The 115,343-nt window shown below is 55.4% G+C and carries 93 protein-coding genes and 1 tRNA gene (2 of these 94 only partly in view); 37 read left to right on the forward strand and 57 right to left on the reverse strand.

Annotated elements, in window-relative coordinates; all coding sequences use genetic code 11:
• On the forward strand, positions 1 to 265 hold the final stretch of the coding sequence (locus tag OUO13_RS19200; RefSeq protein ID WP_283175524.1) for a hypothetical protein. Its footprint begins 434 nt before the window's first position; 265 of the gene's 699 nt are visible here — the last part of the coding sequence; the start codon falls outside the window, past its left edge; it ends in the stop codon at positions 263 to 265.
• Between the two features lie 176 nt (positions 266 to 441).
• Positions 442 to 1,140: a hypothetical protein gene (locus OUO13_RS19205; RefSeq protein ID WP_283175525.1), complete on the forward strand. Its 699-nt coding sequence runs from the start codon at positions 442 to 444 to the stop codon at positions 1,138 to 1,140.
• A gap of 780 nt (positions 1,141 to 1,920) precedes the next feature.
• Here the strand turns inward: OUO13_RS19205 and OUO13_RS19210 are convergent.
• Positions 1,921 to 3,036, reverse strand: a complete 1,116-nt coding sequence (locus OUO13_RS19210; protein ID WP_283175526.1) for an FAD-binding oxidoreductase — start codon at positions 3,034 to 3,036, stop codon at positions 1,921 to 1,923.
• Positions 3,037 to 3,349: 313 nt separating this feature from the next.
• Between OUO13_RS19210 and OUO13_RS19215 the strand changes: the two genes are divergently transcribed.
• Positions 3,350 to 4,624, forward strand: a complete 1,275-nt coding sequence (locus OUO13_RS19215) for an aromatic ring-hydroxylating oxygenase subunit alpha (RefSeq protein ID WP_283175527.1) — start codon at positions 3,350 to 3,352, stop codon at positions 4,622 to 4,624.
• Positions 4,625 to 4,751: 127 nt separating this feature from the next.
• Here the strand turns inward: OUO13_RS19215 and OUO13_RS19220 are convergent, their stop codons facing one another.
• From OUO13_RS19220 to OUO13_RS19240, 5 genes are all read right to left on the reverse strand, one after another.
• Positions 4,752 to 5,636 carry a putative porin gene (locus tag OUO13_RS19220; RefSeq protein ID WP_283175528.1) on the reverse strand — a complete coding sequence of 295 codons (885 nt, stop codon included), beginning with the start codon at positions 5,634 to 5,636 and terminating at the stop codon, positions 4,752 to 4,754.
• Positions 5,637 to 5,861: 225 nt separating this feature from the next.
• Positions 5,862 to 7,097 (reverse strand): hypothetical protein, encoded by a 1,236-nt coding sequence (locus OUO13_RS19225; RefSeq protein ID WP_283175529.1) that lies wholly within the window; start codon positions 7,095 to 7,097, stop codon positions 5,862 to 5,864.
• Entirely contained in the window at positions 7,088 to 8,341 is a 1,254-nt protein-coding gene (locus OUO13_RS19230) for a cytochrome c peroxidase (protein WP_283175530.1), read from the reverse strand. Before OUO13_RS19230 ends, OUO13_RS19225 begins: the two co-directional genes overlap by 10 nt.
• A gap of 18 nt (positions 8,342 to 8,359) precedes the next feature.
• Positions 8,360 to 9,562 carry an MbnH family di-heme enzyme gene (locus tag OUO13_RS19235; protein ID WP_283175531.1) on the reverse strand — a complete coding sequence of 401 codons (1,203 nt, stop codon included), beginning with the start codon at positions 9,560 to 9,562 and terminating at the stop codon, positions 8,360 to 8,362.
• 28 nt (positions 9,563 to 9,590) lie between these two features.
• Positions 9,591 to 10,571 (reverse strand): MbnP family copper-binding protein, encoded by a 981-nt coding sequence (locus OUO13_RS19240; RefSeq protein ID WP_283175532.1) that lies wholly within the window; start codon positions 10,569 to 10,571, stop codon positions 9,591 to 9,593.
• Between the two features lie 796 nt (positions 10,572 to 11,367).
• On the opposite strand from OUO13_RS19240, the gene OUO13_RS19245 reads away from it, so the two are divergent.
• The 3 genes from OUO13_RS19245 to OUO13_RS19255 all read left to right on the forward strand — a co-directional run bounded on the left by OUO13_RS19245 (position 11,368) and on the right by OUO13_RS19255 (position 14,404).
• Positions 11,368 to 12,471 carry a hypothetical protein gene (locus OUO13_RS19245; protein ID WP_283175533.1) on the forward strand — a complete coding sequence of 368 codons (1,104 nt, stop codon included), beginning with the start codon at positions 11,368 to 11,370 and terminating at the stop codon, positions 12,469 to 12,471.
• Positions 12,472 to 12,566: 95 nt separating this feature from the next.
• The gene (locus OUO13_RS19250; protein WP_428982367.1) at positions 12,567 to 14,093 is read left to right on the forward strand and encodes a BCCT family transporter; all 1,527 of its coding nucleotides are present in this window, start codon (positions 12,567 to 12,569) and stop codon (positions 14,091 to 14,093) included.
• A 167-nt stretch (positions 14,094 to 14,260) separates the two neighbouring features.
• Positions 14,261 to 14,404 carry a hypothetical protein gene (locus tag OUO13_RS19255; RefSeq protein WP_283175535.1) on the forward strand — a complete coding sequence of 48 codons (144 nt, stop codon included), beginning with the start codon at positions 14,261 to 14,263 and terminating at the stop codon, positions 14,402 to 14,404.
• A 347-nt stretch (positions 14,405 to 14,751) separates the two neighbouring features.
• On the opposite strand, the gene OUO13_RS19260 is transcribed toward OUO13_RS19255, so the two are convergent.
• A complete protein-coding gene (locus OUO13_RS19260; RefSeq protein WP_283175536.1) occupies positions 14,752 to 16,152 on the reverse strand; it encodes an FAD-binding oxidoreductase in 1,401 nt (466 codons plus the stop codon).
• A 223-nt stretch (positions 16,153 to 16,375) separates the two neighbouring features.
• Here OUO13_RS19260 and serA point away from each other — a divergent pair, with 223 nt between their 5' ends.
• Positions 16,376 to 17,605: a phosphoglycerate dehydrogenase gene (gene serA / locus OUO13_RS19265; protein ID WP_283175537.1), complete on the forward strand. Its 1,230-nt coding sequence runs from the start codon at positions 16,376 to 16,378 to the stop codon at positions 17,603 to 17,605.
• 94 nt (positions 17,606 to 17,699) lie between these two features.
• On the opposite strand, the gene OUO13_RS19270 is transcribed toward serA, so the two are convergent.
• From OUO13_RS19270 to hisB, 5 genes are all read right to left on the reverse strand, one after another.
• Positions 17,700 to 19,937, reverse strand: coding sequence for a TonB-dependent receptor plug domain-containing protein (locus tag OUO13_RS19270; protein ID WP_283175538.1), 2,238 nt, complete (start codon positions 19,935 to 19,937; stop codon positions 17,700 to 17,702).
• Between the two features lie 78 nt (positions 19,938 to 20,015).
• Entirely contained in the window at positions 20,016 to 20,777 is a 762-nt protein-coding gene (gene hisF / locus OUO13_RS19275) for an imidazole glycerol phosphate synthase subunit HisF (RefSeq protein WP_283175539.1), read from the reverse strand.
• Positions 20,778 to 20,788: 11 nt separating this feature from the next.
• The gene (hisA, locus tag OUO13_RS19280; RefSeq protein ID WP_283175540.1) at positions 20,789 to 21,529 is read right to left on the reverse strand and encodes a 1-(5-phosphoribosyl)-5-[(5-phosphoribosylamino)methylideneamino]imidazole-4-carboxamide isomerase; all 741 of its coding nucleotides are present in this window, start codon (positions 21,527 to 21,529) and stop codon (positions 20,789 to 20,791) included.
• Between the two features lie 30 nt (positions 21,530 to 21,559).
• Positions 21,560 to 22,204, reverse strand: a complete 645-nt coding sequence (gene hisH, locus OUO13_RS19285) for an imidazole glycerol phosphate synthase subunit HisH (protein ID WP_283175541.1) — start codon at positions 22,202 to 22,204, stop codon at positions 21,560 to 21,562.
• On the reverse strand, positions 22,204 to 22,794 hold the full coding sequence (gene hisB / locus OUO13_RS19290; protein WP_283175542.1) for an imidazoleglycerol-phosphate dehydratase HisB: 591 nt from the start codon (positions 22,792 to 22,794) through the stop codon (positions 22,204 to 22,206). The genes hisH and hisB overlap by 1 nt, the downstream gene beginning before the upstream one ends.
• Before the next feature lie 105 nt (positions 22,795 to 22,899).
• Between hisB and OUO13_RS19295 the strand changes: the two genes are divergently transcribed.
• The 8 genes from OUO13_RS19295 to OUO13_RS19330 all read left to right on the forward strand — a co-directional run bounded on the left by OUO13_RS19295 (position 22,900) and on the right by OUO13_RS19330 (position 30,602).
• Positions 22,900 to 23,313: an acetyl-CoA sensor PanZ family protein gene (locus OUO13_RS19295; protein WP_283175543.1), complete on the forward strand. Its 414-nt coding sequence runs from the start codon at positions 22,900 to 22,902 to the stop codon at positions 23,311 to 23,313.
• A 167-nt stretch (positions 23,314 to 23,480) separates the two neighbouring features.
• Entirely contained in the window at positions 23,481 to 24,110 is a 630-nt protein-coding gene (locus OUO13_RS19300) for an MlaC/ttg2D family ABC transporter substrate-binding protein (RefSeq protein WP_283175544.1), read from the forward strand.
• Between the two features lie 249 nt (positions 24,111 to 24,359).
• On the forward strand, positions 24,360 to 26,762 hold the full coding sequence (locus tag OUO13_RS19305; RefSeq protein WP_283175545.1) for a putative bifunctional diguanylate cyclase/phosphodiesterase: 2,403 nt from the start codon (positions 24,360 to 24,362) through the stop codon (positions 26,760 to 26,762).
• Positions 26,763 to 26,769: 7 nt separating this feature from the next.
• A complete protein-coding gene (gene mutY, locus OUO13_RS19310) occupies positions 26,770 to 27,813 on the forward strand; it encodes an A/G-specific adenine glycosylase (protein ID WP_283175546.1) in 1,044 nt (347 codons plus the stop codon).
• Positions 27,814 to 27,829: 16 nt separating this feature from the next.
• The gene (locus OUO13_RS19315; protein ID WP_283175547.1) at positions 27,830 to 28,102 is read left to right on the forward strand and encodes an oxidative damage protection protein; all 273 of its coding nucleotides are present in this window, start codon (positions 27,830 to 27,832) and stop codon (positions 28,100 to 28,102) included.
• Positions 28,103 to 28,201: 99 nt separating this feature from the next.
• Positions 28,202 to 28,277 (forward strand) — tRNA-Phe (locus OUO13_RS19320).
• A 327-nt stretch (positions 28,278 to 28,604) separates the two neighbouring features.
• Positions 28,605 to 29,492: a DUF2971 domain-containing protein gene (locus tag OUO13_RS19325; protein ID WP_283175548.1), complete on the forward strand. Its 888-nt coding sequence runs from the start codon at positions 28,605 to 28,607 to the stop codon at positions 29,490 to 29,492.
• A gap of 138 nt (positions 29,493 to 29,630) precedes the next feature.
• On the forward strand, positions 29,631 to 30,602 hold the full coding sequence (locus OUO13_RS19330) for an Abi family protein (RefSeq protein ID WP_283175549.1): 972 nt from the start codon (positions 29,631 to 29,633) through the stop codon (positions 30,600 to 30,602).
• A 473-nt stretch (positions 30,603 to 31,075) separates the two neighbouring features.
• Here the strand turns inward: OUO13_RS19330 and OUO13_RS19335 are convergent, their stop codons facing one another.
• The 6 genes from OUO13_RS19335 to OUO13_RS19360 all read right to left on the reverse strand — a co-directional run bounded on the left by OUO13_RS19335 (position 31,076) and on the right by OUO13_RS19360 (position 35,462).
• Positions 31,076 to 31,618: a hypothetical protein gene (locus tag OUO13_RS19335; protein ID WP_283175550.1), complete on the reverse strand. Its 543-nt coding sequence runs from the start codon at positions 31,616 to 31,618 to the stop codon at positions 31,076 to 31,078.
• Positions 31,615 to 32,196, reverse strand: coding sequence for a hypothetical protein (locus tag OUO13_RS19340; protein WP_283175551.1), 582 nt, complete (start codon positions 32,194 to 32,196; stop codon positions 31,615 to 31,617). Before OUO13_RS19340 ends, OUO13_RS19335 begins: the two co-directional genes overlap by 4 nt.
• 91 nt (positions 32,197 to 32,287) lie before the next feature.
• The gene (locus OUO13_RS19345; protein WP_428982368.1) at positions 32,288 to 32,938 is read right to left on the reverse strand and encodes a metal-dependent hydrolase; all 651 of its coding nucleotides are present in this window, start codon (positions 32,936 to 32,938) and stop codon (positions 32,288 to 32,290) included.
• A 328-nt stretch (positions 32,939 to 33,266) separates the two neighbouring features.
• Positions 33,267 to 33,965, reverse strand: coding sequence for a Frag1/DRAM/Sfk1 family protein (locus OUO13_RS19350; RefSeq protein WP_283175553.1), 699 nt, complete (start codon positions 33,963 to 33,965; stop codon positions 33,267 to 33,269).
• Entirely contained in the window at positions 33,962 to 34,705 is a 744-nt protein-coding gene (locus OUO13_RS19355) for a Frag1/DRAM/Sfk1 family protein (RefSeq protein WP_283175554.1), read from the reverse strand. Before OUO13_RS19355 ends, OUO13_RS19350 begins: the two co-directional genes overlap by 4 nt.
• Before the next feature lie 94 nt (positions 34,706 to 34,799).
• Complete coding sequence (locus OUO13_RS19360; RefSeq protein WP_283175555.1) at positions 34,800 to 35,462, reverse strand: hypothetical protein; 663 nt, start codon at positions 35,460 to 35,462, stop codon at positions 34,800 to 34,802.
• Between the two features lie 100 nt (positions 35,463 to 35,562).
• On the opposite strand from OUO13_RS19360, the gene radA reads away from it, so the two are divergent.
• Positions 35,563 to 36,933: a DNA repair protein RadA gene (gene radA, locus OUO13_RS19365; protein ID WP_283175556.1), complete on the forward strand. Its 1,371-nt coding sequence runs from the start codon at positions 35,563 to 35,565 to the stop codon at positions 36,931 to 36,933.
• Between the two features lie 2 nt (positions 36,934 to 36,935).
• On the opposite strand, the gene OUO13_RS19370 is transcribed toward radA, so the two are convergent.
• From OUO13_RS19370 to OUO13_RS19455, 18 genes are all read right to left on the reverse strand, one after another.
• The gene (locus OUO13_RS19370) at positions 36,936 to 37,292 is read right to left on the reverse strand and encodes a Na+/H+ antiporter subunit G (protein WP_283175557.1); all 357 of its coding nucleotides are present in this window, start codon (positions 37,290 to 37,292) and stop codon (positions 36,936 to 36,938) included.
• A gap of 10 nt (positions 37,293 to 37,302) precedes the next feature.
• Positions 37,303 to 37,572, reverse strand: a complete 270-nt coding sequence (locus OUO13_RS19375) for a K+/H+ antiporter subunit F (RefSeq protein WP_283175558.1) — start codon at positions 37,570 to 37,572, stop codon at positions 37,303 to 37,305.
• Positions 37,566 to 38,054, reverse strand: coding sequence for a Na+/H+ antiporter subunit E (locus OUO13_RS19380; RefSeq protein WP_283175559.1), 489 nt, complete (start codon positions 38,052 to 38,054; stop codon positions 37,566 to 37,568). The genes OUO13_RS19375 and OUO13_RS19380 overlap by 7 nt, the downstream gene beginning before the upstream one ends.
• Position 38,055: 1 nt before the next feature.
• On the reverse strand, positions 38,056 to 39,555 hold the full coding sequence (locus tag OUO13_RS19385) for a monovalent cation/H+ antiporter subunit D (RefSeq protein WP_346429373.1): 1,500 nt from the start codon (positions 39,553 to 39,555) through the stop codon (positions 38,056 to 38,058).
• Positions 39,552 to 39,929, reverse strand: coding sequence for a Na+/H+ antiporter subunit C (locus OUO13_RS19390; protein WP_283175560.1), 378 nt, complete (start codon positions 39,927 to 39,929; stop codon positions 39,552 to 39,554). The genes OUO13_RS19385 and OUO13_RS19390 overlap by 4 nt, the downstream gene beginning before the upstream one ends.
• Positions 39,929 to 42,724, reverse strand: coding sequence for a monovalent cation/H+ antiporter subunit A (locus tag OUO13_RS19395; RefSeq protein ID WP_283175561.1), 2,796 nt, complete (start codon positions 42,722 to 42,724; stop codon positions 39,929 to 39,931). Before OUO13_RS19395 ends, OUO13_RS19390 begins: the two co-directional genes overlap by 1 nt.
• A gap of 217 nt (positions 42,725 to 42,941) precedes the next feature.
• A complete protein-coding gene (hemE, locus tag OUO13_RS19400) occupies positions 42,942 to 44,003 on the reverse strand; it encodes a uroporphyrinogen decarboxylase (RefSeq protein WP_283175562.1) in 1,062 nt (353 codons plus the stop codon).
• A gap of 129 nt (positions 44,004 to 44,132) precedes the next feature.
• On the reverse strand, positions 44,133 to 48,290 hold the full coding sequence (locus tag OUO13_RS19405) for a hypothetical protein (RefSeq protein WP_283175563.1): 4,158 nt from the start codon (positions 48,288 to 48,290) through the stop codon (positions 44,133 to 44,135).
• A 148-nt stretch (positions 48,291 to 48,438) separates the two neighbouring features.
• The gene (locus tag OUO13_RS19410; RefSeq protein ID WP_283175564.1) at positions 48,439 to 49,854 is read right to left on the reverse strand and encodes an FAD-dependent oxidoreductase; all 1,416 of its coding nucleotides are present in this window, start codon (positions 49,852 to 49,854) and stop codon (positions 48,439 to 48,441) included.
• A gap of 36 nt (positions 49,855 to 49,890) precedes the next feature.
• The gene (gltB, locus tag OUO13_RS19415; RefSeq protein ID WP_283175565.1) at positions 49,891 to 54,339 is read right to left on the reverse strand and encodes a glutamate synthase large subunit; all 4,449 of its coding nucleotides are present in this window, start codon (positions 54,337 to 54,339) and stop codon (positions 49,891 to 49,893) included.
• 165 nt (positions 54,340 to 54,504) lie between these two features.
• Complete coding sequence (locus OUO13_RS19420; protein ID WP_283175566.1) at positions 54,505 to 56,379, reverse strand: SPOR domain-containing protein; 1,875 nt, start codon at positions 56,377 to 56,379, stop codon at positions 54,505 to 54,507.
• Between the two features lie 26 nt (positions 56,380 to 56,405).
• Positions 56,406 to 57,494, reverse strand: a complete 1,089-nt coding sequence (aroB, locus tag OUO13_RS19425; protein ID WP_283175567.1) for a 3-dehydroquinate synthase — start codon at positions 57,492 to 57,494, stop codon at positions 56,406 to 56,408.
• Positions 57,491 to 58,015 (reverse strand): shikimate kinase AroK, encoded by a 525-nt coding sequence (gene aroK, locus OUO13_RS19430; RefSeq protein WP_283175568.1) that lies wholly within the window; start codon positions 58,013 to 58,015, stop codon positions 57,491 to 57,493. Before aroK ends, aroB begins: the two co-directional genes overlap by 4 nt.
• A 3-nt stretch (positions 58,016 to 58,018) precedes the next feature.
• On the reverse strand, positions 58,019 to 60,130 hold the full coding sequence (locus OUO13_RS19435) for a type IV pilus secretin PilQ (protein WP_283175569.1): 2,112 nt from the start codon (positions 60,128 to 60,130) through the stop codon (positions 58,019 to 58,021).
• 1 nt (position 60,131) lies between these two features.
• Entirely contained in the window at positions 60,132 to 60,677 is a 546-nt protein-coding gene (locus OUO13_RS19440) for a pilus assembly protein PilP (protein WP_283175570.1), read from the reverse strand.
• Positions 60,677 to 61,366 (reverse strand): type IV pilus inner membrane component PilO, encoded by a 690-nt coding sequence (locus OUO13_RS19445; protein WP_283175571.1) that lies wholly within the window; start codon positions 61,364 to 61,366, stop codon positions 60,677 to 60,679. Before OUO13_RS19445 ends, OUO13_RS19440 begins: the two co-directional genes overlap by 1 nt.
• Before the next feature lie 2 nt (positions 61,367 to 61,368).
• Positions 61,369 to 61,920 carry a PilN domain-containing protein gene (locus OUO13_RS19450; protein ID WP_283175572.1) on the reverse strand — a complete coding sequence of 184 codons (552 nt, stop codon included), beginning with the start codon at positions 61,918 to 61,920 and terminating at the stop codon, positions 61,369 to 61,371.
• Positions 61,920 to 62,984 (reverse strand): pilus assembly protein PilM, encoded by a 1,065-nt coding sequence (locus OUO13_RS19455; protein ID WP_346429374.1) that lies wholly within the window; start codon positions 62,982 to 62,984, stop codon positions 61,920 to 61,922. The genes OUO13_RS19450 and OUO13_RS19455 overlap by 1 nt, the downstream gene beginning before the upstream one ends.
• A gap of 238 nt (positions 62,985 to 63,222) precedes the next feature.
• Between OUO13_RS19455 and OUO13_RS19460 the strand changes: the two genes are divergently transcribed.
• Complete coding sequence (locus OUO13_RS19460; protein ID WP_283175573.1) at positions 63,223 to 65,577, forward strand: penicillin-binding protein 1A; 2,355 nt, start codon at positions 63,223 to 63,225, stop codon at positions 65,575 to 65,577.
• Positions 65,578 to 65,636: 59 nt separating this feature from the next.
• On the opposite strand, the gene OUO13_RS19465 is transcribed toward OUO13_RS19460, so the two are convergent.
• The 3 genes from OUO13_RS19465 to argS all read right to left on the reverse strand — a co-directional run bounded on the left by OUO13_RS19465 (position 65,637) and on the right by argS (position 69,226).
• Complete coding sequence (locus OUO13_RS19465) at positions 65,637 to 66,518, reverse strand: alpha/beta fold hydrolase (protein WP_283175574.1); 882 nt, start codon at positions 66,516 to 66,518, stop codon at positions 65,637 to 65,639.
• Positions 66,519 to 66,630: 112 nt separating this feature from the next.
• Positions 66,631 to 67,428 (reverse strand): SPOR domain-containing protein, encoded by a 798-nt coding sequence (locus OUO13_RS19470; protein WP_283175575.1) that lies wholly within the window; start codon positions 67,426 to 67,428, stop codon positions 66,631 to 66,633.
• Between the two features lie 112 nt (positions 67,429 to 67,540).
• The gene (gene argS, locus OUO13_RS19475) at positions 67,541 to 69,226 is read right to left on the reverse strand and encodes an arginine--tRNA ligase (RefSeq protein ID WP_283175576.1); all 1,686 of its coding nucleotides are present in this window, start codon (positions 69,224 to 69,226) and stop codon (positions 67,541 to 67,543) included.
• A 769-nt stretch (positions 69,227 to 69,995) separates the two neighbouring features.
• On the opposite strand from argS, the gene ilvD reads away from it, so the two are divergent.
• Together ilvD and OUO13_RS19485 are read left to right on the forward strand one after the other, a co-directional pair.
• On the forward strand, positions 69,996 to 71,831 hold the full coding sequence (gene ilvD, locus OUO13_RS19480; protein ID WP_283175683.1) for a dihydroxy-acid dehydratase: 1,836 nt from the start codon (positions 69,996 to 69,998) through the stop codon (positions 71,829 to 71,831).
• A complete protein-coding gene (locus tag OUO13_RS19485) occupies positions 71,809 to 73,029 on the forward strand; it encodes a hypothetical protein (RefSeq protein WP_283175577.1) in 1,221 nt (406 codons plus the stop codon). Before ilvD ends, OUO13_RS19485 begins: the two co-directional genes overlap by 23 nt.
• Positions 73,030 to 74,259: 1,230 nt before the next feature.
• On the opposite strand, the gene OUO13_RS19490 is transcribed toward OUO13_RS19485, so the two are convergent.
• The 3 genes from OUO13_RS19490 to OUO13_RS19500 all read right to left on the reverse strand — a co-directional run bounded on the left by OUO13_RS19490 (position 74,260) and on the right by OUO13_RS19500 (position 76,721).
• Positions 74,260 to 75,693: an ATP-binding cassette domain-containing protein gene (locus OUO13_RS19490; RefSeq protein WP_283175578.1), complete on the reverse strand. Its 1,434-nt coding sequence runs from the start codon at positions 75,691 to 75,693 to the stop codon at positions 74,260 to 74,262.
• Positions 75,694 to 75,702: 9 nt separating this feature from the next.
• On the reverse strand, positions 75,703 to 76,047 hold the full coding sequence (locus tag OUO13_RS19495) for a histidine triad nucleotide-binding protein (protein WP_283175579.1): 345 nt from the start codon (positions 76,045 to 76,047) through the stop codon (positions 75,703 to 75,705).
• A gap of 131 nt (positions 76,048 to 76,178) precedes the next feature.
• Complete coding sequence (locus OUO13_RS19500) at positions 76,179 to 76,721, reverse strand: DUF2889 domain-containing protein (RefSeq protein ID WP_283175580.1); 543 nt, start codon at positions 76,719 to 76,721, stop codon at positions 76,179 to 76,181.
• A gap of 378 nt (positions 76,722 to 77,099) precedes the next feature.
• On the opposite strand from OUO13_RS19500, the gene pobA reads away from it, so the two are divergent.
• Together pobA and OUO13_RS19510 are read left to right on the forward strand one after the other, a co-directional pair.
• Positions 77,100 to 78,305, forward strand: a complete 1,206-nt coding sequence (pobA, locus tag OUO13_RS19505) for a 4-hydroxybenzoate 3-monooxygenase (RefSeq protein WP_283175684.1) — start codon at positions 77,100 to 77,102, stop codon at positions 78,303 to 78,305.
• A gap of 913 nt (positions 78,306 to 79,218) precedes the next feature.
• Entirely contained in the window at positions 79,219 to 80,472 is a 1,254-nt protein-coding gene (locus tag OUO13_RS19510; RefSeq protein ID WP_283175581.1) for an ABC transporter substrate-binding protein, read from the forward strand.
• A gap of 39 nt (positions 80,473 to 80,511) precedes the next feature.
• Here OUO13_RS19510 and OUO13_RS19515 read toward each other — a convergent pair whose 3' ends face one another.
• The gene (locus OUO13_RS19515) at positions 80,512 to 81,603 is read right to left on the reverse strand and encodes a hypothetical protein (protein WP_283175582.1); all 1,092 of its coding nucleotides are present in this window, start codon (positions 81,601 to 81,603) and stop codon (positions 80,512 to 80,514) included.
• Between the two features lie 139 nt (positions 81,604 to 81,742).
• On the reverse strand, positions 81,743 to 83,521 hold the full coding sequence (locus tag OUO13_RS19520; protein ID WP_283175583.1) for a hypothetical protein: 1,779 nt from the start codon (positions 83,519 to 83,521) through the stop codon (positions 81,743 to 81,745).
• A 546-nt stretch (positions 83,522 to 84,067) separates the two neighbouring features.
• On the opposite strand from OUO13_RS19520, the gene OUO13_RS19525 reads away from it, so the two are divergent.
• The 5 genes from OUO13_RS19525 to OUO13_RS19545 all read left to right on the forward strand — a co-directional run bounded on the left by OUO13_RS19525 (position 84,068) and on the right by OUO13_RS19545 (position 91,029).
• Positions 84,068 to 85,474, forward strand: coding sequence for an APC family permease (locus tag OUO13_RS19525; protein ID WP_283175584.1), 1,407 nt, complete (start codon positions 84,068 to 84,070; stop codon positions 85,472 to 85,474).
• A 197-nt stretch (positions 85,475 to 85,671) separates the two neighbouring features.
• On the forward strand, positions 85,672 to 86,823 hold the full coding sequence (locus OUO13_RS19530; protein ID WP_283175585.1) for an extracellular solute-binding protein: 1,152 nt from the start codon (positions 85,672 to 85,674) through the stop codon (positions 86,821 to 86,823).
• Between the two features lie 18 nt (positions 86,824 to 86,841).
• Positions 86,842 to 88,125: a tyrosine--tRNA ligase gene (gene tyrS / locus OUO13_RS19535; RefSeq protein WP_283175586.1), complete on the forward strand. Its 1,284-nt coding sequence runs from the start codon at positions 86,842 to 86,844 to the stop codon at positions 88,123 to 88,125.
• A gap of 105 nt (positions 88,126 to 88,230) precedes the next feature.
• A complete protein-coding gene (locus OUO13_RS19540; RefSeq protein WP_283175587.1) occupies positions 88,231 to 89,856 on the forward strand; it encodes a methyl-accepting chemotaxis protein in 1,626 nt (541 codons plus the stop codon).
• A 738-nt stretch (positions 89,857 to 90,594) separates the two neighbouring features.
• Complete coding sequence (locus OUO13_RS19545) at positions 90,595 to 91,029, forward strand: potassium channel family protein (RefSeq protein ID WP_283175588.1); 435 nt, start codon at positions 90,595 to 90,597, stop codon at positions 91,027 to 91,029.
• A gap of 21 nt (positions 91,030 to 91,050) precedes the next feature.
• Here OUO13_RS19545 and OUO13_RS19550 read toward each other — a convergent pair whose 3' ends face one another.
• The 8 genes from OUO13_RS19550 to OUO13_RS20105 form a co-directional block, all read right to left on the reverse strand.
• Positions 91,051 to 91,968 (reverse strand): helix-turn-helix domain-containing protein, encoded by a 918-nt coding sequence (locus OUO13_RS19550; RefSeq protein ID WP_283175589.1) that lies wholly within the window; start codon positions 91,966 to 91,968, stop codon positions 91,051 to 91,053.
• Positions 91,969 to 92,048: 80 nt separating this feature from the next.
• The gene (locus OUO13_RS19555) at positions 92,049 to 92,525 is read right to left on the reverse strand and encodes a universal stress protein (RefSeq protein ID WP_283175590.1); all 477 of its coding nucleotides are present in this window, start codon (positions 92,523 to 92,525) and stop codon (positions 92,049 to 92,051) included.
• Positions 92,526 to 92,541: 16 nt separating this feature from the next.
• Positions 92,542 to 93,870 (reverse strand): TRAP transporter large permease, encoded by a 1,329-nt coding sequence (locus tag OUO13_RS19560; protein WP_283175591.1) that lies wholly within the window; start codon positions 93,868 to 93,870, stop codon positions 92,542 to 92,544.
• 103 nt (positions 93,871 to 93,973) lie between these two features.
• Positions 93,974 to 94,495: a TRAP transporter small permease gene (locus OUO13_RS19565; RefSeq protein WP_283175592.1), complete on the reverse strand. Its 522-nt coding sequence runs from the start codon at positions 94,493 to 94,495 to the stop codon at positions 93,974 to 93,976.
• A gap of 7 nt (positions 94,496 to 94,502) precedes the next feature.
• Entirely contained in the window at positions 94,503 to 95,576 is a 1,074-nt protein-coding gene (locus OUO13_RS19570) for a TRAP transporter substrate-binding protein (RefSeq protein WP_428982369.1), read from the reverse strand.
• A 216-nt stretch (positions 95,577 to 95,792) separates the two neighbouring features.
• A complete protein-coding gene (locus OUO13_RS19575) occupies positions 95,793 to 96,194 on the reverse strand; it encodes a 5-carboxymethyl-2-hydroxymuconate Delta-isomerase (protein ID WP_283175593.1) in 402 nt (133 codons plus the stop codon).
• Between the two features lie 3 nt (positions 96,195 to 96,197).
• The gene (hpaE, locus tag OUO13_RS19580; protein ID WP_283175594.1) at positions 96,198 to 97,661 is read right to left on the reverse strand and encodes a 5-carboxymethyl-2-hydroxymuconate semialdehyde dehydrogenase; all 1,464 of its coding nucleotides are present in this window, start codon (positions 97,659 to 97,661) and stop codon (positions 96,198 to 96,200) included.
• Positions 97,662 to 97,777: 116 nt separating this feature from the next.
• Positions 97,778 to 98,008: a hypothetical protein gene (locus OUO13_RS20105; RefSeq protein WP_428982370.1), complete on the reverse strand. Its 231-nt coding sequence runs from the start codon at positions 98,006 to 98,008 to the stop codon at positions 97,778 to 97,780.
• An 898-nt stretch (positions 98,009 to 98,906) separates the two neighbouring features.
• Between OUO13_RS20105 and OUO13_RS19585 the strand changes: the two genes are divergently transcribed.
• The 11 genes from OUO13_RS19585 (at position 98,907) to OUO13_RS19635 (ending at position 110,854) form a co-directional block, all read left to right on the forward strand.
• On the forward strand, positions 98,907 to 99,671 hold the full coding sequence (locus OUO13_RS19585) for a fumarylacetoacetate hydrolase family protein (protein ID WP_283175595.1): 765 nt from the start codon (positions 98,907 to 98,909) through the stop codon (positions 99,669 to 99,671).
• A gap of 12 nt (positions 99,672 to 99,683) precedes the next feature.
• Positions 99,684 to 100,472: a fumarylacetoacetate hydrolase family protein gene (locus tag OUO13_RS19590; RefSeq protein ID WP_283175596.1), complete on the forward strand. Its 789-nt coding sequence runs from the start codon at positions 99,684 to 99,686 to the stop codon at positions 100,470 to 100,472.
• 3 nt (positions 100,473 to 100,475) lie between these two features.
• On the forward strand, positions 100,476 to 101,279 hold the full coding sequence (gene hpaH / locus OUO13_RS19595; protein WP_283175597.1) for a 2-oxo-hept-4-ene-1,7-dioate hydratase: 804 nt from the start codon (positions 100,476 to 100,478) through the stop codon (positions 101,277 to 101,279).
• 221 nt (positions 101,280 to 101,500) lie between these two features.
• Positions 101,501 to 102,307: a 4-hydroxy-2-oxoheptanedioate aldolase gene (hpaI, locus tag OUO13_RS19600; protein ID WP_283175598.1), complete on the forward strand. Its 807-nt coding sequence runs from the start codon at positions 101,501 to 101,503 to the stop codon at positions 102,305 to 102,307.
• Between the two features lie 87 nt (positions 102,308 to 102,394).
• Positions 102,395 to 103,318 carry a 4-hydroxyphenylacetate catabolism regulatory protein HpaA gene (hpaA, locus tag OUO13_RS19605; protein WP_283175599.1) on the forward strand — a complete coding sequence of 308 codons (924 nt, stop codon included), beginning with the start codon at positions 102,395 to 102,397 and terminating at the stop codon, positions 103,316 to 103,318.
• Between the two features lie 137 nt (positions 103,319 to 103,455).
• Positions 103,456 to 104,835 carry a hypothetical protein gene (locus OUO13_RS19610; RefSeq protein ID WP_283175600.1) on the forward strand — a complete coding sequence of 460 codons (1,380 nt, stop codon included), beginning with the start codon at positions 103,456 to 103,458 and terminating at the stop codon, positions 104,833 to 104,835.
• Positions 104,836 to 104,891: 56 nt separating this feature from the next.
• Positions 104,892 to 105,314 (forward strand): homoprotocatechuate degradation operon regulator HpaR, encoded by a 423-nt coding sequence (gene hpaR, locus OUO13_RS19615; protein ID WP_283175601.1) that lies wholly within the window; start codon positions 104,892 to 104,894, stop codon positions 105,312 to 105,314.
• Between the two features lie 400 nt (positions 105,315 to 105,714).
• Positions 105,715 to 107,148 carry an aldehyde dehydrogenase family protein gene (locus OUO13_RS19620; protein WP_283175602.1) on the forward strand — a complete coding sequence of 478 codons (1,434 nt, stop codon included), beginning with the start codon at positions 105,715 to 105,717 and terminating at the stop codon, positions 107,146 to 107,148.
• A 61-nt stretch (positions 107,149 to 107,209) separates the two neighbouring features.
• Positions 107,210 to 108,442 carry a multidrug effflux MFS transporter gene (locus tag OUO13_RS19625; protein WP_283175603.1) on the forward strand — a complete coding sequence of 411 codons (1,233 nt, stop codon included), beginning with the start codon at positions 107,210 to 107,212 and terminating at the stop codon, positions 108,440 to 108,442.
• An 18-nt stretch (positions 108,443 to 108,460) separates the two neighbouring features.
• Entirely contained in the window at positions 108,461 to 109,387 is a 927-nt protein-coding gene (gene hpaD / locus OUO13_RS19630) for a 3,4-dihydroxyphenylacetate 2,3-dioxygenase (RefSeq protein ID WP_283175604.1), read from the forward strand.
• 843 nt (positions 109,388 to 110,230) lie between these two features.
• Positions 110,231 to 110,854, forward strand: coding sequence for a Shedu immune nuclease family protein (locus OUO13_RS19635; RefSeq protein WP_283175605.1), 624 nt, complete (start codon positions 110,231 to 110,233; stop codon positions 110,852 to 110,854).
• A 116-nt stretch (positions 110,855 to 110,970) separates the two neighbouring features.
• On the opposite strand, the gene OUO13_RS19640 is transcribed toward OUO13_RS19635, so the two are convergent.
• From OUO13_RS19640 to OUO13_RS19660, 5 genes are all read right to left on the reverse strand, one after another.
• A complete protein-coding gene (locus OUO13_RS19640) occupies positions 110,971 to 111,495 on the reverse strand; it encodes an NADPH-dependent FMN reductase (protein WP_283175606.1) in 525 nt (174 codons plus the stop codon).
• A 567-nt stretch (positions 111,496 to 112,062) separates the two neighbouring features.
• Positions 112,063 to 112,920, reverse strand: coding sequence for a YwqG family protein (locus tag OUO13_RS19645; RefSeq protein WP_283175607.1), 858 nt, complete (start codon positions 112,918 to 112,920; stop codon positions 112,063 to 112,065).
• Positions 112,921 to 113,097: 177 nt separating this feature from the next.
• Complete coding sequence (locus OUO13_RS19650) at positions 113,098 to 114,279, reverse strand: TIGR00266 family protein (protein ID WP_283175608.1); 1,182 nt, start codon at positions 114,277 to 114,279, stop codon at positions 113,098 to 113,100.
• A gap of 2 nt (positions 114,280 to 114,281) precedes the next feature.
• Complete coding sequence (locus OUO13_RS19655; RefSeq protein WP_283175609.1) at positions 114,282 to 114,965, reverse strand: TIGR00266 family protein; 684 nt, start codon at positions 114,963 to 114,965, stop codon at positions 114,282 to 114,284.
• Positions 114,966 to 114,978: 13 nt separating this feature from the next.
• Positions 114,979 to 115,343, reverse strand: partial view of a TIGR00266 family protein gene (locus OUO13_RS19660; protein ID WP_283175610.1) — the 3' portion only. Its footprint extends 295 nt past the window's final position; the window shows 365 of its 660 coding nt (coding positions 296–660); its start codon lies beyond the right edge, outside the window; it ends in the stop codon at positions 114,979 to 114,981.

Below are 115,343 nucleotides of genomic sequence, written 5' to 3' on the forward strand. Positions count from 1 at the left end.
GCTTATCAGAAGAGATAACACTCCCGAAGTTATTGATGGGGTGTATCACTACAATCTTTATGCGCCATACAATGAAATGGTATCAAGTTTGCTTTTGGCCTACATTTCAGATATTTGCATTAGTTATGACTTTTCTTCGGGTGGCGCAGGAGAAAACTTAGAGGACACATATGTTATGAAATCCAACACTCTGGTCATTCCAGCAGACGAAATCAAACAGGCGCTGGATTACTGGAATATTCCCCATGAACTGCCGCAGGAATAATCGTTTGATTCCAGGGTGTTTATGTAACGATAACGCCAATGCCAATATTACCCAAATAGAGTGTGCCGACAGAGAAAATCGTTATAGTCGTTATCATACCGACTATGGTGTGACGTTCTGGAAATAAATTCACAGTGGCTGGATGCTATCCGGCCACTTTTTCAAGGTAAATATTCATGATAAAACTCCATTTTCTGCCTTTTTTGGCCGGCATGGTATTAGCCCTGTCGGGATGTGGCGAAACCATTACCACCAATATTGAAATCAGCCAGAACGGAGAGCCATATCTGATACCAGTACAAGAGTTTGATGGCACAGTGACCTGGCCAGAGATTACCGAGTACGAGGTAACGGCAACACGGGAATATCTGGATGGGAAAATATACTGGGATCAGCGCTCCCCTGAACGGCAGGCAGCCGTTACGAAATTGAAAGACTGGGTCGAATATAACGATGGAGTTATAAGCGGGGAACAATATCCATATATTGTGGTAATACCTATTACATCTTCTCATGAAATTCATCTGCAAAAAACCGGAGGACTTGATGACTGGATACGCTTACCACTGAAGCGTTGCGTAGAAAATTATTACATCGGCGATACGAGAGTGGATATAAGAAAAGACAAAAAACCCGAAGTTATTGATGGCGTTTACCACTACAATCTTTACGCTCCATACAATGAAATGGCATTACGCCTGTTATTAGCTTACATTTCAGATATTTGCATTAGCTATTACTCCTCTTCGGGTGGCACAGGAGAAAGTTTAAGTGACACCTATGTTATGAAGTCCAACACTCTGGTCATTCCAGCAGACGAAATCAAACAGGCGCTGGATTACTGGAATATTCCCCATGAACTGCCGCAGGAATAATCGTTGTGAAAACATGCCCTGCTCAGCTGCTTTGGATATTATTTCTGTGCTCATCGTTCTGTCTTGCCGCTGTTTCAGCGGCATCAGTATTGTCTGATGCATGATTGAGGGGAATTGGCATGGTTAGCCATGCCAAATTCGCTCCCACGCCCCCCCCAATCCCGATTTCGCCCAGCGCAGCTGGCCACCGTTAATTGCCCTTTGGGCGAGCCGAAATTCCCCACAATGGACGTGCATGCGCCAGATGTCGGATAACGCTCCGCTCTTCCGACCTACATAAGGCACTTCAATCAACACCGATTTCACCCAGCGCAGCTGGCTGCCGTTAATTGCCCATTGGGCGAGCCAGGATTCGCCACAACGAACGTGCATGCGCCAGATGTCGGATAACGCTCCGCTCTTCCGACCTACATAAAGCACTTCAATCAACACCGATTTCCCCCACCGAAGGTGGCCGCCAATTGCCCTTTGGGCGAGCCGGAATTCACCGCAACGGCCGACCCGGCCGGGGCATGGATGCCCCGCAAGGCCCGTTGGCACAAGGATGTGCCATCGGGCCGGGGTCGAACAGCCGTTGTCGGTGAATACCGGATAAACGAGCCCAGTCGGGCAAAAGCAGGGGGAGGCCCGCCCGGCCGGGGGACAAGGTCCCCCAGGAGGGCAAGCAGCCTGGCCAATTAACAAACTGAGTAGCCGCCAGATCCGATCGCGGCCCGCCACAAACAACAAGGCCGGACACAGGGTCCGGCCTTGATAGATCAAACCATCGGCAAAGTCCGATCAGAACTCCACAGAAACGTCCGTCGTCGGCACCGAGCAGCACGACAGGATGTAACCATCCGCCACGTCTTCATCGGTAATACCACCGTTATGGCTCATGGTGACTTCACCGCTGTTTTTCTTCAGCTTGCAGGTACCACAAATGCCCATACCGCAGGCTTTTGGAATGTACATGCCCAGACGGCCTGCCGCAGCGTGTACGGTTTCCCCCGGATTCAGCTGTACTTTTTTGCCGCTTTTGCTGAATTCCACAAACGGAGTGTCTGCAGCCGGTGCCGCTTCGGCTTCAGCTGGTTGGGCTTCTTTTACCGGAGCGGCTTCGGCCGGGGTGCTGCCGAAGGATTCGTCGTGGTAGTGCTTCATATCAAAGCCGGCTTTTTTCAGCAGGCCTTTAATAGCGTTCATGTATGGCTCAGGACCACAGCAGAACACTTCGCGTTCCAGCAGGTCAGGCACCATCATCTGCAGCTTGGCAGAATCGAGGTAACCGCGGTAACCGGCCCATGGGTAACCGGCCTGGGTGCGTTCACACACCAGATGCAGGTGGAAGTTGCTGTGACGGGCGCTGAGGTCAGCCAATTCACGCTCATAAATAATGTCGGCTGGGGTACGGGCGCTGTGGATAAAATCGATATCCACATCGGAACTGGTATCCAGGAACCAGCGGGTCATGGACATCACCGGGGTGATACCCACACCACCGGACAGCATCAGTACCTTGCGATTCGGGAAGTCGATACAGTTAAAACGACCAACCGGGCCATGCACATACAGCATGGTGCCTTCACGCATGTTGTCGTGCAGCCAGTTGGATACCTGACCACCCGGAGCGCGTTTGACAGTAATAGTGAAGCTGTAAGGCTTGGATGGCGAGCTGGAGATGGTGTAGCTGCGCATCACCGGCAGACCATCAATTTCCAGTTCCAGAGAAACAAACTGACCTGGCTTGAAGAAGAACAGCAGTGGCTGTTCAGATACAAAGACAAAGGTTCTGACGTCGGCGGTTTCCTGGATGACTCGCGCGCAACGCACCTGATGACGGCCGTTGACCCAGGTACTGGTATTTACATCAGAAAGGTAGCGATCGGCGGGGGCCGGGCTGGTCGTACTATTCATGGTCAAGTCCTCATCAGACGGGATTTGCAGTGTCGCTCTGAATTCTGCGTCGCGTTTCGTTCCGCCATTTAACCATAAGCGACATGCAGTTGTTCGCCCCTTCCAGAGCCCTGTAAAACCGGGGTTCTGGCGTCGAGAAAGGTATCTCGGGCAGTCGTTTTCAGACAAATTAAGCGACCGGGTTTGGCAGACTATGGCCATGTAGTTTTCGGGGTCTTTAAGGATCACCCCCACCGGAAGCGAGACAACCACAACCATGGCTAACGCCTGTTATATTAACAGCGTGCCCTATATTTATACCGAGGATTTGCGGATGAAAGAGATCGACCTGCTGAACGTTTCCAGCAACTCTTATCAAGAAGCCCGTCAGAAGCTGGATGCCGAACTGGAAGCACGCAACCCGAACTACTCGCTGCCACAGGCCCTGTACAACGACCCACTGATGTTCCGTGCCGACATGGACGAAATCTTCCTGAAAGAGTGGCTGTTCGTTGGTATGACTTCTGAAATTCCAACCAAGGGTGATTACTTCACCGTTGAGATTGGACAGAACCCTGTTCTGGTGGTGCGTGACGCTGAAGGTGGTGTGCAGGCATACCACAACGTATGTCGTCACCGTGGTTCTGTGATCTGTACTGAACACCGTGGCAAGGTAGCCAACCTGGTTTGCCCTTACCACCAGTGGACCTACGACCTGAAAGGCAACCTGCTGTACGCCGGTTCCGAAATGGGCGATGCCTTCAACATGAAGGAACACGGTCTGAAGAAAGCTCACACCAAGACTGCCGGTGGTTTCATCTTCGTATGTCTGGGCAAAAACGAGCCTGAGTCTGACTTCGACGAATTCCTGGAAACTCTGAACGAGTACATGGAACCGTACAACGTGGAAAACACCAAGCTGGCGGTTGAATCCCACATGTACGAAAAAGCCAACTGGAAACTGGTGATCGAGAACAACCGTGAGTGCTACCACTGCGCCGGTTCTCACCCTGAACTGCTGAACACCCTGCTGGAATGGGATGACACCAACGACCCACGTGCTCCACAAGACTTCCTGGATCACTACGCTGCCCAGGCCGCTGCCTGGAACGCCGAAGGTATTCCACACGAGCACAAGAGCTTCGGCCCTGGCAAACGTAACCGTATCGTTCGTATGCCACTGAAGAAAGGCGTTGAAGTAATGACTCTGGATGGTCAGAAAGGCTGTGAGAAGCTGCTGGGCCGTATCCAGAACCGTCAGCTGGGCTCCATGCGTATTCTGCACCTGCCAAACAGCTGGAACCACATGCAGTCTGACCACTTCATCGTGTTCCGTGTACTGCCAATTTCCGCTCAGGAAACCATGGTGACCACCAAGTGGTTCGTACACAAGGATGCAGTAGAAGGCGTGGATTACGATCCAGCTCGTCTGCGTCTGGTTTGGGATGCTACCAACGAACAGGACCGTATCCTGGGCGAACAGAACCAGAAAGGTATCAACTCCGTTGGTTACCAGCCTGGCCCATACTCCGAAACCTACGAGTTTGGTGTGGTTAACTTCCTGACCTGGTACAGCGAAACCGTACGTAAAAACCTGAAGAAGAAGTAATTCTGACGGTGCACCACTGCGCAGGCCGGACACCTCCGGCCTGAACAGATACGCATAAAAAATCCCCGCCACCGCAAGGTGCCGGGGATTTTTTATGGGCCCTGTCAAACGGGCCCATCAGGCAGAATCAGAACTGCAGGCCGCTGCTCAGCTCGATAATACGGGCGTCGGAACCGCTGATGCCTTTGCCGTACCCCAGTTCCACCCACCAGTTGCTGGTGAAGTAGTTATTCACCGACAGGGTCAGGGAAGAATCATCATCGGCGTCGCTGGACTTGGTCAGATCCAGGCCCAGACCCAGCTGCGTGTTCAGATAATAACGGGCAGCCGCATCCCAGAGGTTCGCGGATGTATCGTCTTCGTCATCAGCACTCTGCACCGAATGTTCAACACTGGCCGACAGCGCCAACGACTGGCCGTCCTGCAATGGCATCAGCACCTGAGTGGCCACACCAACGGTATTGGTGTCCATATCAATCGGTTCGTAGTGGTAACCACTCTCGATGTACGTCACTTCAGCCGAGGTCTGGCGATACAAGGCGCTTACCGACCAGTTGGAAGCCAGGTAATGCACAACGTTCACTTCCAGCGAACGATCCTTGTAGCGGTATTCATCAGACCAGATCGGAATTTCAACGGTCGAGCGGGTGCCACCGTACTGCAGGCCCACCAGGGTTGCGCCATCCGCCAGCAACCAGGCACCACCCAGGTTGTAAACGTCGCTGTCAGTGCTGGCAGACTGGTTATAGATCTGCTCATCACGGTCATCGTTACCAATCACCAGCTCCAGATAACTGGAAGGGCTCAGAAAATCACGCTCCGCCAACGGGCCACTGGTATTGCCAGTGTCGTTAAAGCGGTAGTGAACACCCGCGATGCTGCTCAGACCATCCAGATCGGTGTCGGAACTGGTGGTTTTGGCAACACCAGCCGCCACTTCATACTGCCAGGCCAACGCCGGGGTCGCCGCAGCACACAACAAAGCCAACACAGAGATACGAGACAAAGACATAGTCACTCCTTTTGAGGTAAACAAGGTGCCGACCAGCTCCGGGTCGGCCCTCCAAAAATCGCGCGCGACTTTGTCGATGTGATCAGCCGTATTCAACTCGCAAAGGGAGGGAACGTGACATCTATCTCATTTTTCAGATCAACAAATAACGACCGATGGCCAGTTTTGTCAGCAAGCATGCACGCTGGCGTAAAGTAGCTACCTGACACCGTCAGCACCCGGTTGTTACAACAAGGGCGAACGCCAGATCAGCCCAAGCGTCAGGACCGTTGGCTGACGTTCAGGATTGGCCTGATCTTTCATCCATTCCAGCCGCAGGCCGGTACTGTGGTTGTATTGCCAGTTCCACGCCAGGCTCAAGCGTTGTGGATTATGGCCATCGTTGATCAGTCCGGCTTCCTCTCCCAGGCTCGCAACGGCAGATCCGGTCAGGGTGTTGTCCAGCATCAGCCGCTCAAAACGTCCAGCGACCGAGTGCTCCCCCCAGCTGAAACGGGGTTCCAGTAACCAGCTGCGATAGTCCCCCTGGACCTCTATCTGGCGGGTTGCTCCCGAGTCACGCACACTGCCCGACAACGCCATTTGCAGATATTCCGAGCGCAGTTCCAGGCGCTGGCCGTCGGCCATTAACCAGCCCAGCCCCAGCAACAAACCACTGGCACGGCTGTCACCATCAAAATAACCACTAAAAGCCGTACTGCTGGTACCGCTGTGGGAATGGCTACTGCTGGCGGAACGGTCATCCTGACGATTGTTGGCATGGGCGTTTAATCCCCAGCCCTGAATTTGCCAGTCCAGTACATCACTCTCCCCCGCGTAACGCACAAACAGCGTATGCAAACCGCCACTGCCAGCGGCCGGATAGGCACTGCCCTGATAGGTCTCTACCCCGCTGCTGAAGCCTTCGGCGGTATCACCCGCCATCAGTCGTACTCCGGCCTCCTGAACATGCCCACCTAACAAAGCGGTGTAGCCAAGCGGTGCCAGACTGAAGGCATCGGTTGACGGATGCATATGGTTATACGGCGAAAAGAAAGCCGTCATCTGCCCCGCTTCAGCAGACACGGGTACATCCTGCCACTGCCAGGATTGGCCAAGAAAGGCATTTTCCAGGCTCAGTTCAGAACCACCATGACTGCCAACCTTGATGCTGGCGTAGGCCTGCTCGAGGGTTCGGTAGTTCAGCCGCAATGAGGTTTCATCCAGTGCTACGCCCTGGGTATAGGCACTGGCATGACCTCCCATCATCACGCCAGGAATCTGCCAGACCACCTGATTGGCACGATCGCTGGCCGATTGCTGGTTGGCACTGCGCCACGACACCGCGAGATCCAGTCCGGCCGACAGCCCCGGTTGTGCTGGCTGGCTACCGTGTGCCCATAGCGGCAATGGCAGCAACCCAAGACTGGTACAGGCAACAAAAGAGCAGATACCGCGCCGTGAACAGCTGCTTACAGACATTGGACGGGTACTCCTGGTTTGGCGGGTTGTGGTGTGGGTGTCTCTGGACGCAGCTGCCCGTTGGCATCCGGCCATGGATTGGCATAACGAGGATCGCTGACAAACTGCTCGTCGGTAAGACTGCACAGGAACGCCAACAGGTCAGTTTCTTCCCCCGCGCTGAGCGTAAAACCGGTAATTAGTGGATCGCGGTTCTGTGTGGTTTTGCCAGCAGCGGCATAGGTACGAATCACCGCACGCAAGTCCGGCAAGGAGCCGTCGTGCATGTACGGAGCTGTCAGGGCAATGTTGCGTAACGAGGGGGTACGGAACAGCCCGAGGTCTTCCGGTTTGCCAGTCGCTTCAAACTTGCCGGTGTTCGGAAAATCGAAAGACGCCACACTGGCGTTATTGTGAAACCCTGAGTGTTGCGCGGCCTGCCGCTGACTGACGTGGGAGTCCGTCAGGAAATGGTTGGCCTCATGACACTGCGAACAGTGCAGACGATCACTGCTGAACAGTGCCAACCCTCGCTGCGCCGCTACCGATAATGCCTGGGTATCTCCTTGCAGATAGTGATCCCAGGGAGAGTCGAAGGACGTCAGCCCCCGTACAAATGTCGCCAGTGCAGGCACAATGTGATTAACGTAATTCCAATCCGGTTGTGGTCCGGGATACGCCGCGACCAGCAGCTTCTGGTAGGTAGGATCACTCACCAGTGTCGCTAGTACCCGCGCCTGATTGTGCTCTTCGAGGCCATGTTCAAAAGGGGTGTCACCAAACATGGGAATACGGATCTGGCGCTCCAGCTGTACCGTCACCGGATTGCCCCAGTTCAGGCTGGCATACCAGGCCGTGTTACCCAACGCCTGGGCATTGCGGGGATGGGCATCACCATAGGTGCCGAACGGATGCGGCAAGCCATCACTGAAGCCTTTATCCTGATGGTGGCAGCTGGCGCAGGCGATATTGCCGTTAGCCGACATTCGCGGGTCATAAAATAAATGCCGTCCCAGCTCAAAACCGGCTTGGGTCATGGGGTTGTTGGCCGGTATACGCGGCAGATCAACCCCTTCCGGCAGCTGCCAGACATAATCCGATGCCAGCACAACCGCGGCAGGCGTCGCCTGGGCGGGCGCAAGATGGGCGGCCGTACCTGCGCCAGTAGCAGGTGTTGGCTGATCGCAGCCCATCAGCAGAGCGGCGATCGCAAACATGGCAGTCCAGGCCGTCGCCAGCCTGGCGGGTGTCGGTGCGGTTATCATGATGATTCCTTTCAGAAGTCAGGGATTGCTCAACTGGCATTGCGGATTCACAGCCGGGTCCGCTTCGGCATTGCTGGCCACACCAATCGGGTTGCCATCCGCATCGGGCCAGGGATTGCCATAACGCGGGTTACTGATAAACGTCAGGTCGGTAAGGCTGCACAGAAACGCCAGCACATCGGCTTTTTCATCAGAGGTCAGGGTAAAGCCGGGGCTCAGATCACCATCCACCTGGTAATCCCCCTGTTTGCCCCCCTGCGAATAGGTATCAAGGATGTCTTCCAGCGTGGCGTGGCTGCCATCGTGAGAATACGGTGCAGTCAGGGCGATATTGCGCAGGCTCATGGTCCGGAATTGCCCGAGATGACTGCTGTTACCCGTCACTTCGTACACTCCGCGATTGGGTTCATCAAATCGATACACCGCACCGGTGTTATGGAAGTTGGAGGTCGGATAGGTCCAGCTGCGGTTCATATGGTTATCAGTGAGAGTAAAGTTATCCAGATGGCAGTGGGTACACTCCAGACGTTCACTGGCAAATAATGCCAACCCGCGTTTGGCAGCGGCACTGAGGGCACTGCTGTCGCCTTGTAAATAGTGGTCGAAATCTGAGTCAAACGAGGTCAGGCCACGAACAAAACTGGCGAGTGCCGGAATCAGGTGATCATCAAAATCCCACTCGGTATCGGTCGCAGCTTCGGGAAATGCCGCCACCAGCAGGGCCTGGTAGGTGCTGTCGGTGCGGATGCTGGCCAGTACGCCATCCAGGTTACTGCTGGTCAGGCCGTGTTCCGGAATCGGGCTGCTATTAAACAACGGGCCACGAATCTGTTCTTCCAGCGTGGTGACATCCGGACGAGCCCAGTTGAAGGTTGCAAACCAGGCGGTATTACCCAGCGACATGGCATTACGTGGATGAGTGTCGCCCCATGTTCCGGTCGGAAACTGCCGACCGTCTGTGAAGGCTTTTTCCTGATGGTGACAACTGGCGCAGGCAATATCGCCGTTCGCAGACAAACGGGTATCGTAGAACAGGTATCGCCCGAGCTGGAATTTGGCCTCGGTCATGGGGTTGTCATCCGGCTCCACTGGCAACGGAATGCCATCCGGCAAGCCCCAGTCAAAGCTGCTGACCGAAGCCCCCTGATCGTCCAGAGTCGTACTGCTGCTGCCCATACAGGCAACCAGCAGGCTGCTGGTCAATACGACCAGCAGCGCCATTGCGTTAGGCCAAATTCCGTTGCGCCACTCAGTCATTCAGGGTACTGAAAACGACTTGCTGAATCGGAGTTGTGAAAGCATCACCCTGGGTTGCATGCTGCAGACCGAGACGGGCAAAAATTTCCGCACATTCCGCGTCGGTTGTACCCGACATACAACCCGACGGGCCGCCGGTATCCACGGTCAGATTACTGCCGGCATACAGGGCAGCAATGTCCACGGCAATCTTGCTGGAGTCCGGATTGAAGTCTGAGAGGCTGACGTCAGAAAGATTGGGCGTATCACACTCGCCACCCGATGGTGCCGCGCTGCGGTTTTCAGTGCCGTCGTTATCGGCAGCGTTACTGCAGCCAGTCGCTCCCAGATGCACCGTCCACAGGCTGCCGGTAGAACCACTGGCCAGCTGTACGCCACCCGCTGGCATCAGGTCCATCCGCAAATAACGGTAACCGGATAACCATCCCCAGCTCATGGATACCGCCGACGACAATACGCCTGCGGTTTCCGGTGCGGCATGATTAATCGAGGCTGGCAAACCGAGCTGATATTTCAGGCCCGTGTAGGAGGTGCCGCTGGTGTGTTCGTAGGTTCCGGTGACGTCATTCCAGATGGCTTTGGCTTCACCGGTTCCACCACAGGCACTGGTGATGTCGCGGAAGTCGACCAGTGCAATCCCCTGTTCCTGGCTGTCCTGATCTTCATCCAGCGTTACCGCCACTTCCGCACCGCTGCTGGTGATCAAACGTACATTCGATACATAAAACGCCATGTAAGCGATTGCCGCATCAGTACCTTCCGTGCCAACCGCTGCCAGCGTGGTATCGCAAATACTGTCAGTCACATCCACAGATGGGCTTACAGTGCTATTGATGGCACGGAAGTCCAGTGTCAGCTCACGGGTTTCAACGGTTTTCTCGTTCGTGGATGAATCACCACCACAGGCGGTCAGCAACAAGCTACTGGTCACAATGGCGGCCGCAAGACCAATACGTCGGTGTTTCAACGTCATAATCGGATTGTCCTTTTTTATTGATTGTGCAATTCCTGAGCAATCTGCATTGAAAACATGAGCACATGTTTCCTGGTCTCGGCCTCATGAGCTGGAAGCCAGATGCATTACTCACAGTGAAAACGGCGAGCATTTAGCCAGCCACGGACAAGTTCCAGAATGTGACAAATGGTCGCGTGCATGACGCAAACCGGCTTGCTGATGTCGTTCTCCATATCAACGGAATACCGTTCTGGACATTTACCAAAATATCTGACCACCGAACCCGGAATTCACAATATGTGATATATTTTCATGAAACATTCGTTTAACAAAAACGACAACCCGCTACTTTTATAAACCCATATCAGAATCTGGATAATGGAACTATTCAGGCACCTATATTTAATTACCCACAAACTTGTAAAAATACTTTTTCAGGATCGAAAAACCCCATACAGAATCATCAGAACAATCTCAACGCCCCCAGGAAGTGCAAGGCACGATCCGTCCTAAACCCTTATAAAACATAGAATTTCGTACTGCCTCGCAATACAGAACAGTCAGCCTGCACTTTTTTGTAACACTCATCGCCGATGATCTGCGCTATTTCCGAACAGTCTGCACCAGACTGATTCAAATTCATTTCCCGACATATAAAACCGCCTTTCGTTCAGATATCGACCTCATATTTTTATTCTGGATACGACGCCCACAAAACCGTTTACGACATTATTGCCCGGAGGCGACCTGAGCGTTTTGACAGCGAATTCGGATAGGGGGAATGTGGTCCTGTAACCAAACAGAGGATCAGCCAATGACATCCGCTCGCAAGATGAAAAAACCGGCTCCAGCATTAAAACGTTTCGCCCGCACCAGTGGTTATTCGTTGATTCTGGCATCCATGGTAGGTATTCCAGCCGCGATCGCCTCTCCGTCGATCAGTGGTGGCATCTGGTTCAACTACACCTACGACAAGGACGACAACGCCAACAAGGAAGAAATGGGCGCCGTTGATTACGAGAGCATCATTCTCTACTTCAACGACAAACCAGCAGACAAGCCTTACTTCTTCAACGGTGAGCTGCGTATTGGCAAGGGTGCCTTTACCGCTCCTGACAGCAACAACACTGGCGGCCACTTCGGTATTCACCAGGCTGAAATCGGTTTTAAAGCCTCCGAAACTGCCACCATCTACGTTGGTAAAACCGACGTTCCATTCGGTAAAAAGACTGTTAACTTCTGGCCAGGTGACATGCTGATTGGCGGTTACGGTGACCAGATGGACATCGGTGCCAAATTCACCAACAGCGATGGTCCGATTGCTTACAAACTGGGTTACTTCCATGCCGATGACTGGGGTGAATCCAGCACCGAAACCATGGACGACGGCGGTCACTGGGGCAACTACAGCGCTTCTACTCCTGCCAACTCTACTTACCGCAAGGTACAAACCCTGGTGGGTGATGCGTCCTACAGCATCGCAGCAGACCAGAAAATTGGTGTCTCCGCACAATCTGGTAGCCTGTTCGACCTGAGCACCAAAGAAATCGACGGTGATCACTCTGCATTTGCCCTGTACTACGAAGGTTCCTTCAGCGGTGTGAGCGTAACCGGTGAACTGATGACCGCTTCCCGCAAGCTGCCAGACAGCATGGGTGGCATGACCAACGATAGCGACCGCGCACTGCTGACCCTGGGTTACACCATGGGTGACTTCAACTTCTACATGGACTCTACCTGGGCTCAGTCTGACGACGTGGACACTGTGCACGCCTACGCTCCTGGTATGAGCTACAAGTACGGCCCAGGTTGGGTTTACGTTGAATACCTGACCCAGAACGGTTACGTCGGTGCCGACAACGATGTGGGTAAAGGCGATTACGACGCTCTGTACCTGACTGTCGATTACTACTTCTGATATAGGGGACGATCAGCATGTCACCATCCGAGATCAAAGCATTACAGAATAAGTACCAAACGGATTTTAAAGCTGGCCAAGATAACTACACTCTGATGGGCATGGACCTCCATCGCAGTGTGTTTACGGTTAGTGCCGTGCTGATCATCGCCTTCGTTCTGGGTACTCTTTTGTACCCGGAACAAGCCGGCGGTATGCTCAGCGCTTCCAAATCCTGGGCTATTGATAACTTCGACTGGCTGTTTATGGTCGGTTGTAACGTCTTCCTGGTGTTCTGCCTGGCACTGATTTTCCTGCCAGTTGGTCGCCTGCGTCTGGGTGGCGAAAATGCCAGCCCAGAGCACTCTACCTGGTCATGGTTCGCCATGCTGTTTGCCGCCGGTATGGGTATCGGCCTGATGTTCTGGAGCGTGGCCGAACCGGTTGCCTACTACACCAACTGGTACGGCACTCCGCTGAACGTGGAAGCCAAAACCCCTGAAGGCGCGGCACTGGCACTGGGTACCACCCTGTTCCACTGGGCTCTGCATCCATGGGCTATCTACGGTGTTGTTGGTCTGGCTCTGGCGTTCTTCGCTTACAACAAGGGCATGCCTCTGACCATCCGTTCCGCGTTTTACCCGCTGCTGGGTGAGCGTGTGTGGGGCTGGGCTGGTGACGTGATCGATATTCTGGCGGTTCTGGCCACTGTATTTGGTCTGGCGACTTCTCTGGGCCTCGGCGCTCAGCAAGCCACCAGCGGTCTGAACTTCCTGTTCGGTGTTGCTGACAGCCTGACTACCCAGATCATTGTGATTATTGCCGTAACCGGTGTAGCTACCCTGTCGGTATCCCTGGGTATGGACAAGGGTGTAAAAATCCTCAGTAACCTGAACATGGTAGTGGCGTTTGCCCTGATGATTCTGGTGTTCCTGCTCGGCCCTACCGCTGCCATCCTGAAGTGGATCGGTGTGACCGTTGCCAGCTATGCCACCAACATTGTGCCTCTGAGCAACTGGATTGGCCGTGAAGACAGCGACTGGTACCACGGCTGGACCGTGTTCTACTGGGCCTGGTGGGTGTCATGGTCTCCATTCGTAGGTATGTTCATCGCTCGTATCTCTCGTGGTCGTACCGTTCGTGAATTCATCATCGCTGTGCTGATTGTTCCAACCATCGTCAGCGCCCTGTGGATGAGTGTGTTTGGTGGTACTGCGATTGAACAGGTTATTGCCGGTACTGGCGAACTGGCCAACGGCATCACCAACGTGTCTCTGTCCATGTTCCAGATGTTCGAACAACTGCCACTGGCTGGCATCACCTCCTTCACTGCTGTGATTCTGGTTCTGCTGTTCTTCGTAACCTCTGCTGACTCTGGCGCTCTGGTGGTCGACTCCATCACTGCCGGTGGCAAGCTGACCTCGCCGATTCCTCAGCGTGTGTTCTGGGCTTCTATCGAAGGTGTGATTGCAATTGCTCTGCTGATTGGTGGTGGCAAGGCGGCTCTGAGCGCCCTGCAAGCCGGCTCGATTGCAACCGGTCTGCCATTCACTGCGGTACTGCTGCTGATGTGTCTGAGCCTGTACAAGGGTCTGGATAACGAACTGCGCATCGTCCGTCTGAAGCAGCAAGGCCGCGCCTGATCAACGACTTCTGAATCTTCATCGGTATGAATCTCATACCCTTCGCCCCCGCTAACGCGGGGGCTTTTTTTTTGGGTTCATCGCGCTTTACCGGAAAGCCCCACGTCGGTTTTCAAATCAAGGCCCCTCTGGAAACACAGTACCTACTACGGTTTATCAGGATGGTGATGAGTGAAGAAGCCGACTTGATCGCATGGCAGGCTACGCCAGAAACCGGCGATACCGCGTCAACACCATTCCGAAATACCTGCAAGGAGCAGGTTGCAGCAACGTTGAGCAATATTGGTGAAATAGAAAAAGACTCCGTCTGACGGACTCGTCATTTCGCAGCATCCGCCGCCTTGCTCATACGCACTGCCGCTTTCGCTCAGAGCTGAGCAGCTTTTTCAGAGGGAACTTGAAGCAGTAAGTGTCCTACCCGCGACACAGCCCCTTACATATCAACTTGTCAGATCCAGGAAAACCAGAGTACGTCGGGAGTAACATGGATACACAAACAGGGAACGCAGAGAGCCAGGCAATGAAATGACACTGGATATAAGGGAGGGGGCTAACAATGGTGAAAAAGCAGCGCATGGCTGCTTTCTTCATGTACATAACAAACGGTAAAGCAACGCTACAGCCAATCATTACCAACAGACTGCAGCGATATTGACGATCAGACGTCCAGCACCTTGCCCGGGTTCATCACGTTGTTCGGGTCAAAGGCCAGCTTCACGGCACGCATGTACGCCAGTTCGGCTTCAGAACGGCTGTAGCTCAGGTATGGCTTTTTGGTCATACCCACACCGTGTTCTGCCGATACGGAACCGTCGTATTTCTCGGTGATTTCGAATACCCACTTGGAGACCTTGCCACAACGGGCAAAAAACTCTTCCTTGGCCAGCGCATCCGGCTTGAGGATGTTCAGGTGCAGGTTGCCGTCACCAATGTGGCCGAACCAGATGATTTCAAAGTCAGGGTACTCACGTACAACCACATCTTCGATTTCTTTCAGGAACGCAGGCACCTTGGATACCACTACGGACAGGTCGTTCTTGTACGGAGTCCAGTGAGAAATGGTCTCGGAAATGTCTTCACGCAGACGCCACAGGTTGGCGGCCTGGGTTTCGCTCTGGCTGATCACACCATCCAGCACCCAGCCTTCTTCCATACAGGCTTCGAACAGTGCCATCGCAGTGTCGAGATGACCTTCGGTTTCCGCTTCGAATTCCAGCAGGGCGTAATATTCGGATGGAGTTTCGAACGGAGCCGGAACTTCACCACGAGCCAGAACCTTGGCCAGTGCCTTGTCGGAGAAGAATTCAAATGCCGTCAGATCCAGACCGGACTGGAACTTGTGCATCACACTCATGATGGCATCGAACTCAGGCACACCCAGCACCAGTACCGTCAGGTTCTTTGGTGGACGTTCCAGACGCATGGTCGCTTCGGTTACAAAGCCCAGAGTGCCTTCACCGCCGATAAACAGCTGACGCAAATCGTAACCGGTGTTGTTCTTCAGCAGGTCCTTGTTCAGACGCAGAATATCGCCCTTGCCGGTTACCACTGTCAGACCAGCCACCCAGTCACGGGTCATGCCGTAACGGATTACCTTGATACCACCCGCGTTGGTGCTGATGTTGCCGCCGATCTGGCTGGAGCCAGCAGAGGCGAAATCCACCGGATAAAACAGACCCTGCTCTTCTGCGTACATCTGCAGCTGTTCGGTCACCACACCGGCTCCACACCGAACGGTGCGATCGAGAGCGTTGAAGTCGCTGATCTGGTTCATGTAGTCGAAAGACACAACCACTTCACCATTGGCAGCCACCGCACCAGCACTCAGACCAGTACGACCGCCGGACGGTACCAGTGCCAGACCACACTCATTGGCCAGCAATACAATTTGCTGAACCTGTTCAGTGGTCTTCGGGAACACAATGGCGGATGGACGCGGTTCAAACACCTTGGTCCAGTCCTTACCGAATGTTTCGAGAGAGTCGGCGTCGATGCGCACCTTGTCTGCACCAACAATGGCAGACAGGCGTTCAACAAGAGCGTCTTGGGTCAGAGTCATGGGGGCAGTTCCACAGATATGAGAGATCGTCACTTCAACTTGAGTATTCATCCGGTTGAAGCAAGCCATGGAGGATCACATTGAAAGCCGAGTATGCTACCATGCGCGCCTTAATTTTCGGAGATATTTTGGTCAATTCCGTATCCAGCTGACATATGTCTGTGGTATGGATGCACCAGATGGCACCCCCCTCGCCGCTTGGCTAACGCATATAGGTACCCCAATGGCCCAGACTTCCCTCGACAAAAGCAAGATCAAGTTCCTCTTGTTGGAAGGTGTGCACCAGTCTGCTCTGGATACTCTCAACGCCGCAGGCTACACCAATATCGAGTATCTGAAGACGTCTCTGCCTGACGCAGAGCTGAAAGAACGCATCAAGGATGCTCACTTTATCGGTATCCGTTCTCGCACCCAGCTGACCGAAGAAATCTTCGAAGCTGCCGAGAAACTGATCGCTGTTGGCTGCTTCTGCATTGGTACCAACCAGGTAGACCTGAAGGCTGCTGCCAAGCGTGGTATCGCCGTATTCAACGCGCCTTACTCCAATACTCGTTCCGTTGCCGAACTGACCATCGCCCAGATCATCATGCTGATGCGTGGTATTCCGGCCAAGAGCGCTGAATGTCACCGCGGTGGCTGGAGCAAGTCTGCTGCCAACTCTTTTGAAGTGCGCGGCAAGAAACTGGGTATCGTGGGCTACGGCAACATCGGCACCCAGCTGTCCGTAATGGCCGAAAGCCTGGGTATGAAGGTGTTCTTCTACGACATCGTCACCAAGCTGCCAATCGGTAACGCGACTCAGGTAGGCAGCCTGAACGAACTGCTGGAAACCTGTGACGTGATCTCCATGCACGTACCGGAAACCCAGTCCACCATGTGGATGATGGCCAAGGAACAGTTCTCCCGTATGAAGCAGGGTTCTGTATTCCTGAACGCTTCCCGTGGCACCGTGGTTGTGATCGAAGACCTGGCGGAAGAAATCCGCTCCGGCAAGATCATCGGCGCTGCCATTGACGTATTCCCGGTTGAACCACGCTCCAACGACGAAGAGTTCGTCACCCCGCTGCGTGAATTCGACAACGTGATCCTGACCCCACACGTGGGCGGCTCCACTCTGGAAGCCCAGGAAAACATCGGTAAGGAAGTAGGCGAGAAACTGGCCAGCTACAGCGACAAGGGTATCACCACGGCTGCTGTTAACTTCCCGGAAGTGGCACTGCCAACCAACGCTGGCAAACACCGTATCCTGCACATTCACCAGAACGTGCCGGGTGTGATGAACGCCATCAACAGCATTTTCGCCAGCAACAATATTAACATCAGTGGTCAGTACCTGCAGACCATCGAAGATATCGGTTACGTGGTGATTGACGTGGACGCTACCGCCAGTGAACTGGCTCTTGAGAAAATCAAGGAAGTGGACGGCACCATCCGCGCTCGCGTTCTGTACTGATTTCCGATCAGACAGCAAAAAGGCCGGTCAAACCGGCCTTTTTTGTATCTGTCCACAGGCGATCCTGTACCGCCTGACTCACGACTTGTACTGCTTACCAGCGATAACGATACGTTACACCGTTTAACCAACGCTGATTACGTTCAAAATTGACGTTACCAGCATCGGCGTCATACCAGACCTGCCAGGCCAGAGTGCCCATAGGCAACTCACGCCCCAATCGAGCTTGCCATTTACGCTGACGATAATGCTCAGAAGAACTGTAGTTGGAGCCTGCACCAACGTCGGCCTGATCATAAGAGACTCCCAGCATCTGCTCCCAGAATCCGGACTCACGGGTCCAGATCATCCGCAAGCTGCGCTCAGCTCCCAGCAACAGATCAGCAGTCGCTTCGTCGTTGGCTTTGCGATCCTGCAACATTCCGACTAACCACAAACGCTGTTGTTGTGCCAGATGTAAAGAAGCCTGCCACTCAATACCCTGCATTCGCAAGGAACCACCGTTATCCAGATCACTATCGAGCAGAGACACCGAACTGCCGATCAGACGACTCAAGCGCTCATGAAAAATTTTGGTATCCACCGTCAGACGCGAATCCAACCAGCTACCAAAATAACCTGCCTCCCAGGCCTGAATCACCTCGTCTTTCAACTCGGCTTTCCAGGCATCCGAGCGTGCCTGCAAAAACAGGGTGCCAGTGTCTGAGCCCAGATAGTTATCCCCCAGACCACTCAGGGTCACACTGGCATTGAGATAACGCTCTGCCAGATCCGGCGAACGATGGCTGCGCGAATAGTGAACACGCACACTCTGGTTATTGGCAAGACGCCAGGTTGACGCCAGTCGTGGTGAATAATGCACTCCTGACTCACGTTCGTATTCCGCCATCAGACCCGAAAACAGCAACCAGTCAGGCAGTGGTTTGTATTCAATGTTGAAGAATGCCGACCAGCTGTCCTGCCCTACCTCACCATCAAAATAGGTACGCGAACTCACCCGGTCACGACGCCAGCCAATCCCCTGCACAGAACGCAACTGCGGGCTCCAGGTGCGGGTATCCTGCCATTCGATATCGGTCCGTTGTTCGTAAATGTCGAGATCACCCGTTCCGCATACGGTTTCATCCAAACCATGGCCAGTGATGACTCCAGCCATAACCGACTGTGCCAACGCCAGATCCGAGTCACTGATCTCTACACTGTAACCACGAGTGGCCAACAAGGATTCCAGCGCATCAGCACTGACACGGCCAGATGCAATCGCGGCGTATAAATACCCCAACGTCGTTCGATCAGCTGCCGAGCCCTGTTGATAACCCAGCACACTGTAGCCTAATGTTTCTGCGAAGCCCGGATTCTGGCGATATAACGTTCCCAGATCCTCGGAAAAAGCGATGGTGGGAGCACAGGCACTGTAATCTGATTCGGTGTTGTTACCGCTCCAGTATGCTTTTAATTGCCACTGGTGATCTGCCGACGTCTCACGGGTGTAACGCCCCCATAGCACATCCGTAGTGGACTCCTGCAGAGGTGAATCAGTCATAAAATTTTCATCGGCATACACGTCACGCGCCACAAGCTGACGACTCACTTGCCATTCAAGCTCGGAGGAATCATCCGGACGAGTAGCAGCGCTCCAGGCTATAGCCTTGTTGGCCCGCAAATCTGGCAATGAACCAGTATCATGATGGAAACCGCCGTATTCGCCGACACGATCAGCAAACACACTGATGCGGTGCTGGACATCGCCACCACCCCCGATACTGGCATAACCGTGACGCTGCTGATCGGATGCATAACTGACCGACAAATCAGCGGATGCACTGTCCGCAGGATGACGAGTGATGATATTCACCACCCCCTGAAAGGCGTTCAGACCATAACTGGATGCACTGGGGCTACGCGTCACTTCAACCCGTTCAATGTCTTCCACCGCCACACCAATACGATCCCAGTCGACCCGTGCAAACGTCGACTCATACACCGAACGACCATCCACCAGTACTTCCAGACGACGCGCCAACGACACATCACCGGAGTGATAAACAACGGACGTAGAACGGGTATCGAGTTCATCCCCGACAAACATGCCGGGAACGTAACGGAAGATATCCACCACGCGGGTAACGCCCCACTGGCGAATCTGGTCAGCATCAATCACCGTGACGCTGGCAGGAACTTCAGCAAGAGGCTGTTGCAGACGAACCGCACTCAGCACCAACGGCAATTCCGGTTCAAACTCTTCCAGAGCCTGAACCTCACCACCCAGTGCCGAGGCCAGAAAAACCAGCAACATCGAGCGCCGGTTTTGTTGTTTTCCTGACCGGTTCATACAACACGCCTCTCTTGATCCTGATTCACCGGCCCGAGAGCAGGTATCTCATCCCTGACAACTCATACGAGGGCAGGATTACAAACGCATTTCAATGCCTGCAGCAGCCATATGTTCTTTGGCTTGCTGCACGGTGTATTCACCAAAGTGGAAAATACTGGCGGCGAGAACGGCATCCGCGCCGCCCAGTTTAACGCCATCCACCAGATGGTCGAGGTTACCCACGCCACCTGAGGCAATCACCGGAATATTCACCGCATCCGAAATAGCGCGGGTAACACCAAGGTCAAAACCGGATTTCACGCCGTCACGATCCATACTGGTCAGCAGGATCTCACCGGCACCGTATTCGGCCATTTTGACAGCCCACTCAACGGCATTGATACCGGTTGGTTTACGGCCACCGTGGGTGAAAATTTCCCAACGGCCTTCTGCAACCTGCTTGGCATCAATGGCAACCACGATGCACTGGGCACCGAATTTCTGCGAGGCTTCGCGCACAAATTCAGGGTTGTAAACCGCTGCAGAGTTGATGGATACCTTGTCGGCACCGGCATTCAGCATACGGCGGATATCCGCCAGCTCACGAATACCACCACCCACCGTCAGCGGGATAAACACCTGCTCAGCAATGGCTTCCACCATATGCACCGTGGTGTCACGACCTTCATGACTGGCGGTAATGTCGAGGAAAGTGATCTCGTCAGCGCCCTGATCGTTGTAACGCTTGGCGATTTCAACCGGATCACCGGCATCGCGGATACCCACAAAGTTCACGCCTTTAACGACGCGGCCTTTATCGACATCCAGACAGGGAATAATGCGTTTGGCCAGTGCCATAAAAGCCTCCGTTACGCGCCAGTCAGCTCGTCAGCCAGTTTCTGGCCTTCGGCCACGTCCAGAGTACCTTCGTAAATCGCACGGCCAGTGATCGCACCCAGGATGCCCTTGCCTGCTACTTTGGCCAGGTTACGAATATCCTCGATGTTGGTAACACCACCGGATGCAATCACCGGAATACCACCTTCAACGGCCAGCTCAACGGTAGACTCCAGGTTAACACCCTGCATCATGCCGTCACGGGCGATGTCGGTGTACACAATGGCAGACACACCGTCGTTCTTGAACTGTTTAGCCAGGTCTACGGCTTTCACAGTCGACACTTCAGCCCAACCGTCAGTGGCCACAAAACCGTTCTGGGCATCCAGGCCAACAATCACCTTGCCCGGGAAAGCCAGACAGGCTTCTTTCACAAACGCAGGCTCTTTAACCGCCTTGGTGCCAATGATCACGTAGCTTACGCCCGCTTTTACGTAGGCTTCGATGGTTTCCAGGGTACGGATACCACCACCAATCTGGATTGGCAGGCCCGGGAAAGCACGGGCGATCGAGGTCACCGCTTCACCGTTAACAGGTTCACCGGCAAAGGCGCCATTCAGGTCAACCAGGTGCAGACGACGGCAGCCGGCATCAACCCAGCGACGAGCCATTTCAACCGGGTTGTCACCGAATACGGTGGAATCGTCCATACGGCCCTGACGCAGGCGCACACATTGGCCGTCTTTCAGATCGATAGCAGGAATTACAAGCATGTTTGAAACCTTGATTCAGCGGATGACAGGTCAGGCCTGACCATCCCAGTTGAGGAAATTCTTGAGCAGGGCCAGACCAGCGTTGTGGCTCTTTTCCGGGTGGAATTGCACCGCAAACACGTTGCCTTCACCCATAGCTGCGGCGAAATCAACGCCGTAGTGACCGCGACCTTTCACCTGGGACGGATTCACCGCCTCAACGTAATAGGAATGCACAAAATAGAAACGGCTGTTATCGGCGATACCGGCCCACAGCGGGTGTTCAACCTGCTGCACCTTGTTCCAGCCCATGTGAGGCACTTTCAGCTTGGTACCGTCTTCGACCAGATCATTGCCAAAGAAACGCACCTTGCCAGGGAACAGACCCATACAGTCAACACCACCGTTTTCTTCGGAGGAGTCCATCATGGCCTGCAGACCGACGCAGATACCCAGCAGCGGTTTGGTCTTGCGAACCTCGGCCACCACCTGATCGATACCCTGACGGCGGATTTCAGCCATACAGTCGCGAATCGCGCCCACACCCGGCAGCACCACATGATCGGCAGAACGGATCACTTCCGGATCACTGGTCACCAGTACACGGGTATCCGCACCGGCTACCGCCTGCAGGGCACCGTGTGCCGAGTGCAGGTTGCCCATGCCGTAGTCAATAACCGCACACAACTTGCTCATTACAGGCACCCCTTGGTCGACGGCATCACGCCCGCCATACGCGGGTCCAGCTCCAGCGCCATACGCAGGGCACGACCAAACGCCTTGAAGATGGTCTCGGCCTGGTGGTGGGCGTTAAAACCCTTGATGTTGTCGATGTGCAGAGTCACCTTGGCGTGATTCACAAAGCCCTGGAAAAACTCCCAGAACAGCTGGGTGTCCAGCTTGCCAATCGAGGCGCGGGTAAACTCACAGTTGAAGTTCAGACCCGGACGACCGGAAAAATCGATCACCACGCGAGACAGGGCTTCATCCAGCGGCACATAACTGTGGCCATAACGGACGATGCCTTTTTTGTCACCCACGGCCTGGGCAAATGCCTGACCAAGAGTAATGCCAATATCTTCCACGGTATGGTGGTCATCAATGTGCAGGTCACCCTTGCATTCGATATCCAGGTCGATCAGACCATGGCGGGCAATCTGATCCATCATGTGCTCAAGAAACGGCACGCCGGTATCAAAACGGCTGACACCGGTGCCATCGAGGTTGATGGACACCCGGATCTGAGTCTCCAGGGTATTGCGTTCGACCGTTGCGGTACGGGCCATGGTCAGCTCCAAACTCTCGCCAAAGGAAAAGGAAAGCATTATAAAGGCGGTAGCCCAAAACCTCCACGATGCCGCCCGGCATTCGCCACACGCAGAGGACTCATCATGCCTGTCAAGCTGGAGCATATTCGCACCCCTAACGATGCCGACTGGATTGATATCGAAAAAATCCACAAGGACACCGCCAGCCAGCAAGGACTGACCAGTACCCCGATGGAAGTTTCCAGCCGTCTGGCCGCTGGTGACTGGATTGTGGCAGCGCGTTTTAACGACCGCGTGATCGGCCTGATTCTGGCTCATCAGCAAGACAATCAGGTCTGGATTGACCAGGCCGCCGTGCGCACCATCACCCAGCGTCGAGGCGTTATGCACCAGACCCTGTTCCTGCTGATGAAATGGGCACGGGAACAATCCCTGACCCTGATTTGTCAGAATGTTCCGGTACAACTGCAAACGGCCCTGAGTCGTCGCGGTTTCCAGCAGCAGGGTGAGCAGTGGATCTGTAACCCGGCCGACTGAGCGGCACCGTTCACAAACCCGGTTATTGCACCTGCTGCAACAAAGAATCCACCCGCCACCGGGCTACCCATTACATGCCAACAGCGACATACTGTTGGCCATGGTTCAGCATTGGTGCTGGATATTCAGAAATTCCGTTTTCACTACCACAAGGGACACCCCATAACATGTTCCGTTTATTGATCAGCTTTATGGTGTTTATTTCTGCTCACGTATGGGCAGCAGCGTCGCCATCTGATGTTGTCAGCTCGGCCACCAACAACCTGATTGCCGACCTCAACAAACTGACCATCGAACAACGCTCGGACGACGAAGTACGCCGTCTGGTGATGACCTACATCGTACCGACCATTGACCAGGAAAAAATTGCTTCCAGCGCCCTGGGCAAATACTGGCGTCTGGCCAAACCTGCTCAGCGTCAGGAATTTATCGAACGCTTCCGCGAACTGCAGATTCGCACCTACAGCGGTGCATTCAAGGCATTCAGCGGCGAAAAACTGGCCTTTGAAGACGCCCGCATCAGTGAAGAAGGCGACAAGGCTCTGGTGAAAGGCCAACTGGTGCAAACCAATGGCAACGTTATTCCGATTGATTTCCGTCTGTTCAAGGACGAAACCAGCGGTGAATGGCGTATCTACGACGCCGTGGTATCCGGTCTGAGCATGGTCAAAACCTACCGCGAACAGATGACGGAGCGCCTGCAAGGCACCAACCCGTCCAACGCCGACGAACGCATGAACAAGCTGCTGCAAGAGCTGGCCGACGAAGCTAACCAGGTCAACACGGCGGCCAAATAATCCGGCAGCAACCTCTCTGAACGGCCAGCCTTTGCTGGCCATTTTTATTTCAGAACGGCCATCAAACACAGAACTTAACTGCCAAAGCAGGCAAGACTGACAAATACTGGCTGAATCAGCATAACCGCCTACACTGCTACAGGTAGACCACCCGCAAAGGAATGTTATGACGCCCATGCCATCCGTACCCACTGTGCCAGACCAATTACCACACGTACGAATCGGCGCCTCTAGCTTACGGTGTCCCCCATGCGCCTGCCTTATCGCTCCCTGACGCAGAAGCTGGTGTTGGTAGCGCTTGCGACCACCACCCTGTCCTTGCTGGCAGCCAGCCTGGGTTTTACCTGGCTTGAGAATCATTTGTCCGAGGCCGAACTGCGCCAGCACCTGTCCCGCAGTGGCACCATGCTGGCCAATACCATTAGTCGCGAACAGGAAGAACAAGGCATCAATGACATTCCGGCAACCATCAGCAGCCTAAGGAACGACGAGGCCGTATTGCGGGCCTGTTATTTCAATTTCGACCACCATCTGATCTACAGCTACGCCCGCTACAAAACACAAGACTCCGTCTGCAGCAGCATTGACCATCCGGAAGAAATGACCCGCAAAAACCCGCTGGCCGCTTCTTTCCCGATTGTGGTGCGAGATAACATCGAAGGTAACCTGTTCCTCGAAATGGATCCTGCTTACCTGCAAAAACGCACCGAACAGTTTATGGCCTTTACCGTGCTGATCCTGTTTGCCTCCTTGTCCCTCGCCTTTTTGCTGGCCAGCCAGTTCAAGTACCTGATCATTCGCCCCATTCGTGACCTGCGAGCCACCCTCGACACCCTGCTCAACGAAAAGGATTACAGCATTCGCGCGGTTCGTGACAGCAATGACGACCTCGGTGAACTGATCACCCTGTTTAACCGCCTGATTGAAACCGTCGAAGACGAACACAATCTGCTGCGCGAAAACGAAGCGCGTTTCCGCAAACTGGCCGCCTTCTCACCGGTCGGTATTTTCCAGATCGATAACCAGCAACAGCTGCAATACGTCAACCAGCGCTGGCGCGATATCCACGGCATTCATATCCCGGAACCCACGCTGGAGTCCTGGTTCAGCTGCATCAGCTCGGCCGATCTGGTAGAAGTCCACAACGCCTGGCAACGCCTGCTGGAACTGAATGAAAGTATCGCGCTGGAAATGCGCCTGTTGCAGCGCGACAGCAGTGAAGTCTGGGTACACCTGATGGCAGGCCCGCTACACGACCGCGACGGCGCTACCATCGGTTATCTGGGGGCCATTTCCGATATTTCCGAGCTCAAGGCCGCCCAGCTGCAGATGGAACATCTGGCCTTCTACGACGCCCTCACCGGTCTCGCCAATCGCCGCCTGTTCCGTAACCGCCTGGGTAAGTCCATCAAGGCCGCCCAGCGTACCAACAGCAGCCTGGCCCTGATGTTTCTGGATATGGACCAGTTCAAACGGGTTAACGACACCCTTGGCCACGATGCCGGCGACCTGCTGCTGCAAGAAGTCGCTCATCGCCTCAGCAGCAACGTCCGCGACCGCGATACCGTCTCGCGCATTGGTGGTGACGAATTCACCATCCTGCTGACCGACGTTCACCACACCTCCGATGTGATGACCGTTGCCGAAAAACTGCTGTCCGCCCTGTCCAAACCCATCCGCATCAAGGGGCAAGACATCAGCACCTCGGTCAGTATTGGCATCACCCTGACCCCTCAGGACAGCACCGACCCCAACATCCTGATGAAAAATGCCGACCTCGCCATGTACCGCGCCAAGGAACTCGGCCGTAACAACTACCAGTTTTTTTCCGAAGACATGAACCGCGCCATTCTTGAGCACCTGACCTGGGAAAAGGAAATTCAGGATGCCCTCAACCTCAACCAGTTCAGCGTCTATTACCAGCCCAAAATCCGCCTGGATGACCTCACCGTCACCGGCGTTGAAGCCCTATTGCGCTGGATTCACCCGGAAAAAGGCATGATCAGCCCTGACAAGTTTATCCCGGTTGCAGAAGAAACCGGCCAGATCCTCGACATCGGCCATTGGGTACTGGATCAGTCCTGCCGTGAAATCAGCCAGCTGATGGCACGCGGCCGTCTGGCCCCCGGCTCGCGGGTCGCGGTTAACCTGTCAGCACGCCAGTTTACCGACCCCAACCTGATTGAAGTCATCCGCGACATCCTCAACAGCCACTCCTTGCCACCGGAATGTCTGGAGCTGGAAATCACCGAAAGCACCCTGATGAAAGACGTCGAACATGCCATCCGCATCATGAACGACCTCCGCACCCTGGGTATCAGCTTCGCCATCGACGACTTCGGCACCGGCTATTCCTCACTGTCGTATCTCAAGCGCTTCCCGGTAGAAGTGCTCAAGGTCGACCGCACCTTTGTCACCGACATCCCGCACGACGACAACGACATGGCGATCACCGCCGCCGTTATCGCCATGGCCCACAAACTCGGCATCACCGTTGTTGCAGAAGGCGTTGAAACGCCGGATCAGTTAGAATTCCTGCGCCGCAACCGTTGCGACCAGTGTCAGGGCTACCTGTTCAGCCGGCCGCTACCCATGCACCAGCTGGAGCAGTTCCTGACCCAATTCCGGATACGCGACAGCATCAACGCCTGACAGATTCATGACCAACACAGCTTTCTCGACCAGCGTGCTGAACTGGTATCACCAGCACGGCCGCAAACACCTGCCCTGGCAGCAAGACATCACCCCGTACCGAGTCTGGGTTTCTGAAATCATGCTGCAGCAAACCCAGGTAACCACCGTTATCCCGTATTACCTGCGGTTTATGGAGCGTTTCCCGACCGTGCAGGCGCTTGCCGCCGCCGAACAGGATGAAGTCCTGCATCTGTGGACAGGCCTGGGTTACTACGCCCGCGGTCGCAACCTGCACGCCTGTGCCAAAGCCATTGTTGAACAGCACGGCGGCGAATTCCCACGCAGTGTCGACGCCCTCGCCGACCTGCCGGGTATTGGTCGTTCCACCGCTGGCGCGATTGCCTCAATCAGCATGGGGATTCGTGCACCGATTCTGGATGGCAACGTCAAACGGGTACTGGCGCGCTTTTACGCCGTTGATGGCTGGCCCGGCTCACCCGCTGTGCAAAAAGACATGTGGGACATCGCCGAACGCCTGACTCCAGCCCACAGCTTCCGCGAATACACCCAGGCCATGATGGATATGGGTGCCACCCTCTGCATCCGCAGCAAACCTGCCTGTGGCATCTGCCCGCTGCAACCGGACTGCCAAGGGTACGCCAGTGGTAAACCAACCCAATTCCCACACAGCAAACCCAAAGCCGACAAGCCGGAAAAACACACCTGGATGCTGATGGTACGCAACCGCGATGGCCACTGGCTGTTACAACCGCGCCCGCAAACCGGCATCTGGGGAGGCCTCTGGAGCTTTCCGGAAGCCGACAGTGAAGAGCAGGCACAGCAACAGGCACAGCTGCGCTTTGGCACACAGATCGACCAACTCGAAAGCCTCGGCAGCTTCCGTCACACCTTTTCGCACTATCACCTGCACATTCACCCCCTGCGCATCAGCCTCAACAGCAACCCGCTGCAAATAGGCGAAGCCGGAGTGCATTGGTACAATCCCGAGCAACCCAGCGAACTGGGGCTGGCCGCACCGGTGAAAAAACTGCTGCACCTGCCCGACTGATAACAGGAAAAGACTCATGAGCCGTACCGTGTTCTGCCGCAAACACCAGCAAGAACTGGAAGGACTGGAGCGCCCGCCATTTCCAGGCCCAGCCGGAGAAGATGTGTTCAACAACATTTCCCGCCAGGCCTGGGACGAATGGACCGCCCACCAAACCCGCCTGATCAACGAAAAACGCCTCAACACCATGGATAAGGAAGCGCGCAAATACCTGACCGAACAGCGCACCAAATTCCTGTCCGGAGACGACTACGACAAGGCTGAAGGTTACGTCCCGGAAAAAAATTAAACTTTTTTTAAAATATTTTAAAAAAGTGCTTGACCGAAAAAGGGAATAGTCGTTTAATACGTCCCACTCGCAGGGCAGAACGAAACAGCCAAGCGATAAGCCCAGATAGCTCAGTCGGTAGAGCAGCGGATTGAAAATCCGCGTGTCGGTGGTTCGATTCCGCCTCTGGGCACCACCAAATTACTCAAAGAAGCCTCGCGAAAGCGGGGCTTTTTTGTTTGTGCCTTTCCGGTTCGGTTCCCAGAGGCCGCACCCAACCCGCTACCCTCGCATATTCAATCACCAGCTTCCCAGTTACACTCCAGAAAACCTGACTTTTCTTACAACGCGCCATGGGACAAAAAACGCTGAGAGAGACAGAAAGCATCACGTCAATTCTGCGTCCAAACTCGCAAGGCAGCAGCTTATAGTAAACCATCTCAAGGCCAACCAGACCCGCCAGCAGCTGACCGAGGAATCGGCGGAACGGGTGTTGAACTAACTATTCAGGAGCAAGGACGCGATGCACTCTCTCTACAAATACATGCCCTACCGGCCAGAATTTTTTGAAAACTTCTTTGTACGCTGCTCCCAGCGAGCAGCACTCAACGATCCTTTTGAAATGCTACCCGGCCTGGAGTACCTGGTGGCACTGGACTCTACGCAGCCAGATGGTCAACCCAGTGGACGTTTTGGAAAAACACGGGAAGAAGTTAGAGCATATTTTCAGAAAAACTTAACCGACCACACCCGCCACCACGTTGCATTTACCCAGGACTTCAGAGATCTGGGGGTAATTTCGCTGACAGAAACCCGTGACAACCTGCTGATGTGGGCCCATTACGCCGATAATCACCGCGGCATGGTCGTGGAGTACGACCTCCGACATCCCTTTTTCACCGAACTCGACGGTGAGGCAGAGCGTCTGGCTCGCGTTGTGTATCGAAAACAACGCTCCTGGGATTTGTATCCCGATCCAACCAATCCGGAGCTGGTTGACCTGTACGGAATCCTGTTCGAAAAGTCAGACGAGTGGATTTACGAGAAAGAGCACCGGGTATCGAGAAAGCTGATAAAAGCTGACCAAATTGCAGTGACGCAAGAATTCTGGGGTGAGAATCCACACGGCTCAAACACCTATAGAGACCTCTCGCCAGAGGTCATACCGGGCACCAAATGGCTGAACCTGACAGGGTTAATCAGATACCCCGCACAAGGAATGCTGGATAGCGCCGATGCCTTTTTCTTCTTCTGTATCCCACCCGATGCCATCAAGTCAGTAACCTGTGGCACCTTAATGAGTGAAGAAAACATCCAGTTCATTCAGGCTCAATCGGCCAAGTATGGCTTCAAGGTGTGCCGGGCAAAAATCAGCAACAACGACTATGGGCTGGAGATAAATAACATATAAAACGTATGCCTCTAAGGCTCCCTTCTACACCATACGAAATCTGTGGAAGACTGGACTCTTTGGGGTATCGAAAAAACTTCGAAAAAAGATTTTTTTCGGTTGCAGGATACAGACCGTCTTTTAAGAACGGATACGGATATGACCTATTCTCGCCCATGGCTGAGCTTCCCGGATCAGCTCGCCAAACTGAAATCGCGCGGTGTCATAGTGACTGATGATGCCGCAGCCTTGAAATCGCTGGAGCAATTTGGCTACTACCGTCTCAGTGCCTACTGGTATCCGTTTCGGGTAAGGGAATTCGATGCCCGTGGCAAACTGTTGCGAGTAAAGGACGAGGTACATCCCAACACCCATCTGGTGGATGCTGTTCACTTATACCTGTTCGACAAGCAACTGCGCCTCCAGGTACTGGATGCGCTTGAACGTATCGAAATTGCGATCCGGGTCGACGTGGCTCATCTACTGGGGCGTCTGGATACCTTCGCTCACACCCAGCAAAACCAATTACACAAGACATTTGCGAACAAGAGCAAAGGGCCTGGCAAGCCAACAGCCTTCGATGCATGGACGCAAAAGCGCCTCAATCTGGAAAATCGTTCACAGGAAGACTTTGTAAAACACTACAGAGAAAAACACGGGCCGGACTTGCCAGTCTGGGTTGCTGCTGAAACCTGGGACTTTGGTGCTGTATCCCAACTGTTTGCCATGATGAAGGTGAAACACCAAACCCAAATTGCTACCCAATATGGCGTGCCTGACTGGGAGGCTTTTCAGAGTTGGCTACGTTCCTTGAACTATCTTCGTAATATTTGCGCGCACCATAGCCGCCTGTGGAACCGCAACATGGTTGACCAACCAATATTGCCAGCAGTAGGGGCTCTGGAGTGGCTCGACAAAATGAGGGCGTCAGGATTGACCGATGATGAGTTAAAAGCGCGCCCATTCCTGATCTTGGCTATATGTCGTCATCTGGTACTGAAGCTGCATTCTGGCAGTCAGTGGCATAAACGACTCGAGACGCACTTACTGGCACTGCCTGAGATGAATTCCGACTACAAAGTGTCGTTACAGGCGATGGGAGTGCCGGAGAACTGGCAGGACTGGTGGTAGCAGACTATAAAAAACCCCCGCGTATAACATCCTGACGAATCAGGAGCAAAGAGGCGGGGGCCGTGTTGCTGTTAACAATATACGAAAACGTATTGGCAACCAATTGAATGTTCACAGCTCCTGATAGGTTCTGATAGCTGTTGGTTATCAAGTGGGCTGGTTAATTTCGACCGAGCGATACATCAGAACAATAAGTGAAAATGACAAACCATAACCGGCTCCCACGCTCCTGCGTGGTAGCCCAAGCCGCTGGCATTCCCACGCAGAGCATGGGAACGAGAAAAACTCTTCAGGCAGCTGATACCTCGTGGTGCTTCAGGTTGCAGCTATTTGATCCCCAGATAAAACCGGTTAGCCCCTCTTGTTCAGATTTATTTGGGTGCCTGTCCGGGGCCTTTTGGCGTTTATATGCCGGTGCTGGCTACCGATGGGGTTGGTTTGCCCACTCGTACAGCCGCGGAAGTTGGCAGAAATCAGGCTTGCTGGATGTTGTCCTTAACCTCAACCAGAGGCGGCATGGTTGTTACCAGAGCGCCAGCAGGCACTGCATCGACACTGAAGACCGTGGTGAAGTAGCGGCTGACCCTGTTGTCTACGACCAGCGCATACCCTTCGACATAGCAGGGTAATAAGTCTTCCAACGCTCCGGCAAATTCCCACAGCTCTGCATCTGCCGCCAGGTCTTTGCGAAAATCCAGCCATTCCGGATTCAGGAAACCGAACGGTAGCGCCGGTGCTGACGGATCGTCCGGGGTTTCCTTCTGTTCAATCTCGGAGATGGATAAGGGACGCAGCATATGACTGATGTCAATCTGGTATTCAACCGGTTTTGGGCGTTGGCGTCTGGACTCCAGTTCGGCCCAGACGCACACCGGCCACAGAAGCATGAGTACCAGTATGGCCGCCAGCTTGTCGAGAATAGTTGAAGGCGGTATTGGTTCTTTTTTCGGCATGCCATAGATAACCCAAAGACCGGTCAGAATGCCTGCTGCCAGATAAGCATAGAGTACGATCATGTCTCATTCTCCTTGATCCATTGCCGGGTAATCACGCCCTTGTACACATCAAACATCTTGTATCCGGTTGGTGGTAAGGCTGGATCTCCGAGTGGTATGCACAGGTCGCCGCTGTACCAATGGGCAAATACCCGCTCTGGATATTCCGGAAACAGATCCGGCAAGTGCAGAGCAGGGCTTTCCATGTACTCACCCAATGCTGCGCTATCATCTTCGGTCGGATTATCGGCGGCAAAGCCGGTGATTCCGACCAGATACAAACGCTGGTCACGAATCTCCCAATTTGCCCTGTAGCCACGCCAGAGCGCGGTATGTGGTGCGGTGAAGTGCGGGGCGTGGCGACTTTTGGCCAGCCATCGATCTAGCGGGAAACTGTTCAGGCGGTGGTCTACGCCGTCAATCATCAGGTTTTCGGCAAACTGTTTTGTCATAGCAGATGCTCTGAGCGTGATATGGCTGCCAGCTTTGTTTTTGGTTGTGCGACTGTCAACGCCGCTATCCCCGAAGGTATTGGCTGAATGCCATCCAGAACCGGAAACATTCAGCTGACTGAGCGCTTGGAGAATTGCCTTGCCCATCGACAGAGTTTTTCGGCCATCGAGCGTGCTTCTATCGATTGTTAACCCATAACAATAGAACGCCGACTTTCACTGCCCCGTCACTGCCCGCTCACCGTCCGACCATGGCGACCAGGCTGTGCCACCAGTGTGGTTGCCAGCTTTCCAGCACCAGTTGCAGGGTTTCGGTATCCGGACCGAACCACACCAGCGGGATGCAGGCGATGGCCAGCATCAGGCTGCCGAGCCAGTTGTTCATACACACGGGCTTGAGGGCAGTACCGAACGATTTTTTGAAACGCGCGCCGTTAAAGTCGACGGAGTAACACTCATCCAGCACCAGATGCACCAGATAGCCGCCACCAACAAAAAAACCGGTCAGCCAGCTTTCCAATGAACTCAGACCAGCCATATGCCAGGCCAGCAGAGCCGATAACAAACACGCAAAAATCACCGCCAGTAACGAGTGGTAAATCCCGCGGTGAACGGTGAAGTGAAAGAACACCTCTCGCAGCAACACACCGAACAATACAAATGCCATCGCCATGGCGATCCACAACATGTACAACGCCGGGCCGGGTACCAGCCACCAACAGGTTAACGCGGCTGCGCCTATGCCCAGGGTATTGAACAGCCACATCACGGGTTTGGAGGTGTCGGAGTCAACGTCGGGCAGGATGCCGCCGAGGGTGCCGAGCAGCCACAACGAGGCAGCCATAGAGAGGTCAATCAGGTCGATGGCCAATAACGCCGAGGCGCCCATGGCGCTTGCTCCGGCCGCTACGGATATATGAGTCTTGAACGAGGCCACTGGATATTCACACAGTATAAAAAGGCAAGTGTGCATCAAGTGGCAGAAAATTGCATCAACGTGGACTAACAGGCATGACTTCTGTGGATAAATGGCCAGCCTTCAGCCATCTCTGCATCAGCAGGAAATCCTCTGAAAAATCGGCACCACTTTGCTCCAGAGACACTCTGATAACTTTGCACAGCTCTGCGCGAGTGCTGCGGCACGTGTGAGCAAGGCGACAAACGCAGCGAAATGACGAGTTCTTTCAGGCTTGCCCACACCATTGCGACAATATTTATCAATCCGGGATTCGTGGTGGCACTACAGTCTGACTATGGTCGACCAAGTGAAAATCCTGCCAGTCGTAATAACTGCTGAGGTAATACAAACCGATCAGCAGGGCCATCCACCACTCCACTACATTTTTCCACTGATCATCGCTGCCGAAGATCTGCAATGCCAGCATCACCAGTAACCACAGCCACTGTTTACCCACCAGCACGAACTTGAACTTCAGACTGCGCCCCACGTCGACACCGGTTTTCTGTAACTGCCGCAACCAGAAGGTCACCCGGGTTTGAACCAGTAAGGAAATCAGGAAAAACAGCGCAGCTCCCACGGTGTGTAATGTCCAGGGTAAATTAGCCTTGTCGGGCCGCAACACGGCAGTTGCCACAATCAGACACACCGAACTCAGCACACCAACACTCACCATGTAGCGAACGGTCATGATTGGCCGTTGCGGAGCCAGCTGTAACAACCAGGCCTGCATTGCATACCACCAGAGAATAAACAGCACACAGGCGGCAATCAGGCCACCGCGAAACACAAACGCCTGCGGATCAGGAATGCCGGTAGCGGTAATACTGGTGCAGCCCGTGAGATACGGCAGACAGACATCGGTATTACCCGTGTAAAACCCCATCACCAGCGTGATCCAGAAGGTCAGATGGGAAATCCAGAAACAGCCAAGGGCCAATACCTGCGCCAGACTCATGCTTCACGCTCCTGCCCGAAGGCGTTCTGACTGGCTAAATGATTAGCAGGGTACGTTGCGGGATGGGTCAGATTAAAATCTGCCCAGTCATACCAGGCCGTTACAAAATAGGCACAGCAGAAGGTCGCCAGCCACCACTCACAAATCGCCTCAACCTTGCCATGCTCCATACCGGTTTCAGGCAAGATCCAGAACGCCAGCAGACTGCCAAGTTGCCCTGCCGCCAGCAGTACTTTCACCAGAATCTGCTTATGGCTGATTTCCAGTGGCTCTCGCAAACGCCACATATAAAACGTCATGAGGATCTGGCAAATCGAGGTCAGCAGGAAAAACAGTCCAGCGGTAATGGTGTGGAAGCGCCACAGAAAACGATGCTCGCTGCTCGGTAGCATGTGTTCACCCAATACAGCGATAGAGGCCACCAGTAGCAGGCTACCCATCATGCTGGTGACAATCAGAAACCACATCCAGCCCTTTAATGGATGCATGCGGCTGCTGTCAAGCCAGACCCGTGCGCAGTACCACCAGACCAGACAGAACATTGCAGTGCAAATCAGGCTACCACGCAGAATATAGGCCGAGGGGTAATAGATACCGGTGGCGGTAATGGTGGTACAGCCATCCAGCCAGGGCACGCAGAACTGTTCGGGAAAGGCCTGGCCGTTCAGCCAGAACGCCAGCCCAATGCCCAGAGCGGGCAACAGGGTGCAGAACAACGCCAGACGTTGTGGCAACGTCATATCAACCTCCTTGTTCGTCACCACAGACCCGTGTCTGCTGGTGAATCGTTTAGCGAGGAGCCATTTGGCTCCACAATTGTTCCCGGCGCAATATTCAGCCGCCGGATTCAGCCATCAGGCGCACCGAACGCCAGTCCGGCCAGCTCGAAATAAAATAAAAACCGATAAACAGCGTCGCCCACCATTCGATAATGCGTTTGCCGTTGCTCATTTCAACGCCGACGGTAACCCCGGCAAAGGCGATAAACAGTCCCCACAAACACAACATCAACAGGGTCTTGAAACCGAACGACGGTACTAGTAATCCGCGACGACGGGCTTTCCAGATCAGCACATAGTTAATCGTCAACGCCAGCAGCATGCCTTGAAAGAACAGGTTGGCACCACGAACATGCACACCCCAGCGTACCGCGTCTTTCTCCGGCAACAACACTGCGGTGCCCACTAACAGGCCAACTGCGGCCACAATACCGAACAATTGCATGGCACCACGCGCCAGTGCACCTGTGTACTGGCGCAACCAGACCGCCATGATCTGCCACCAGACCACAAAAAATGCACAGGCGGCGATCATGCCACCACGAAAAATAAAACCACCGTCGCCTTTCATGCCGGTGTGAGTAATATCGGTACAACCGTCAAAAAACGGATTGCAGATTTCTGCCGTACCCTGATCGATGGCAACGCCGTAGGTGACCGCGATGGTTCCCATCGACAGCAGAAAACACAGCAAGGCAATCTGTTGCCCAAATGACATAACAACCTCCCGTCAATGGTTATCCCGTGTGATCAGCGGACGGGATATTCAGGCCCGGCAGTGTAACAATAGGCATCCTCATTCAGAAGGAAAGCATCCCGTGTCGAAGAAGAAAACCGCCTACGTCTGTGCTGACTGTGGTGCCGACCATGCCAAATGGCAGGGTCAATGCACTGCCTGTGGCGCCTGGAATACCCTGCAGGAAGTGGTGCTGACCAGTGGTAAAACAGCGACTCGCAGTGCCGCCTTCGACGGTTATGCGGGCAAGACCGGTGCGGTTGGTATCCAGCGTCTGGCAGAGGTCAGCATCAGCGAACAGCCACGTTTCAGCTCTGGCATGCAGGAGTTCGACCGGGTGCTGGGAGGTGGTCTGGTGCCGGGTTCTGCCATTCTGATTGGTGGCCACCCGGGCGCGGGGAAATCAACACTGTTGTTACAAACCATGTGTAACCTCGCCAGCCGCATGCCAGCCTTGTATGTCACCGGTGAAGAAAGCCTGCAACAGGTCGCCATGCGCGCTCATCGTCTGGGATTGCCAACCGACCAGTTACAGCTGCTGAGCGAAACCAGCGTCGAACAGCTGCTGGTTACCCTGCAGCAACACCAGCCGAAAGTGGTGGTGATCGACTCGATTCAGGTGATGCATGTAGAGGGTGTGGAATCAGCCCCCGGCAGTGTTTCCCAGGTACGCGAAAGCGCCGCCCTGCTCACCCGTTATGCCAAACAGACCAACACGGTGCTGCTGCTGGTTGGCCACGTCACCAAAGACGGCACGCTGGCCGGTCCAAAAGTGCTCGAACACATGATCGACAGCTCCATCATGCTGGAAGGGTCGGCCGACAGCCGTTATCGCACCCTGCGCGCCATCAAGAACCGCTTTGGTGCCATTAACGAACTCGGCGTATTTGCCATGCTGGATACCGGCCTGCGTGAAGTCAAAAACCCCAGTTCGATTTTCCTCAGTCGCAGTGACGAACCAGCACCCGGCAGTGTGGTGATGGTGATCTGGGAAGGCACCCGTCCCTTGCTGGTAGAAATTCAGGCACTGGTAGATCAGAGCCATCTGGGCAATCCTCGGCGGGTATCGGTGGGTACTGACCAGAACCGCCTGAATCTGTTGCTGGCGGTATTGCATCGCCACGGTGGTGTGTTACTGGCGGATCAGGACGTGTATATCAACGTGGTCGGTGGCGTCAAAGTCAGCGAAACCAGTGCTGACCTCGCGTTATTGGTAGCAGCGCTGTCGAGTTTCCGTAACCAGCCATTGGCCCATGATCTGATTGTGTTCGGCGAGGTGGGATTGTCGGGGGAAATCCGCCCCGTACCTTCCGGCCAGGAGCGGATTCGTGAAGCCGCCAAACACGGCTTCAAACGGGCGATTGTGCCGAAAGCCAACGTGCCACGGCAGCTGCCCGAGGGTATGACGGTGATCGGGGTCGAACGCCTGCAAGAGGCGATCGACCAGATCTGACCTTACTGCGGCGGCTGCTGGTCGCGAGCTTTTTCCAGCAAACGATGCGGGTCGCTGCCAGGCTGCAATGGCACCCGCAAGTGCATGGCCGCCTTGGCGATCATATAGGCCGATACCGGAGCAGTAATAAACAGGAACAGGCTGATCACCAGTTCCTGAATACCAAAGCCTTCGTTACGGTCCAGCCGCATCAGCATGGAAGCCAGCAGGATACAGCCGATTCCCATTGTGGTGGCCTTGGTCGGCGCGTGTAACCGGGTATACAGATCCGGCAACTTCACCATCCCCAGCGCGCCAATCAGGGTAAACAGCCCCCCAATCACCAGCAGTGCTGCAATAAACCATTCATAAAGCGTCATCCGGATCTCCTTATTCGATGATGTCGCCACGCAGCAGGTATTTGGATACCGCTGCGGTGCTCACAAAACCCAGCATGGCTATCAGCAGTGCCGCTTCGAAATACAGGCTGGTATCAAAATAGATACCCAGCAGGATGATCATGGCGATGACGTTGATATACATGGTATCCAGCGCCAGCACCCGGTCTGTCACCGACGGGCCACGCACCAGACGCCAGGCATTTAATACCAGCGCCAGCCCGACCACACCGGCCACCCACAACAAGAGTGTATTCAGCATGCAAAAATCTCCTTGAGAGGGGCTTCGTAACGTTCCTTGATGGAACGCAGCAACGCCTGCTCATCCGTTACGTGCAGGGCGTGGATATACAACCAGCGACGGTCTTCGGAAAAATCCATACTCACCGTGCCCGGTGTCAGGGAAATGGTGCTGGCCAGCAAGGCTTGTGGTAAATCCCCCTGAATATCCAGCGGCAAGGCCAGCAAGGCCGGACGCAGGCTGCGATTCGGGCGCATCACCAGAATCGCTACCTCGATGTTGGAGCGCAGGATGTCCCACAACACAATCAGGGCATATACCAGCGCCTTGCCGGGTTTGCGCACTGGCGCTTGTGGATCACTGAGCGGGGCCACCAGCCACGGAATCAGTACCGCCAGCAGTGAACCCAGCAGCAGGTGTCCAATCGAGAAGTCGTTTAACAACAACCAGGTCAACAGCAATACCGCTGTGTGAATCGGCATGGGTAACAAGGCTTTGTTCATCTCAACGGCCCTCCGGTAATACCAGCTGCATGCCTGCGAGCAGGTCGGCAGCGGCACGATCAGTAAAGGCCGTTAACCAGCCAGCCAGCACCACCATCAGCACCAGCGCCACCAGCAGCACCCCGATACCGGCCAACTGGCGGGTATCAATCGTTACCGGTACGGCACGGCCACGACTGCGCCAGAAAATGCTGCTACCAGCACGAGACAACACCAGCAGCGCCGCCAGACTCGACAGCAGCAGCGGTGGCCAGATCCAGCCAGCGACACCTTCATCCAGCGCTGCACTCAGCATCAGTGCCTTGCCGATAAACCCGGAGAACGGTGGCATACCAATCAACGCCAGTGCGGCGATAAAAAACAGCCCGCCGAGCAAACGGGGATGCGCCAATGGCCGTCCACGCACAAAGCGGTCTTCCGACTTGCCACGCTGGCCCATGATCAGACCGGCAATCAGGAAAATCAGCGCCGTCGCCAGCGTACTGTGGACCAGATAATACAAACCGGCCGCCGTTGTGGATTGCGCCGGATTGGCAACCATCAACAACAGACTGCCCACCGACACAATCACCAGATTGGCAGCCAACGCCCGCAGAGACTGGCTTGCCAGCACAGCAACCACACCCAGCGCCAGTGTCAGCCACGCCATTGGCCATAACCACGGCAAGGCAACATTCGCCAGTGCCCCGGCGTGTTCACCAAAGATGGCGGAATGCACCCGCCACAGGCTGTAGATACCAATCTTGGTCATGATGGCAAACAACGCGGCAACCGGTGCCGGAGCTGCGGCGTAAGCCTTCGGCAACCAGAAATGCAGCGGCAGCATGGCGGCTTTCAGACCAAACACCACCAGCAACAGCAGGGCTCCGACCTTGGCCAGATACAGATCATCGTTCTGGATCAGCGCCGCGTTGGCCTGCATGTCGGCCATGTTCAGCGTACCGAAAGTGCCGTACAGAATACCCAACGCAAACAGGAACAGTGCCGAACCCGCCAGGTTGAGGATCACGTAGTGCAGGCTGGCGGCGGTTTTGGCTTTACCACCACCGTGGATCAGCAAGGCATAGGAAGCGATCAGCAACACTTCGAAGAACACGAAGAGGTTAAAGATATCACCGGTCAGAAACGCGCCCTGAATCCCCATCACCTGGAACATCAGCAACGGCTGGAAAAACCGGCCGCGCTCATCTTCACCAGCACTGGCAAACAGCTGAACCGCCAGCAACAGCACCGAGGTCAATAACAGAAGCAGAGTCGCCAGACGGTCGGCGACCAGCAGGATGCCAAACGGTGGTTTCCACTCCCCCACGGCGTAAGCCTGGGTACCGTTGTGGTCAACCAGCACCAGCAACCAGACCGCCAACACCACCGCCAATACCGAGGCCACTGTGCCCAGACGGCGCTGCAGCACCATGTTGCGCGAGACCGCCGGAATCACCATCAAGGCTCCGGCCAGCAGCGGCAACAGAATCGGAAGGATCACAACATGCTGAAACATCATGAGTGCTCCCGTCGTTCGCGGCGCTGTTCAGCACGAGCTGACAACTGGGCAGGCGGCAGATGACCATCCACATGGTCATTCCCGAGATCGGCGCGCGCGCGCATGGCCAGAATCAGCACAAACGCGGTCATGGCAAAACCGATCACAATCGCGGTTAACACCAGCGCCTGTGGCAGCGGATCGGTGTACTCACTGGCCGTGCCCAGAATAGGCGCAGCGTTGATGGTGAGTCGTCCACTGGCAAACAGAAACAGGTTAACGGCGTAAGACAACAGGGTCAGGCCCAGAATCACCGGGAAGGTGCGTCCGCGTAACATCAGGAACACACCGGCGCCGGTCAGGAAACCAACCCCCAGAGCGTATGCAAATTCCATTATTCATCTCCTGTACGGATACGTTCGGACGTGGTGAGCTTGCCAAGGTTGGCCAGAATCAGCAGGGTTGCGCCGATCACCGTCAGATACACGCCGAGATCAAATACCATGGCACTGGCCAGTTCGAACTTGCCAACACCGGGCAAGTAGAAGTAGTCGTACCAGGTTTTCAGGAAATTGTGGCCAAACAGCCAGCTGCCCAGGCCTGCGGTCAGTGCAATCAGCAGACCGGAAGCAATCAGGGCCTCATAACTGAGCGGCATACGCTGTTTCATCCACACCACACCGTGCGCCACGTACTGCTGGATCAGGGCAATAGCGGTAATCAGACCCGCAATAAAACCGCCACCCGGCATGTTGTGACCACGCAGGAAGATATAAGCCGATACCAGCAGCGCCAGCGGCAACAGACTCTGTGACACCAGTGCCAGCAAGGCCGGATGACGTTCACGCGCCCAGGCTCGGCCGTCATCATCCGCCGATGGCATCGCCAGGGTCATACGCGCCAGCAGCTTGTAGATCCCCAGCGCCGCAATCCCCAGAACGGTGATTTCGCCGAGGGTATCAAAGCCCCGGAAGTCGACCAGAATCACGTTGACCACGTTGGTGCCACCACCACCGGTTTTGCTGTGCTCCAGAAAATAACCGGAGATACTGTCCAGCGGACGGGTCAGCAAGGCATAACAAATGGTGCCCACCACACTGCCGAACAACACGGAGACACCCAGGTCACGCATCATGATACGCAGCGGGCCATCCATAATCGGCCCGTGTCTTGGCAGAAAAAACAGCGCCAGCAGGAACAGCAACACCGTCACCACCTCTACCGACAGCTGGGTCAACGCCAGGTCAGGTGCCGAGAACCAGGCAAATGCCACCGACACCACCAAGCCAACAATCGACAGGGCCAGCAACGCCCACAGGCGCTGATGACTCCACCATATGGTCAGCAAGGTACCGGCAATCAACAAGGCGGTGCAGAACACCACACCCCAGTTCAGCGCCAGTTCCGGGCGGCCACCGGCGGTATTGAGCAGATCCATCAAAGGCCAGGCCATCAGGACCAGCGCCAGCAGCAGCATCAGGAACATGGCCCGCTGCATCGAGCCATTATCAATCAGATGGTGCAGCTGACCGGCTTTCCGGACCAGGCTCTGTACCGAGGCTTCAAACACCAGCTTGGCATCGCGTTCAGCAAACTGGCTCTGGAACTGGAACAGGAAACGACGATTGACATAAATCGCCACCCCGCCGCTCACCGCCAGCATACTCATCAGTAACGGCAGGTTAAAACCGTGCCAGACTCCCAGTTCAAACTCCGGCACCGGAGCCTGCAACACGGCACCAGCCGCGGTTTTTAACAACGTGCCCACCATCAGATCCGGGAACATCCCCACCAGCAAACAGAGCACCACCAGAATCTCGACCGGCACCCGCATATAACGCGGAGGCTCATGGGGAGTCTTGGGCAGATCAATCGGCTGGCCGTTAAAGAACACGTCGTGCATAAAGCGCAACGAGTAAGCCACCGAGAAGGTTGCACCAATGGTCGCCAGCAATGGCACCCACCAGGACAAGGCCCCGAAGGTGTACTGCTCAAGCGTTTCAGCAAACATCATCTCTTTCGACAGGAACCCGTTCAGCAACGGCACCCCCGCCATCGACGAGGCCGCGACCATCGCCAGCGTTGCCGTCACCGGCATAAACTGCCACAAGCCGTTCAGCTTGCGCATATCCCGGCTGCCGGATTCGTGGTCGATAATACCGGCCGCCATAAACAGCGATGCCTTGAATACGGCGTGGTTGATGATGTGAAACACCGCAGCGACCGGCGCCAGCGCCGTACCCAGGCCCAGCAACAGGGTGATCAGACCCAGATGACTGACGGTGGAGTACGCCAGCAGACCTTTGAGGTCATGCTTGAACAAGGCGGTGTAAGCACCGACCAACAGCGTAGCCATACCGGTCAGGGAGACCACCACAAACCAGAGGTCGGTACCGGCCAGCACCGGATAAAAACGCGCCAGCAGGAACACACCGGCTTTCACCATGGTCGCCGAATGCAGGTATGAACTGACCGGCGTTGGTGCCGCCATGGCATGTGGAAGCCAGAAGTGGAACGGGAACTGTGCCGACTTGGTAAAGGCACCGAGCAGAAACAGCGCCAGAATCACCGGATACAGCTCACTCTGACGCAGCAGATCACCACTGGCGAGCACGGTCGCCAGATCAAAACTGCCCACTTCATGGCCAATCAGGATCAGAGCCCCCAGCAGAGCCAGACCACCGGCCCCCGTAACCGCAAGCGCCATCCGTGCGCCCTTGCGGGCATCGGTACGCCACGACCAGAAGCTGATCAGCAGGAAGGAGCTGATACTGGTGAGTTCCCAGAACAACCACAGCTGCAGCAGGTTGGCGGACAACACCACCCCGAGCATCGCGGTCATAAACAGAATGAGGCTGGCATAAAACTGTCCCATCGAATCACGATCCGACAGGTAATAACGTGCGTACAGGATCACCAACAAACCAATGCCCAGAATCAGCAAACAGAACAGCCAGGCGAGGCCATCCAGATGCAGAGCCAGGTTCAGTCCGAGGGCGGGGATCCATTCAGCATGTAACGAAGGAACCTGACCAGACATAACCACTGGCGCCTGTTGCAGCAGCAACATCAACGCAATGGCGGGCGGCAAAGCGGTCATAGCCGCACAAACATTTCGCCCGTATCGTTCGGTCAGGAGTGGCGTCACAATGCCCATCATGGGCAATAGCAGAATCCATAACAACGTCATGTGGACAGTTGCCTCTTGGTACCGGAGTTATTTCAGTACCTGCAGAGACTCCGAAGAGACTGCCGCAGGCGGTGTACAAACCCGTCACCCAGCATCATTACTGACAGTAATTGACACTGAGCAACCGATTTGAGACACCAAGCCTGCCGCAAAAAGTTCCCAAAAAACAGTACGTTCTGACTATTAATGGGATAATTCACCACTACTGGTGCGAAGATTAGTGGAATTCAGGACTCAGCTCGACCACTGCTTCCACAAAGGCACGGGCATTTTCGGGATCCACAAACTGGTGAATACCATGGCCGAGGTTAAACACATGACCACTACCCTTGCCGTAACTTTCGAGGATACGTTTCACTTCTGCACGAATAGTGGCCGGTGATGCGTACAGCACGGATGGATCCATATTGCCTTGCAGGGCAACCTGATTACCCACTCGCGCACGGGCAGAGCCAATATCCGTGGTCCAGTCCAGACCCAGAGCATCCGCACCGGTTGCCGCCATGGCTTCCAGCCACTGACCGCCGCCTTTGGTGAACAGAATCACCGGAATCTTGCGACCTTCGTGTTCACGGATCAGACCGGCAACAATCTGCTCCATGTACTTGAGGGAAAACTCGCGATAAGCCACGTCACTCAGGCTGCCACCCCAGGTATCAAACACCTGTACCGCCTGGGCACCGGCCAGAATCTGGGCATTCAGGTAATCAATGACTGACTTCGCCAGCACATCCAGCAACTGGTGCATGACTTCCGGTGTGTCGTACATCATGGCCTTGATATGACGGAAGTCCTTGGAAGAACCGCCTTCAACCATATAGGTCGCCAGAGTCCACGGACTGCCGGAGAAACCAATCAGCGGCACACGACCATTCAGCTCGTGACGGATGGTTTTGACGGCTTTTAATACGTAATCCAGATCACGCCCGGTATTCACCACCTGCAGGGACTGCACGTCGGCTTCGGTACGAATGATCTTGTTAAAACGCGGACCTTCACCGGCTTCAAAATACAGACCCAGCCCCATCGCATCCGGGATGGTCAGGATATCGGAGAACAGAATCGCCGCATCCAGAGGGTAACGATCCAGCGGCTGGATGGTGACTTCACAGGCCAGTTCCGGGTTCATACACAGCGCCATAAAATCACCGGCCTTGGCACGGGTAGCGCGGTATTCAGGCAGGTAACGGCCAGCCTGACGCATCATCCAGATCGGAGTGCGATCAACAGGCTCGCGCAGCAGCGCCTTGAGGAAACGGTCGTTTTTCAGTTCGGACATGGTGGTGACATCCTGACGATACAAAGGCGGCGATGATACCAGACTTTGTGGAGCGGGTTTTGAGTCAGGTTAAAAGAGGCAGAAAGAAAAACCGGCGCAGAGCGCCGGTTTTAGGGGGGGAACGTCCGATCAGTTCAGCTGAATGCTGGTACTGGATGAATCAAGAGTACCCGTCACAGTGACTGATACCGGAATACCATCCGGCGCATAGCTAACCCGATACAAACGGCCAAAGGTTGGCAGACCAATATCCGGACAAGCGGCATTGGAGCAGTCAGCGCGCAGACCAATGCTGTTACCGACATCGCCAGAATCACCAAAAATCTTGTAACCATCACCAGAGGCAGAGAAGGTAGTACCGCTGGCAGGCATGTTGCCATTCAGATCCTGCAGGAACACATAGAAGGTGCCGCCATTGATAGCATCCAGAGTAATTCCGGATACTTCGGTGTAGGTCGCCCCATCGTATGTGTACAGACGCATATTCGGTGCTTCGTTATAGCTCTGCACAATACGAATACTGTCACGTACGTGCATCATCTCGGCGCAGTGACCTGCGGCTTTGGCAGCAGTAGTACAAACAGCTCCCTGATATACCGTTGGAGCAACAGTGAACAGTCCGTCGGTATTAAAGTCAGCAAAGAACTCTACAGGCTGGCCATCGGTGTTTTCATCCGGTGCATCAACACCATTTACGTAGAAGCTCCAGTTATCATCACGAATGGCCTCGGCGTATTTCACAAAAGGTTCAGTACCGTTAAACAGACCATCACCATCGGTATCGGTAAAACCACCTTCACCCTGGGTATAAGCAGTAATAGTGGTCATGCCGCAGATTGTGGCGTTTGTATTCGCAGACTCATCACAAGCGGAATCCAGAATAAAGCTGTCGTATTTACGTGCTTGCGGATCCTTGTCGTTAACTCGCTGCAGGCCTGCGGCATGTTTACCAGGACGGGTGCCAGAGCTGGTCCAGGTTACAGAACAGCTACCACTGGAAGTGGTGCAGTAAGACTCAATCTGGCCACTTTCCGCAGTAAAGTTCACCACAGTGCCATCCGCTACCGGGTTCTGATACTGGTCAGCGGCGTACGCCGTTACCGTTACAGTTACGCCGTTTTCGTTGTAAGCAGCCGGGTTAAATGTATCCACTGCAATGTCAAAGCTGTCCTGATCCGGAATACCAGTGGTCACCGAGATTGGCTGAGAACTGGTATAGATAGTCTCACCATCATCGGTTTCCACCGCCGCACGTACAGACGTGATTGCATGACTGGTACCCGCATTCAGGATTGCGGTGACCTCACCGTTAGAGTCAGTCACATCATAAGCAGCGGCCAGGTAAATACCACCGGTGGTGTTATTCAGGGTGAAATCAACCTGCTTGCCCACCACTGGATTATTGGACTCATCCACTACCGCAAAGGTCAGGGTAGTCAGTTTTGGCAGTACGGCATCACCGATACTGGCGATGGAGATAGCCGTTGCAGAGGCACCGGAGTAGGTAATCGCACCAATCTGGATTGGGTGAATATAGATAGTACCGGTGGCTGGGGTTGAGCTCAGAAGCGTGGTCATTGCACCATCAACCACCTTGTAGAGATTCACTTCAAAGTGATCTTCTTCACAGATATCGGAAGTATAGGTAAAGGTAATGGTGCCGGAGGTTGAGGTCTTTTCAGTCGCATCAAACGACGCCGTACCATCCTGCACACAATCAGAACTGATGGTCATACCATAAGCAGTACCACTGATGGTTTCATAACTGTTATTGGCATCACCCACGTTGGCAACAATCAGCATGGTGCCACGAGCAGACAACTTGGCTGCATCTTTCTGGGCATCGGTCATGGTGTCGTATTCGATTTCACGAACGTTGTTCACCAGCAGCTGGCCAGTATAGAAAGTACCACCATCAACCACACCCAGGGTTGGCGCCAGCCCTTCATTAACGGTTACATCAAAGGTTTTGGTATCCAGACAGGCCGAAGTAGAAGTCGCTGAACATGGATTATTACGTTCGTAAACCACCAGAGTGATTTCGTTATTACTGTCAGAGCCGGAGCTCACACAGGTATCCAGATCAGTAGTGTAACGGGTGGTGATTACACCAGCGGAAACCACTTGTTTCTGCACACTGAAAGAAGAGTCACCACAGCTGGAGAACCATTCAGCAATATAGTCTTCATCCGAAACCAGTGAGTTGCTGTCCAGCGGGTTCACCAGGTTTACAGAAAATTCGGTTTCATCTTCACCGGAAAGGGTAACAACACCACTGACACTATCGTCAATAAACGCGGACCCACTACCAACACCTAACGCCGGTTTGGCGGTATCAATGGTTGCTGATGCTGTTGCCAATGGAGTGGCAGTGCTGGTGTCTGCGCTGGCACGGAACAGCTCAACAGTAATCGCGGCACCACCATCACAGGTCAAGTTGCGATAGGTGCTGGTTACAGAACCAGAACTGCTGACAGTGCGGGGAATAGAAAACTCACCAGAACCGTCACCAGAGCAAGACGCACTAAATATATACAAATATGCATCGGTCAAAAGAGCGTTGCTATCCAGTTTGTTAACGGCTGAAACATCAACGGTCAGGCTTCCACCAGCCAGGATTTGGGATTCGCTCAGCCCCAGGCGGCCTTCATAAAAATCAGCACCACTGCCCGAACCCAGAGCAATCTCAACATCAGAGTTAGCCTCTTCAGATACAACAACGGTCACACTGGCTGTGTCGAGTGTTATCCCTTTATAGCTTAAGGTCAGGGTTACAGTGTTATCACCCTCACACGAGGCCAATGGCACGTCATAGCGGGTTTCAATCGATCCGGATGATACAGACTGACTGGAAACACTAAAAGAACCACATGATGCAGCCCAGGTAGCCAGATAGTCGTCATTACCAGCAAGACTATTGCTATCCAATGGATTCACAACCGTTGCAGATAGTACGGTTTCTTCGAGGCCAGAAAGGTCTGTTGTACCTGCAATTACACCATCACGGAAACTTGACCCACTATTGCTACCCAACACAGGAACAGCCAATTCAAGGCTACCAGATGCTGACGCCAGAGGCGCGTCTGTTCCCACAACCGCAGTTGCGGCATATAGGAATACACGAACAGTATCAGAACCAGTACAGGCTGGTTTGGTTGAACGATAAATGCTGGTTGCGGAACCATTGGCATTCGTGCTGGAGAGCACCGTCATCTCAGCATTACCAGCAGCAACACAATCTGATGAAAATACATACTTGTAGGATGAGCTGAGAGACGTGTTTTCAGAATTCTTATCTACACCACTGACAGCAATGGTGACGTCATCGCCAGTCAAAGCCTTGCTCATCGAAAAGGACAAAGCACCTTCACGGAACGAAGAACCAGTGCCAGTACCAATCGATGGAACAACAAGCTCTTCACCGCTATCGCTGGTTGCAATATTCACAATGGTGGTAGTGGTATCCAGAACAACCGTAGGGGCTGCAGTGCGATACAGCTTGAGGGTAATAGTCTGGGCGCCCAGACAAGAGGTCAGATTGCCATCATAACGTGTTTCAAATGCACCGGCAGACAAGTTCTGACTGGAAATGCTGAATGCACCATCGGCACAGGAGCTGGACCAGCTGATGCTGTATTTATTAGAGCTGACCAGACTGTTGGCATCCGCCGGATTGACTGCGTTGGCACTCAGAACAGTGGAGCTTGTGCCTACCAGAGCCAGGGTGCCACCAATAACAGCATCCTGATAATCAACGCCGGTACCAGAACCCAATTGAGGAGCCACTGCGGATACCACAGCCGAGGCAGAGGCAACCGGGCTATCAACACCAAGGGTTGCACTTGCTTCATAAAGCTCGGCAGTAATAGTGTCAGAACCAGTACAACCTTCATTGATATAGGTCGAAGTGACCGAACCCGTAGAGTTGAAGGTAGACACTGTAGTGAAACGCGCAGTCGGGGTAGAAGCACTTGCGCAAGTTGAACTGAAAACATACTGGTAATTATCAGTGATCAACGAGTTGCTATCGTTTTTGTCTACAGCAGAAACAGCGACAGTCAGACTATCCCCGATCAGCACATTAGTCGCAGAAAGTGTCAGGCCACCCTCGTCAAAAGCACTACCAGAACCAGCACCCAGAGCAATTTCAACGTCAGGATCAGTTCCTGTATCAGTGCCGGTATCCGTACCTGAGTCCGAACTCGACCCCGCAACCGGGCCACCGCCCCCACACGCGGTCAGTGCCAGCGTCAACAATAGGCTGGTCAGTAAACCGGATTTTGACATGAACGTACGCTCCTTCTATGGATTCCCGACACTTTAATACGCCGGGAAGCATAGCATTTACAAAGACGTTCAAGCCACAAACAAAAAACGCGGCTTGCGCCGCGTTTTCTGTTACAGATCACAAAAAGGACGGTTCGTCCCCGATCCGTTATACACCGAGGTAATCAAGGATACCTTCAGCAGCCTGACGGCCTTCGTAAATGGCGGTTACCACCAGATCAGAACCACGAACCATGTCACCACCCGCGAACACTTTCGGGTTGGTAGTCTGGTGTTTGAATTCCTGATCCGCCGGAGCAACCACACCCTGCCAGTCGTTCAGCTCAATACCGAACTCCTTGAACCATGGCGCCGGGCTTGGACGGAAACCGAAGGCGATCAGCACAGCATCTGCTGGCAGGATCTCTTCAGAACCTTCCACTACCTGTGGACGACGACGGCCTTTTTCATCCGGTTCGCCCAGTTCAGTCGTTACTACTTTAACGCCCTGAACCTTGTCGTCACCAATGATGGCAACAGGCTGACGGTTAAACAGGAACTTCACGCCTTCTTCACGCGCGTTGGTTACTTCGCGTTTGGAGCCTGGCATGTTGGCTTCGTCACGACGGTAAGCACAGGTCACGCGGGTAGCGCCCTGACGTACAGAAGTACGGTTACAGTCCATCGCAGTGTCACCACCACCCAGAACCACAACCTGCTTGCCCTTCATGCTGATAAAGTCTTCAGCAGACTTCTCAAAACCAAGGTTACGATTAACGTTGGAGATCAGGAAATCCAGAGCGTCATGAACGCCTGGCAGATCTTCACCCGGGAAACCGCCCTTCATGTAATTGTAGGTACCCATACCCAGGAATACGGCATCGAACTCATCCAGAATGGTCTGGAATTCAATGTCCTTGCCCACTTCGGTGCTCAGACGGAATTCCACGCCCATACCTTCGAATACCTTGCGACGGTTAACCATCACAGATTTTTCGAGTTTGAACTCTGGAATACCGAAGGTCAGCAGACCACCGATTTCAGGGTACTTGTCGAATACCACCGGAGTGACACCGTTGCGCACCAGAATATCAGCAGCGCCCAGACCAGCAGGGCCGGCACCAATAATGGCGACGCGTTTGCCAGTTGGTACAACCTTGGACATATCCGGCTTCCAGCCCATGGCGAAAGCGGTGTCGGTGATGTACTTCTCGACGTTACCAATGGTCACAGCGCCAAAACCGGCGTTGAGGGTACAGGAACCCTCACACAGACGGTCTTGTGGACATACACGGCCACACACTTCTGGCAGGGTGTTGGTCTGATGGCTCAGCTCTACCGCTTCCAGAATGTTGCCCTCACTGGCCAGTTTCAGCCAGTTAGGGATGTAGTTGTGTACCGGGCACTTCCATTCACAGTACGGGTTACCACAAGCCAGGCAGCGGTGCGCCTGGTCGGTCACCTGCTCCTGCTTGAATGGTTCGTAGATTTCCACAAACTGCTTTTTGCGAGTGGAAATCGACTTTTTCTTCGGGTCCTGGCGACCCACATCGACAAACTGAAAATTATTGTTCAGACGTTGCATCTCGAACCTCTCTATCTCGTCCTGTTATCGCGCTGATTACTCAGGACGAGCACGGGTGTTTTTCAGCAGCTGCTGCAGATCAGCGGCTTTTGGTTTAACCAGCCAGAAACGACCGATGAAGCCATCGAAGTCTTCCAGGATTTCCTGACCCCAGGCGCTGCCAGTTTCAGCAACGAACTCACGGATCACGCTGCGCAGGTGGTTACGGTGCGCTTCGGTTTCTTCGTTGGTGATGCGGTGGATATCCACCAGCTCGTGGTTGTAACGATCCACGAAGCCGTTATCACGATCGAGAACGTAAGCGAAACCGCCAGTCATACCCGCGCCGAAGTTGTAACCGGTATTACCCAGTACACACACCATACCGCCAGTCATGTATTCACAGCAGTGGTCGCCAGCACCTTCAACAACGGCGTGAACGCCGGAGTTACGTACGGCGAAACGCTCACCGGCACGGCCAGCTGCCAGCAGTTTGCCGCCAGTTGCACCGTACAGACAGGTGTTACCAATGATGGAAGTTTCATTGGACTTGAAGGCAGAGCCTTTTGGTGGGTAGATCACCAGCTTGCCGCCAGTCATACCTTTGCCCACGTAGTCGTTGGCATCACCTTCCAGAACCATTTCCAGACCACCGGCGTTCCACACACCGAAGGACTGACCAGCAACACCGGTCAGGTTCAGGCGCACTGGCGCATCGGCCATACCCTGGTTGCCATAACGCTTGGCGATTTCACCAGACAGACGCGCACCGATAGAACGGTCACAGTTGGTGATGGTGAAGGCGAATTCACCGCCAGTCTTGCCTTCAATAGCAGGCAGAACTTCATCAACCATACGCTCAGCCAGCAAACCTTCGTCGAACGGCTTGTTGCGCGCGCTCTGAACGGTGTGTGGTTTGTCGGCCGGAATCTGGTCGTTCACCAGCAGCGGCATCAGGTCGAGGTTACGCTGTTTGGAGGTGTCACCACCCAGCACTTCCAGCAGATCGGTACGACCGATCAGTTCTTCCATGGTGCGAACGCCCAGCTGAGCCATCCAGCCACGCACTTCTTCAGCCAGGAAGCGGAAGTAGTTCTTAACCATTTCGGCAGTACCGATGTAGTGCTTGTCACGCAGATCATCGTTCTGGGTGGCAACACCGGTCGCACAGTTGTTCAGGTGACAGATGCGCAGGTACTTACAACCGACAGCAACCATCGGCAGAGTACCGAAGCCGAAGGACTCTGCACCCAGAATGGCCGCTTTCACCACGTCCAGACCAGTCTTCAGACCACCGTCAGTCTGCACACGCACCTTGCCACGCAAGTCGTTGGCACGCAGCGCCTGGTGAGCTTCAGACAGACCCAGCTCCCATGGAGAACCGGCGTACTTGATAGAAGTCAGCGGCGATGCAGCAGTACCACCGTCGTAACCGGAGATGGTGATCAGGTCGGCATAGGCCTTGGCCACACCGGCAGCGATCGTACCAACACCTGGTTCGGATACCAGTTTCACGGAAACCAGAGCTTCCGGGTTCACCTGCTTCAGGTCGAAGATCAGCTGTGCCAGGTCTTCGATGGAGTAGATGTCATGGTGTGGAGGTGGAGAAATCAGGGTTACGCCCGGTACTGAGTAACGCAGGGTCGCAATCAGATCGTTGACCTTGCCACCCGGCAGCTGACCGCCTTCACCTGGCTTGGCACCCTGGGCAACCTTGATCTGCAGTACTTCGGCACTGGCCAGGTAAGCAGGAGTTACACCAAAACGGCCAGAAGCGATCTGCTTGATCTTGGAGTTACGCACAGTGCCGTAACGAGCAGGATCTTCACCGCCTTCACCGGAGTTGGAACGGCCACCCAGTTCGTTCATTGCCATCGCCAGCGCTTCGTGAGCTTCTGGAGACAGGGCACCCAGCGACATGGCTGCAGTGTCGAAACGTGGGAACAGTTTCTCGGCAGGCTCCACTTCGCTGATGTCGATCGGCTGAATGTCCTTGCGGATCGACAGCAGGTCACGAATGGTGGCAGCCGGACGCTGGTTCACCAGATCAGCAAACTGGTTGTAAGCAGACTGGCTGTTGTTCTGTACCGCTTCCTGGATGGATTTGACCACATCCGGGTTGTAAGCGTGGTATTCGCCGCCGTGTACATATTTCAGCAGGCCACCCTGATCCAGCTTCTTGCGAGCAGTCCAGGCGTGTTTGTTGATCTGACCCAGATCTTCTTCGAAGTCAGCAAAGGTGGCACCACCGATACGGGAAGTCACACCACAGAAGCACAGATCCACCACTTCACGTGCCAGACCAACCGCTTCAAACAGCTGTGAGCCACGGTAAGAGGCAATGGTGGAAATGCCCATCTTGGACATCACTTTCAGCAGGCCCTTGCGGATTGCCTTGCGATAGTTCTGCAGAGACTTCAGCGGGTCGCCCAGCAGTTCGTTGGAACGGTGCAGGTCGGTCAGAACGCTGTACGCCAGCCATGGGTAAACGGCAGTCGCACCGAAGCCCAGCAACACGGCAAAGTGGTGCGGGTCACGTGCATCACCGGTTTCAACCACGATGTTACCGTTGGTACGCAGACCTTTCTGAACCAGACGGTGGTGAACCGCACCCGTCGCCATAACCGCAGGAATCAGCCACTGGTTCTGGGCAACCTCACGGTCGCTCAGAATCAGGATGACGTTGCCTTCACGGATAGCGGCTTCGGCAGCATCAGCCAGGTTCTGGATCGCCTGCTTCAGGCCGGTAGCTGGATCAAAGGCCAGCGGCAGCACAATGTGACGGAAAGCAGAGGAAGCCTGGTTCTTCAGACCGTTGAACTTCATTGGTGACAGCACCGGAGAAGTCAGGATCACGCGGTTGGCGTGGTCAGCAGTCTGTTCGAATACGTTCTTCTCAGCACCGATACAGGTTTCCAGAGACATTACGATCGCTTCGCGCAGCGGGTCGATCGGAGGGTTGGTTACCTGGGCGAACTGTTGACGGAAGAAGTCAGCAACGTGACGAACACGACGGGACAACACGGCCATTGGGGTATCGTCACCCATAGAGCCGGTCGCTTCCTGACCTTCTTCCCCCATAGGACGCAGAACCTGGTCACGCTCTTCAAAGGTGATCAGGTGCAGCTTCTGCTGGGTGTCCAGCAGCTGGCCGGACACAGGTTCCATGTCGGCTTTCTGCAGGTACAGTTCACTTTCGATGCGGATGGCGTTTTCACGCAGCCACTTCTTGTATGGGAATTCGGACTTCAGCGCGTTGTCGATGTCGGCAGTGCGCAGCAGTTTGGCTTCCTGGGTATCGATCGCCAGAATCTCACCCGGGCCAACACGGCCTTTGGCAACCACATCTTCCGGCTTGTAATCATGCACGCCCACTTCTGACGCCACAGTGATGAAGTCGTTTTTGGTGATCACCCAACGGGATGGACGCAGACCGTTACGGTCCAGACCACACACAGCGTAACGGCCGTCGGTAATAACCAGACCAGCCGGGCCGTCCCAGGCTTCCATGTGCATGGAGTTGTATTCGTAGAATGCACGCAGATCCGGATCCATGGTTTCAACATTCTGCCAGGCAGGCGGAATCATCATACGGATCGCACGGAACAGGTTCATACCACCAGTGGTCAGCAGTTCCAGCATGTTGTCCATGGAGGAAGAGTCAGAACCGGTAGTGTTCACCACTGGCGCCAGATCAGACAGACCTGGCAGCAGCGGGCTTTCAAACTTGCCACCACGAGCATTGGCCCAGTTACGGTTGCCCTGGATGGTGTTGATCTCACCGTTGTGAGCCAGCATGCGGAATGGCTGAGCCAGCTGCCAACGTGGCATGGTGTTGGTAGAGAAACGCTGGTGGAATACACACACCGAGGTTTCCATACGCTCATCGCCCAGATCCAGATAGAAATTAGGCAGATCAACCGGCATGGTCAGACCTTTATAGGTCAGCACGCGGTCAGAGAAGCTGGAGAAATAGAAATCCGGATACTGAACCAGAGCTTTTTCGGCGTAACGACGGGCATAGAACAGCTTGACGCTGAACGTGGTGTCGTCCATTTCGGAAGCCGCAGCTACAAACACCTGCTCAAAGCGCGGCAGGCTTGCCAGTGCGATCGGGCCCAGACATTCATTATTGGTTGGCACTACGCGCCAGCCCAGTACAGACAGACCTTGCTGCTGAATGGCCTGCTCAACTGCAGCTTTCTGGGACGCATATACCGCGTCATCCAGATCCATGAACAACATGCCAACTGCATACTGCTCAGGCAACTGGATACCTGCTTCAGCGCTTACCGCGCGCAGGAATGAATCGGGCTTCTGGATCAGCAGACCACAGCCATCACCGGTCTTGCCGTCAGCCGCAATACCACCCCGGTGGGTCATGCAGGTCAGGGATCGGATCGCTGTCTTCAACAGCTCATGGCTTGGCTGACCCTTCAGATGAGCCAACAGACCAAAGCCACAGTTGTCCTTGTAGTCGCCTGGAGTATACAGACCAGTTCTCATAGAACAGCTCTCACCATTAATACGAATTAATATTATCTGCGGCGAACGCCGCGAAGTGCTCAAAAATTGAGCAACCTCAAGACAAAAGGACGCCCATTCTACACATCCGTGCACTGACTCACAAATGTGCAAGTCAGTGTTTACGGATTATGTATTGATCAGACGTTATTTTTTGTTGGCAGCAACCTGATTGATCTGCTGCTGGATCTGACTGACATCCCGCACCCACGGCGACGCCGTTCTGATGCCGGTTGGCAGCTGTGCTGCTGCAGCCAGGGCAGCCTTTTTGTCCGGAAGGGCACCGGACACTACCACAAACCACGGCTTGCCATCACGTGTTGTTTCGAACCAGTAAAGGCCGGGCTTGACCTGCGAAGACCACTTGTTTACGTAATCTTCTGCTCCCTTGCGCTCACTGGAACCCAGCATCTGGATCACATGACTACCCGCACGCGCGTTGAGAATCGGCGCCAGGCGGCCGCTGTTGTTCGCAGAGGCAGCTGGTTTGGCTGCCGGAGCAGCAGGCTTCGTTACCGGCGCAGGCGCCACCGGCTTGGGGGCCTGGGCTGGTGCAGCAGCCGGTTTCGGCACTGTCGTCGCAGCCGGATTCAACACAATTTTCGGTTGTTCAATTTCCGCAGGCTTGATTGCCGCTGGCGCTGCAACGACCTTCTGGCTCTGCACCATTTCACCACCCGCAGCAGTAGCAGAACTCGCAACGTAACGGGATTGTGGCTGAGACTCAACGGTATCGGACAGCTTGTAACTGCCTGAAGGTTCCATTTGCGTCAATCCGGCAGGTTGCTGTGCACCAGCCGTGGCGAATGACGGCTTGGCACCTTCACCAACAGAAGGAGTATTTCCACCACCCAATACCACCGGGGGCAAACTGGTGGTCATGGTTACAGGAGTTTCATCACCACTGGTGTACAACATGGCGCCCAGAATAACGGCCAGAACAGCGCTGGCACCCAACATCCAGGTAACTGGCAATCCACTTCCCTTATTCGCGTTATTTCCACCGGTCTTGCCTTTACGACCAGACGATGGCTCATTGGCAACCACCTTGCGAGCATCAGGACGAACCGCTTTTTTATTACCACGCATGGCAACACCCGATTTCACAGAATCAATCCAGCCACTCATTTTTGCCTGTATACCTGCCATATCAATCAGGGGAGGACGCACCGGCTTTTTCGGACGTCGCTCTTGTAAACTGACAGGAGGAATATCGCCTGTTACAGGACCTTGCGGCTCGGAGAACGCATCAGACCGAACATCAGTCATAGACGTCAGCGGTTCAATATCCTGACCCAAGTCCATAGGAATTTCGCGCTCTTCAGGCTCTACAACCGGCAGGATTGGCTCCATGCGAGCGTTAACCACTGGCGGCTCTTCAAATGAAGATACAACAGGCTCGGCCACAGGCATTACAGACACGCTCACTATTGCAGAAGCCGCTTGCTCAGGACGAACCTTGACCGGTGGCCTTGTCGGAGCCAGCTGAATTCGATAACGAGGCGCACTGGCAGGGCTGTCCTTGATCAGGATTTCAAATCCACCAGTACCGAACAGTACAAAAGCAATCTTGTGGGACGCCATCAGCGCCAGCTGTGCAATCTCATTCAACGCGACGGGTGAGAGAATTTCACTACCTTCGATCAACACCAGTAGTGGCTCTTTACGAGTATTAAGGCGAGCTTCCGCAGTTTCCAAAATACTCTGACGAGCAGCGATTGGATCATTTGGAAGCTGCTTCAACCCCAGAGCATGCGCAATACGCACCAGCAGTAGCTGACTACCATTGTCAGCAGCAAACAGACCCGGACCATCAAGGTGGCAAACATTGCTGGCTCCATAAGTTGCCACGACCGCAACAGCAAGCTCATGCAAGGACTCTGAATCAGCCCCACCGACAGTTACCAGCAATGGAGAATAGGTTGCCAGATGGCATACAAGTTCAAGATAACGCGCCGGACTGGAGTATTCTTCCGGCATGGCGGGTACTTGTCCGCCAAGTTCAGGAGTGTTGTCGACCACGGTATATCCCTGCTATTCCCGCGTTGTTAGTAGCCGAGCTGGGCGCCGGCACAGAGAGTCTGGTTCAAGGCATTTGTATCAATATCCGTTGTAACAAACGCTTCACCGATTTTCTCCAGTAATACCAGACGAATCCGACCATCCATGACCTTTTTATCAATCCTCATACGTGACAGAAAATCTTCACAGCCCATGTCAGCAGGAGCCACTATCGGCAATCCAGCTTGCTCCAGCATGACACGCAGACCATTCAGTTCAGCGCGAGTTATTTTGCCAGTCCGATAACCGTAATCTGCCGCCATCAGCATTCCCGTGCCAACAGCTTCGCCATGCAACCACACACCATAGCCCTGATGCGCCTCGATGGCATGTCCAAAGGTATGGCCAAAGTTGAGAATGGCACGAATACCGGTTTCGGTTTCATCCTGACCAACCACATCAGCCTTGCAAGCACAGGAGCGCTCAATGGCAGTCGCCAGCAAATCGGCCTCACCACGCATCAAACCGCTGATATTGTCACTAACCCACTGGTAAAAACCGGCATCCGCAATCAGTCCGTACTTGATCACTTCCGCCATACCGGCAGACAGTTCACGATCCGGCAAGGTTTGCAGTGTATCCGTGTCAATCAGTACCACGTTGGGCTGATAAAACGCACCAATCATGTTTTTGCCCAAGGCATGGTTGACACCAGTCTTGCCACCAACGGAGGAGTCAACCTGTGACAGTAACGTCGTTGGCACCTGAATAAAATCAACGCCACGCTGATAACAGGCGGCAGCAAAACCACACATATCTCCGACCACACCACCGCCGAGAGCCACCAGCGTAGTGGTACGATTGTGAGTACGTGACAGCAGCGCGTCAAAAATCAGATTCAGGGTATCCAGATTCTTATACTGTTCACCATCAGGAAGGATAACCTCATCAACCTGATAAGCTGTCAGAGCTTCACGCACTTTGGCCAGATAAAGAGGTGCAACGGTTTCATTGGTCACAATCATGACCTGACGTCCACGGATATGCGGAGTCCACAGAGCAGACTGCCCCAGCAATCCACTGCCGATATGAATTGGGTAACTGCGATCACCGAGATCGACGGTTAGGGTTTTCATGATTCCATCGCCTTGATTCGTTTCTTGAGTTCGCTGACCACCCAGCGCGGATTACGCTGGTCAGTTTGCAGAATAATATCTGCTACCTCCCGATACAGGGGGTCACGCTTTTTAAAGAGATCCCGCAGCACCTGCGCAGGATTGGCAGTTTGCAACAGAGGGCGATTCTTGTCCTTGGCGGTACGGGCAATCTGCTGCTCAACGGATGTGCAGAGATAAACCACAACGCCTCGGGATGACAGATGCTCGCGATTGAGATCCCGCATCACCACGCCACCACCCGTTGCCAACACTACGCCCGAGCGCAGCGTCAGCTGGTCAATAGCCTGCTCTTCGCGATCGCGAAAACCAGCCTCCCCCTCCATGTCAAAAATCCAGGGGATAGTGGCGCCACAGCGTTCCTCAATGTATTTATCGGAGTCGACAAACTCCATACCGAGCTCACTGGAAAGCAAACGGCCAATGGTGGTTTTACCCGCCCCCATTGGCCCTACAAGGAATATTGATTGATCAGATGGCATAAACTATCTGGTGTTGAAGGTATCCTTCACCAGCCGTGGCGTAATAAAGACCAACAGCTCACTCTTGTCATCAGACTTTGAGGAGTACCGGAACAGGGATCCGATCAACGGCAAGTCACCAAAGAATGGGGTCTTGCTGACGGAAACCACTTCCTCGGCACGGAAGATACCACCGAGTACCACTGTTTCGCCATTGTCTACGAGCACCTGGGTCTGAACCGAGTTGGTATTGATTGTAGGACCAGCACTGGTTTCTTCACCAATGGAGTCCTGGTTGATCACCAGATCCATAATGATACGGTCGTCCGGAGTAATCTGAGGAGTCACTTCAAGCTTCAGCACTGCTGATTTGAAGGTAACACTCGTAGCACCACTGGAAGTCGACTCTTCGTATGGAATCTGGGTACCAGATTCAATCAGTGCTTTCTGGCCATCTGCCGTAATTACACGAGGCTGTGACACAATCTCGGCTCGACCATCAGTCTCAATTGCAGACAATTCCAGATCCAGCAAGAAATCAGCCGTCTGATATCCAATTGCAAAACTTGAAGCACTCGCAGATGTTGCACCAAAGTCCACAATATTGGCAGAGTCGAGATCAATATCGGATGTAGCAGTACTGGTGCCACTGGCGCGATCAAACAGAATCTGGTTGGTTTCAGAAATAGTAGTTTGACTCCCACCTCCTGTTATCCAATTAGATCCATTATCCTTGGCAACTGCCCCGCCCCATTTCACACCCATCTCTTCACCCACACTGGTGGTGGCTACCACAATACGGGCCTCAATCAGCACCTGACGCACCGGCACGTCAAGCATCACCAGCGCTTCGCGGATTTTTTCCAGGTTGGTCGCGGTGTCTTTCATCAGAATGGTGTTGGTGCGCTCATCCACTACCGCAGTACCACGCTCCGACAAAAGACCTTGATCAGAAGTCAGGATTTTGGCGATATCAGCAGCCTTGGCATACTTGAACTGCATGAATTCCTGAACCAGCGGAGCAAGCTCTTCAACCTGTTTTACCGCTTCCAGCTCGATCTTTTCACGAGCAGCAATCTCTTCAGCTGGCGCGATCAGCAATACCGAACCCATCTGACGCTTGCCCAGAGCCTTGGTTTTCAGTACCAGATCCAGAGCCTGATCCCATGGCACGTTTTGCAAACGCAGAGTGATACTGCCCTGAACGGTATCCGATGCCACCAGGTTCAGACCAGTGAAGTCAGCAATCAGCTGCAGCACTGCACGGACTTCAATATCCTGAAAGTTCAGAGACAGTTTTTCACCAGTGTAAGGAAATTTCTTCTTACGCTCGTCCTGCGCAGAATCATCTGGCACATTGGTAATGTTGATCGACAGCAGTTTGTCTGTTTGATAAGCCAGATATTCAAAATCATCTTTACCAGGCTCAATAATCACACGAGTACCACCACCTTGAGCTTGTGTATCAACAAAGCGGACAGGCGTCGCAAAATCGGTTACATCCAGACGACGGCTCAGTTCTTTTGGCAAACGAACATTACCCAAGTCTGCAATAATGCGATTGCCTTCGCGACGAACATTGGCAGACGCACGGGCATCGTTCAACAGCACCAATACCTGACCATCGCCCTGCTCACCACGACGGAAGTCGACGTTAACAACCTTCATACCAGCAGCATCAGATGGTGTCAGCCCAGGAGTAGAATCCAGAGGTTGAGATTGCGAATACTGACTGCCACTGGTTTCAGCACCAACACGCACCAACAGCGAATTACCATCCGCACGAGTTGTATAAGCCACCAGACGGGACAAATTGATTACCAGCCGGGAACGATCCTGCGCGGTAACGATCACAGCACTACGAGCATTACCAGCGCCAATCTGATGACTTTTGGATTTGAGATCACTGACCACTCCCGGCATATCGATCGCGATACGTGCGGGCTTTTCAATGGTGTAACCGCTGATTTGTGGCGGGGCGCTGTCGAAATCCAGACGAATTTCGGTTACATCCCCCGGCAGAGAGGAGAACTGAATATTCTTGAGATTGGTGGCAGATGCCTGACCAGCGATCGCCAGCAGCGCTACCACAGAAAGCGCCGTGAGCAGTGAGTGCAGGGCTTTAACCAGTTTCATGTCAGTCTTCTCCGCCAATTCCGTCCAGTGCAATTGTTTTCGGGCGTTCTACCCACCCACCCAGGCCATTTGGCACGATTTCGATGAGGTTCATACGGTTTTCAGAAATATTGATGATACGCCCGTGGTTTTGGCCCATATAGGAGCCTTCACGCACACGCACGGTGCCACCGTCACCATCCCGAACCAAAGCCCACAGAATACCATCCGAGCCCGACATGGTGCCTTTCATAGCCAGTTCTGCCAATGGATATTGCTCCAGATGCTCTTTCGGGCGATCGAGATCGGGACGTACATCACTATCCGGCCCGGCCGATTTCAGGCTCTCATCCACAACAACCGGCAGCTCAAATGGAGAGCGTAGACCAGCTGCGCTATAACTGAAGTATTCGTAAGGTTTGAATACCGGGATCGGCTCAATACGGCCTCGCGGACGTTTTTGCAGATCGTTCACATATTGCTGAAGGTCGGACGTATCAGCAGTACCACCACAGCCTTGTAAAACCGTTGCGAAAGCCATGACGCAAATCAAAGAGGCGTGTTTCATTATCTGTTGCCTCCATTGCGGTTAGCAGCAGGCCTCGGAGCACCTGATTTACCACCACTCTCGTCGGATCCATACTGATAGGTCTTGGCAAGAATCATCATACTGAGCTCACCATCTTTATCGGCAACGATCGTAAAGTCATGCAGGGTCACAATACGCGGTAATGCCGCCACCCCAGACACAAAGGCGCCCATTTCGTGGTAACCACCCGCAACGCGGATATTGATCGGCAGTTCCTTATAAAACTCGGTCTGGACGATTGATTCCGGCGCGATTGCATTCAACTGCAAACCAGCGCCCAACGCCGTGGCACTGATATCATCAATCAGGCCCGGAACTTCGGTGTCCTTTGGCAGTTGCTTCAGCAATGTACCGAAAGTCTCTTCCATTTCTTTCAGCTGCTCGCGGTATGGATCCAAATTAGCCACCCGAAAAGACTTTTGTTCTACATCTTTTTTGAGTACTTCTTCCTTCGAAATAGAGTTGGCCAGCTGACCTCGAAGATCATCAACCAGAAAAAAGTAGCCGCCAACCATCACTGCTACAGCAACCAAAAAAGCAAAAAAAATCTTGCCCGCAATGGGCCATGAGCCCATGTCTTCCCAGTCGATGTTGTTAATGTCATTAGGGTCAATTGACTTTAGCTGCTCAAACAGCCCCCCAACATCCAAGCTCTTTCCCTTAGCCATGTTTATTTTTCCTCCTGGGAGCCAGGCTCAACACGCTTCATGGTTACTTCGAAACGGTTACCCCCGGACTTATCCGCCTGCACCACCATCAATGCTGGGTCAGCGAACCATTCAGAACGATCAAAGTTACGCATCAAGGCCGCAACGCGGTTGTTGGACTTGGCAACGCCTTTGACAGTCACCTGATTCTGTTTGACCTCCAGATCAGTAAAATAAAGGTCTTCAGGGACGGCACGAGCAATTTCATCAAAAACACGCACAATAACCGGACGTTTACCCTGCAAATCCTGAATCAGCTCCATACGCTCGATCAGTTGATCACGAGTATTGGTCAGCTCCTGGATTTCCTTGATCTTGCCATCCAGAATTTGTGATTGGCTCACCAAATACTGGTTGCGATATTCCTGACCAGCAATCTGCTCATCAAAATAGGTTTTACCAGCCCAAACTACGGCAAAAGCCGCAAAAGCCACCAATCCAAGAACGGATAGATATTCATTTTGCTTTTGCTTTTTATAAGCATCGCGCCAGGGCAGAAGGTTAATCTTGGCCATCAGTCGAATCCTCGCATCGCCAGACCACAAGCAACCATCAGCGACGGCGCATCAGCATGCAGCGCTGCTGCATTGACGTTTTTCGCCAGAGTCATATGACGGAACGGATTAGCTACCATAACCGAAAGCCCCAACTCAGTACGGATCTTGTCTTCCAAACCAGGCAGTAATGCAGTGCCACCTGCAAGAATCAGATAATCAATATCGTTAAACTGGCTGGATGAATAGAAGAACTGTAATGAACGACTGGCCTGCTGCACCACCGCAGCACGGAACGGTTCAAGAACTTCAGGTTCATAGTCATCCGGAAGTCCATCACCATTACGTGCCAGAGCAGCCTCGTCTTCGTTAAGGCCATAGCGACGCATAATGTCCTCGACCAACTGGCGACCGCCAAAAAGCTGCTCACGGGTATAAACCGATGCACCTTTGTGGATCACGTTAAGAGTCGTCATGGTTGCACCGATATCCAGAACACCAACGGTCTGGACGTTATCACCATCCAGCTGTTCCTTGATGAGACTGAATGCGCGTTCGGTACAAAATGCTTCAATGTCGATTACCGTGGCCTGCAAATCTGCGTATTCGACCACATCCTTGCGACGCTCCACCGTTTCAGTACGGCACGCGGCCAACAGGACCATCACCACTTCCTTGTTATTGGCAGGAGATTCGAGACGCTCCCAATCCAGAGCAACCTCGTCGAGGGGATACGGGATATATTGATCAGCATCCAGACGGATCTGGGTTTCCATCTCGTTATCACTAAGACTGGAACTCATCTGGATGGTTTTGGTAATCACCGATGATCCGGCAACAGCCAGAGCTGCCAATTTGGCACTTGAGCGGGATTTTGCAATGGCTCGGCGAATCGCTTCTCCGACTTCCTCATCGTTGTTAATGCCCTGTTCTACCACAGCGTTGGGAGGAAGGGGCTCGGAAGCATAAGCCTCGACCCGATAGCGATCATCATTGCGGCTTAACTCCAGGACTTTAACCGACGTGGAACTGATGTCCACGCCAAGAAGAGACTTGCTCTTCTTGCCAAACAGATTCGCCAGCACAACAAAATCCTCTTAAAAATCGAGCACTTGCGCAAACAAGCTCAGATTGATCCTATATATGCGAGGCCATTATAAGCACAATCCTATTAAAAGGACAAAAAACCCTTATAATGCGCCGTCTATTAATTAGCCCGCCCGCCGAACCGGATCACATACCGCCATGATGAGCGTGAAAACCCCTGTCAAATTAGCTGTATGGCTTTTTCTTTCCGTCTGCTCAGGCACTGCCATCCTGCTCATGGGAGCCTATCTTTATCTGGCTCCGACCTTACCTGACGCGCAGGCATTGCGCGAGGTCGATCTTCAGACGCCACTGCGCGTCTACACCGCTGATGGCAAGCTGATCAGCGAGTTTGGCGAGAAACGCCGCACCCCACTGACCTATAGCCAGATTCCACCGCGTTTTATTGACGCTTTACTGGCTTCTGAAGACGATGCTTTTTTCGAGCACTACGGCATTGATGTTAAAGGACTTTTACGCGCCTCGCTGGAACTGATTCGCACTGGCCGGAAAAAATCTGGCGGCAGCACCATCACCATGCAGGTAGCAAAAAACTACTATCTGTCGAGTGAAAAAAGCTTTGGTCGGAAATTTACCGAAATATTACTGGCATTAAAAATTGAGCAGGCCCTCACAAAAGAGGAGATCCTCGAGTTATATGTCAATAAAATTTACCTTGGCAAACGTGCATATGGTATCGAAGCGGCTGCACAGGTTTATTACGGTAAAAGTATTCAGGAACTTAATCTGGCCCAAACTGCCATGATTGCGGGCCTGCCCCAAGCACCATCCGCAGCAAACCCGGTGAATAGCCCACAACGAGCCCTGGAACGTCGTAATTATGTTCTGTCACGGATGCTGGAGCTGAAAAAAATCACCGAAGCCGAGTATCGACAAGCAAGTGCAGAACCGGTGACCGCACGTTACCACGGCGCCAACACGGAAGTATCAGCACCGTACGTGGCCGAAATGGTCCGTCAGTACATTGTTGCCACCTATGGCGAAGACAAAGCCTATACACAGGGCTTCCGGGTTTTCACCAGCATTGATTCAACCCGTCAGCTTTCAGCCAACCTCGCTCTGCAGCGTGGCCTGCTCGATTACGACCGTGCTCACGGTTATCGTCAGAAGCCAGCCTTTGCTCCGATGATCAAGGGTACTCAGGTTTCCCGCGAAGAGTGGCTGCAACCGGGCAAAGATGAAGCACCGCTGGACTGGGACGCGACCCTTCCACAATGGCATGACGCCATTGCGGCCACCGAGCCAGACGGTGTCATCGCAACGGCAATTGTCAGCCGGGTGACCGACAAAGGAGCCTGGATCTACACTGGCGAGCAGTTCCTGTTTCTACCGTACGAAGGTCTGTCCTGGGCAGCCCCCTTCCTGAATATCAACGCCATGGGCAAACGTCCGGCACATACCTCAGACCTGTTGAGCCGCGGCCAGAAGATCATGTTCGAACGTCGTGGTGAGCACCTGCTACTGGCACAGAAACCGGCTGTCGAGAGTGCCTTGGTATCGGTAGACCCGCAAACTGGTGGCATTCAGGCTCTGGTCGGTGGCTTTACCCAAGCCGACAATCAGTTCAACCGCGTCACCCAGGCACAACGCCAGCCAGGATCAGCCTTCAAGCCTTTTGTTTACAGTGCCGCACTTGCCAATGGTTTCACGCCTGCAACCATCATCAATGACGCGCCGGTGGTTTATGAAGACGCCAGCCTCGAAGATGGCAGCTGGAGACCAGAAAACTATAACGGCAAATTTAATGGTCCGACGCGCCTGCGTCAGGCGCTGTACCGCTCACAGAACCTGGTATCCATTCGCATACTGAGTCAGATCACTCCACGCAAGGCGATCGAATATATCCGTCCATTTGGATTCCAAAACGCCAATCTGCAAGCAGAACTGTCACTCGCACTGGGCACCTCTGCAGTAACACCGCTACAGCTGGCAGGTGCATACGGCACTCTGGCTAATGGTGGTTTCGCCGTAGAGCCATGGCTGATTGATCGAATCGAAGACTCAAACGGCAGCGAACTGGTACAACATAGCCCCGTTATTCTATGTGATGGCTGCACGGCTCCGGAAGGCAGCAAAGTGGCGCCTCGGGTAATGGATGCACGCACCAACTTTCTGATAGTGGACATGCTGCAAGATGTAGTTAAACGAGGCACAGCAGTCAAAGCCAAAGAACTTGGCCGTACTGATCTGGCGGGAAAAACCGGGACGACTAACGACCAGAAAGACGCCTGGTTCTCAGGCTTCAACCGCAATCTGGTAACCACCGTCTGGGTGGGGTTTGATACACCATCAACATTGGGCAAAGCCGCATTTGGTGGCACTACGGCCCTGCCAATCTGGATGGCCTATATGAAAGAAGCCCTCAAGGGGGTTCCAGAACAGGAACCTGTAATGCCGGAAGGCATTGTCACAGCGATGATAGACCCAACCACTGGCTTGCTGGCAGCTCCAGGCCAACCGGATGCCATCAATGAGTTCTTCCGCGAGGAAGATGTACCAAAAGAATCCGCCACTGTGCGCCTGGAAACCGGCAACGGCACCACGGTAAGCGCACCTGAAATGTTGTTCTGACGCCACCATATTAGCGACAACCGTCGCTTTATGGACAAATAGCTTGCCCCCAGCAGACGTCAGGAAGTCAGGAAGCCTTTGATCGCCAGTATCTGGTCGCGTGCCATCAGCGCCGGGGCATGGCCAATGCCGGGGAACTCGGCCAGCTGAACATTGGACTGGGCCGCCATCTGGCGCGCGGTTTCTGGTAACAGCAAATCAGACACGCCCCCGCGAATCAGCAATACCCGCGTGGTCACCGCCGTCCACACGGGCGACAGATCCACATCCGTCAGAATCGGTACGTTGGCAAAGGCGTTGGCGATGGTCGGGTCGTAGCGCAGGCGCAAGGTGCCAGGGTGAACCGGATCAGGTTCGGCGCTGTGATGAGCCAGATGCTGCCACTGCTCGTCGGTTAACGGTCCGAATGGCGCGGCGACCACACGCAAATACCGCTCAACGGCGGCTTCATCAGCAAAACCGCTATCTTTACCGACGTAACTGGCCAGCCGCTGCAGGGCTTCCTTGGGAATAAACCAGCCAACGTCGTTCATCACCAGATGCTCAATAGGCGATGCCGGATGGGCAGCGATCATCATACCAATCAGCCCCCCCATGGAAGTGCCAACCCAGTCGAGGGTTGTGACCTGGTATTTCAGCAACAGCTGTTGCAGCAGTTGCTGCATCTGGCCGATATACAGTGGATAACCGTAATGCTCGGGGTGCTCCAGCCACTGGCTGTCGCCGCGTCCGACCACATCGGCTGAAACCACCCGATAACCATCCGCTACCAGCGCACGGGCCAGATAATCAAAGTCATGGGCGTTGCGAGTCAGGCCATGCACACATAACACCAGCTTGCGCGCCGGGCCTTCTGGTTCCCACAGCAGGTAACTGCCGGTGAGTGGGCCTTCGGGGGATTGATAGAGGTAGTCGATGCGGGTTGGCTGAACCGGGGTCATACGTATCTCCCTGACAGGATGACAGTTCCCGGACAGCTTCCCGTATCACCTGGACAACAGCAAGCCCAGTTATGCGACCAGGTTCGCAACTGTCCGATGCAAGAAAAAACGCTTACTTTTTCACCACAATGGCGTTAATGCCATGGCTGGCAAGCGTCGACTGCGCACGCGCGGCGCTGTTGCGATCACTGAAGGGGCCAACATACACACGATACCAGGTGGCACCGTTTACCACGGAGCTGGATGTCCAGGCGCTGAGGCCAATCAGCAACAGGTTGGCGCGCTGATTTTCAGCGTCGGCACTGGTGCGGAATGAGCTGACTTGTACCAGGAAACTCTCACCGGAGGCCGCCGGTGCAGGTGCCGCAGGAGCAGCAGCCGGCGCTTTGGGAGCTGCCGCAGGAGCAACCGGTGCCGCAGCACGGCTGATCGAAGCCAGTTGCTGAGCCGACTGTGCGGGCTGGGCAATCGGTTGCTGGATCGGCGTTGGTTTGGTGGTCGGCGCACTCGCCGGAGTAGCTGCTGGAGCGGTCGCTGGTGTTGCTGCTACACGCCCTGCCGCAATTGCCTGATTACGGGCAGCCAGCTCGATCGGATCGTTTGGATCAATCGGAACAACCTTGGGAGTCGACTTGTATTTGCTGTCGGCATACGGTGATTCGACCTTTTGCTCTTCCAGCAGGCGGTAGAAATCGTAGGCCGGTTTGACGGCACCATCCGATACTTCGTTTTTGGCGCGATCAATCCCTTCCTGCAGGATTCGACCGGTATCGCGGCGCACGGAATCCAGATCGGAACCTGCCGGAACCGTACGCAGGTACATCAGAAACCCGATAAAGGCGATCATAAGCGCCGGAGTGGCAAACCAGATCCATCCCGGCAGTCGACTACTGCTACTTGCCTTGGCCATTGCTGTTCATCCCGATGAAACCAGTCCAGAGTAATGGGCCGACATGCTGCCAGCCCATTACGACAACCGTGAGGTTGTCGTTCTCATTTTGCGATGTGCGTCAGCACTCTGATTACATTTCTGTTGGAGCGCTGACGCCCAGCAGGTGTAATCCATTATAGATTACCTGACGAACCGCTTCGGCCAGAGTCAGACGGGCATTGCGCACATCGGCATCTTCAACCAGGGTTTTTTCGGAGTTGTAGTAGGTGTGGAACTCGGCCGCCAGATCCTTCAGGTAGTTGGCAACCATGTGCGGCTCGTTGGAGCTACCGGCAGACTTCACCACCTCAGGGAAACGACCCAGACGTACGATCAGGTCTTTTTCGGATTCCAGTTCCAGTTTGTCGAGTACCGCCAGACCAGACTCCAGAGTCCAGCTCAGGCCAGATTCTTCCAGCTTGCGGAAGATCGAGCAAACACGGGCATGGGCGTACTGGATGTAGTAAACCGGGTTGTCGGAAGACTGTTCACGGGCCAGGTCGATATCAAAGGTCAGCTGACCATCGGCCTTGCGCGCCGCCAGGAAATAACGGGTAGCGTCACGGCCCACTTCGTCGATCAGGTCGCGCAGAGTTACGTAACTACCGGCACGCTTGGAGATTTTCACCTCTTCGCCGCCGCGCATTACGGTCACCATCTGGTGCAGCACGTAGTCTGGCCAGCCTTGTGGAATACCCACGTTCAGCGCCTGCAGACCGGCACGTACACGGGTGATGGTGCTGTGGTGGTCAGCGCCCTGCTCGTTTACCACACGCTCGAAACCGCGCTGCCATTTGTTCAGGTGGTAAGCCACGTCCGGTACGAAGTAGGTGTAACCGCCTTCGGACTTGCGCATTACGCGGTCCTTGTCGTCGCCGAACTCAGTGGTTTTCAGCCACAGCGCGCCGCCGTCTTCGTAGGTGTAACCGCTGTTGATCAAACGCTGAACCACGTCTTCGACCTTGCCTTCGGTATACAGGGAAGACTCGAGGAAGTAGACGTCGAAGTTAACACCAAACGCCTTGAGGTCGAGGTCTTGCTCACGACGCAGATAAGCCACCGCAAAATGACGGATGGCTTCGAGGTCGTCAGCGTCCTTGGCACCGGTGTAGGACTGGTCTTCAGACACCACGGTATCGCCGTTCATATAGCTGTTGGCGAGGTCGATGATGTAGTCACCACGGTAACCATCGGCAGGCCAGCTTTCGTGATCCGGGGTCAGACCCTTGCAACGCGCCTGCACGGACAGCGCCAGGTTGTTGATCTGCTGGCCAGCATCGTTGTAGTAGAACTCGCGGGTAACATCCCAGCCGTTGGCTTCCAGCAGACGGCAGATGCAGTCACCCACCGCGGCGCCACGACCGTGACCAATGTGCAATGGGCCAGTCGGGTTGGCCGACACAAACTCCACCTGCACTTTTTTACCAGCGCCGGAGTTGTTGCGACCGTAGGTTTCACCCGCTTCCAGAATGGCTTTCAGCAGGCTGTTGGTAGAAGCCTGGCTCAGGAAGAAGTTGATAAAGCCTGGGCCGGCAATTTCGACTTTCTCGACCAGTTCAGACGCCGGCAGGGCGTCGATGATCATTTGCGCCAGCTGGCGCGGGTTCTTGCCAGCTACCTTGGCCAGAGTCATGGCGAGGTTGGTGGCGAGGTCGCCGTGAGACTTGTCGCGAGTGTTCTCGACCTGAATATTGGCCTCGAATTCGGCGGGCAGTACGTTGTCTTGCTTGAGTTGAGCAACAGCAGCAGCTAACAGCTCGGCGATTTGCGGTTTCATAGTCGGAATCTGTCGTCAGGAATTGGAAAGGAAAGGCGTACAAAAAAGGAGCGGGATTATCGCAAATCACAGCCACCGAGTGAAGGCTGGTGTCAGGACTGTACAAAACCCCGGCAAAAACCGGCGAGGCCGCCGTGGATGCCTGCTGCAGGGGTCGCTGCACATATAACGCAAGGGTTACACACAGCGGCAGGCAGACTTACCACCAAAGTTATCCACAAAAAGATTTTGCGGATGTCTAGACAACAATTTCCGATTCAGCAAGTAAAAATCTGGACAAAAAATGCCAGCTTGCTTTCATTTCTCTGAAAAACCACATTAAACAACTGAATTTAAAGGATTTTATTTTTCCTTCTGGATATTTTCCGACTTTTTGTATTGTATATTTATTGATCAATCCGTAAATTATTCAATCATCAAGCCCGGTTGCTGTGGTTACTCAAAAGTTATCCAGAATTTTATCCACAGAAACTCTGGATAACTGTCGTTACTGACAATCCTGTATGAGCAGATAAGCAGCATCCGCTAACGGCCTGAATCAGCCAATTTTGGGCCACTCAGCCATACCGCGATCGCCATAAATACGGCGGTTTCCGATGAATAACAGTGTTTTACTCATGCTTTATTTGGCCAATACGACGCATTGGCCGCTGTTGCTGTCGACGGCTTTTGCTAAACTACTGCCTCTTTTTTTTCAGGTGCCGCAGTCATCCGTCCCCTCGGACCGGCGGCCTGCATGTCCATGAACGCAGCACAAGGTAAAGACGTCATGCCAGAGTACCGTTCCAAAACTTCCACCGCCGGCCGTAACATGGCGGGCGCCCGTTCCCTGTGGCGCGCCACCGGCATGAAGGATGATGACTTCCAGAAGCCGATTATTGCGGTGGTGAACTCATTCACCCAGTTCGTGCCAGGCCACGTACACCTGAAAGACCTGGGCCAGCTGGTTGCCCGTGAAATTGAAGCCGCCGGTGGTGTGGCCAAAGAATTCAACACCATCGCCGTTGACGACGGTATCGCCATGGGTCACGACGGTATGCTGTACAGCCTGCCATCCCGTGAAATCATCGCCGACTCCGTGGAGTACATGGTTAACGCTCACTGCGCTGACGCCATGGTTTGTATCTCCAACTGTGACAAGATCACCCCAGGGATGCTGATGGCTTCCCTGCGCCTGAACATTCCGGTTGTGTTTGTATCCGGTGGCCCGATGGAAGCCGGCAAAACCAAGCTGTCCGAGCACAAGCTCGACCTGGTTGACGCCATGGTGATCGCCGCTGACGACTCCGCTTCTGACGAAAAAGTAGCGGAATACGAGCGTAGCGCCTGCCCTACCTGCGGTTCCTGCTCCGGTATGTTCACCGCCAACTCCATGAACTGCCTGACCGAAGCCATTGGTCTGTCCCTGCCAGGCAACGGCACTGTGGTCGCGACTCACTCTGACCGCGAACAGCTGTTCCTGAAAGCAGCTCGTCTGATCGTGGAAAACACCAAACGTTATTACGAACAGAATGACGAATCGGTACTGCCGCGTTCCATCGCCAGCTTCAAGGCGTTCGAAAACGCCATTACCCTCGACATCGCCATGGGTGGTTCCACCAACACCATCCTGCACCTGCTGGCGGCTGCCCAGGAAGCTGAAGTCGAATTCGACCTGAAAGACATCGACCGTATGTCCCGCGTGGTTCCACAGCTGTGCAAAGTGGCGCCGAACACTCCGAAATACCACATCGAAGACGTCCACCGTGCCGGTGGCATCATGGGTATCCTCGGCGAACTGGACCGTGCCGGCCTGCTGCACAGCGACCTGCCAACCGTTCACGCGCCAACCATGAAAGACGCGCTGGATCAGTGGGACATCATGCGTAACCCATCTGCGGAAGTGCTGGAGTTCTTCAAGGCTGGCCCTGCCGGTATCCCGACCCAGACCGCTTTCAGTCAGTCTACCCGCTGGCCAACCCTCGACGGCGACCGTGCCAACGGCTGTATCCGTAACCTCGAAAACGCTTTCTCCAAGGAAGGTGGTCTGGCGGTTCTGTACGGCAACATCGCCGAAGACGGCTGTGTGGTGAAAACCGCTGGTGTGGATGAGTCCATTCTGGTGTTCAACGGCAAAGCCAAGATCTTCGAATCCCAGGACAGCGCTGTAAAAGGCATTCTGGCTGATGAAGTTCAGGCCGGTGACGTGGTGATCATTCGTTACGAAGGTCCGAAAGGTGGCCCGGGCATGCAGGAAATGCTGTACCCGACTTCCTACCTGAAATCCAAAGGTCTGGGCAAGGTTTGTGCCCTGCTGACCGACGGTCGTTTCTCCGGTGGTACTTCCGGTCTGTCCATTGGCCACGCGTCTCCTGAAGCCGCTGCCGGTGGTGCAATTGGTCTGCTGAAAGATGGCGACCCGATCAAGATCGACATCCCGAACCGCACCATCGACGTACTGCTGAGCGCTGAAGAGCTGTCTCACCGTCGTCACGAGCAAGACAAGAAAGGCTGGAAACCAGCGGAAGAACGCCCACGTAAAGTGAGCACCGCTCTGAAAGCCTACGCCAAGTTCGCAACCAGCGCCGACAAGGGTGCCGTGCGTGATCGCAAGCTGCTCGACTGACCTGATCCATCCGTCCGGGCCACTGGCAGCTGCTGGAGCGGCTGCCAACCCGGATGCCAATCTACCGTTTCCCCCTGCAGGTAGCTCCATGACCCGCTCTGCATTCTGGTTGATTCCGGTTCTTCCGCTGGTACTGCTGTCAGGCTGTGCCCAGCAGCGTATTGCCAACGAGGATGAACTTGGCAACAAGGCCGCACTGAAGGCCGAATCTTTTATTGGTGACGCCCGTAACGCCCTGGATGACGCGGAAGAAGCCTATTCCCGCGCCCAGGCCGAAGATCTGGAATTTTTCACGCCGTTACACTGGCAACAGATCAACGACGCCATTCGCACCGCCCGCAAGGAAGATGTGGCAGGCCACGATCAGGCCACCATTACCGCCTCCGCACTGGTGACCACCCTGCTCAACAACGCCATGGGCTTCAAGGACAAGATCAGTGATCGTCTGGCCAGCCTGCTGACCCAGCGTCAGGTATTGCTGGATATCCGCGCCGACAAGGTACTGGCGAAGGAATTCGCCAAGCAGGACAACCGCATTCGTGAACTGGCGAGCTTGCTCGAAGCTGGCAAGGAAAAGGATATCAACGCTGAAATCAGCGATATCCTGAGCGATATGACCACCCTTGAACGCGACACCATGCTCGAACTGCACTGGCGTCCGGCCAAGAAAACCCTGGAAAAAGCCGAAGACGAAGGTGTGGATGACTTTGCACCGGAAACCTTCAAGGCCGCATCCAACCTGGCCAAAAAGACCTTCGACACCATCAGCGCCCAATACATCAAGCGTGATGAGTGTGCCCGCATCGGCCACGAAGCCCTGCGTGCCGCCCAGCATGCCCTGTACATTGGCCGCGAATCGGAAAAAATCGTCAACCTCGATCCGGACGACGCCGAACAGGCCGCCCTGCGTTTTGAAGACTTCCTGAAGCAGATTGGCGACGCCCTTGGCGCCGAAAACCTGCGTTATATGGCCCTGCAGGACCAGACCCTGGCCCTGACCCAGAAAGCCCGGGAAATGCGGAACCAGCTGCAAAAGCAGATTGCCGCCGACCCGGAACGCGCCGCCGCCGCGGCTCTGGAAGCCGACATGAAAAAAGCCGAAAACGCCACCGCCACTCCGAAAGTCGACAACACCCCGGACGAAACCATCGAGATCAACAGCATCAGCAACCCGGTGGAAGCTGGCAAAGCGGAATAACACCGCCATTGAACTCAGCGCCCGGCTTGAATGGGCAAACCAAAACCCGGTTCGCGCAAGCAACCGGGTTTTGTTTTTTGGGCAGGGCGTCGGGTCGGGCCGCGTTCGGATCGGGCGTCGGATGCGATTTTGTGGGCATAAATGCCCACCCTACAACCGAGCACCTATGAACACCGCTTTCACCCAGCGCAGCAAGCCACCGTTAATTGCCCATCTGGGCGAGCCGGGATTCACCACAACGGCCGACCCGGCCGGGGGACAAGGTCCCCCAAGAGGGCAAGCGGCCTGGCCAATTAACAAGCCGAGTAGCCGAGTAGCCGTCAGAAGTCGGATGTCGGATGTCGGATGTCGGATGTCGGATGTCGGATGTCGGATGTCGGATGTCGGATGTCGGCGAACAGCATCTACCAACACACCGGTTTAACCCAGCGCAGCTGGCTGCCCAATGCCCATCTGGGCGAGCCGGGATTCACCGCAACGGCCGACCCGGCCGGGGCATGGATGCCCCGCAAGGCCCGTTGGTACAGGGATGTACCATCGGGCCGGGGTCGAAAAGCCGTTGTCGGTGAAACCCGGAGACACGAGCCCAGCCGGGCAAAAGCAGGGGGAGGCCCGCCCGGCCGGGGGACAAGGTCCCCCAAGAGGGCAAGCCGCCTGACCAATTAACAAGCCGAGCAGAAGTCAGAAGTCAGAAGTCAGAAGTCAGAAGTCAGAAGTCAGAAGTCAGAAGTCAGAAGTCAGAAGTCAGAAGTCAGAAGTCAGAAGTCAGAAGTCAGAAGTCGGACGTCGGACGTCGGACGTCGGACGTCGGACGTCGGACGAACAGTATCGATCAACACCGATCTCACCCAGCGCAGCTGGCTACCGTTAATTGCCCATCTGGGCGAGCCGGAATTCACCGCAACGGCCGACCCGGCCGGGGCATGGATGCCCCGCAAGGCCCGTTGGCACAAGGACGTGCCATCGGGCCGGGGTCGAAAAGCCGTTGTCGGTGAAAACCGGAAAAACGAGCCCAGTCGGGCAAAAGCAGGGGGAGGCCCGCCCGGCCGGGGGACAAGGTCCCCCAAGAGGGCAAGCGGCCTGGCCAATTAACAAGCCGCGTTGCCGCAAAGCGCCAGACGCCAGACGCAAGACGCCAGACGCAAGACGCCAGACGCCAGACCCCAGACCCCAGACCCCAGACCCCAGACCCCAGACCCCAGATATCAGACGCCTACTGGGCGAGCCAAATCACACCAAGCGCTGCGCCACCAGACTGCCGCCATCTTCCTGCGGCTCAAACTGCAAACGATGATGAAACGCCGCCGGAATCTCACTCTCATGGTGAGTCACATACAGCAAGGTCATGCTGTTCTGCTCGGCCAGACGATTGATAAAGGCCAACACCATCTGCCGACTGAGGTCATCCAGCCCCTGGCACGGCTCATCCAGAATCAGCAGCGGCGGCTGTTTGATCAGCGCCCGGCCAATCAGCACCAGACGCTGTTCACCGTAAGACAGATGCTGCAGGGTCTTGTTGGCCTTGGCCCGCAAACCGAGAATTTCCAGCCATTGCAGTGCCAGCTGTTTTTCATCATCGCCGGAGGCCTTGTACAGACCAATGCTGTCGTGCAGACCGGAAATCACCGCACTCAGCACGTTGGTGGTAGCGCGGTACTGCCATTGCAACGACGCCGACACAATGCCGATGTGTTTCTTGATGTCCCAGATGGTTTCACCTGTACCGCGCTGGATACCAAACAGACGCAGGTTGTTGGTGTAACACTGCGGGTTATCACCGGTGATCATCTGCAGCAGGCTGGTTTTGCCACAGCCGTTCGGGCCCTGAATCGCCCAGTGCTGACCCGGCTTGATAGCCCAGTCGAGACCAGCAAACAGCTCGCGTTCGTCGTACACGATACGGCCATTGGTCAGGCACACCAGCGGTTCACCGTCAGCCAGCACCAGAGGTGGGCGCGGTGGTGGTGGCAGGGCTGGCAGTTCACGGTCGAAGTGAATCAGTGCCTGCACTTCCGGCAGACCCAGCACCTCGGCACGAGGACCTTGCGCTACCAGCGTGGCGTCGTGGACAAAGGCTACGTGGGAAATCCAGTCTGGCAGTTCATCCAGACGGTTGGCGACCCACAACAGCGGCTGGGCAGTGGCGTGTAATTCGTTGAGCAGGTTACGTACAAAGGCACGACTGCTGACATCCAGACCTTCATACGGCTCGTCCAGCACCAGCAGACCATGTTGCTGACGCAGACGGTTAACCCACAACACCTTGCGGCTTTCACCCGTGGACAGATCGCGGAAGCCGGAATCCAGCAACTTGCGAATACCCAGACCATCGATCAGCGCCGCCACGTCTTCGATCGGCGCCAGCAGTTCACGCACCAGCGTGCCCTTGTCGGCCATATCGGTGAGGTCACTTTCGTCGTTCTTGCGCTCGATCTCGATCTGTTCCGCCTGGGCTTCCAGCGATACGTAAGCCACGTCGGCCGGAACGTCCGTTACCGTGCCGTGAGCCAGACGCAGACGCCCGCCCGGCAGCGCCGACAGCGCGGTTTTGCCGCTTCCGTTGGTGCCGATAATGGCCCAGTATTCACCGGCATTGATTTGCCAGTTATCCACTCGCAGATGGCGACCGTCGTGCAGACGCGCCATGATTTTTTCAAAACGCATGACAATACCTCAGCCCGGGGGCCAGCTCAGGGAACGGCCACCAATTACATGCAGGTGCAGATGGAAAACCGACTGACCGGCCTCGGCACCGTTGTTCACCACCAGACGGAACTTGTCGCCCAGACCTTCCTGTTCGGCGACCTGATTGGCCACCAGCATCAGATGACCCAGCAGCAGCTGGTCTTCGGCAGTGGCGTCACACAAACGCGGAATCGGCTTGCGTGGAATCACCAGAATATGGGTGGGGGCAGCAGGATACAGATCGCGGAAGGCCAGACAGAGATCGTCTTCGTAAACAATCTTCGCAGGCGCTTCACCGCGGGCGATCTTGCCAAAAATGGTATCGTCCGACATGGTGGCACTCCGTTAACAGAAAGCGACACCTTAGGCCAAAGCGGCCCACAGGAGCAATTGGGAGAAGTGCGGAATCGGTTGCCGCCAAAGGGATAACCCGCCCGCGAAGCAGGCGGGTTAACGCTGGAATATCAGTCGCCTGTCGGTTTCTCCGGCCACAACAGATTCTGGGCGCGACCACCCACACGGAAGCCGTAACAGGTATTCAGCATCACCTTCTCGCGGTCGCCATTGCTGAAGCCGGGGGTGAAATTCAGGTGATAACCACGAATGGTCTGAATGGCGGCGGTGGCCAGCACCGGCAGCATTTCAGTCAGGTGAGTACAACCGGTGGCACGGCCAATCGCCTTTTTGGCATCGTCCATCCAGCCGGAACGGATCTGTAAACCGATCAGCGCCGCATACTGCTGGCTGGCCGCCGGACAGTCCTGATACGGCGTGGCGTGCATACCGGCACGGGCATCCACAATCTGCAGCTGCTCATTCACCGTCAGGGTCAGGGTCATGTGATGCAGGGCATCCCCTACCGGAATTCGGCCCTTGTCGATCAGGTCCATTTCGTAGGATTTGGTGTCACGCAGTACACCTTCCACTTCCCACAAACCGTCATCTCGCAGATACCCCTGCACGTCGATATTACGACGGTGCAGCGGTGTACGTTTAACCTCGTTCACTATGTGTTCCTCTTGCCACGGCGCGGCCGCTTCAGCGGCTCTCATCTCATCAGTCTGCGACTGAGTGTAACGAGCTGGCGACCCGACTGAACAGACCAAAGTGCAGGCCTTCAGTGAGACGGCGTTGCTCAAAAGACAGCGCAATTGCGCATAAACCTACCCCCAGGCAACAGAACTATCATTTAAAAACGCTTTGCGACGATGGCTAACCACACGACAAAGCCCTCCTTGCGGCAGCGGCCATCAATGCAGTTCCGACACACAGAATGTCGAAAAAGTACCAGCGATTGCCAATATCCTCCATTCAGGCCGGGGCCGGAATTCACCATCATGGATACATAACAACAAGCAACGCAGAGGCTTATTACTATGAAATCCATCAAGACCCAGGTAGCCATTATTGGTGCAGGTCCATCCGGTCTGCTGCTCGGCCAATTGCTGGCCAAACAAGGCATCAGCAACGTGATTCTGGATCGTGTATCCGGTGACTACGTACTCGGCCGCATCCGTGCCGGTATCCTCGAACAGGGTTTTGTGGATCTGGTACGTGAAGCCGGCGTTGCTGACCGTATGGACCGCGAAGGCCACGTTCATGAAGGTGTGGAACTGTCCATCAACAACGAACGTTTCCGCATTGATCTGAAAGAACTGACCGGTGGTAACACCGTGGTGTGTTACGGCCAGGTAGAAATCACCCGCGACCTGATGGACGCCCGTCAGGCTGCCAATCTGCCAACCTATTACGAAACCGAAAAAGTAGCCCTGCACGATGTAAAATCCGAACAGCCATACGTCACCTTTATCTATCAGGGTGAAGAATACCGTATGGACTGTGATTACATCGCAGGCTGTGACGGTTTCCACGGCGTATCCCGCCAGACCATTCCGGCCGAACTGCGTACCGAACACGAACGTGTATACCCGTTCGGCTGGCTGGGCCTGATGGCCGACGTGCCACCGTGCAACCACGAACTGATCTACGCCATGAGCGACCGCGGCTTTGCCCTGGCCAGCCAGCGTTCCCTGACCCGTTCCCGTTATTACCTGCAAGTACCGCTGACCGACAAGGTTGAAGACTGGTCTGACGAACGTTTCTGGGACGAGCTGAAAAAACGCCTGCCAGCCGACGTCGCCGCCACCATGCAAACCGGCCCAAGCATCGAAAAGAGCATCGCCCCACTGCGCTCTTTTGTGTGTGAACCAATGCAATACGGCAACCTGTTCCTGGTGGGTGACGCCGCCCACATCGTGCCACCAACCGGCGCCAAAGGCCTGAACCTCGCCGCTTCCGACGTCGCCACCCTGTACAAGATCATGCAGCGTGTTTACAAGGAAGGCGACAAATCCTGCATCGAGCAGTACTCCGAAATCGCCCTGCGTCGTGTCTGGAACGGTGAACGTTTCTCCTGGTGGATGACCAACATGATGCACGACTTCGGCAACGAATTTACTGGCGACGGCATGACCCCGCTGATGCACAAGCGCTTCATGCAGTCCGAGTTGAACTACTTCCTCAGCAGTGAAAACGGTCGCAAGGTGATTGCCGAGCAATACGTTGGCCTGCCGTATGAAGATCTCAAATAAGCACTCGAAGGGCTTTATTGAGATATCTCCGAGATAAGCACTTGCTCCAGCCCCGGTGGGAACACCGGGGCTTTTTTGTTTTTGAGGCGAGCGTCGGGCGTCGGAAGAACAGCATCCAGACCCAAACCTCCAGCACAACATTCCCACGCAGGAGCGTGGGAACGAGAATGAAAACGCAGTTTTTACCCAGCGCAGCTGGCTACCGAATGCCCATCTGGGCGAGCCGGGATTCACCGCAACGGCCGACCCGGCCGGGGCATGGATGCCCCGCCAGGCCCGTTGGCACAGGGATGTGCCATCGGGCCGGGGTCGAAAGCCGTTGTCGGGGAATACCGGAGGCACGAGCCCAGTCGGGCTAAGCAGGGGGAGGCCCGCCCGGCCGGGGACAAGGTCCCCCAAGAGGGCAAACAGCCTGGCCAATTAACAAGCATAGTAGCCGCCAGAAGTCGGACGTCGGACGTCGGACGTCGGACGAACAGCATCCACCAGCACACCGCTTTAACCCAGCTCAGCTGGCTACCCAATGCCCATCTGGGCGAGCCGGGATTCACCGCAACGGCCGACCCGGCCGGGGCATGGATGCCCCGCCAGACCCGTTGGCACAGGGACGTGCCATCGGGTCAGGGTCGAAAGCCGTTGTCGGGGAATACCGGAGGCACGAGCCCAGCGGGCAAAAGCAGGGGGAGGCCCGCCCGGCCGGGGGACAAGGTCCCCCAAGAGGGCAAGCAGCCTGGCCAATTAACAAGCCGCGTCGCCAGACTCCAGACTGGACAGATCCTGCAATCCGCTTTGCAGGGACTGTCGTAGACCTCCTGCGCCAACTTCCCTACCGTGGCTACAGCGTGTAGCCATCCAGCTCCACGCTGCCCGACCTCTGAAGAACAACAAAAACAATTCGATAAGGAACCACGCTGTGAGCCGATCTCTGCGTACGCTGGCCATGCTGGCTGTCTGCTGCCTGCCCTCTCTGCTGATGGCGGCTGAACCGATTCTGCTGGGGCTGAATTACCCCGCAACAGGCCGCCTGAAGGAAGACGGTATCTCCGAAGCCATGGGGGCTGAACTGGCGGTGGCGGAAATCAACGCTGCCGGTGGTGTGCTGGGGCGGCCTCTGGAATTGCTGATGGCCAACACCGCATCCAAGCCGGAAAAATCCGTCGAAAACGTGCGCCAGATGGCCGAACAGGGGGCGGTGATGGTGTTTGGTGGCGCAACATCGCCGGTAGCCATTGCCGGTGGTCAGGAGGCCGCGCGCCATCGTATCCCCTACTTTGGTACCCTCACCTACGCCAACGAAACCACCGGTATTGAAGGCCAGCGTTTTATGTTCCGCGAGTGCCATAACGCCTGGATGATTGGCAAGGCGCTGAGCAATTACATCCGCCGCCAGCTGCCGGATGAGCGTTTCTTTTTTGTCACCGCCGATTACATTTGGGGCACCTCGACCGAACAGTCACTGCGCGAGCAGGCCAATCTGCAGGACATCAGCAAACACCCGTCAGCCCGGGTCAGTTTCCCGAAACCACGCCAGCAGGAGATTGAGTCGGCGATCCAGACCGCTGCCGCTTCCAATGCCGGTGTGCTGGTTCTGGTGCTGAACGGCGAAGACCTGATTACCGGCCTGCGTCTGTTGCATGACCTCAAACTGGACGACCGCTTCAAGGTGATTGCGCCATCGGTGACGCTGGGGATTGCCCGTGCCGCCGGAGCCAGCCTGATGGAAGGTGTGGTCACCACCTCACCATGGGAGTGGAACATCCCCTACCAGCTCAATTACCCACGTGGTCAGGCCTTTGTGGAAGCCTTTGTAAAACGTTTTAACCAGTATCCGGCCAGTCCGGCCGCCTCGGCCTACAGCATTGTTTACCAGTTCAAGGATGCCGCCGAACGGGCTGGCAGTGTGAATGGTGACAAGCTGGTCACGGCGCTGGAAGGCTACCGTTACACCGGTCTCAAGGATGAACAGCAATGGCGGGCATTCGACCACCAGAACCTGCAAACCCTGTATGTGATTCAGGGCAAACCGCGTAACGAAATCCTCAAAGACAAGTTCCGTTCCGACTTCTTTGAAGTGGTGGATCAGCTGTCGGCCAAGGACGGTGCCATGCCGCAGGAACAGTGGCTGGCGGAGCGCCAGAAAGCCGGTAAACCCGCGCAGCTGCAATAAGCACTGCGCGCATTCACCATACGCTTGAACGACTCCGATTTAATGCAACACCGTGGCCAGATCCAGTGTCTGGTAATCCGCTGCAACCGTTACCGGCAACGCCGCACAGCCCTGTCCCACCAGCGGCCGGAAGCGTTGCTGGTAAGCGGCCCAGTAGCGTAATGGATGATCGTTGTTGTTGACCCGGGTAGTGGCGGTGATGGGCAAACGGGTCAGCAAGTACCAGCCCTCTGTGGTTTCCAGCAAGGGGCTGATGCCGTTGTTATCCAGCTGTTGCCAAGCCGTTTCCAGCACTGCCGGTAATTGTCCGGCACTGACCAGACGCCCCTGTGGATAACGTTTCATCTGTGGGTCTTCACCCTGCTCACGCATCAGGGCTAACAAGGCCGATGCCGGTTGCTGACTGGCCAACAACGTCTTACGCGTGTCCAGCAGTTGTTGTTTTAACGCCGCCGCAGCATTGGCATCCGCCGGTTTCTGGCGGAACAGGTAACCCACATGGCGCAACTGGCGAGCCTGAATGTAATCCTCTACCAGCGCTGCGTCGACATTACGCGCTTCTTCGCCATACAGGCTGTCGAACAGGCGTGCCGATAAACGATCGGTTTCCTGCAAGCGGTCATACACAGATTCACTGACGTACATACGGCGCAAAATCGTCAGATATTCACGTTCGCCACCATAGGTACGAATCTGGGTCTGCCGTTGTTGCTGCATCTGGGTCTGATCCTGTTCGGTCAGACGAATATCACGCTGACTGGCCAGACGCCGCACTTCGCGCTGTTCACAGGCGTAACGACCGGCCTGATGTTTTAACCACTGCGCCAGCGGTTCCCCGTCCACCTGGGCTTGCCAGTCAATCAAACGGCCGTCCGGGCGAGAGACATCCCCGTTGTTACTGACCCCCTGCATTTGCCGATAGGCACGCAGGCTGTAGGTCAGCCAGAAATAGTATTCATCCCACTGCACCGGATCGTTATTCACCGTCATCCAGACATCGGTGGTTTTTGGCAACGCCAGCAGCGGTTGGCTGACCAGACAAGCCAGCAGCGCCAGTACCATCCAGCCGCACCCGGCACTGGCTGGCTGTGGCTTCTGACGAGTCAAACAACGCTTCAACATCATGCGCATCTCACATTCTCCGTCCTGACCTGCGGCTCCACGCCCAAACACAACGGGGCTGCCTGTTGGCAACCCCGCTGCTGGAAGAAAAAACCATCCGTGGTTGGGCCCGAGAACCCGTCATCCTTGAATCAGCACAGGGTGATACTTACTCAGCAGACGCAACCTGCATCACCACATTGGTGTAGGTACCGGCGGCAATCGCGGTTTCCACACCATCAACCAGCATGGTCAGGGTTTTGCCAGAGGCGGCGGTAATGCTGGCGCCGTCTTCAATGGTGATGCTGTTCAGGTAGGAAGTGGTATCCACGACCCATGAAGAGCTGCCATCCATGGTCAGGAACAGACCGCCATCTTCACCAGTCGCTTCGAAGGTGTTTTGCACCTGACCGATGTAGTAGTACTGGTCGGCGGTTACGTCGGCAGCAGCCAGACCATCCAGTTCAAACTGGAAGGCAGTCGTAGCCGTGGTGATGGCACCGGTCAGAGTAGCGCTGGCCAGGGTCACATTCAGGTCACCAGATGCGGTGTTGCCGTGAATGATGTCGCCGCTCAGGGTGACGTCAGTGAAGCTGGCGCTGGAAGAAGAACCGGTGCTGCCACCCAGTTCCGGGAACATCGCCACAAACTGGGCGAAGTACGGGTCATCGTTTGGCATCAGCTGCAGAATCACACCGTTGGCGGAGTTCAGGCTGGCGTTATCCACTTCGATGGTCGGGAAACTGCCCTTGGCCTGGATCACCGCTTCACCGGTGTTAAACACCGCACCACGTTCGATGCGCAGGGTGCCGTTGCCGTTGGAGTGCAGCATCACACCAAAACGGTCGGAGTTAACCACGGTGCCATCGGTGAAGGTGCCTGCACCTTCAGCGGCCATGATCAGACCGTAGTCGTTCACGTTCAGTTTGCAGTTACTGAAGGTATCCACCGCGTCACCAATCGAGTAACCGCCGTAACCGCTGTCGCTGGTTTCCAGAGTGGAGTTGATGCAGTACAGGCGTACCGATTCGGTATCGTCAGTCGACAGCACACCCCAGCCCTGAGCCTTGATGGTGGAGTTGTTGTAGTAGGCGGTGCCCTGACCCACCAGGTTGGTGGCACGTACGTTACCGGTCAGACCCAGCATCCATGGCACTTCCATCATTTCACCGAGGTTCACGTTCCAGACGTAGTCTTCCGGCAGGGTGCCGTTGTGCACTTCGATATTGGAGTTGTTCACCGACATGGTGCTGTTGCCATCCACAAACACGGCGGTACGTACCGCACCGGTGGTTTCGATGGTGGCGTTCTCAACATTGACGTTGGCGTAACCGTTGGAATAAATCGCGGCGCCAAAACCGGCAAAGTCGTTACCACCGTTACCGGTGAAGTTGATGGTGACGTCGCTGATGTCGTAATCAAAGGTATCGGTGTTATCCGCGCTGCTGGTCACCATGATGCCGTTAAATTTTTCACCCACAGAGGTGATGCTGCCGCCACTCAGGCTGCTGTCGGTGACTTCACCGTCAACATAGGCCGACGCTACCGACTTGCTGGCCACATAGGCGCCATCTTCCACATACACGGCGGTACGGAAATAGTGCGGGTCGAGTTCACCATAGGTGATTTCGATATTGTCGGTCGGGGTCAGCACCACAGTGCCGCTATAGCTGCCTTCGGCAAGCGGAGTTTCCACACCGTCGACGGTCATGGTCAGACTCTTGCCGTCTTCGGCAGCCAGAGTGGCGCCGCTGGCAATGGTCAGGGAATCAAGGGTGGTGGTGCTGGAAACGGTGTAACTGGAGTCTGCAGCGACTTCCAGAGACTGGGTGGTATCCGCGCTGGATGACTTGTTGTCGGAGTCGGAACCACAGGCCGCCAGGGTGATGGCCAGGAACAGAGGCGACAGGCGCAGCAAAGCCGGGCCGTGATATTTTGGCTGTTTCATTTTTATTGTTCTCTCGGATTCTGGATATGGAGTACCCGTTTCCGCGTTACTGCCAGAAACGGAAACTGCAGGAACAATAAGGGCCGCTTCGGCCATCACTTAAATCGTTTGATTCAATGTTTATTATCGGAATCGACCATTGCAATTGACCCATTATGCCCTCTGCCACCACCAGACAGGACATATGATTCAGGAAGTGTCAGGGCTTGGTCAGGCAATATCACCGTTTCCGAATCAACAATCATTCATATTGATAACGATATATCGTGCATATCAGCCGGGCTGATCCCAGCAATACCATCAATACCAGATATTGATATTTACGATGGAGAGCAACTGCAACTTGTTACACAGCCGTTCTGTTTTTGTTGCCACCGAGCAGCTGACAGCCCCTGCCACACAACCGCGCTGACAGTCATGACCGTTGTTCTTGTCGCTGAATGACTGTCACTCTGGTGCAACAAACCGGCACACTGGAGCATGAAACCGCCCTGTTGGCGGTGCCATGATGAATGACATCGAAGTCTGAATGGTGGAGTCCCAACCATGTCCGGTTCCATTTCCTCGTCTGTTCCGGTGGCGTCCTGTAGCGCCGCGGCGGCCACGCCTCAACCGCGCCGCAAGATTCATCTGTTGACCATGATTTCCATTTGTCTGGGCCTGGTGATTGTTCAGGGCTCCATGATTTCCGCGACCCAGGGTATTGGTCTTGGTGGTACGGGTTTTCTCGCCGCGCTGCTGGTGGCGTTTGTGATTTCCCAATGTAACGCCATGTCGTTTGCCGAGCTGGCGCTGATGTTCCCCCACGCCGGTACACTGGCTACCTATACCGAAAAAGCCATTGGCCACTTTCCGGCGATTGTGGCGGTGTTTGCCGGTTATGTGGTGGTGGCCATGCTGGCAATTCCGGTCGAGATGTTTCTGGTCGACGCCATGATTGGCCAGCTGTTCCCGGATACCTTTCCGCACATGGCGGTGCCGGTGGTGATTCTGCTGGTGCTGGTGGTGACCAACCTGGTAGGCACAGATGTGTTTGCCACCGTCCAGAATGCCTTGTCGTTTGTATTGGTCAGTGCGCTGTTGCTGACCGGCATCACCGCGGTGGGCCATGGTCCACAAGCCACCATCGCCGCCGGTGCCGCGGTCGACTGGAGCCTCAGCGGTGTGCTCGATGGCAGCTTTCTGTCGCTGATTGCACTGGCCATGTGGCTGATGGTGGGCGTTGAATTTATCTGCCCGCTGGTGAACGAGATTGATAACCCGCAGCGCAATATTCCGCGCGCCATGTTTATCTCGCTGGTGGTTATGCTGGGACTGTTTACCCTGTTCAGTGTGGGTGCCGGTTTTTATGTTCCCGCCGAGCAGCTGACCACATCCGAGCTGCCCTACCTGGATTACGTCGAAGCGGTGTTTGGCCAGTACGGCCTGCTGCTGGCCACCATAATGGGTGTGGCTGCGACCTGCAGTACAGTGAATACCGTACTGGCCGGGGTGCCGCGTATGCTGCAGGGCATGGCCGAAAACGGTCAAGCCTTCCCGCAACTGAAGATCACCAGTCGCCGTTTTGGCACGCCATGGGTCGCCATTGTGTTTATGGCCGGTATCATCCTGATTCCAATGTGCCTGCTGAAGGTCGACCTGCTGCTGACCCTGCTGATTTCGGCGTCCACCAGCTGGCTGCTGGCCTACATCGTTGCCCATATCAACGTGCTGGTACTGCGCCGCCGTTATCCCGATTATCCACGGCCATTCCGTTCGCCCTGGTATCCACTGCCACAAGTGTTTGGTATCGGCAGCATGGCCTGGATTGCACTCAACAATGCACCTTCCCCGGAAATGGTGTGGCAGGTGTACGAAATTACCGGCGGCATCCTGCTGCTGATCAGCCTGATTGGTGCCGTCTGGGTGCGCTTTGTGATGAAACGCGGCCTGTTCGAGCCTGACCCGGTGTAACACCTGATTTTCTGACACGGACTTCCTGACCGGAAGAACCGAAGCTTGGCGGTGTTCTCACCGCCCTTTTTATTACCGGTATTACCAGCATAAAAACCGCTCCATTCCTGACAGCCGCGGCTGCCCGGGGCCCTGATGTTTTGCCTTCAATCCGGATATCACCCTCGTATCCGGACAATTCAACGGGAGATAACCCTATGAACCGGAACCGACTTTCCCTGCTCGGCAGTCTGCTGCTGGCCATATGCCTGTATATCAATCCGCTGACAATCAACGGAGTAGCGGCCAATACAGCCGACAACATAAAGGCCGTGCGTACCCTGCATATCCTCAACTGGGGTGAATATATCGACCCGGCGGTTATTGCGGACTTTGAAAAGCAATATAACGCCCACGTGGATTACAGCGCCTATTACAGTGTTGAGGAATTCAGTGAAAAGCTGTTTGACCCGGCCAATCATTTTGACCTGATTTTTCCGACGTCCAGGGTGATCAACACCCTGGAAGCGGGCAATCGTATCCAGGCCCTCGATACCCGCCAGCTGCCGCGTCTCAATGAATTACGCACGGACATTTTCCAGCAGTACCGCCAGCAGGACAGCAACAGCCTGCACGGTGTGCCCTATATGTGGGGTACTACCGGTCTGGGGGTGAATGTTGAGGCCCTGCAACGTCTGGGCATCGGCCAATACAAGGATTCCTGGGCGTTGCTGTTTGACCCCGCGGTCCGCGCCAAGGCCGCCCAGTGTGGTATCGCCTTGCTGAATGAACGGGACGAACTGTTTGCCGCCGCGCTGGTGTATCTGGGCTATTCGGTGAATTCCAGTAATCCCGATGAACTGGCCGCTGCCGGTGTACTGCTGAAAGACAGCGTTGCCGCTGCCACGTACCTGCACGCCACCCAGTACCGTCAGGACCTGCCACGCGGCAAGGTCTGTGTCGCCGTCGGGTATTCCGGCAACGTACTGGCCGACATCAGTGGTTATCCACAGCTGGCCTATTTTATTCCGCGCGAAGGGGCGGCTATCTGGATCGACGTGATGTCGGTGCCCACCGACGCCAACGCCCCGGATCTGGCCTATGCGTTTATCAACTTCCTGATGGAGCCACACAACGCCGCCCGCAATTCCAACTATCTGGCGTTCCCGACGGCCATGCAATCGGCAATGCCGTTTGTAAAACCGGAAATTGCCGCCAACCCGGCGATATTCCCTGCCGGAGGCCAGTTGCCACTGGAGGCACTGGTGCCTCAACCACGCAGCACTGCGCGCCTGAAACACCGCTTATGGGTAACCGCAATCTGTTCCGGCCGCGACTGGTGCTCGATTCCCATGACATCCTTTTTCTGATCAGAGCTGAGCCGAGCCATGACCACACAACCCGATCCCGGCCTGGTGCCGGACCTTGTTGCCCGTAACCTGATAGCCCAGAGCAGTGCCGAATTGCCCTTCATGGAGGAGTACCTGAATGGCGAACCACGCACCCTGTATTGTGGCTTTGACCCGACCGCTGGCAGCCTGCACATTGGCCATCTGGTGCCCCTGCTGATGCTGCGCCGTTTCCAGCTGGCCGGTCATCGACCGCTGGCCCTGATTGGTGGCGCCACCGGCATGATTGGTGACCCGAGTTTCAAGGCCACCGAACGCAGCCTTAACAGCGTTGACCAGATCGACCAGTGGGTCGAAGCCCTGAAACAGCAGATTGGCCGTTTTCTCGACCTCAGCAGCGCCACCCTGGTGAACAACCGCGACTGGACCGCAGGTATCGGCGTGCTGGAATTCCTGCGCGATATTGGCAAGTACTTCTCGGTTAACAGCATGATCAACAAGGATTCCGTGCGCACCCGCATCGAACGCCCGGATCAGGGGATTTCCTTCACCGAATTCTCCTACAGCCTGCTGCAATCCTGGGACTTTGCTGTCCTCAACCGCGACCACCAGTGTTCTCTGCAACTGGGTGGCAACGATCAATGGGGCAATATCACCGCCGGTATCGACCTCACCCGTCGCATGAACGGCAACACGGTGTACGGCATGACCCTGCCACTGATCACCAAGGCCGATGGCACCAAATTCGGCAAGACCGAATCCGGTACGGTATGGCTCGACCCCGAACGAACCTCACCGTACCGGTTCTACCAGTTCTGGCTGAATACCGCCGATGCCGATGTCTACCGCTTCCTGAAGTTCTACAGCTTCCTGCCGGTCAGTCGTATCAACGCCATCGAAGCCAGCGATGCTGCCAACCCCGGTCGTCCGCAAGGACAACAGATTCTGGCCGAGGAAATTACCCGGCTGGTGCACGGTGAAACCGGTTTGCAGCAGGCCCGACGTATCAGCGCCAGCCTGTTCAGTGGCGAAGTCGCTGATCTGGCCGAAAACGAATTACAGCAGTTGGCACTGGATGGCCTCAGCACCAGCCCCTGGACCGTGGGAGACACTCTGACCGACGCACTGGTCAACGCCGGGCTGGCCAGCTCACGCCGTAACAGCCGCGAATTATTGGCCAGCGGTGCAGTGATGCTGAACGGCCGGACGGTTACCGAAGAAGCGCTGCTGTTAACCCATCCGCTCAGCCTGCCCGGTGGTTATCACCTGCTGCGCAAAGGCAAAAAACACTTTGCCCTGCTGATTCCGGCCGCCTACCCCTGAACGGCATCCGTGTTGTTACCTGAGACCCAAGGATGGGTCGCTTTATCAACACCGCAAGCAAACTGGTCTACTCTTTCCTCAAACAATTGTTATTGAGGAACTGTCATGCTTCGTTCCATATCGATCAAAGTGCGCCTGCTACTTCTGGTCGTTTGCCCAATCGTCGTACTGATCGGGACGGCTTCGACAACCTTATCGATTATGCTAAAACAGCATCAGGATATGGTTTCTCTTTATCAGGATCGGGTTGTACCTTTGCAACAGATCAAGGCAACTTCCGATTCCTACGGCATCGCGATTGTGGACTTGTTCCATAAGTACAGAGGCCAGCAGATAAGCCAGCCAGAACTTGTCAACTCGGTTAATCAGGCTCGACAGAAGGCGTCTCAAACCTGGCAAGCGTATAAGGAAACCCTTCTAACCGAGAGAGAAAAAAGCCTGATCGCCATTGCAGACCAGAATTTTGCGAAAGCTTCACAGCTGATCGACCGCTATCTGGCAGCCGTGCAGAACCAGACCTTTCTCGACATCCCGGGCCCCGAGTTTATTCATGAGCTATACAGCACATTCGATCCCCTGACTGTCGCTCTGGAGGAGTTGATACAACTGCAACTCGATGTCTCAGCAGAATTCGTTGCCTCGTCGGCAGACAATTTTGCCCAGACTCAAACACTGCTGCTGGCGATCTGTCTGCTTGCCTTGAGCGCCATCCTGATTTCGGGGCTGTTGATCTACCGCTCAATCAATCAGCCCATCAATTCTCTTATCAGCGATCTCAATCACATTGCAGAACGCTCGGATTTACGCCACCGCATCCGGGTTGAAAGTAACGATGAACTGGCACAGCTGGCAAAAACCCAGAATCACATGCTGGAACGTTTCCACCAGATTTTGCAGCAACTACGTGATGCCGTGCATCAAAGCGCGGTTGCCTCGGAAGAAATGAGTATGATCGCCAGCCAGGTCAGCCAGACCGTATCGCGTCAGAATGACCAGATTCTGTCGGTTACCTCGTCGATCACCGAAATGTCTGGCGCGGTGCGCGAAGTGGCCAACAGTGCCGCTGAAACCGCGCATCAAGCCCATGCAGCTAATGATCAGACACTGACTGGCCGCCAACAGATCAATGCCAACATTGCTTCGATTTCTCGACTGTCCGAATGCGTAGAACGCTCCGACGATATTGTGAATCGCCTGCATCAGCAGTCCGGTTCCATATCGGAAGTGTTAACTGTCATTCGCAGTATTGCCGAACGCACCAATCTGTTGGCCCTTAACGCAGCGATTGAATCAGCCAGGGCTGGCGAAGCAGGACGTGGATTTGCGGTGGTGGCCGACGAAGTGCGGGCACTGGCACAAAACACCCAGAAAGCGACCGAATCGATAGGTGACATGATCAACGTGCTGCAGTCGTCCTCAATGGAAGCCGTCAGCATTCTCAAGGAAGCCCGTTCCCGCGCTGCCGATAGCGTCAGCACTACCGAAATTACTGGCCAGTTGCTACAGGATATCGCTTATGCTGTAGGCAAGATCAACGATATGAACCTGCAAGTATCCGCCGCTACTGAGCAGCAGGCGGCTGTATCGGATGATATCCAGCGTACGGTAGTGTTATTCCGCCAGGCACTGGATGAAGTATCGGAAAATGCCCGCCAGAGCGCGATTGCCAGTGGCGAAATAGCCAGCCTTTCCAATGGCCTGCAGCAACAGGTAGCAGTGTTTGCGATCTGAGCTCCGGTGTTGGGCGTCGGACGTCAGGCGCAATTGTCACTAATAGTAGGCTGGTGCACAGCGAAGCGTGCCCAGCATCAGAGCGACGCCGAAACACCATCGCGGCCAATGGCGCGCTCCTACCACAAAACCAGCTTCACCCACCAAAGGTGGCCACCGTTAATTGCCCATCTGGGCGAGCCGGTATTCACCGCAACGGCCGACCCAGCCGGGGCATGGATGCCCCGCAAGGCCGGGGGACAAGGTCCCCCAAGAGGGCAAACAGCCTCGCCAATTAACAAGCCGAGTAGCCGTCGGACGCCAGACGCCAGACGCCAGACGCCAGACGAACAATATCCATCAACATCGTTTTCACCCAGCGCAGCTGGCAGCCCAATGCCCATCTGGGCGAGCCGGGATTCACCGCAACGGCCGACCCGGCCGGGGCATGGATGCCCCGCAAGGCCCGTTGGCACAGGGATGTGCCATCGGGCCGGGGTCGAAAAGCCGTTGTCGGGGAATTTCGGAGACACGAGCCCAGTCGGGCAAAAGCAGGGGGAGGCCCGCCCGGCCGGGGGACAAGGTCCCCCAAGAGGGCAAGCAGCCTGGCCAATTAACAAGCCGAGTAGCCGCCAGACGTCGGACGCACTCAATGACCCACGGCAGATTTGTGCCAACCAGCAGCACCTTCCAGCAGCCTCGCAAGCAGCACCCGAGTAGAATGGTATCCGGCTTACCAGTAGCGGAACCCTCCCCCACATGTTGTCTGTATTTGTTCTTAACACCCTGATTGTTGTGCTGGTGGTCGTCACCCATTACGAGTTTCTGGGCTGGCTGGGCATGGGCCTGGGGGCGCTGGCATTGCGCCATCGTTCCCGCATTCTGGTCGGGGTATTCGGCGCACTGGTGGCCCATTCGGTAGAAGTCTGGATCTTTGCACTCGCCTATTACGTGATGAGCCACACCGACGGCTGGGGCGTACTGACTGGCAACACCCATGACACCCTGCTCGACTGCGCCTATTTCTCGTTTACCGTGTTCACCACGTTGGGATTTGGCGACATCCAGCCGGAAGGCAACCTGCGTTACCTCACTGGCCTCGAAGCCCTGACCGGAATGGTGCTGATCACCTGGACCGCATCGTTCCTGTTTGTGGAAATGCAGCGCCACTGGAGCGAGCGCCAGCGACGCTGATCTGGCCAGACAGCAGCCAGGTTAGTTGCCCCGGCCTCGACGCGTGACCGACGGCAACTCACCCATCTGCTGCTGATACTGACGGGCAAAACGCCCTGGGTTGGTGAAGCCGAACGCCATCGCCAGTTCGGTGACAGTGGCATCCCCACCCTGACGCAACGCCAGATGCACCTGTTCAATGCGCAAGGCTCGCAGATAAGCGGCCGGAGTCAGGCCGGTTTCGCGGCGGAACAGGTTATAAAGCGTACGGGCACTGACCGCCGCCGCCGCCGCCATCTCTTCAATACCAATGTCATCACCGATATGGTCGAGAATCCAGCGCCGGGCTTTTTGCAACGCAGCGGCCTGCAGTGGTCGCGAACTGAATGACAACGACAGCGAATGCGGCCAGCCCTGCAGTAACAGGGTGTCACACAGGCGTTGCTGACAGTCGAGCGCCTGCCGCCAGAGCGGTTGCCCGCCGTACAACAGACCATCCTCCAGCAACAACAACAGACTGCGCATGGCTCGGCTATCGTGGGCACAGGCCCCCAACTGCAGCGGTTTACCACCACAATACAAACCCAGCTCACGCGCTGAAGCCTGTAATTCCGACACAGGAATCCGCACCAGTAACAGCACCGAACCAGCCAACACCTGCAGATGCAGGACAGCGCTGGCATTCAGTACCCGGACTTCGCCAGCACACACCCGTTGCACAACGTCATGATCCGCAAGCCGCCCGCTGTGGGCGTTTTCCAATGCGCCGGTTCCGGCTGGCAACCACTCCACCTGACCTTGCAGACAACCCAGTAAAAACAGCTGTCCACAGGGCATACGGCCCTTCAGGGTCTGAACGGAATCACTGCTGATTCGCAGGTAGTCACGTTGTCCCAGGCGTTGCCAGTTCCAGCTGGCCGGCCACTGACAGGGTGGCTGGCCGTCCAGAAAACATTGCAAACCATAATGTGGTTGAGCATGGTTCAGAGGTCCCCGGGAAGCCGTCACCTGCCAATGTGACGGCTGTACCAGGCGCACCATCAGCCCAGCGGCACAATCAGCACCGGACGTGTGCTGTGGTGCATCACCTTGCTGGCGGTTTCTCCCAACAAGGCGGTGTGGTGGCGAACCCCCATCACAATCACACTGGCGTCGATTTCATCGGCTACTTCGAGGATTTTTTTCCACGGTGTGCCTTCTTCAACGCGCGCCGTGACCTGCTCGTCGCGCAACTGGTTGTGGTCTTGCAGCTCCTGCTGGCGGAAGCGTTCAACCCGCTCTACCACTTGCTGCTGGACATGGCGCAGACCATCGTCGTGCAGGGCTTTTAACGACGGATCAGTCGCCATCATACTTCTCACCAGCCGTTCGGCATGTTCACGCATGGGTTCCACCACATGCAGGAAGGTGATGTGTGACTGGTAATGGCCACACAGACTGACCGCGGTGCGGAACGCCGGGCGAGCGCCCGGCTGGATGTCAGAGGCGTACAGAATACGGGTTACATCAGGCAGCATAGGGTTCCCTCCCAACTCAACGGTACAGTAACTGTGGCAGGATCAGTGAAATCGGGGCGATAAAGGTAATCAGCGCCAATCGCACAATGTCAGCACACCAGAACGGTGTAACACCTCTGAAAATGGTGGCCGGGTTAACGTCGCGCAGTACCGCACTCAGAACAAATACGTTCATCCCCACCGGAGGGGTGATCAGACTGATTTCCGTCACCACCACCACCACAATGCCAAACCACACCAGGTCAAAGCCAAGGCTCTGCACCAGCGGGTAAAAAATCGGCACGGTCAGCAGCACCATCGACAGGCTTTCAAACACCATGCCCAGCACGATGTAGATACCCAAAATCACCAGAATCACGCCCATCGGGCCGATATCCAGCGAGCTGACAAAGGTCAGAAGTTCTTCCGGCAGACCGGCACGGTTGATAAAGTCAGAGAAAATCAGTGCGCCGATCAGCACCGCAAACAGCATGGCGGTGGTACGACCGGTATCCGCCACGGCCAGGAAGAAGGTGCCCAGCGTCAGTGAACGACGCGCCAACGCAATCACCAGTGCACCACCGGCACCAATACCCGCCGCTTCGGTCGGAGTGAAAATACCGATGTAGATCCCCCCCATCACCACAATAAACAGGGTCAGCACACCCCAGACGCCCTTGAGGGCGTTGATGCGCTGCGGCCAGTCCATCTTTTCACCACGCGGGCCTTCTTCCGGCTTGCGCCACACCACATAACGCACCGCCGCCAGATACAGCAGGATGCCGAGGAAACCAGGCAGGAAACCGGCAGCAAACAGCTCACGGATACTGGTTTCGGTCAGCAGACCGTAAATCACCAGAATTACACTGGGCGGAATCAGGATACCGAGGGTGCCACCGGCAGCGATGGAAGCCGTGGCCAACGAGTCGGAATAACCGAACTTGCGCATCGGTGGCATCGCCACTTTGGCCATGGTGGCCGAGGTTGCCAGCGACGAGCCACAGATGGCCGAAAAACCACCACAGGCCACAACGGTTGCCATCGACAGGCCACCTTTACGATGCCCCAGAAAGGCGTTGGACGCCTGATAGAGTTCTTGCGACAGGCCCGACTGGGTCACCAGGTTACCCATCAGGATAAACAGCGGAATCACCGACAGACCGTAATCCTGGGAGGTGTCCACCACCCGGTTGGCGGCCATCGACAGGGCGCCGGTCCAGCGGAAATCCATAAAGTTTTCAAAGGTCAGGCCCTGCAATACAGCAAACCCGAAAAAGCCGACCAGTCCCATGGCGAAGGCGATTGGCACCCGCACCAGAATAATCAGCAGCAGCAGAATGGCGAAGCCGATCAATGCAATTGTCATGTGTACATACCCGAATTTGGTTCAGAACACCTGCGCCCAGGCAGCCGCAAGGCGCCGTTTCCAGCCGGAAACCGCGTCATCAGCAACTGCACAGCGCAGGAGGTCAGTGTTGCCGGTATTCCCGGAACAGGCGGTAAACGCCGTAAGTGATCATCAGGACGGCCGTTACGTAACTCATCACCGCGATGTATTCGATGATGTGTCCGACCGGTAATTGCAGGTATTCCGTCACCACGTTGCGGCGCAAGGAGCGCTCGGCCAGTTCCATCAGACGGTCAGCCAGCACATAAAACGAGGTTGATACCAGCAAGGCGGCCAACAATCCGAGTGCACACACCAGACGGCTGCCGAGATAACGGTCGAGCATGTCGACCACGATGTGGCCACCACGCCAGGTAATCACCGGCATCTGGGCGTACACCAACAGAGCGATGGCGATTTCGGTCATCTCCACCGCACCATCCACCGAGTCATTAAAGAAATAGCGGCCAATCACATCGGCACAGGTCAGCAGCATCATCAGGCAGATGATGATTCCGGCGAACACTTCGAGGCCAAAGGCCAGCCATGCGGCTGGCCCCCGCTCTTCGTAATGTTCCGCCACCCAATTGGTCAAGGCAGACATGCGGGCCTCACTTGGCTACTGGAGCTTGGTAGTTACGAGCGATCTCTCGCAGTTCGGCAAGCGCCGCGGCGGCATCCACACCACGGTCTTTAACGGAATCGATCCACTGCTGGTCCATACCGGCAGTGAGTTTTTCAAACTCTACCGCCATCGGGCTGCCTGGCTGCACACGGTTGATGGTGACACCCGCCGCTTCCGCGGCGGCATAACCTTCCTGATCACCGGCATCCCAGGCACGACCGGCCATGGCAGACAGTTTTTCACCGGATACCGACAGAATGGCCGCGCGGTCTTGTTCGCTGAGGCTATCCATAAAGTCCGGGTTGATGAAAATCGAGAAGGCACCCATGTACATGCCGTCAGGCAGCACAGTCAGGTATTTGGTCACTTCGTTCAGGCGCAGTACTTTCTGCTCCATCACAGGCAGGAACACACCGTCGATCACACCCTGTTGCAGCATCTCGTACACTTTTGGCGCTGGCGCACCCACCGGGGTCACCTCCATACGCTCGCCCAGAGTGGTCTGCACGCCACCACCGACACGGATTTTTTTGCCCTTCAGATCCGCCAGCGAGCTGATTGGCTCACGGGTGTGAATCTGGCCAGGGCCGTGGGTGAACATACCAATCAGTTCCAGACCTTCGAACTCGTTGGCCTTGGCCAGACGGCTGGTGTACACGCGCCACAGGGCCACAGAGGAGGCTTCGGCACCGGCACCCAGGCCTGGCAGCTCGACGATTTGTGGCAGAGTAAACTGGCCAGGTACGTAACCGTTAAAGCTGAAAGAGGCGTCGTACACGCCATCTTCCACCGCCTGGAACAGGGTTTTCGGATGGCCAGAGGTATTTTCGATGGTGACCTTTACACGGCCTTCGGTGGCTTCTTCCACCCACTTGGCCCAGGTTGGCCACACCACGGCGTTCTGGGCGTTGGTTGGTGGTAACCAGGTGCCAACTCGCAGTACGGTTTCGGCCAGAACAGAGCCGGATGCCAGCATCGACAGGCCCAGAACAGCCACCCGCAGGGTGCCGCCAACGCGCTTGCCAATGGCTGATTTGAATGTGCTTGAAATGCGTTTCATGGTTCGGGGTTCTCCCTTTTGTAATTATGTAGCGCCCGTATGCCCACGGGCTGAGGACACATCACACACATCAATCAGGGGCTGGTGATGGCCTCGTAAAACACGTATGGACGGTTAACCGCCCTTGCTGTCGGCACCTGCGAACAACAAACCGGCAAAAACGGCTTAACCGCCTTTGCTATCGGCGCCTGCAAACAACAAACCCGCAAAAACGGCTCAGCCGCCTTTGCTATCTGCGCCTGCAAACAACGGATGAATGTTGTTCTTGTTGTATTTGAGTACCGGCGCCAGCTCGGTCATCTCAAACGAAATCTGTACGTAGTGGTGGTCCGTTACCGGTTTCATCCAGTCACACAGAATGGCAAACACGTTTTTGGCAACCTCCTGCTGCAGCGCCATATCACGGCCGTGGCCGATCTTGAGGCTGAGATTGAGGTAACCAAAATCCTCGCGGCCATCGGCGACCCGGTAGTCGTAACAACGGATCGCGCGGCTGCGCACTCCCCCGATGGGGAATGCGCCGGTGGACACCACGTAGTCGTGCAGAGCCTTGAAGAGCGGCTGGAAATCCAGCAGTTCATGGAGGTTGTCTGAATAATCGACGACGAAGTGCGGCATGGATTACACGCCCCACTTCGGAATGTGGTGGGAACCCATGGAGATACAGACGTTCTTCGGTTCACAGAACACTTCGAAGCTGTAATCGCCACCTTCACGGCCAGTACCGGACGCCTTCACACCACCAAACGGAGTGCGCAGGTCACGGACGTTCTGGCTGTTCACAAACAGCATGCCGGCTTCTACCGCACGGGCGATGCGATGCACCTTGCCCACGTCCTGAGTCCACAGGTAAGACGCCAGACCGTAATCGTTGTCGTTGGCCAGACGGATCACATCGGCTTCATCCTTGAACGGAATCAGCACGGCAACCGGGCCAAAGATTTCTTCACGGGCAATACGCATGTTGTTGGTCACATCGCGGAATACGGTTGGACGTACGAAGTGGCCGTTCTTCAGGTGTGCAGGCAGTTCGTGTACTGGCTTCTCAGGGCCACCAGCGATCAGCTTGGCGCCTTCTTCGATACCCACACGGATGTAACCGGTTACCTTGTCCCAGTGTTGCTGGCTGATCAGGGAACCGACCTTGGTGTTCATATCCATCGGGTCGCCCACCTGGATACGGTTGGCGCGTTCGGCAAACTCGGTGGCGAATTTGTCGTAGATGGTTTCCTGCACAAAAATACGGGAACCAGCGGTGCAACGTTCGCCGTTGATGGAGAAGATGCCAAACAGGGCAGCGTCCAGTGCACGTTCGTAGTCGCAGTCGTCAAAAATCATCACCGGCGACTTGCCACCCAGTTCCATGGAGAACTTCTTCAGGCCAGCGCTGGCAATGATGTGTTTGCCAGTAGCCGTGCCGCCAGTGAAGGAAATGGCGTTAACGTCCTTGTTCATGATCAGGGCGTTACCGGTGGTTGAACCGAAGCCGTGCACCACGTTGAACACACCGGCCGGAATACCGGCTTCCATCGCCAGACGGCCGAGGAAATCGGTGGTCAGCGGTGACAGCTCAGACTGCTTCATCACCGCGGTGTTACCCAGCGCCAGGCAGGGTGCAGTCTTCCAGGTGCCGGTCATGAATGGCACGTTCCATGGGGAGATCAGCGCACACACACCGGTTGGCTGGTACAGGGTGTAGTTCAGCATCTGGTCATCCATTGGGTAGGTGTGACCATTCATCTGCTTGGCTTTTTCAGCGAAGAAGTAGAAGTTGCTGGAAGCACGTGGAATCAGAGCATTGCGGGTCTGGTACAGCGGCAGACCAGTGTCTTTGGTCTCCATCTCAGACAGCTCTTCAACGTTATCAGCGATCAGATCGCCGAGCTTTTCGATAATCTTGGAGCGCTTGGCCACCGGCATATTGGCCCACGCCGGGAAAGCGTCTTTCGCCGCCTGAACGGCTTCAGCCACCTGTTGAGGAGATGCATGTGCCACTTCCGCCAGCACTTCACCGGTTGCCGGGTTGACGGTCTCGAACACTTCCTTGCTCTCGACCCATTTGCCGTTAATCAGGTTCTTGATCATTGTTTTTTACCGCCTGCCAGGCGCTCCTCTTGGGGAATCAACACCAGCCCTGAAGTGCCATCAACCGACACAACAAGACAAACCGCTTAATATATTAAGCAAATCTATTTAACATGTTAACCAATGTCAACTAATGCCGCGCATGAGAGGCACAAGAAGAGGTGTCGGGTGTCGGGTGTCGGGCGTCGGGTGTCGGGTGTCGGGCGTCGGGCGTCGGGCGTCGGGCGTCGGGCGTCGGGCGTCGGGCGTCGAGCGTCGGGCGTCGGGCGTCGGGCGTCGGGCGTCGGGCGTCGGGCGTCGGGCGTCGGGCGTCGGGCGTCGGGCGTCGGGCGTCGGGCGAGCAGCATCCACCAACACACCGCTTAAACCCAGCGCAGCTGGCTACCCAATGCCCATCTGGGCGAGCCGGGATTCACCGCAACGGCCGACCCAGCCGGGGCATGGATGCCCCGCAAGGCCCGTTGGCACAGGGATGTGCCATCGGGCCGGGGTCGAAACGCCGTTGTCGGTGAAAACCGGATAAACGAGCCCAGTCGGGCTAAGCAGGGGGAGGCCCGCCCGGCCGGGGGACAAGGTCCCCCAAGAGGGCAAGCAGCCTGGCCAATTAACAAGCAGAGTAGCCGCCAGCAGCCGTCGGACGTCGGACGTCGGACGTCGGACGTCGGAAGAACAGCATCCAGACCACCAGCACAACATTCCCACGCAGGAGCGTGGGAACGAGAAAGCCGATTAGCCGCAAAGCGCCAGATCCGATCGCTGCCCGGCCAGACGTCGGACGAACAGCATCCACCAATACACCGGCGCAGCTGGCTACCAAATGCCCATCTGGGCGAGCCGGGATTCACCGCAACGGCCGACCCAGCCGGGGCATGGATGCCCCGCAAGGCCAGTTGGCACAGGGACGTGCCATCTGGCCGGGGTCGAAAAGCCGTTGTCGGTGAATACCGGAGACACGAGCCCAGCAGGGCAAAAGCAGGGGGAGGCCCGCCCGGCCGGGGGACAAGGTCCCCCTAGAGGGCAAACAGCCTCGCCAATTAACAAGCCGATTAGCCGCAAATCGCCAGATCCGATCGCTGCCCGGCCAGACGCCAAGAATGATCCCATTCCCTCTGCGACCATGGCACTAATTAACATATTAACTTATTGACAACCTCAGCCTGACCCATAAACTACTTAACATGCTAACAAAATAACGAATCGAGGCGGTTGCCTCCCGCAACCACTCCCCCGCATAGAGGAATCATCATGAGGCATGGCCGCATACTGAAGGATGGCGTTGCAACCGCGGTTGCGATTGATCCCAACAGCCAGCAGGACATGACGTCTGCACAATGGCTGCCTGCCACCACCGGCACCGTGTTTGGCATCGCCCTGAACGACAAGACCCTGTACGCCGGTCTGGAAGCTGCGTTTAACGACAAGCCTTATGTCACACCACCGACCCGTCCGGTTCTGCACATCAAGACCCCGAACACCCACATCGGTTACGGCGCGGCGATTCCGGCTCCGGCTGATGGCACCACCATTTATGCCGGTCCGTCACTGGGTATTGTGATTGGCAAACGCGCCACCCGTGTTTCTGAAGCCGAGGCGCTGGAGTTTGTGGGTGGTTACACCGTGGTTAACGAAGTATCGCTGGCCGAAACCTCGTTTTACCGCCCGGCGGTAAAAGCCAAGTGCCGCGATGGCTTCTGCCCGATTGGCCCGTGGATGGTTGATGCCGCTGATGTCGCCAACCCAAATGCACTTTCCATCGTGACCTCGGTTAACGGTGAAAAAACCCACGCTACCAACACCGATCAGCTGCGTTACGGCGTGGCAGAACTGGTGAGCTACCTGAGCAGCTTTATGACGCTGGAAGCCGGTGACCTGATCATTGCGGGCACCCCTGAACGCCGTCCATCACTGGCATTAAAAGCCGGCGACCGCGTATCCATCGACATCGAAGCGGTTGGCGTACTGGAAAACCCGGTCGTAAACGAAGCAACTCTTGGTACGAACCAGGCTTAAGGGAGCTGACACATGAAACGCGCACGTATTCTGGTGAACGGTGAACTGACCAACGTCACCGTTAACGACAACCTCGACGCCGTACTGGCCGACGGTACGGTAATTGCCCAGGCCGACGCCGACTGGCAGCCACCTTGCGACGGCAAGATTTTTGTTCTGGCCATCAACTACGCCGACCACGCCGCCGAACTGTCGTTCAAGGCACCGGATGAACCACTGGTATTCCTGAAAGGCCCGAACGCCCTGCTCGGCCACAACAAGAACACCTACCGTCCGGACAACGTGGCCTACATGCACTACGAGTGTGAGCTGGTGGCCGTGATTGGCAAAACCGCCAAAAACGTCTCCCGTGAAGACGCCATGAGTTACATCGGTGGCTACACCGTCGGTAACGACTACGCCATCCGCGACTATCTGGAAAACTACTATCGCCCGAACCTGCGGGTGAAGAGCCGCGATACCTGCACCCCGGTTGGCCCGTACATTGTTGACGCTGCCGATGTTGCCGATCCGCACAACCTGACCCTGCGCACCTGGATCAACGGTGAACTCAAGCAGGAAGGCTCCACCAAGGACCTGGTGTTCAACATTCCGTATCTGGTTGAGTACCTGAGCAACATCATGACGCTGGAACCGGGCGACATGATTTTCACCGGCACCCCGGAAGGTCTGGCAGACGTGAAGCCGGGCGACGAAATCGTCACCGAAGTTGAAGGTGTTGGTCGTCTGGTGAACTACATGATCAGCGAAAGCGATTACCTGAAATCCATTGGCCATCCATCAGCCCCACAGGAAGCATAAGCCATGCTGTCTGAAGACATTATCAAAGACTGCGCGGCGCAGTTGCACCAGGCCGAAAAAGAGCGCAAGCAGATCCGTCAGATCTCCCTGCAATACCCGGACATCACCATCCCGGATGCCTACAAGATCCAGAGCGAGTGGCTGAAACTCAAGCTGGCTGAAGGCCGCAAGATCATCGGCCACAAGATCGGCCTGACCTCTCGCGCCATGCAGATGTCATCGCAGATCGACGAACCGGACTACGGCACCCTGCTGGACGACATGCTGTTCCAGGACGCCGCCGATATTCCGACCGACCGTTTTATCGTGCCGCGTATCGAGGTTGAACTGGCGTTTATCCTCAAGGCGCCGCTGTCCGGCCCGAACTGCACTATCTTTGATGTGTACAACGCCACCGACTACGTGATCCCGGCGCTGGAACTGATCGACGCCCGTTCGCAGTCCATCGACCCGGACTCCGGCCGCCCACGCAAGGTGTTCGACACCATCTCCGATAACGCCGCCAACGCCGGCATTATCCTCGGTGGCCGTCCGATCAAACCGAGCGAAGTCGACCTGCGCTGGATCTCCGCGCTGCTGTATCGTAACGGCGTGATCGAAGAAACCGGTGTCGCCGCTGGCGTGCTGAACCACCCGGCCAACGGCGTGGCCTGGCTGGCCAACCGTCTGCATCCGTACGGTATTACCCTCGAACCGGGCCAGATTATTCTGGGCGGCTCCTTCACCCGTCCGGTACCGGCGCGTAAAGGGGATACCTTCCAGGTCGACTACGGCCCAATGGGCTCGATTACCTGTTTCTTCAAGTAATTTACTGGTCGGGAGTCTGGAGCCAGGTGTCTGGAGCTAAACAGTATCGCGCTCAGACTGGCTCCCACGCTCCTGCGTGGTAGTCAACCGGTGACGTTCCCTCGCAGGCGCGTGGGAACGAGAAACAATCATTTACTGGTCGGGAGTCTGGAGTCAGGTGTCTGGAGCTAAACAGTATCGCGCCTGACGCCAGTCCCCCGACGCCAGACAAGGGATCTTTTATGTCCGCTCCTGTAAACATCTTCAAACAAGCCCTGAAAGGCGATCGTGCCCAGATCGGTCTGTGGTTGGGTCTGGCCAACAGCTACACCGCCCAGCTGTGTGCCGGTGCCGGTTTTGACTGGCTGCTGATCGACGCTGAACACGCCCCTAACGACCTGCAGACCATTCTTGGTCAGCTGCAGGCAGTAGCGCCGTATCCGTTAACCCCGATTGTGCGTCCGGCCTGGCCTGACAGCGTTCGTATCAAGCAGATTCTCGACCTCGGAGCCCAGACCATTCTGGCGCCAATGGTCGAAACCGCCGAACAGGCCGCCGAAGTGGTTGCTGCCACCCGTTATCCACCGCAGGGAATTCGTGGCGTAGGCAGTGCCCTGGCACGTGCTTCCGAGTTCAACCGCACTCCCAACTACCTGAAAACCGCCAACGAGCAGATGTGTGTGCTGATCCAGATCGAAACCGTCAAAGGGGTCGAGAATCTGGACGCCATTCTGGCCGTCGACGGTGTGGATGGTGTGTTTATTGGCCCGTCCGACCTCAGCGCCGCCATGGGCCATATCGGCAATCCGGCCCACCCGGACGTGCAGACCGTGATTGAAGATGGCATCCAACGCATCGTTGCCGCTGGCAAAGCCCCCGGCATCCTGATTGCCGACCAGAGCCTGGCCCAGCGTTACATCGAATTGGGCGCTATGTTTGTAGGGGTAGGCACCGACACCGGCTTGCTGATGAAAGCCACCACCGAACTGGCCGCCCGCTTCAAAGCAGGCCTGAGCGCCCCGAAACAGGAAAAAGGATCGGTGTACTGACGGGTCTGGTGACGGGAGTCAGACGACTGGAGCTGATACGCGCCCGACTCCCGACGCCAGACACCCGACTGCAGCGGAAAAAACAACATGCCAGTTAATAACAATAACGAATGGATCCCCAATATCGTGATTGGTCAGGACTATGACCGTCACTACGAAAACGCCAGCATCCATTTTGATGTGCTGGGGCGTATGGCCGATTTTTTTGGCCGCGATATGCCCGTGCATCGCCATGCGCGTTTTCTGCAGATCCACTTTATTGATGGCGGTGAAAGTCATTTCTACATTGATGATCAGGTTTACCACTGCTTTGGCCCCAGCTGTTTCCTGACCCCGGCCTCGGTGCCCCATTCCTTTATGACCGAACCCGGTATGACCGGTTACGTGCTCACCATCCACGAATCACTGGTCTGGCACCTGTTACACGACAGCCAGCACACCCATCTGGAAGTTGAGCGCCTGCAGCCGGTAGGCATCGAACAACGCAAACTCGACGAGCACGGTCAGGTGCTCTGGCAACGCCTGAGCCACACCCTTGCCGCCCTCCAGGATGAATGGACCGGCGACGCCCCGGACAAACGATTTGCGCTGGAAACCCTGGTGCGCCTGCTGCTGTTACAGCTGCTGCGTCTGCGCCCGGCGGCGTCGGAATCCAGTATCGTGAACAGCGAAGAACTGCGCCTGTTCCGGCGTTTTTCCGAGCTGATCGAACGCGAATACCGTAATCGCTGGTCGCTGACCCACTACTGCTCGACCATTGGTGTGTGTGAAAGCCGCCTGAATCATATCTGTCAGCGGGTCGCCAACTGCCCGCCGAAACGCCTGATTCATGACCGCATGCTGCAGGAAAGCAAACGTCTGTTGTTGTACTCCAGCCACACCATCAACGACATCGGCTTCCAGCTGGGCTTTACCGACCCGTCGTATTTTTCGCGGTTTTTCCGCAAGCAGACCGGCCAGACCCCACGGGATTTCCGCGAGCAGCACAGCGCCCAGCCCGATCTGGCCTGAAGCGCTCACCTGAACTACCGGGAGCACCAGACCGGCAATCCGGACCAATCCCGCGGCTGCCGAGGCCAGTCTTCATACCGTCACCCGCTTTTTGGTACTATGGCCACCAATATCATTAATATCTTAAGAGAATTTTCTTGAACCGCCCTGCTGCCCATTCATCAGCCCCGTCACCGGCTCCATCACCTGCTCATCCGTCGGCACAGGCATCTGCCTTGCCAGGCTTCTGGCCGCCGGTGGCCGTATCCGGTGTGCTGCTGATCCTGACCTGGGCGTTAACCCTGCTGGACTCACTGGCACTGCTGGAAACCACTACGGTTGCGACCTTGCTGGCGTGGACGTTTGTGCTGATTGAAGTGCCACGGATGAGCCGCAAGCAGCGCACGCCGATTCTGGTGCTGATCGCCGCCGGTTTCGGTTTTGCCCTGTGGGCCAGCTCGCGCGGGGCTGAGCTGGATCTGCTGAAGATGATGCGTGAACACCTGAAGCTGGTGATGCTGCTGGCGGCGGTGAACTTTATCCGGCTGGCGACGCGTTTGTACGCAGGCAGCAAAAGCACCGGCCTGCGCAGTTTTGGTCTGACCTTCGGGGGAATGCACCTGTTTTCATCGGTGGCGAATTTCTCGTCGCTGGTGCTGATCGGCGACCAGATCCAGAATAACGGCCGTATCAGCCCGCTGTCGTATATCCTGCTGTCACGCGGGTTCTCGCTGGCGATTTTCTGGTCCCCCTTCCTCAGTATGATTCCACTGATTCTTGAACAGGTGCCCGGTGTACAGATGCAGCAGGTCTATCCCTGGAGCCTGACGCTGGTAGCGGTTGGCATTCTTTACACGCTGCTGGAAGCGCGCCTGCGTTATAACGATGAACTGCCCGACTACCGGGGTTATCCGATTCGCCCAGCCACCCTGTTTTTGCCTGCGGTGTTGATTGGCACCCTGCTGATCACCCATCAGCTGTTTCCGACCGTACCAATGCTGGTGGTGGTTTCCAGCGTGGCGGTGCTGATTCCGACCCTGATCATGTTCAGCCGCAGTGGTCTCAAAACCGGTATCACTACCCTGCAACAACATATTACCCGCCAGTTGCCGAATGCTCGCCCGGAAGTATCGCTGTTTCTGGCCGCCGGATTTCTCGCCGCTGGCGTAAAATCCTGTATTACCACCGGCCTGATCAGCGTGCCGTTTGAACAGACCAGTGCCCTGGTGGCGATTCTGACCATGCTGGCGACCTTTATCATTGCCAGTCTCGGGGTTCACCAGTTCGCCCTGTTTGCGATTTTTGCAGGCCTGATGCACGACATCACCACCACCCCGACCCTGATGGCGGTGGGATATATAATGGGTGTATCGCTGTCGATGTCGGGCAGCGTGTTCAGTGGCCTCAACTTTATTGTGCAAGCCCAGTACCATACGCAAAGCCGGCAGATGCTGAAGCACAACCTGCCCTATAGTCTGGTGATGCTGATCGTCACCAGCGGTTTGCTGCTGGTAATGGAACAGATGGGCATACACTGATACACACCAACGGACCCGGATGTCCCCATACAACGACAAGAACGGAAGACAGATTCATGCGCAAGTTTGACGACTCCATTCCCCTCAAGCTGTTAAAAGCACGCGAAGCCACGATGAGCTTTTTTCGCCCGATCCTGCAGGAAATCGGCCTGACCGAGCAGCAGTGGCGAGTGATTCGTGCCCTCAATGAATACGAGGAGCTGGAGTCCAAGCAGCTGGCCGATCTCTGCTGTATTCTCAGCCCGAGCCTGACCGGCATTCTCACCCGTCTGGAACAGCAGGGATTTATCAAACGTCGCAAGTCCACCGAAGACCAGCGCCGTATCCTGATCAGCCTGACCGACCAGTCGAAAGACATGTTTGCCTCGGTCAGCCCACGTCTCGAAGGCCGTTACGCCGAAATGACCAGCCAGCTGTCGCCGGAAAAAATGCAGATCCTCGACGACCTGTTAACCCAGCTGGTTCAGCTCAAACCCTGATTGCAGCCCTGCTCAACGTTTAACCACGGCCAGCGCCGACCCGCTGGCCTGCGGTTTATCCTGATTTGCCTCAATCCCTGCCCTGATTCAGCTCAATAAGCCGTCACTCCGACGGTGATTCCCGCCGCTTGTGCGTTGACACTAGATAACATGTTAACTATATTTTACTTAACATATTAACTTTAGCCATCCACTGCTGCCGCAGACAGCAGCGGAACAGGCCAGACTCACCACGGAAGGTGAAACAAGGGTACAGCGTTGCCCCAACAGAGTTCGCTCATCCCTCTGTCGGGGCAACGTCTGTTACCAGCAACCGCTGGTACATAACAACAGTGAAGAACGGTTTCGGCCGCACCGGTACTGCCCTGCAGTCCGGCCAACGACCCCACGGAGTCCAGACATGCTGAAGGCATCCTACCCCTTCTACCTCGCCAACGAGCCACACAGCCCTAACCAGGATCTGGCCGTTACCAACAAATACACCGGCGAAGTGGCCACCCGCGTCGCCATGGCCGACGCTGCCGCCATCGACCGCGCCATTCAGGCGGCGGTTGAAGCCACCGAGCCAATGCGCAAGATGCCTGCCTACAAGCGTCAGGAAATCATTTACCACTGCGTGCGTCGTTTTGAAGAACGCTTTGAAGAAATGGCCCAGGCTCTGTGTGTAGAAGCAGGCAAGCCGATCAAGGATGCCCGTGGTGAAGTGACCCGTCTGATCGACACCTTCAAGATCGCCGCCGAAGAAGCCACCCGTATTTACGGCGAAGTGATCCCGCTCGACATCAGCCCACGCGCCAAAGGTTACAGCGGCCAGTGGAAACGTGTGCCGATTGGCCCATGCTCCTTTATTTCGCCGTTTAACTTCCCGCTTAACCTGGCTGCTCACAAGGTTGCACCGGCACTGGCTGCAGGTTGCCCATTTGTGCTGAAACCAGCTTCGCTGACCCCGATTGGCGCGCTGATCATCGGTGAGATTCTGGCCGAAACCGACCTGCCAAAAGGCGCGTTCTCGATCCTGCCGTGTCACCGCGACGGTGCCGACCTGTTCACCACCGACGACCGCCTGAAACTGCTGAGTTTCACCGGCTCCCCGGAAGTGGGCTGGCAGCTGAAAGCCAAAGCAGGCAAGAAGCCGGTGGTACTGGAACTGGGTGGCAACGCCGCCTGTATCGTTGACGAAGGCACCGACCTCGACGACGCCGTTGGCCGCATCGTGTTTGGCGCTTATTACCAGTCTGGCCAGAGCTGCATTTCTGTACAGCGCATCATGGTTCACGAAAGCCTGTACGAAGAAGCCAAAACCCGTCTGACCAAAGCGGTTGCCGAACTGGTGCACGGCGACCCGGCTGACGAAAAAACCTTTATCGGCCCGATGATCTCCGAGAAAGAAGCCACCCGCCTGCACAACTGGGTTCTGGAAGCTAAAGAAGCCGGAGCCACCGTACTGTGCGGCGGCGAGCGTGAAGGCGCGATGCTGCAAGCCACCCTGCTGTGTGACGTACCGGCCGGTCAGAACGTTAACACCCAGGAAGCCTTCGGCCCGGTTGCGATTCTGAGCAAGTTCTCCGACTTCGACGCCGCCCTGAAAGAAGTGAACAACTCCGACTTCGGCCTGCAAGCCGGCATCTTCACCCGCGACATCTACAAAGCCCAGAAAGCCTGGGACGAACTGGACGTCGGCGGTGTGGTAATCGGCGACGTACCAAGCTGGCGTGTTGACCACATGCCGTACGGCGGCGTGAAGGACTCCGGCATCGGCCGCGAAGGCGTGCGTTACGCCATCGAGGACATGACCGAAATCCGCATGATGGTTCTGCGCAACCCGCAGGCGTAAGGAGCCCTGGGCCGGGCTGCGGACCTGACGCCCGGCCCCGATCCAACCACCGGTAACGATTGTGAAAACACCACCACTGCCGCTGTTGTCGACCATCGCTCTGGCTTCCCCGCTGGCACTGAACCTGTTCGTGCCAGCAATGCCAGACGCCGCCCAGGCACTGGGCACCGACATCAGCACCATCCAGCTGACCTTTACCGCCTACTTGCTGACGCTGGCGATTGGTCAGCTGCTGGCCGGGCCGCTGGCGGATTTTTACGGTCGACGGCCAGTGGTGATCAGCGGTTTGTTGCTGCATTCCGTCGGCAGTGTGATGGCGCTGCTGGCCAGTGATGTCAGCTGGTTAATTGCCGGACGGGTGTTACAGGCCGCCGGTGGCAGTACCGCCATGTCACTGGCGCGCACCATCGTTATTGATGTGTACGGTCGCGACGGCGCCTCGGCCAAGATGGGATACATGGTGATGTCGGTCGCCATCGCCCAGTCGATTGCCCCCACCCTCGGGGGTTTTCTGGCCCTCTGGTACGGCTGGCAAAGCAGCTTTGTGATTCCGGTGCTGCTGGCACTGCTGGTCGCCGGACTGGCGTGGCGACTCCTGCCGGAAACCTGCCAGCAACGCACCCCGGAACTGCGGGTAGGACGAGTGTTAGGCCAATACCGGCAACTGCTGGGTAGCACCGAATACCTCGGTTATGCCTTTTCAACCACCTGGATTGCCGCCGCGTTTTACCTGTTTGTGGGCAGCGCGCCGTATCTGGTGGTGCAGAACCTCGGCGGTAACTCTGCCGAGTTCGGCAGCTGGTTTATGGCGGTATCGCTGGCGTTTATGGCGGGCAGTTTTCTCTCAACCCGCCTCGCCAGCCGCTTCAGCATCGACCAGGTGGTACTGATCGGCAACAGCCTGTCGTTACTCGGAGGCCTGGTGCTGTTTCTGGCCGTCTCGATCAACTGGTTGTCACTGGCAGCCCTGTTTTTACCCATGGCAGTGGTAACCTTTGGACGTGGCCTCAGCCAGCCCAATGCCCAGTCTGCTGCGATCGCCTGCGCAACCGGCAATGCCGGGACTGCCTCGGGCTTGATGGGATGTATTCAGCTGGTATGTGGCTCCGCCCTCGCCCAGCTGACCCCGGTACTCATGGCCCACGGCCTTGCGTACCTGATGTTATGCCTGGCGCTGGCCCCCGCTCTGGCGATGGTATCCCACGGGATTGCCATCCGGCAGCGGCACCATGCCAACCGCACCGACGCCGCCTCACAACGGCAAACGACCGCAACTGCCTCGAACAGCAGATAACAAAAAAGGAAGAGAACTATGGGCAAGCTCGCATTGGCCGCCAAAATTACCCACGTACCATCCATGTACCTGTCCGAACTGGACGGCCCACGCAAAGGCTGTCGTCAGGCCGCGATTGATGGCCACATGGAAATCGACCGCCGTTGTCGCGAACTGGGCGTCGATACCATTGTGGTGTTCGACACCCACTGGCTGGTCAACGCCGGTTACCACATCAACTGCGCACCGCACTGGGAAGGCACCTACACCAGTAACGAGCTGCCACACTTCATCAGCAACATGCCGTTTAACCTGCACGGCAACCCGGAACTGGGCAACCTGATCGCTCGTGTTGCCAGCGAACAGGGCGTCGAAACCATGGCCCACGACGCCACCACCCTGGCCCCGGAATACGGCACCCTGGTGCCAATGCGCTACATGAACAAGGACAACCACTACAAAGTGGTATCCATCTCCGCACTGTGCACCGTGCACTACCTGAACGACAGCGCCCGCCTCGGCTGGGCCCTGCGTGAAGCCATCGAAAAACACTACGACGGCACCGTCGCCATTCTCGCCTCCGGCTCCCTCTCCCACCGCTTCGCCCAGAACGGCCAGGCCCCGGACTTCTCCGATAAAATCTGGAGCCCATTCCTGGAAACCCTGGATAAAGAAGTGGTGAACATGTGGGAAAACGGCCAATGGCCAGCCTTCTGCGAAATGCTGCCGGAATACGCCGCCAAAGGTCACGGTGAAGGTTTTATGCACGACACCGCCATGCTGCTCGGCGCACTGGGCTGGTCTGAATACACCGGCAAAGTCGACGTCATCACCCCATACTTCGGCAGCTCCGGCACCGGCCAAATCAACGCCATCTTCCCGGTTACCGAAGTGTCCGGCAGTGCCGTACCAGGCCCACAGGCCAGTGAAGTCGCCAAACTGACGTATGGACAGAGTCGGTTGTGATTTGAGGTCGGGCGTCTGAAGCCGGGCGTCGGGCGTCGGGCGCATAGAATAAGCGCAGACCCGAAGTGTCAATGCAGGTTGGGCCGTGGCGAAGCCACCGCCCAACTTCTATCAGCAAGCAGTCAATTACGCGATGTTACCAAGCCTAGCGTGAGGCCAATCAAGACCAGAGCATTCAAGGCATAAATCTGCTTTTAAAACAGATTGTTACCTGTGTTCCCCCCTTCCAGAATCCCTGCTTTTACCAGCAGCATCATCAAACCAGCAACAACCCCAATGTCCGAGTATTCACAGATTGCGCGACTTTTCGGTTGCTGTTAGCGTAAGTCCATACCGTTCAACGTTTTGTGCTGTGAGTGCAGAGTAAATGCACGCAGCATAACCAGCAGTCCACGCTTGTTTTTCCAGGAAGGAGAGTTCAGTGAAAATGGAAATCAGCCATCAACTCAAATACCTACCTTCTTTTCGCAAAAAATTGCGTCACCAGAAAAACGCGTATGCGCAGGAATAAATTTAGACCCCATGCACATATTCATTGAGCATCTAAACCATGCACCTACATATCGAGCGCCGAGCTGAAATAGCTCTACGGTCATTACAGAAAACTGAGCAGAAGCATATCAACCGAGCTCTTAAAGAATTGCTCGCGTTCGATCAGGTGACTCTGCGCCATAGCCCGAAAATCCACGTGCTCACGTCGGACCTTTCTGGTAGGAAGCTCTTTGTCTACCGGGGCAGTCCAAAGCTACGCTTGGTACTATCTTTCGAGGGCGAGACCTGCGTTCTTGAGGACATTGTTGATCATGATCGTTTGGGTCGCCTAGTCAAACGGGAGGGACAGGAATGAAGAATCTGCAGCCTCACCTCCTAGATCCGATTAAATGCCGAACAGAATGGAATGATTACAGAGCTCTTCTTGCAGCCAAGCCGACGCTGTCGGAGCAGAAGGATGTATTGCCTTTCTTTAAGAAGAGCAAAGATCTTTCACTCTTGATCTGCAGTTACTTTCCGAACATAAAAACACCAGACCGCTTTGCGCATGAGTACGAACTTGATGGAGATTTCGTTGCTGACTTAGTAGTTGGAGACTCAAAAGTACATCACTATCTCCTTGTCGAGTTCGAGAATGGCGCGACTGATAGCGTATTTAAACAGAAGGGAAAGAAAGCGACACCCGATTGGGCTCCTCGCTTTGAAGGCGCGTACTCACAACTCATCGACTGGCTCTGGAAACTGGAAGACAAACGAAGCACTGCAGACTTCGTTAACACATTTGGTAGTCGTCGCGCCACCTTTCAGGGTCTTATAGTAATCGGCAAGGATATGAACCTCTCTCAACAGGAAAAGGATAGGTTGAAATGGCGCATGGATCGAACAATGATTGATTCAAATGCCGTTTCGATGGTGTCCTTCGATGATCTAGCGGGTGACCTTGATCACTGGCTTAAGGCTTACCATAACGTCTAACCTCTCATTCCACCAAACCTGTGATTTTGTCCCGTTTTCGCGGAAATGATTTGCCCCGGATATAGTAGTTTTTCCTTCCGACAAGTAATCCTTAACGACCTTGTACGGGAGCGGCACTACCGCTCCCGACACACTTCTCCAAACGTCTTCACTGCGTCGACCAATACTTCAGCTATGGCCTGGTTTTCCACAATTCCGTGCGCATCCAGCCCGCTGCCCAGCAGGGGTACGGTGATGCAGGCGGGTTCAACGATCTGGCCGGACATGGTGGTGATGATTTCGCGCAGTGAGGCCAGGGCGTGACTAGCGCGGGGTGAGGTGTTAACCAGCATCACCGGTTTGTAGGGAAACTCGGTGCCACTGACCAGCCAGTCGAGGGCGTTTTTCAGCGGGCCGCTGACGCCATGGGCGTATTCCGGGCTGGCGATAATCAGGCCGTCGGCTTGTTGTAACTGGCTCCGCAGCAACTCCAACGCAGGAATGGGCTGATCTTCGAGGTCGGGGTTAAACAGCGGCAGTTCGGCAATCGAACCGATCTGAATAGCAATGCCATCCGGTGCCAGCGTCGCCATGGCCTGCAGAACCGCGGTGTTGTACGAGCTTTTACACAAGCTGCCGGACAAGGCCAAAAAATGAATCACAACAGGTCCCTCTGAAAGTGGCTTCGAACAGGATAGCGGGTGTTCGTTGTCAGTGTTCATTCCAATATCTGTACAACAATCGGCGCACACATCGACGACACTCGGCTAAATCAATACCAATAACCGATAAAGAGAAGACGCTACGTCAATCGCAAGTACAATCCAAACAGAACCGGAGGGGGTTACCAGAACTGAAATACCGACCCAGTATTCAAAAAACACCGAGTCGGCTTTGTACGAAAGCTTGGGACACTCTGAATAACTCTGCACAGCTCTGCGCGAGCGCTGCAGCGCGTGTGAGCAAGGCGACGAACGCAGCGAAATGACAAGTCCTTTTCAAGTTCGTCAACACCGCTCAAATGCGCTGCAGCCCGCGCCCTTCGGGGCTTTCGGGATGGCGATGACTCGGTGTCGCCGGTTTTTGACGTAGCCCGCTATGCCATCAAACCGGCTTCGTGATTCATCGCCATCCCGATAAGCCAGAGCGGGCACCGAGTTATTCAGAGGGTCCCTTGTGCAATAGCGAATAAAATTATTCACTATCGGGTTTTCATTATCCAATAAGAATCAGTGACAATCCCAGCTAAACGCTACACGAGAAAAATCCAGTTTGGCCAGATCATCTCGATGAATAAAGAAATTGCCAATGCCAGCATCACCCCACATCAGACCGACATCGTCGTCATCAGGTTCCGATGTCGAATCTAACTGAAACAACAACACCCAATCACCTGCATCAGCCGTTACTCGAATATCACCCTGCGTAAACGCCGGATATCCACCCAGCTTGTGCTCAGACCCACCAGTATAGTTATCATCTTCAGAAAATGATTCATCATAGTTTATACCGAAATCAAACACATCCTCTTCCGATCCGGTCGTACTATAAAATGCTTCAAATTCCGGAGACGCTGACGCGTTAACATATTCCTGTTTGATAGAGAACTCCATGCCGTAACAACCGCCATACGTTGGAAATTCGTCCATATCTTCAGGGTTAAAAAATTTACCACAGGTCAACTCATCAGGCTGTTCAGTTGAAGGAACACTCTGCAAATAAACAACTCTGGAATATTGACCTGACACGATGGCATTCCAATAGTCATCGTTATATTCTTCCGGGAAGTAAGCCCCAGCCATCTCCTCTCTGACATAAAACTGCAACAAACCACCATTAGGAAAGCCCGCAAGCGATGGGCATTCATCCAGGTTAATCTGGGCTAGCAACGGCATTTCTTCGCCGTCAATATCCACTGGAATCTGCATATTACTTGGCAAGAAAGCCTGACCGCCAATACGGCTGGCCCAGATATTTTCTGGAGCATTTGCAGTTAAACGAATAGACACAAATGGTTTGATTGTCGCCTTGATTTCGTCAGTCCATTCGGACAAGGATTCTGGGATTTTTGGCATTTTATCAGACATCTTTTCTTCCTTTTGTAGAGATTATTTCCATTTCAGGACCGCAGTATCGTCTTTTCAACGAATTTCTATTCACCCCGGAATTCCGGGGTTTTCTTTGCTCGCTGCTTATTCGCTTGCTGTTTATTCGCTCGCTGTTTTTTCGCTTGCAATGTCTCTCTCGCTGTCACCCTGACGGGCTTATTTCTTCTTCACTGGCCGATACCAGTTCGCCCAGCTGGCAAACGCAGGCACGCTGCGGGTCTGAATCCAGACTTTGCCGTGGCCACGGAAGCGGCAGACCAGGCCTTCGCCGGAGAAGAACAGCGATTTGTAGCCGCCCACCGACTGGATGTCGTAGTCGAGGCCGCTGGTAAAACCAACGATATTGCCGGTGTCGACCACGTAGTCACCAGCAACGTCGATTTCGATCATGGCGCCGTAGGTGTTGAACCAGAGGTCACCCTGGCCGCTACAGCGGATCAGGAACAGGCTTTCACCGGAGAAGAAACCTTTGGTAAAGCCCTGCCATTTGCTTTCAGCGACCACTCCCATGCCGCTGGCAACAAATGCGGAGTTTTGCAGGAAGACTTCTTCGTTATCCAGATACAGGTGTTTAACGTCGCCCGGTGAGCCGGGGGCGATGCCAATTTCACCCGGTACGGTGTCGGCGGTGAATTCGTTTATAAAAACCGATTCACCCGACATAAAACGACTGAGGCCACCCTTGGCGCGAGTTTTCATCAGCATATTGGTGGTCATGGAGGCCATGGCCGAGGCTTCCACCTTGATGGTTTCACCGGCGGGGATTTCGACCGATATAAAGCAGTAATCCGGTTGGCCGCTGAGTTGATAACGGAAGCCTTTGAAGCTTTCCGGCGCTGCCGGTGTATGGGGAGCCTGTGCTGTCTGTTGGCTATCCGGGGTCTGCGCTTTATCTACAGGGTTGGCTGCCGCCGGTTTGCCTCCGGCGATGACCTTGAGGCTGGTTGATGGCTGTTCCGGGCGTGCCGGTTTGGCGCTGGCAGCGCTGTTGGTTGTTTTCGCTACGGATACTGCGTTTGCCGCGCCCGCTGTGCTCGCCACTTCGCCAGTACCAACACCAGTACCAACACCAGTACCAACACCAGTACCAGCAAGCCCATCAGCCGCTGGGGCAGCGGCCACCGGCTCCAGCTGGATACGGATACCAATGGCTTTCATGGCGGCAACCACCCGTTCGGCCATAGCAGCGTCGGTGTTGCGACGAATACAGACCGGGGCGTTACGGACAATCTCGCGCGCTTTGGCATCGTCGACTTTTAACAGTTTGGCGAGGCCCGCCAGAGCGTCACGTGGGTTGGTGCCGGGCTCCAGTTTGCCAGTCAGAATCAGGTTATACATGATCAGGCTTTCCTTGCGATCAGGTTGGGAGTCAGGCTGCTGCCGAAACTTTGCGGGTTATGCGACTGACACCAGACGGTGCCACGACCGCTGAACTTGCATACCAGACCTTCGCCACCCAGGAACGAATGCAGCCAGCTTTTGCCCGCCTTGGTGATGCTGAAATCGAGCGTCTGTTCAAAGGCAACGATATGGCCCGTATCCACGATGTAGTCACCGTCCACTTCTACCGGGTAAATCGCCCCAAACGAACTGAGCACGACTTTACCCTTGCCGGTAAGGGTCAGCCAGAAGATGTTTTCACCGGACAGCACCGACTTGAAACCTTGCCAGCCGATGTCCAGCTCTACGCCCTGTTCGCTGGCCAGAAAGGATGAGCCCTGCACAATCAGCTGCTCGTTATCGAGTTCGTGTACCAGCATGTCACCGGCCAGCGCGGTGCCAAGCCACAACTCGCCCTTGCCCCCCAGAGGCTCGAAGTGGTTCATAAAAATCGACTCGCCACCAACCAGACGTTTCAGCGCCTTGAGCACACTGCCTTTGCCTTTCTGGTGGGTGGTGGTCTCGATTTGCATGTTGCCACTCATGGCGATCATGGCGCCGGACTCAGTGGTGCAGACTTCACCCGGCTGCAGGGATACCCGTGCGGCGGTGTTGCCGGGGCGATGAATCAGTTCTACTTCCATATCCTCGGCTCCTTCAGAATTTCGGGTTCAGCCAGGAGCCCAACCCGGACAGGCTGCGGCTCTGGATGGTGATCTTGCCGTTACCTTCAATACGGGTAACCAGACCTTCACCTGAAAAAATCGACGAGAACAGGCCACCTGCCAGCTGCAATTTCAGCTCCATGCCGGGCTGCCAGGCCACCAGATGCGAGGTATCAACGATGTATTCACCGTCCACCTCCTTGTCGACCAGTGCGCCGTAAGCGCCGTACCAGAGTTTGCCGTTGCCGTGGGCGTAAAGTTTGAACAGACCTTCACCGGCCAGGAACGACACAATACCGGCCCACTTCACGCCCAGTTTGACCTCCGGGGTACAGGCCAGAAAGGCTCCGCCCTGCA

It is taken from the genome of Parathalassolituus penaei, from assembly GCF_026626885.1.
In the GTDB taxonomy this organism is placed as follows: Bacteria; Pseudomonadota; Gammaproteobacteria; order Pseudomonadales; family Oceanobacteraceae; genus Oceanobacter; species Oceanobacter penaei.

Excerpts from the sequence above, each read along its gene's own strand:
- OUO13_RS19560 (WP_283175591.1), bottom strand. The coding sequence starts at position 93,870 with ATGACAATTGCATTGATCGGCTTCGCCATTCTGCTGCTGCTGATTATT.
- serA (WP_283175537.1), top strand. The coding sequence starts at position 16,376 with ATGGCCCAGACTTCCCTCGACAAAAGCAAGATCAAGTTCCTCTTGTTG.
- hpaA (WP_283175599.1), top strand. The coding sequence starts at position 102,395 with ATGCCAGTTAATAACAATAACGAATGGATCCCCAATATCGTGATTGGT.
- OUO13_RS19210 (WP_283175526.1), bottom strand. The coding sequence starts at position 3,036 with ATGAATAGTACGACCAGCCCGGCCCCCGCCGATCGCTACCTTTCTGAT.
- OUO13_RS19350 (WP_283175553.1), bottom strand. The coding sequence starts at position 33,965 with ATGAGTCTGGCGCAGGTATTGGCCCTTGGCTGTTTCTGGATTTCCCAT.
- OUO13_RS19540 (WP_283175587.1), top strand. The coding sequence starts at position 88,231 with ATGCTTCGTTCCATATCGATCAAAGTGCGCCTGCTACTTCTGGTCGTT.
- hpaE (WP_283175594.1), bottom strand. The coding sequence starts at position 97,661 with ATGATCAAGAACCTGATTAACGGCAAATGGGTCGAGAGCAAGGAAGTG.
- OUO13_RS19355 (WP_283175554.1), bottom strand. The coding sequence starts at position 34,705 with ATGACGTTGCCACAACGTCTGGCGTTGTTCTGCACCCTGTTGCCCGCT.
- mutY (WP_283175546.1), top strand. The coding sequence starts at position 26,770 with ATGACCAACACAGCTTTCTCGACCAGCGTGCTGAACTGGTATCACCAG.
- OUO13_RS19655 (WP_283175609.1), bottom strand. The coding sequence starts at position 114,965 with ATGGAAGTAGAACTGATTCATCGCCCCGGCAACACCGCCGCACGGGTA.
- OUO13_RS19300 (WP_283175544.1), top strand. The coding sequence starts at position 23,481 with ATGTTCCGTTTATTGATCAGCTTTATGGTGTTTATTTCTGCTCACGTA.
- OUO13_RS19340 (WP_283175551.1), bottom strand. The coding sequence starts at position 32,196 with ATGGGCAAGGCAATTCTCCAAGCGCTCAGTCAGCTGAATGTTTCCGGT.
- OUO13_RS19570 (WP_428982369.1), bottom strand. The coding sequence starts at position 95,576 with ATGAAACGCATTTCAAGCACATTCAAATCAGCCATTGGCAAGCGCGTT.
- OUO13_RS19405 (WP_283175563.1), bottom strand. The coding sequence starts at position 48,290 with ATGTCAAAATCCGGTTTACTGACCAGCCTATTGTTGACGCTGGCACTG.
- OUO13_RS19360 (WP_283175555.1), bottom strand. The coding sequence starts at position 35,462 with ATGTCATTTGGGCAACAGATTGCCTTGCTGTGTTTTCTGCTGTCGATG.
- OUO13_RS19545 (WP_283175588.1), top strand. The coding sequence starts at position 90,595 with ATGTTGTCTGTATTTGTTCTTAACACCCTGATTGTTGTGCTGGTGGTC.
- OUO13_RS19385 (WP_346429373.1), bottom strand. The coding sequence starts at position 39,555 with ATGATGTTTCAGCATGTTGTGATCCTTCCGATTCTGTTGCCGCTGCTG.
- OUO13_RS19220 (WP_283175528.1), bottom strand. The coding sequence starts at position 5,636 with ATGTCTTTGTCTCGTATCTCTGTGTTGGCTTTGTTGTGTGCTGCGGCG.
- OUO13_RS19295 (WP_283175543.1), top strand. The coding sequence starts at position 22,900 with ATGCCTGTCAAGCTGGAGCATATTCGCACCCCTAACGATGCCGACTGG.
- OUO13_RS19575 (WP_283175593.1), bottom strand. The coding sequence starts at position 96,194 with ATGCCGCACTTCGTCGTCGATTATTCAGACAACCTCCATGAACTGCTG.
- OUO13_RS19250 (WP_428982367.1), top strand. The coding sequence starts at position 12,567 with ATGGGCATGGACCTCCATCGCAGTGTGTTTACGGTTAGTGCCGTGCTG.
- aroB (WP_283175567.1), bottom strand. The coding sequence starts at position 57,494 with ATGAAAACCCTAACCGTCGATCTCGGTGATCGCAGTTACCCAATTCAT.
- OUO13_RS19585 (WP_283175595.1), top strand. The coding sequence starts at position 98,907 with ATGAGGCATGGCCGCATACTGAAGGATGGCGTTGCAACCGCGGTTGCG.
- OUO13_RS19590 (WP_283175596.1), top strand. The coding sequence starts at position 99,684 with ATGAAACGCGCACGTATTCTGGTGAACGGTGAACTGACCAACGTCACC.
- OUO13_RS19305 (WP_283175545.1), top strand. The coding sequence starts at position 24,360 with ATGCGCCTGCCTTATCGCTCCCTGACGCAGAAGCTGGTGTTGGTAGCG.
- OUO13_RS19490 (WP_283175578.1), bottom strand. The coding sequence starts at position 75,693 with ATGCGTTTTGAAAAAATCATGGCGCGTCTGCACGACGGTCGCCATCTG.
- OUO13_RS19370 (WP_283175557.1), bottom strand. The coding sequence starts at position 37,292 with ATGACGCTTTATGAATGGTTTATTGCAGCACTGCTGGTGATTGGGGGG.
- OUO13_RS19555 (WP_283175590.1), bottom strand. The coding sequence starts at position 92,525 with ATGCTGCCTGATGTAACCCGTATTCTGTACGCCTCTGACATCCAGCCG.
- OUO13_RS19235 (WP_283175531.1), bottom strand. The coding sequence starts at position 9,562 with ATGGCGCTGCTGGTCGTATTGACCAGCAGCCTGCTGGTTGCCTGTATG.
- OUO13_RS19345 (WP_428982368.1), bottom strand. The coding sequence starts at position 32,938 with ATGGGCGCCTCGGCGTTATTGGCCATCGACCTGATTGACCTCTCTATG.
- hpaI (WP_283175598.1), top strand. The coding sequence starts at position 101,501 with ATGTCCGCTCCTGTAAACATCTTCAAACAAGCCCTGAAAGGCGATCGT.
- tyrS (WP_283175586.1), top strand. The coding sequence starts at position 86,842 with ATGACCACACAACCCGATCCCGGCCTGGTGCCGGACCTTGTTGCCCGT.
- OUO13_RS19635 (WP_283175605.1), top strand. The coding sequence starts at position 110,231 with ATGAAGAATCTGCAGCCTCACCTCCTAGATCCGATTAAATGCCGAACA.
- OUO13_RS19520 (WP_283175583.1), bottom strand. The coding sequence starts at position 83,521 with ATGAAACAGCCAAAATATCACGGCCCGGCTTTGCTGCGCCTGTCGCCT.
- OUO13_RS19645 (WP_283175607.1), bottom strand. The coding sequence starts at position 112,920 with ATGTCTGATAAAATGCCAAAAATCCCAGAATCCTTGTCCGAATGGACT.
- hpaH (WP_283175597.1), top strand. The coding sequence starts at position 100,476 with ATGCTGTCTGAAGACATTATCAAAGACTGCGCGGCGCAGTTGCACCAG.
- OUO13_RS19260 (WP_283175536.1), bottom strand. The coding sequence starts at position 16,152 with ATGACTCTGACCCAAGACGCTCTTGTTGAACGCCTGTCTGCCATTGTT.
- ilvD (WP_283175683.1), top strand. The coding sequence starts at position 69,996 with ATGCCAGAGTACCGTTCCAAAACTTCCACCGCCGGCCGTAACATGGCG.
- OUO13_RS19435 (WP_283175569.1), bottom strand. The coding sequence starts at position 60,130 with ATGAAACTGGTTAAAGCCCTGCACTCACTGCTCACGGCGCTTTCTGTG.
- OUO13_RS19650 (WP_283175608.1), bottom strand. The coding sequence starts at position 114,279 with ATGTATAACCTGATTCTGACTGGCAAACTGGAGCCCGGCACCAACCCA.
- OUO13_RS19375 (WP_283175558.1), bottom strand. The coding sequence starts at position 37,572 with ATGCTGAATACACTCTTGTTGTGGGTGGCCGGTGTGGTCGGGCTGGCG.
- hisA (WP_283175540.1), bottom strand. The coding sequence starts at position 21,529 with ATGCTTGTAATTCCTGCTATCGATCTGAAAGACGGCCAATGTGTGCGC.
- gltB (WP_283175565.1), bottom strand. The coding sequence starts at position 54,339 with ATGAGAACTGGTCTGTATACTCCAGGCGACTACAAGGACAACTGTGGC.
- argS (WP_283175576.1), bottom strand. The coding sequence starts at position 69,226 with ATGAAACCGCAAATCGCCGAGCTGTTAGCTGCTGCTGTTGCTCAACTC.
- aroK (WP_283175568.1), bottom strand. The coding sequence starts at position 58,015 with ATGCCATCTGATCAATCAATATTCCTTGTAGGGCCAATGGGGGCGGGT.
- OUO13_RS19240 (WP_283175532.1), bottom strand. The coding sequence starts at position 10,571 with ATGACGTTGAAACACCGACGTATTGGTCTTGCGGCCGCCATTGTGACC.
- hpaR (WP_283175601.1), top strand. The coding sequence starts at position 104,892 with ATGCGCAAGTTTGACGACTCCATTCCCCTCAAGCTGTTAAAAGCACGC.
- OUO13_RS19390 (WP_283175560.1), bottom strand. The coding sequence starts at position 39,929 with ATGGAATTTGCATACGCTCTGGGGGTTGGTTTCCTGACCGGCGCCGGT.
- OUO13_RS19440 (WP_283175570.1), bottom strand. The coding sequence starts at position 60,677 with ATGAAACACGCCTCTTTGATTTGCGTCATGGCTTTCGCAACGGTTTTA.
- OUO13_RS19525 (WP_283175584.1), top strand. The coding sequence starts at position 84,068 with ATGTCCGGTTCCATTTCCTCGTCTGTTCCGGTGGCGTCCTGTAGCGCC.
- hisF (WP_283175539.1), bottom strand. The coding sequence starts at position 20,777 with ATGGCACTGGCCAAACGCATTATTCCCTGTCTGGATGTCGATAAAGGC.
- hisB (WP_283175542.1), bottom strand. The coding sequence starts at position 22,794 with ATGGCCCGTACCGCAACGGTCGAACGCAATACCCTGGAGACTCAGATC.
- OUO13_RS19215 (WP_283175527.1), top strand. The coding sequence starts at position 3,350 with ATGAAAGAGATCGACCTGCTGAACGTTTCCAGCAACTCTTATCAAGAA.
- OUO13_RS19470 (WP_283175575.1), bottom strand. The coding sequence starts at position 67,428 with ATGGCCAAGGCAAGTAGCAGTAGTCGACTGCCGGGATGGATCTGGTTT.
- OUO13_RS19245 (WP_283175533.1), top strand. The coding sequence starts at position 11,368 with ATGACATCCGCTCGCAAGATGAAAAAACCGGCTCCAGCATTAAAACGT.
- hemE (WP_283175562.1), bottom strand. The coding sequence starts at position 44,003 with ATGTCCGAACTGAAAAACGACCGTTTCCTCAAGGCGCTGCTGCGCGAG.
- OUO13_RS19445 (WP_283175571.1), bottom strand. The coding sequence starts at position 61,366 with ATGGCTAAGGGAAAGAGCTTGGATGTTGGGGGGCTGTTTGAGCAGCTA.
- OUO13_RS20105 (WP_428982370.1), bottom strand. The coding sequence starts at position 98,008 with ATGCTGCTCGCCCGACGCCCGACGCCCGACGCCCGACGCCCGACGCCC.
- hpaD (WP_283175604.1), top strand. The coding sequence starts at position 108,461 with ATGGGCAAGCTCGCATTGGCCGCCAAAATTACCCACGTACCATCCATG.
- OUO13_RS19530 (WP_283175585.1), top strand. The coding sequence starts at position 85,672 with ATGAACCGGAACCGACTTTCCCTGCTCGGCAGTCTGCTGCTGGCCATA.
- OUO13_RS19270 (WP_283175538.1), bottom strand. The coding sequence starts at position 19,937 with ATGAACCGGTCAGGAAAACAACAAAACCGGCGCTCGATGTTGCTGGTT.
- OUO13_RS19225 (WP_283175529.1), bottom strand. The coding sequence starts at position 7,097 with ATGTCTGTAAGCAGCTGTTCACGGCGCGGTATCTGCTCTTTTGTTGCC.
- OUO13_RS19565 (WP_283175592.1), bottom strand. The coding sequence starts at position 94,495 with ATGTCTGCCTTGACCAATTGGGTGGCGGAACATTACGAAGAGCGGGGG.
- hisH (WP_283175541.1), bottom strand. The coding sequence starts at position 22,204 with ATGAGCAAGTTGTGTGCGGTTATTGACTACGGCATGGGCAACCTGCAC.
- OUO13_RS19395 (WP_283175561.1), bottom strand. The coding sequence starts at position 42,724 with ATGACGTTGTTATGGATTCTGCTATTGCCCATGATGGGCATTGTGACG.
- OUO13_RS19465 (WP_283175574.1), bottom strand. The coding sequence starts at position 66,518 with ATGACCCCGGTTCAGCCAACCCGCATCGACTACCTCTATCAATCCCCC.
- OUO13_RS19205 (WP_283175525.1), top strand. The coding sequence starts at position 442 with ATGATAAAACTCCATTTTCTGCCTTTTTTGGCCGGCATGGTATTAGCC.
- OUO13_RS19410 (WP_283175564.1), bottom strand. The coding sequence starts at position 49,854 with ATGCAACGTCTGAACAATAATTTTCAGTTTGTCGATGTGGGTCGCCAG.
- OUO13_RS19620 (WP_283175602.1), top strand. The coding sequence starts at position 105,715 with ATGCTGAAGGCATCCTACCCCTTCTACCTCGCCAACGAGCCACACAGC.
- OUO13_RS19380 (WP_283175559.1), bottom strand. The coding sequence starts at position 38,054 with ATGAACAAAGCCTTGTTACCCATGCCGATTCACACAGCGGTATTGCTG.
- OUO13_RS19255 (WP_283175535.1), top strand. The coding sequence starts at position 14,261 with ATGAGTGAAGAAGCCGACTTGATCGCATGGCAGGCTACGCCAGAAACC.
- OUO13_RS19325 (WP_283175548.1), top strand. The coding sequence starts at position 28,605 with ATGCACTCTCTCTACAAATACATGCCCTACCGGCCAGAATTTTTTGAA.
- OUO13_RS19460 (WP_283175573.1), top strand. The coding sequence starts at position 63,223 with ATGGGAGCCTATCTTTATCTGGCTCCGACCTTACCTGACGCGCAGGCA.
- OUO13_RS19495 (WP_283175579.1), bottom strand. The coding sequence starts at position 76,047 with ATGTCGGACGATACCATTTTTGGCAAGATCGCCCGCGGTGAAGCGCCT.
- OUO13_RS19315 (WP_283175547.1), top strand. The coding sequence starts at position 27,830 with ATGAGCCGTACCGTGTTCTGCCGCAAACACCAGCAAGAACTGGAAGGA.
- OUO13_RS19335 (WP_283175550.1), bottom strand. The coding sequence starts at position 31,618 with ATGATCGTACTCTATGCTTATCTGGCAGCAGGCATTCTGACCGGTCTT.
- OUO13_RS19515 (WP_283175582.1), bottom strand. The coding sequence starts at position 81,603 with ATGCGCATGATGTTGAAGCGTTGTTTGACTCGTCAGAAGCCACAGCCA.
- OUO13_RS19330 (WP_283175549.1), top strand. The coding sequence starts at position 29,631 with ATGACCTATTCTCGCCCATGGCTGAGCTTCCCGGATCAGCTCGCCAAA.
- OUO13_RS19450 (WP_283175572.1), bottom strand. The coding sequence starts at position 61,920 with ATGGCCAAGATTAACCTTCTGCCCTGGCGCGATGCTTATAAAAAGCAA.
- OUO13_RS19230 (WP_283175530.1), bottom strand. The coding sequence starts at position 8,341 with ATGATAACCGCACCGACACCCGCCAGGCTGGCGACGGCCTGGACTGCC.